This window comes from Bradyrhizobium sp. UFLA05-108, from assembly GCF_059803455.1.
The window spans coordinates 1-112,679 of sequence record NZ_JBANAZ010000015.1 but is presented as its reverse complement, the minus strand read 5'-3'; the positions used below and the strand labels follow the sequence as shown (position 1 = coordinate 112,679).

Sequence of the window (112,679 nt, the reverse complement as noted above, 5' to 3'; positions counted from 1 at the left end):
GCACGTTGCGCTCGAGGGCTTCGCTGATGAACGTCACGTTGACGAGGTTCGGCAGGAAGCGGCGCTTGGTCTTGATGTTGGAGTGGCTGACCTTGTGGCCGGTGAGGGGGCCCTTGGCCGTCAGTTCGCAGCGGCGAGACATGTCAAAAATCCTTATCCGTTCCCCCAGCGATTTGCGGCGGCCATTCGGGGCGCCACGGGGGTGCAAATTCTCTGTCCTTGCAGGGAGCGGGCGGACGTATAGGGGGGAAGGGGCGGGTAGTCAAGGATTTGGCCGAGATTTCAGCCCAACCACCGCTGTCATCGCCCGGCTTGGCCGGGCGATCCAGTATTCCAGAGGCGGTAGTGATTCAACTGAGGGGCCGCGGCGTACTGGATGCCCCGGTCGAGCCGGGGCATGACAGCGGAGCAAGGGGCAGGGAGCGGCGGAACAAGGGGCGCGTGCGGTGATCGAGTACGCGCGTCCCCACTCACGAAAACGGCAATGATTGAAACGCCTTACCATCACATAAAGGGCGTAATCGGGGCGGAAAGAGAGGCTGGTTCCAAGCGGCCGGGCTCTGATTGCTCGCCCCTGACATTGTTTGCCGCCGGTTTTGGCTTAAGTACAAACACTAGCGGTATCATCGGATTGCAACTGAACGTGATCATGCCTCTGTCTTTCTCGCCCCGGCCGCGTGCCCACGGCTGGCTGGCCCTGATGGCCGTTTGCGGCCTCGGCTGGGATATGGCGCCGGCTTCCGCGCAAGGGCGGCTCGAGGCGCAGTATGAGGCGACGCTCTCGGGCATTCCGGTCGGCCGCGGCGCCTGGACCATCGACATCCAGGAGGACGTGTTCTCGGCCGCCGCGTCCGGCGGCACCGTCGGCATCCTGAAATCCTTCACCGGCGGGTCCGGCACCGGCGCCTCGCAGGGCCGCGTCGTCAACGGCGCGCTGGTTGCGACCGGCTACCAGGCCTCCACCACCACCTCGAAGAAGACCGAGGACATCCACATCGTCCTCGACAAGGGCAATGTGAAGGAGTTCGGCATCGCGCCGGAGCCGCCGGTCGACCCTGACCGCATCGTCGTCACCGAGGCGCATCGCCGCGGCGTCTGGGATCCGATGACGGCTTCGCTCTTGCGCGTGCCCGGCACCGGCGAGCCAGTGTCGCCGGAGGCCTGCCACACCGGCGCCCCCGTGTTCGACGGCCGCATGCGCTACGACCTCAAGCTCGATTTCAAGCGCATGGAGAGCGTGAAGGCGGAGAAGGGCTATCGCGGCCCGGTCGTGGTTTGCGCGCTCTATTTCGTGCCCGTCGCCGGCTACATCCCGGATCGCCCGGTCATCAAATACCTCGCGGCCCAGCGCAACATCGAGATCGCGTTTGCGCCGGTTGCGGGCACCCGCATCCTGGTGCCGTTCTGGGTGAAGATCCCGACCCCGCTCGGACCTGCCATGTTAGAGGCCACCAGCTTCATCACCGTCCCCCAGCCGCCGAAGGTTGCGAAGACGCAGTGAGGCGTCGTTTGGCGATGCCGACCCACTACAGATGGCGGGGAGCGCGGCTCTGCTTGTCTATCCCTACTGTGCATGGGCTTGTTTTCGCGAAAATGGGCGAGGCGCACCCGCGTCGACCCTCACCCTGACAGGATGAGGGTTGGGCAACGGAATCCATTTGACTCTCAGTCGATTCTGATTCGACTCCACCCCGTCCCCAACATTAAGGAACTCGCTCCGAAAACGCCGCTTGTGCCGACGACCAAAACTCCATCTAGTGCGCCGGAAAACGACCTGGCGCGAGATGTTGCGTGAACGAATCCGGAAGCAGAGGGGAGTCAGCGATTCGGCCGCGATTCGTTCCGGAGTCGTTCCGAAGTTTAAATGCAGGCGAGAAAGCGTTGCAAAATGAGACAGTTGCGGGGGAGGCCAGCATTGTCGCCACTCTCTCCGTCGTCATCGCCCGGCTTGACCGGGCGATCCAGTACTCCGAGGCGCCTGTAGTTGAACCGAGGAGCCGCGGCGTACTGGATGCCCCGGTCAAGCCGGGGCATGACAACGGAGAATGCCGCCCCCGTTCGGAGACATAACCGACACATGAAAGCCCAATCCTCCCTGCTTGCTCCCCTCACCCTGAGGAGGCCGCGCGGCGGCCGTCTCGAAGGGCGAGGGGCCCGGCCCGCTCCGCAAGGGTAAGCGCAGCACCGGCCGGGCCTTCATCCTTCGAGACGCGCGTGCCGCGCTCCTCAGGATGAGGATCGACACGAAACGCCACTGACAAACGGCCCAATCACGACTAGCTAATCTCCAGAATGGCCTTTTCTCCCTCCTCCTTCGCTTCCGAGCGCGCGCCTGGCGCGGGCGTCACTGCGGTGCTCGGGCCGACCAATACCGGCAAGACGCATCTCGCCATCGAGCGGATGCTCGCGCATTCCTCCGGCATGATCGGGCTGCCGCTGCGGCTGCTCGCGCGCGAGGTCTATAACAAGATCGCCGATCGCGCCGGCATCGAGAGCGTCGCGCTCGTCACCGGCGAAGAGAAGATCAAGCCAAAAAATCCGCGCTACTGGGTCTCGACCGTCGAGGCCATGCCGCGCGATCTCGATGTGTCGTTCCTTGCGGTGGACGAAGTGCAGATCGCCGCCGATCTCGAACGCGGCCATGTCTTCACCGATCGCATCCTCAATCGTCGCGGCCGCGACGAGACGCTGCTGCTGGGCGCTGCCACCATGCGCCCGATCATCGAGCGTCTCCTGCCGGGCGCCTCCATGATCACGCGTCCCAGGCTTTCCAGCCTTGAATTTGCCGGCGACCGCAAGATCACGCGGCAGCCGCGGCGCACCGCGATCGTCGCGTTCTCCGCCGATGAGGTCTACGCGATTGCGGAGCTGATCCGCCGCCAGCATGGCGGTGCCGCAGTGGTGCTCGGCTCGCTTTCGCCACGCACGCGCAATGCGCAGGTGGCGATGTTCCAGAACGGCGACGTCGATTATCTCGTCGCCACCGATGCGATCGGCATGGGCCTCAATCTCGACGTCGACCACGTCGCCTTTGCCTCCGACCGCAAGTTCGATGGCTATCAGTTCCGCCGCCTGACGCCGGCCGAGTTCGCGCAGATCGCGGGCCGCGCGGGACGAGCCACGCGCAACGGCACGTTCGGAACAACGGGCCGCTGCGCGCCGTTCGAGCCTGAGCTCGTCAACGCGCTCCAGAATCATACCTTCGATGCGGTGAAGGTCTTGCAGTGGCGCAACTCGAAGCTCGATTTCTCCTCGCTCGGCGCGCTGCAGGTCTCGCTGAACTTGGCCCCCGGCCACGAGGCGCTGACGCGCGCGCCGATTGCCGAGGACATGCGCGTGCTCGATCACGCCGCCCGCGACGGCGAGGTCCGCGACAAGGCGCACGGCAAGGCGGCGGTGGAACGGCTGTGGGAGGCCTGCCAGGTCCCCGACTACCGAAAACTGTCGCCGGCGGCCCATGCCGAGCTCGTCACCACGCTCTACGGCTTCCTGATCGACAAGGGCTGCATCCCCGATTCCTGGTTCGCCGCCCAGGTCGACCAGTCCGACCGCATCGACGGCGACATCGACACGCTGTCGGGCCGGATCGCGCAGATCCGCACCTGGACCTTCGTCGCCAACCGCCCGGACTGGCTGAAAGACCCCGAACGCTGGCAAGGGGTCACGCGGGAGGTCGAAAATAAATTGTCAGATGCGCTCCATGAACGGCTTACAGAGCGTTTCGTTGATCGTCGTACCAGTGTATTGATGCGCCGCCTGCGGGAGAACACGAGCTTGAATACTGAAATCGGCAAGACCGGCGAAGTCATCGTCGAAGGCCACGTCATCGGCCGCCTCGATGGGTTCACCTTTGCACCGGATGCTGCGGAAGCAGGATCCGATGCGAAAGCCTTGCAGGCTGCGGCGCAGGCGGTACTCGCCGGCGAGATCAATGCGCGCGCTGAGAAGCTGTCCGCCGCACCCGACGAACAGTTCGTGCTGACCTCCGAAGGCACCATCCGCTGGACCGGCGATGCCGTGGCGCGTCTCGTTGCCGCAGAGGAAGCGCTGCATCCGCGCTTGCGCATCATCTCCGACGAGCGCCTCACCGGGTCGCCGCGTGAAAAGGTGCAGGCGCGGCTCGAGCTCTGGCTCAAGACGCATATCGAAAAGCTGCTCGGGCCGTTGTTCGAGCTGTCGAAGGCCGAGGACGTCACCGGCATCGCCCGCGGCATCGCCTATCAGCTCGTCGAGGCGCTCGGCGTCCTGGAGCGGCCGAAGATCGCCAACGAGCTGAAGGATCTCGACCAGCCCTCGCGCGCGACCTTGCGCAAATACGGCGTGCGGTTCGGCGCCTATCACCTCTATTTCCCGCAGCTTTTGAAGCCCGCCGGGCGCGCGCTGGCCGCGCTGCTCTGGGCGCTCAAGCACGACAATGTCGATCTGTCGGCGCTGTCGGGCGCGCAGCACCTGGCGAGCTCGGGCCGCACCTCGTTCCCAACAGACAAGGCGTTGCCGCGCGATGCCTATCGCGTGCTCGGCTACAAGCAGTGCGGCGAGCGCGCCGTGCGCGTCGACATCCTCGAGCGCCTTGCCGATCTGATCCGCCCGGCGCTCGCCTGGCGCGAGACCTCGCCCGGCGAGAAGCCGGCCGGCGCGTTCGACGGCCGCAGCTTTGTGGTGACGCAGGCGATGACCTCGCTCACCGGCTCGGCCGGCGAAGATTTCGCCTCGGTGCTGCGCGCGCTCGGCTATCGCATGGAGAAGCGCCCGCCGCTGCCACCGAAGCCGGTGGTCGCCGAGACGGTCGCAGCCGAGACGCCGCCCGTTGAAGGTGTGGCGGAGACGTCGAATGAGACGGTGGCGGAAGCCGTTGCCGAACTGCCGGCGGATGACGCGGCGCCTGCCGTCGAGGCGCCTATTGAGGCTTCGGCCGAGCCGGTTACCGTCGAGGACGCCCCGGGCATGGAGCAGCATGAGGAAGAGCCTCATGCCGAGCCCGCGCTCGAGGCGACGCCCGATGCGCCGGTGACGCCCGAGGATGCGCCCGGCATCGCGCCGCCGGCGGATGAAGCTGCAACCATCGAGGCGGCCACCGAGGCCGCGCCGGCTGATGCTGCCGCCGCCGTGGAAGCTGCCGCATCGACCGATGCCGCCGCGCCTGCGGAAGCTGCGGCAGACGCCGCCCCCGCCGAGCCGCAGCTCGTCGAGGTCTGGCGTCCCGGCGGCCGCCACGAGGACCGCAAGCCGCGCCACGAGCGGCACCGCCCCCGCCATCACCACCAGCCGCGCCCGCAGGAAGGCGCGCAGGCCGCGAGTGCTGCGCCCGGCGAGGCTGCCGAAGGCGCAAAGCCCGGTCATCGTCACGGCGGCGGTCGCAAGGACTTCCGCAAGGGCCGCGAAGAGGGCCAGGGTGGCGGACAAGGCGGCGAGCGCCGCGAGCAGCGTGACGACAAGGGTCGCCGCTTCGAGGGCCAGGATCGTAACAAGGACCGCGACAAGGATCGTGATCGCAACAAGGGCAAGTTCGGTGATCGCGAGGGCGGCCGTGGCCGCGACCGCGACAAGGGCCGCGATCGGCGCGACCGCGAATCCGGTCCGTCGCATCGCCCCTATGCTTCGAGCGCTTCCCCGCGCGAACGCGACCGGCCCATCGATCCGAACTCGCCGTTCGCAAAGCTCGCCGCGCTGAAAGAGCAGCTCGCCGGCCGCAAGGAGTAGCGTAGCGTTTTCAAGCGAAGTGCGGAGCGGTTCGCGTGAAGAAAACGCGTCAAAAGGAATAACTCCCACGACCGAGCGCCAGCGTCTCGACAAATGGCTGTGGCACGCTCGCGTGGTGAAGGCGCGCACGTCTGCGGCCGAACTCGTCGAAAGCGGCCATGTCCGCGTCAACGGCGTGCGCGAGACCTCGCCTGGGCATGCGATCAAGATCGGCGACGTCCTGACCATCGCACTCGATCGCACCGTGCGGGTCATGAAGGTGGTCGCCTTCAACGAGCGGCGCGGCGACGCAAACTCGGCGCGCCTGCTGTATGAGGAGTTGAACGAGCGCAAAGCGTAATTAATTGCGCTTGGTGTTCACTTCTTGGCCGAAGACTTGCGAAAACCAGTCACGATCGGCCGTTCCCGACCTTGCGGCGTGGGTATTTACGCGCTACGCAAGCCGCGAATTTGAGAGAGCTTTTCGGAGCGTTGTGGATGACTTACGTCGTCACTGAAAACTGCATCAAGTGCAAGTACACCGACTGCGTCGAGGTCTGCCCGGTAGATTGCTTCTACGAGGGCGAGAACATGCTGGTCATCCACCCCGATGAATGCATCGATTGCGGCGTGTGCGAGCCGGAATGCCCGGCCGACGCCATCAAGCCGGACACGGAACCGGGGCTCGAAAAATGGCTGGAAGTGAACGCCGAATACGCCAAGAGCTGGCCGAACATCACCCAGAAGAAAGATTCGCCGGAAGACGCGAAGGAATTCGACGGCAAAGAAGGCAAGTTTGAGAAATATTTTTCTCAAAACCCCGGTTCTGGAGACTAACTCGGGTCAAACTTAACCCTAATACCTTAGTCAGCGCCGCAAACAGGCCAGAAGACCCCTAAATCATTGATTTTTGCGGGAAATGTGCTATATTGGGCACATTAAGCCGAACCCCGTCAGCCCCGTTGGCCCCTCTGGGTTCCCGTGAAACCTCATGTCGAACAGGGGCGTGGCAGTTTTCCGCGCGCAGGCTGTGTCACATAAAACGCGTAAAAAGAGTACTTCTGCCAAGGCGTCACATAAGGATGCCAAAAAAGTCGCCGCGGCCAGCCGTAGCGCATCCAAGGGTCGTGCCGCGACTAAGCACACGGCTGCAAAGTCCTCGAAGAAAAGAAGCGCAATGCCTAACAAGACTGCCAAACCGGCCGCGAAAGCGACCGCTGCCAAGCCTGCAGCTCCCAAGGCTGCGGTCAAGCTTGCCGTGAAAGCGCATGTTGCCGCCGCGCCGAAAGTCCCCGTCGCTGCCGCCAAGCCCGCCGTGAAGCCGGCCGCCGCCGCGCCGAAGGTCGAGGAAAAGAAGGTCGTGACCCAGCGCCAGGGCTTCAAGGCCAATGAATTCGTCGTTTATCCCGCTCACGGCGTTGGCCAGATCCTGGCCATCGAGGAGCAGGAGATCGCCGGGGCCAAGCTCGAGCTGTTCGTCATCAACTTCATCAAGGACAAGATGACGCTGCGCGTTCCGACCGCCAAGGTCGCCAATGTCGGCATGCGCAAGCTGTCCGAGCCCGCGCTGGTCAAGAAGGCGCTGGAGACCCTCAAGGGCCGCGCCCGCGTCAAGCGCACCATGTGGTCGCGCCGCGCCCAGGAATACGAAGCGAAGATCAATTCGGGCGACATCGTCGCGATCGCGGAAGTCGTGCGCGACCTCTACCGCTCCGAATCGCAGCCCGAGCAGTCCTACTCGGAACGCCAGCTCTATGAAGCAGCGCTCGATCGTCTCTCCCGCGAGATTGCGGTGGTGCAGCACTCGACCGAGACCGAAGCGGTCAAGGAGATCGAGGCGCAGCTCGCCAAGAGCCCGCGCCGCACCAACGCCAAGGCGGAAGCCGCCGAGGGCGAGGCCGATGCGGATACCGAGGGCGATATCGACGATACCGATGGCGACGATACGGCAGTCGCCGACGAGGCCGCGTAGGCAGCAGCTTCGGCTCGCGGCAAGCAGATCCAAAGCCCGGCCGAACGGCCGGGCTTGTTCGTTTTGGTGCAAGGGCAATCGCCCTCGAAGGCCTGAGTGAAGCAAGGGAGCGGGCGGCCCGATCGTCGTGGGTGCGCAACGGACATCTAGCGAACGGGTCCGTCAGCCCTTATGCTATTGAATTCGGTCGTGAACGGCTTCGCGTCATGACCGCACGGTAGGATGGTCCAGGCCCGTCTGATAGGCGGGCCGTTGGCTTTATAGGAGCCTGGTTATGAGCCGCTCGAACCGTACCGAACATATCCGCCTCACCTCCCATCCGGAGCCCGGCGGAAAGGCGGCTTTCCCGATCCAGTGGGGCGCCGCGGACGCGCGCGCGCGGGGGCCGATCATTGGCACGGTGTCGCGAGCCCCGGACCGCAACGTCATCGGCAGCCATGGCGGTTCCTATGCCGTCTATCGTGCGCTCGCGGTCTCCGCCGGCGCGCTCGATCCAATCCGGCGTCCCGATCTCACCAACACGTTTCCGGCCGCGACCATCGGGCCATTCCCGCAATGGAGCGATCCCTCGAAGATCGTCGCGCTCGATCCCTGGGGGCATCTCGTCGCCGAAAATTTCCGCAAGGAAATCGCGGAAGGTGCCGACATCCGGCCGAGCATCGCGGTGACGCGCGCGCGGCTGGATCTGCCCGAAATCCGCGGTGCGCTGGTCGCCAAACGGCTGAAGCCGGACGGCGAGGTCGTGCACGCCAATGGCAGCGTGTCGGTGGTGAAGATCGCGATCGATCCGGTCTGGTATCTGCCGGGCCTTGCGGTGCGTTTCGGCACCACGGAGACCGAGCTGCGGCGTACCCTGTTCGAGCAGACCGCGGGCATGTTCCCTGAGCTCGTGACGCGGCCCGACATGAAGGTGTTCCTGCCGCCGATCGGCGGCACCACGGTCTACCTGTTCGGCGACGTGACGAAACTGCCCGATCATCGCACCAGGATCACCTGCCGCGTGCATGACGAATGCAACGGCTCCGACGTGTTCGGCTCCGACATCTGCACCTGCCGCCCCTACCTCATTCACGGCATCGAGGAATGCGCGCGCGGCGCGCAGGAGGGCGGGCTTGGGCTCGTCGTCTACAACCGCAAGGAAGGGCGCGCGCTCGGCGAGGTCACGAAATTCCTGGTCTACAATGCGCGCAAGCGCCAGGAGGACGGCGACGCAGCCGCCGCCTATTTCGAGCGGACCGAATGCGTGGCCGGCGTGCAGGATGCACGCTTCCAGCAACTGATGCCGGACACGATCCACTGGCTCGGCTTGAAACGCATCGATCGCTTCCTGTCGATGAGCGACATGAAATATGACGCGCTCACGGGCCAGGGCATCGATATCGTCGAGCGCGTGCCGATCCCGCTGGAGCTCATTCCGGCCGACGCGCATGTCGAGATCGCTGCCAAGAAGGCGGCCGGCTACTACGCCGAAGAGATTCCGACGGCGAAGGATCTGACCGACACGGTCGGACGCTCGCTGGAGAAATATTGAGTCACGTGATGGCGGCGGCCACAGAACGAGAGGCCCGATCGCTGCTCTCCGCGGAAGCAGTCCGCGCGCGCGCCGCGCGGATGCTCGACATCGGCCTCGACGACGGACTGACGCATTTCACGGTTCATCTCGATCGCATGGACGCTGTCGTGGATGCCGTGCTCGCGGTCACGCGACGGTCCTATCCTGCGCTGGATATTCCCTTTCACGCGCGGTGGCGGCACTTCGTCCTCGGTGGCGCCGACCGTTGGTCACGCCTCGCGGACAGCTTGTCCTGGCCGGATCGTGCCGCGCGGGCGCGCGCCGAATTCGATCTCGCCATCGTCAGCGTGTTGCTGGATGCTGGCGCCGGAGCTGACTGGTGTTACCGCGATGCCATGACGGGGCAGCACATCGGGCGCTCCGAGGGGCTTGCGCTGGCAAGCCTCGACATGTTCGAAAGGGGCGCGTTTTCCGCTGACCCGCGCTCTCCCTTCCGCGTCGATGCGGATGTGATCGCGCAACTCCCGCTCGCGCGGCTCGAGTCTGGCTTTCAGGTCACGGACAGCAATCCGCTGCTGGGGCTTGAGGGACGCACGGATTTGTTGCGGCGCTTGGGGCGGCTGGTGGCGTCTCGTCCGCAGATATTCGGTATGCATGATCGGCCACGTCCAGGCGGGTTGTTCGATCATCTCGCTGCCAAGGCGATCGACGGTGCGATCCCCGCGGCGCTCATTCTGTCCGAAGTGCTGAGCCAGCTCGGACCGATCTGGCCGTCGCGACTCGAGCTCGCCGGCATTCCGCTCGGCGATTGCTGGCGCCACCCCGCGATCAAGACCGATGACGCGACCACAGGTCTCGTGCCCCTGCACAAGCTGTCGCAATGGCTGAGCTATTCGCTGATCGAGCCCTTGCAGCGCGCCGGCTTTGACGTGACCGATATCGACGGCCTCACCGGGCTCGCCGAATACCGCAACGGCGGCTTGTTCGTGGATCACGAGGTGCTTCGTCTGCGCGACGTCGCTGATGCCGAGCGTGCGCACGCGGTGGATTCGCTGCTCGTCGTGGAGTGGCGCGCGCTGACGGTCGCGCTGCTCGACCGGCTCGCAGGTGACGTCCGCGCAAAACTCGGTCGCACGCCGGCGTCATTGCCTCTCGCCAGCATTCTGGAAGGCGGCACCTGGGCCGCGGGCCGCGCCATTGCCTTCGCGCGTCGTCCCGACGGCGCGCCGCCGCTCAAGGTGATCAGCGACGGTACGGTTTTCTAGCGCATGGTTCGAAGCTGCCGCATTGCACATCGATAATTTCAGGAGCATCGCGTCATGGAAGGCGTCACGATCGTCGATCATCCCCTGGTCCAGCACAAGCTGACGCTGGTGCGGGACAAGTCCATCTCGACGAAATCCTTCCGTGAGCTCGTCAAGGAGATCGGGATGCTGCTGTGCTACGAGGTCACGCGCGATCTTCCGCTTGCCGAGGTCGTCGTCGACACGCCGCTTGCGCGCATGCAGTCGGCCAAGATCGCCGGTAAGAAGTTGGTGTTCGTTCCGGTGCTGCGCGCAGGCACGACGTTCGTCGACGGCATGATGGACCTGGTCCCGACCGCGCGTGTCGCGCATATCGGGCTCTATCGCGAACCGCACAGCTTCGCGGCCGTCGAATATTTCTTCAAGTCGCCCTCCGACCTCGGCGAACGGCTCGCGATTGTGGTGACGCCGGTGGTCGCAACCGCCAACACGGCGGTGGCCGCAGTCGACCGGCTGAAGGAGCGCGGCGCAAAAGATATCCGGCTGGCTTGCCTGATCGCCGCGCCGGAAGGCCTCGAGCGGATTCGCGGCCTGCATCCGGACGTCCCGATCTGGACTGCGGCCATCGATGAAGGGCTCGACGAGCATGGCTACATCCTGCCCGGCCTCGGCGACGCGGGCGACCGCGCGTATGGTACGAGGTAGGGAAACGGCCAAGGCAGACAATTTCATTTGAATTCCGGCTCCGATCCGCCAATTGCAAGATGCTGGTGAGATACGGGACTTCGAAGCCGCCTTGGGTCAGATAATCGCTTCGCCAGCGAGGTGATCAAATGAAGCAGCCGCAGCTCCTGACGCGCCTTGCCTTGCCGAAGTCCGGCCGGTCGCGAGATGCGCGTGTGCAGCACGTCAATTGGATGAGCGCACTCGTGGCCCTCGGCTGGATGGCCTACATGCTGCATTCGCCTTGCCATGGACAGGAGCCGGGGCGACAAAGTGTCGATACCGGCTCAGGACAACGCGCGTTCAACAATGCATGTCGGACCTGCCATACGACCAAGGACGGCGACAATCGCTTGGGCCCGCATCTGTACAGGATCGTCGGGAGGAAGGCCGGCTCGCTGCAGGGTTATAACTACTCTAGCGCGATGAAGGGGGCGGATCTCGTGTGGGACGAAGAAAAGCTCGAGCGCTTCATCGCCAATCCGGATGAGTTGATACCGGGCAACAGCATGAAGCCATTTGGTGGACTTGCATCTGCCGACGACAGGGCAAAAATAGTTTCCTTCCTGCGATCGGACGCGTCGAGCCAATAGCTTCCCGTTTCACTCGCACGTTCGCCTTCTCACCACCGGCTTCGCCTCTCCCATATTTCCTCACCAATACCACAGGATACCCTCGGTTCGCTTTCGGCCACCGAGACGATCCGGGGCGCAGGTGTCAGGCCGGCGACCTCCATTGCCAACTTGGTTCGGATTGCCTCCTTGAACTTCTCTCGCTCTCTGATCACCAGCATGAACGAGCCTGGGCCTCCAATCACGCAATCCTCGTAATATAAATCGAGGTTATCGATATCCATCATCGAAACCGTCGTTCGTTTCATCATGATCGGCAGGCCGTTAATCGTGATGCCCTTCTCGATCGCCGCATTGCGCGCCTTGGTCACCGGGGGGCCCTCGTTGTTCGCGCCATCACCCGAAATATCGATCACGCGTCGCAGCCCGTGGTACCGATTCTGGTCGAACAGCGGTATTGCAAAATGGATCGCGCCGGAAATCGAGGTGCGCGAACCTCGGCGAACCGGCGTTTGCATGATCTCCGCAGCCAGTGCATCTGCGGATTCCGGGCCGTCGACGAGCCTCCAGGGCACGATGATCTTCTGATCATCCGATGCAGACCATTCGAAATAGGTCACCGCCAATCTCTTGCTCGGCCCGACCTTGAGCGCCTGGAGAAATTCCTCGGAGGTGACGGCCTGCGCATAACCTTCGCGCTGGACGACAAGCTCCTCCTCATCCATCGAGTAGGAGACGTCAACGGCAATGACGAGTTCGGCATCGACGGGTGGCAGAGCGTCCCTGTCGACCAATTGATGCCCGAGATTCCCGACGGCCGTGCTGGCGAAGTTGCCTCCAGCGATAACGCCTGCGATCAGCACCCTCAGGAGCCAGACATACGTGCGCATGGCGATCCTCGTTGGGGTTGTACTTGCACGCGCTTCCTGCACCGCGCGCGCGAGTCCAGTTGATTGCGGATACGTGGACAACCAGTCACTGTGTGGCGAAATGGCGCACCGGACTGCGTTGCCGCCGCTTCGGATAAAGAATGTCCGAGGCGGCTCCTGAAATCATGCTTGCGTCAAAATGGCATCGGCAAAGCTGAAAGTGGTAGCGGGATGATGGGGTCTCACAGGCCCCGCCTAGTCCCGCGCAGAGAACCCTATTGTGGTCAGTTTCGGCGCCTTCCGCTGCGCGATCATGCTCCGACGCGGAGTCAGGACGGCGATCTGATGGGGTGAAGCAGGCATACCAGCAGACTCCAGCGTCGGAGCGGGAGACTGCTCCTCAACCCCGGATGCCCCCATCACCGCAACCTGATGCGACGTGATCGGAAAGCCCATGAGTTCAAAGCTTGGAAGTTCTGCTGCCCCCGCTGAGAAGCCGACTACCATCGCCGGCGCAATTGCAACCATCAAGAACAACTTCTTCATGGCAATCTCCTTCCATCGGCTATGCGCGAAGAGTGAACCAGCTCACATCCCGCCACGATAAATTGAAATATGCTATTTTCCTGCACTCCGTAACTTGCCACTCTAGCGAACGAACGGCAGATCTTCTTGGTCAATTGCGAACGGCAGCTCCGAACCTGGGTACGTGAATTGTCAACACGCTCGGATTGTGGTTCGGCTGAATAAGTTGCCGACTGTGTGCTGATCGGAAGGAGTGACCCGCGTGGCTCTGCGAATCGAGTCAATCAGCAGATGCCTCGACGCTCTTCCGGAGAGGAGTACCATCCGGTGCGTGCGACGACAGGGTATTTGCTCAGCATCTCACGCTCCGCTTTTGCTTCGCGAGGTTCTGAGACGCGTCTGAGGTCGAAGCCCATGAGTGAAACAGGAAAGCACCAGACGTCGGAATGCTTGCCTGAACTCGCAACATTTCGACTTTCGACTGACAAGTTTCCCCAGCGAAAGCGCCTCTCCATGTGGCGCGAGGAATTCGGCGACAAGATTCTTCGGGTCGATATCGAGCCGTTGTCGGATATTCCATTCCACGCCCGGTCGACGTTGCGTATCCTGCCGGGGCTGAATGCGTTCTCTTCCACGTCTTCGCCGCTTCGATTTCGTCGCACAAGCGATGCGGCGGACGCCGATGGATCCATCGCCATCATCATAAACATGACGAAGCGCTCTGTCGTAACTCAGCGGGGTCGGGAGGCGACGCTCCGGGCTGGAGATGCCATCGCAGTGCACCACAGAAGCACCGGGAGCGTGAGCTTCGCAGGAGGAAGCTATTTCGCGCTGGTGATCCCGCGTGCCGAGCTTGCATCGCGCCTTAGCCATATCGATGAGCCGACGATGCAGCCCATCCCGCGCGAGCACACCACCCTCAGGCTCATCAGAAGCTATATGCGTCCACTATGGGACGAGCTTCGCCTGGCGACGTCCGATCTACGTTCTCTGGTCGCGACGCATGTTCACGATCTCGCGGCAATGATGCTGAGTCGGGACTGTCTGTCGGGTGAGAGCAACGCCAGCGCAGTGGTGGCGATCCGATTGGCCGCCGCCTTGGATTACATCGCTGCCCATTTTGACGACCCGGAACTCAATCTGGAAGCGGTGGCGCATAGCCAAGGCGTTTCTCCTCGCTATCTGCAGCGGCTGCTCGAAACCGCGGGGTCATCCTTTACCGCCCAGGTGAACGAGTTGCGCCTGCAACGAGCGTTCGCGCTTTTGACGGAGCCGGCCGCGAGCCCAAGACTGATTTCCGACATTGCATTGGAGGTCGGCTTTTCCGATATCTCCTATTTCAATCGATCGTTTCACTCGCGCTTTGGCGAGTCGCCGAGTGGCATACGGGCTCAGTCAAGAAGGTCCGATTGAGGCCGCTGGACCGGAACTCCGTGGCCGGAGTTCGCCGGCCGAATGATAGCGGTGGCGGTGGTCCGCGCGCTGAACCGTATCCGCCAACCCCGTCGCGATCGCTGCGATCTACGGCTCTCCCGCGCGGGCCTGCGTCCAGATCGCGACCGGCTGCTCGAGGCCGCGGACCGTCTGCGGGGCCTGGGCCATCAGCGGACGAAACGCCTCCTCGGCATCGCCGAGCTCGACCCTGGCGCGCCTGACGAGATCGTCGCTGGCCACCAGCGCGCAGCCGAGCGTGCGCGTCAAGGATTCGAGCCGGCTTGCCGCGTTCACGGTCGAGCCGATCACCGCAAATTCGAGACAGGTGACCCCGATGTCGCCGAGCACCACGGGTCCATAATGCAGGCCAAAGCTGACGCGGATCGGAGACTCGCCGGCCGCCTTGCGCTGCCCGTTCCAGCGATCCGCGGCCGCCATCATCGCCTGCGCGCAGCGTAGTGCGTTGCTGGCATCAAGCTTGCCGACGAAGGGTGTGCCGAAGGTCGCCATCAGCCCGTCGCCGAGATATTTGTCCAGCGTGCCGCTGTGGCGGAACACCTCCTGCTCCATCAGCGCGTGGAATTCGCGCAAGGTGCGCACGACGTCCTCCGGCGTGCGCGCGTCGGCAAAGGCCGTGAAGCCGACGATGTCGACGAACAGCACCGCGACGTTTTGGGTGCGCACCTGCTTCAGCGGCTCGTCGTGCCGCGACAGCTCGTCGACCACGTTTGGCGAGAAATAGCGCGCGAGATTGCCGCGTTCGCGCTCCACCGCGGCATGACGGATCAGGAGATCATTGCTGCGACGCACCGCCAGAGCGAGCGTCGCCGCGACGATCATGAACACGACGATCTCCTGGATGCGCGTGCCGAGCGCGATCGAACTTGGCGAGATCAACTGAAACAGCCTGTGATCGCTGCCGATCGCCGCGGCGATGCGGGCGGTTAGTTCAGGGTCGCGATCGGGTTGCGACCACACCCAGGCAACGCCGATGATCCAAAGAGCCGCGGTCCACGTTCCGACGGCTATGACGGTGCGCCAGGAGTAGGCCAGCGTCGCACCCGACAGCAGCACGAAGAAATAGATGAAGTTGCCCAAATGGAATTGCATCGCCACGGGCAAGCGCGCGGATCCGAACGGATTCGGCACGATGAGGATCAAGGTCAGCAGTGCGAGGTCGCAGAACAACAGCGCCAGCTCCGGCCTCGACACGCCAACCCGGCCAACCCTGACCTGGGCCCAGCCAATCAGGGCGAACAGGCCAAGCAGCGCCACATAATAGAGCTGGTCCCAAACCGGATTGATGTAGATGAGCAGGCAAGCGATCACCGCGAGCGCGACATAGCGCGCCCGCACCGCCAGCCGCAGGCCCTCCTGCTTGGCCGCTGCGAGCGCGGCCTGGGCAAACTCGACGGTTTCGGTCTCGCGCCGATCGCGCGCACGCGGCAATACGGCAGACAGGTCAAGGCGCTCGACAAGCGTGGTCACGGGGTGGTCTCCTCGCGTGGCCTCTGCGGCCGTTGGGCAGCCGCGTAGGATGGTTAGCGTAGCGTAACGCACCTCGTCCGCTTCCGCGAAGACAAACGGTGGTGGGTTGCGCGGACCCGTTGGCTAACCGACCCTACAATCACGGCGAGGGATTCCCGCTCACTTCACCGGCCGCTTCTCGAGCTTTCTTGCCAGCGTGCGGCGGTGCATGCCGAGCCGCCGCGCGGCTTCCGAGATGTTGAAATCGGTCTCGATCAGGGTCTGGTGGATGCGCTCCCACTCCAGCGTCTTGATCGAGGTTGGCCGGCTGTCCAGTGCCACCTCGGCATTGCCTTCGGCCTTCTGGAACGCGGCTTCGATGTCGTCGGTGTTGGAGGGCTTTGCGAGATAGTGGCAGGCTCCGAGCTTGATCGCCTCCACTGCGGTGGCGATGCTGGCAAAGCCCGTGAGCACCACGATCAGCGTGTCGGGATCATGGCTGTGCAGCAGCTCGACGCAGGCAAGCCCCGAGGCGCCGCCGAGCTTGAGGTCGACGACGGCGCGGCCGAACGACTTGTCCTCGAGCTCCTTCCGGACCTCTTCGATCGAGGCCGCAATCACCACGGAATAGCCGCGACGCTCGAACGAGCGCTTCAGCGTGCGCGCGAAGCCAGCATCGTCCTCGACAATGATCAGCGACTGCTCAGGCACCAAAACCGTCTCCGATGGCGAGCGTGGAGAGCGGCAGCACGAGTCGCACGGTGGCGCCGCGCTTTCTGTGGTTCTCCGCGGTCACCATGCCCCCAAGCTTGCGCACGACATTGACCACCAGGAACAGGCCGAGCCCGCCGCCGGCGCGGCCCTTGCTCGACTGGTAGGGCTTTCCGAGCTGCGCCAGCATCTCCGGCGCGAAGCCCTGGCCGCGGTCGCTGATCGACAGCACGAGCTTGTCGTCCTCGCGCTCGGCCAAGAGCTCGACCCACTCGCGCGAGACCTCGTAGGCGTTGTCGAGCACGTTGAAGATCACCTGCTTCAGCGCGATGTCGGAGACGATCGCGACGTCGTCGCCAAACGTGTTGGTGAAGTAGAGCGTGCGCGCCGAGCGCGCGTTGCGCCATTCCTCGACCAGCGCCGTCAGGAAGGCTGCCACGGTCGTCGGCGCCGATCCCTCGCCGCGGGCTTCGCCGGCGGAGACCAGGATGCCCGTCACGATCGATTTGCAGCGTTGCAGCGAGGTCTCCATCTCGGCGAGATCCTCGGCGAGCTCGTGGTCGCCCGCCAGATCCGGCATGCGGCGCCAATCGTTGAGGATCACCGAGAGCGAGGCGAGCGGGGTGCCGAGCTCATGCGCGGCGCCCGAGGCGAGCAGGCCCATGCGGACGATGTGGTCCTGCTCGGCGGCATGCTGGCGCAGCGCCGCCAGATGGGCATCGCGATCGCGCAGGTTCCTGTTGATGCGGGTCACGAACACCACCAGCAGCACCGCGTTGAGCACGAATCCAAAGAGCATCCCGACGACTGTCAGGCTGTAGGTGTCGCTGAGGGGGTTGTGCGGCAGGTCCAGCGGCCGGTAGGCGAGCGTCAGCCAGACGAAGGCGGCGCAGGTCAGTGCCACCAGCGACCAGGTCGAGCGCGCATCGAGCAGCACCGCGCCCAGCGTCACCTGCAACAGGAACAGCGAGGTGAAGGGATTGGTGGCGCCGCCGCTGAGGTAAAGCTGCGCCGTCAGCGCGGCGACGTCCAGCATCAGCGCGACCAGCAGCTCGTTGTTGGTGATCGCGGCGCGATGGCGCACCCAGACCAGGCTCGAAATGTTGAGCAGCACCAGCGCCGAGATCACAGCGCCCATCCGCGTGAGCGGCAGCTCGATGCCAAGCCCGAAATGCGCCGTCCCGATCGTGACGATCTGGCCGACGACCGCGGTCCAGCGCAGCTGGATCAGCAGCGCCATGTTCTTGCGGTTGGTCTCGTCGTCGGTCGGCGCGGGCAGCGACGTCGCGGTCAATTCGGTGCGGCCCTCCACCTGTACGGGAAGCGCGGCCGCGTCATATCCGAGAGAGAGCTTTTCCTTCTCAGGTCGGCTCGACGATCGTTCCAGCATCTGATCCCGTCCCGCGGGCGGCGGCCTCGCCGGCCCTTTCGTGGACAAAGCGCCCGCGGCGGAACAGCCCGCCGCCGAATGTGACGAAGAGTTTACCGGCCAGCATAATGGCCAGAGCAAACCATGTCAGCGCGTAAATCAGGTGGTTATTGGGAAAGCGGATCACGGTCAATCCGCCGATCGGAAAGACGCCGGCATTAGGGGCCGCGTCGGCATCGATGAAGAAGGGCGCGACCTCGCCAAGGCCACGCGTGGCGGCGATCGCCGCGACGTCGCGCGAATACCAGCGGTCATGCGCGGGATCGTTGTCGCGCAGGAAGCCGCCCTTCGGCTCGCTCATGCGCAGGAGGCCGGTGAGCTCGATCGTGCCGGATACGTTACCATCCGGCCGCGTCGCAGGATCACGCTTCTCCACCGGCACGAAGCCGCGATTGATCAAGACGAGTGTGCCGTCGTCGCGCTGAAACGGCGTCAGCACCCAGAAGCCGGCGCCTTCCTCCGTCACGGCTTTGACCAGCGTCTCCCGGTCGTTCAGCAGGCGGCCGGTGACGCTGACGTGGCGGTATTCGTCGGTCGCGGCGGTGACCGCGGGCCAGGTCGCAGGCGGCGGCAACATGGTCGGCGCGGCCTGAACGCGCGTCTCTACGCGGTCGATCAGCGCCAGCTTCCAGGCGCGCCGTTCGATCTGCCAGACGCCGAGGCCGATCAGGATGGCGATGGCGAGGAGGGAGAGCGTCGTGAGCCACAAAGGCGGGCGCGCAGCCCTGGTACGACTGCGCGCTTTCCGTCCGTCGTGTCTCATGGCTGCGATCACTTCATCCCGCTCATCTGGTGGATCGGCATCATGTTGCTGTTGAGGTGGTTCATCACCCACAGCGAGCCGGACAGCGCGATCACGACCATGACGATGGTGAAGATCATCGCCATCATGCTCCAGCCGCCCTCGGCCCTGGCGTTCATGTGCAGGAAGTAGATCATGTGCACGACGATCTGCACGATTGCGAACGCCATGATCACGAGCGCGGTGATCTGCTTGCTCGGCAGCGTACCGCTCATCACCAGCCAGAACGGGATCGCGGTCAGCACGACCGAGAGCACGAAGCCGAGCATATAGGTCGAGAATGAGCCATGGGCATGGCTGTCGCCGTGGTGATGGTCGTCCGCATGGGCGGCGTGGGTATCGGTGCTCATCGCAGAACTCCCAGGAGATAGACGAAGGTAAAGACGCCGATCCAGACCACATCGAGGAAGTGCCAGAACATCGACAGGCACATCAGCCGGCGGCGGTTGGCCTCGATCAGGCCGAAGCGCCAGACCTGCACCATCAGCGTTACCAGCCAGATCAGGCCGCAGCTGACGTGCAGGCCGTGGGTGCCGACCAGGGTGAAGAAGGCGGACAGGAAGGCGCTGCGCTGCGGGGTGGCGCCTTCGTGGATCATGTGGGCGAACTCGGTGAGCTCGATGCCGATGAAGGCGAGACCGAACAGGCCGGTAATCGCCAGCCACATCTGCGTCTGAGCGATCTTGTTCTGCTGCATCGTCAGCATCGCAAAACCGTAAGTGATCGACGACAGCAGCAGCATCGATGTGTTCACGGCGACCAGCGATAGGTCGAACAGGTCCTTGGGCGCGGGACCGGCGGCGTAGTTGCCGCCGAGCACGCCGAAGGTGGCGAACAGGATCGCAAAGATGAGGCAGTCGCTCATCAGATAGATCCAGAAGCCGAGCGAGGTGCTGTAGCCTTCCGGATGCGGATGCTCGTCGGCGAGGTAGAAGATCGGCTCGCCGGATTGGGTCGGTTTGATAGCGACAGTCATCTACTTGGCTCCGGCGAGCAGTTTGGTACGCGCATCCTCGCTCCGGACGACGTCGTCGGCCGGAATGTCGAAGTCGCGGTGATAGTTGAAGGTGTGGCCGATGCCGACGGCGAGCATCGCGATGAAGCTCACGGCGGCCAGCCACCAGATGTACCAGATCAGGCCGAATCCCATCGCGGTGGCGAAGCCGGCGAGGATGATGCCGGTGCCGGTGCTGCTGGGCATGTGGATTGGCTTGAACCCGGTGAGCGGACGCTGGTAGCCGCGCTTCTTCATGTCCCACCACGCGTCATTGTCGTGAACGACGGGCGTGAAAGCGAAGTTGTAGTCCGGCGGGGGCGAGGAGGTGGCCCATTCCAGCGTGCGCGCGTCCCAGGGATCGCCGGTGACGTCCTTGAGCTGCTCGCGCTTGAGGAAGCTGACCGCGAACTGCATCAGCATGCTGAGGATGCCGAGGAAGACGAGGACGGCGCCGATCGCAGCAATGACGAACCAGATCTGAAGCGAAGGATCGTCGAACACGCGCAGGCGGCGGGTCACGCCCATCAGGCCGAGGACGTAGAGCGGCATGAAGGCGAGGTAGAAGCCGGTGACCCAGAACCAGAACGACAGCTTGCCCCAGAACGGATCGAGCTTGAAGCCGAACGCCTTCGGGAACCAGTAGTTGATGCCGGCGAACGCGCCGAACACCACGCCACCGATGATCACGTTGTGGAAGTGCGCGATCAGGAACAGGCTGTTGTGCAGGACGAAGTCGGCCGGCGGCACTGCGAGCAGCACGCCGGTCATGCCGCCGAGCACAAAGGTCAGCATGAAGGCGATCGTCCAAAGCATCGGCAGCTCGTAGCGAATTCGGCCGCGATACATCGTGAACAGCCAGTTGAACATCTTCGCGCCCGTCGGGATCGAGATGATCATCGTGGTGATGCCGAAGAAGGAGTTGACGCTGGCGCCCGATCCCATCGTGAAGAAGTGGTGCAGCCAGACCAGGTACGACAGGATGGTGATGACGACTGTGGCGTAGACCATCGAGGTGTAGCCGAACAGCCGCTTGCCGGAGAAGGTCGAGGTCACCTCGGAGAAGATGCCGAACGCTGGCAAAACCAGGATGTAGACCTCGGGATGGCCCCAGATCCAGATCAGGTTCACATACATCATCGGGCTGCCGCCGAAATCGTTCGTGAAGAAGTTGGTGCCGACGTAGCGGTCGAGCGAGAGCAGCGCGAGCACGACGGTCAGGACCGGGAAGGAGGCGACGATCAGGATGTTGGTGCAGAGCGAGGTCCAGGTGAACACCGGCATCTTCATCATGGTCATGCCGGGGCAGCGCAGCTTGACGATGGTGCAGATCAGGTTGATGCCGGATAAGGTCGTTCCGACGCCTGCGACCTGCAGCGCCCAGATGTAATAGTCTACGCCGACGTCGGGACTGTAGCCGATGTTCGACAGCGGCGGATAAGCCAGCCAGCCGGTGCGGGCGAATTCGCCGATGAACAGCGACGCCATCACCAGCACCGCACCGCCGACCGTCATCCAGAAGCTGAAATTGTTCAGGAACGGGAACGACACGTCGCGGGCGCCGATCTGGAGCGGCACGACGTAGTTCATCAGGCCCGTGACCAGCGGCATCGCCACGAAGAAGATCATGATCACGCCGTGGGCGGTGAAGACCTGGTCGTAGTGATGGGCGTTGAGGTAGCCTTCGGAGCCGCCAAACGCGAGCGCCTGCTGCCCACGCATCATGAGGGCGTCGGCGAAACCACGCAACAGCATCACGATGCCGAGGATCATGTACATGATGCCGATGCGCTTGTGGTCCACGGTGGTGAACCATTCGCGCCAGAGGTAGCCCCAGAGACGGAAATAGGTGAGGCCGCCGAGCAGCGTGATGCCGCCGAGCGCGACCACCGCGAAGGTGCCAACGACGATCGGCTCGTGCAGTGGCAGCGACTCGATGCCGAGCCGGCCAAAGATGAGCTTGATGAGATCAGGAGACATGCGTGCTCTCTTTAGGAGTCTGACTTCGGACGTTGTCCGAGGAAGAAGGATGAGGACTTGAGCGGCGTGAAGCTCGGCCGCTTCAAGCCGGCGCCAAGCAGCGGCGTGGCGTCGCGGGGCTCCTTGATCGCCGCGGTCGTCTGGCCCTGCGGAGCGTCAGGCGTGCAGGTGCCGGCAACGAAGGTCGGCTCCGGCCCAAGCGGCGTGCCGCGGCGGGCATACTTGTCGTAGGCGAGCGGCAGGATGTTGTTCAGGCCCTCATGACCGAGGCCGCCCTTGGCGTCGATCGCCATCATCTCGCTCTGGCACATCTTGCCGGTCTCGACGCACATGTTGAGGATCAGGCGGTAGAGATCGGCATCGATGGTGCCGTAGCGCCGCACCGGCTCGTTCTGGCTCGGCTTCTCGAGCTGGAGATATTCGGCGCGGCCGAGCGTGCCGCCGGCGGCTTTCGCGCGTCCGATCCACTCGCCAAAGCCCTTGTCGTCCAGGCCGTGGAAGGCGAAGTGCATGCCGGAGAAGCCGGCGCCGCTGTAGTTCGCCGAAAAGCCCTTGTAAGTGCCGGCGTGGTTCACGACGGCGTGGAGCTTGGTCTCCATGCCCGGCATCGCATAGATCTGGCCGGCGAGCGCGGGGATATAGAACGAGTTCATCACCGTCGAGGCGGTGATGTGGAAGTCGATCGGGCGATCGACGGGAGCAGCCAACTCGTTGACGGTGGCGATGCCGTAGTCGCGATAGATGAAGAGCCATTTCCAGTCGAGCGCGACGACATCGATCTCGAGTGGCACCGTCGCCTCATCGACCCGACGATCGGCGGCGATGCGGTCCAGTGAACGGTAGGGATCGAGCAGATGCGTGCCCATCCAGGTCAGCGCACCCAGGCAAACGATGATCAGCAGCGGCGCCGACCAGATCACCAGCTCGAGCTTGGTCGAATGGTCCCATTCGGGCTCGTAGCGCGCGGCCTTGTTGGACTCGCGATAGCGCCAGGCGAACAGCACCGTCAGCGCCATCACGGGCACGACGATGAGGAGCATCAGGACGGTGGAGATGATGACGAGGTCGCGCTGTTGCGCTGCGATATCACCGGCCGGCGCAAGCACGATGAAGTTGCAGCCACTTAGGACGACTGCCAAAGGTAGTAGCGCCAGGATCCGTAGACGGGACACAGGTAGGCCTTTTGGTTGAAAATTTCGTAGTGCAGCCAAGGCGTAGCTGCGGCGCACCAATTGGGACATTGGACAATTTGTCCAATGTTGCAGTGCGGAATGGTGGGCCAGAGAGGGGGGAGAATGCCCGGCGACCGCCGGGTGGTCGGCTTTGGTTCTCAGGACGTTAAGAGCACACGATGGCGATGGCACAGACCCCCGCAATGGCAGGCGTAAACCCGGGCGAGCATGGTCACGACCAGGCCAATCCCGGCGAGATCGCCATCGGCGTCATCATCGGGCGCACCTCGGAGTTCTTCGACTTCTTCGTCTATGCGATCGCCTCGGTGATCGTGTTTCCGCGCCTGGTCTTTCCGTTCGCCACCGAACTGACCGGCACACTTTATTCATTCGCGATCTTCGCGCTCGCCTTCATGGCGCGGCCGCTCGGCACCGTCATCTTCATGACGGTCGACCGCGAATACGGCAGGACAGCAAAACTGGTCGCCGCGCTGTTCCTCCTGGGCACCGCGACGGTGGCGATCGCGTTCCTGCCCGGCTACAGCGACATCGGCGCGGCCGCGATCTGGCTCCTGGCGCTGGCGCGAGCAGCCCAAGGTCTCGCCTGGGGCGGCGCGTGGGACGGGCTTGCCTCTCTGCTCGCGCTCAACGCGCCGCCGAACAAGCGCGGCTGGTACGCGATGGTGCCGCAGCTCGGCGCGCCGCTCGGGCTGATCGTGGCGAGCGCGCTGTTTGCGTATTTCGCCGGCAATCTCTCGGCCGACGATTTCTTCGACTGGGGCTGGCGCTATCCGTTCTTCGTCGCCTTCGCCATCAACGTCGTGGCGCTGTTTGCGCGCCTGCGCATGGTCGCGACGGAGGAATATGCCTCGCTGTTCGAGACCCGTGACTTGCAGCCCTCGCGCATCTCCGACACCGTCGCGCGCGAAGGCCACAACATCATGCTCGGGGCCTTCGCGCCGCTGGCGAGCTTCGCGCTGTTCCACATGGTCACGGTGTTTCCGCTGTCCTGGGTATTTCTGTTCACCCATGAGAGCCCGGTAAGGTTCCTGATGATCGAGATCGTCGGCGCCGCCTTCGGCGTCGCGGCGATCGTGGCCTCCGGCATTATCGCCGACCGCGTCGGCCGCAAGTCGCTGCTGATGGGCTCGGCGATCGCAATCGCGGTCTATAGCGGCTTTGCCCCGCAGCTGCTCGATGCCGGCGCGTTCGGTGAGACCATCTACATGGTGCTCGGTTTCATTCTGCTCGGTCTGTCCTTCGGCCAGTCTTCCGGTGCGATCGCCTCCAACTTCAAGCAGATGTACCGTTACACGGCCTCGGCGCTCACCTCCGACATGGCCTGGCTGTTCGGCGCCGGCTTTGCCCCGCTCGCCGCGCTCCTGCTTGCCACCAATCTCGGCGTCATTGCCTCGGGTGCCTATCTGCTCTCCGGCGCATTGTGGACGCTGATGGCGCTCTGGCTGAGCGGCCAGCGCGAACGCGGCGATATGGATGCGGGTAGTTAGTTAGGTCCGTCGGCGGCCGCACCAACTCGGGTGCGGTAGGGTGGGCAAAGGCGCTCTTGCGCCGTGCCCACCATCCATCCGCGATTGCACCAGAAGTGGTGGGCACGCTTGCGCTTTGCCCACCCTAGAGACCTTAATCCACCACGATCTTCACGCGGTCGCGCACTTTCACCTGCGCGTGGGCGTCGAGGCCGTTGAGCACGCGGAAGCGCTCGGTCGGATGATCGACGCCGGCCATACGATGGGCGAGCGATTCCACGGTGTCGCCGGGCTGCACGGTGATCACCTTGATGCGCAGGGGACGGGCGGCCTGGATCTCCTCGAGCGTCAGGCGGCGGAATGAGTTCACTGTCTCGCGCGCATTGCGCTCGCTCTCGGTGGTCTTCTGCCGGCTCGCGAAGATGAAGCGGTAGACGTCGCTGCCGAAGCGCAGCGCGTAGACCTTGAATTGCCACTGGTCGCCCTTGGCGGTCACCGCGGCTGCCGGAAAGCCGTTGATGGTGATGTCCTCAGTCGAGGATTTGTCGACGCCTTCCATCCAGCCGGAATTGAGATAGTCGCCGAGCGTCTGCTCGGCCGGCACCCGTACGACGTCGAAGCGCATCGCCTGCGAGCCGCCCTCGCGCACGCCGATCACCGCCTGCGCGGTGTTGTCGAGCGTGAAATTGTCGGGCGCCTGGAAGGTGAAGCCGAGCTTGGGGTGCAGGAAGCGGCGGCCGCGGACAAAGCCTTCGCTCGGGTCCTCGCCATAGACGATGTTGTCGATCGCGCCGAGATAGGTCTCGCGGTCGCGCTCGGCGTCCTCCGGCGCTGCATATTGCCGCGCGATCGTCTGTGCGTTCTGCACGCGCTCGGGGGTAGCCGGATGCGAGGAGGTGAAATCCTGCGCGCGCGGATCGAGCGCGTTCTTGCCAGCCTTCAGCTCGGCATTACGCTCCATCGCCGAAAGGAAGCGCGCCGCGCCATAGGGATCGAAATGCGCCCGCGCGGAGATGCCGACGCCGATGCCGTCGGCCTCGAACTCCTGGTTGCGCGAAAAGCTCGCCATGGTGAGCTTGGTCTTGGCAAGCGCGAGCGCGGTGAGCTCGGGATCGTTGCTCATGTCGGTGACGACGCGGGTGACGATCGCGGCCTGGCGCGCCTGGTCCTCGCGCATCGCGGCGTGCTTGGACAGCACATGCGCCATCTCGTGGCTGAGCACGGACGACAATTCGGAGGTGTCGCTGGCGAGCGCGAGCAGGCCGCGCGTGACATAGAGTTGACCGTTCGGCAGCGCGAAGGCATTCACTGCGCCGGAATTCAGGATCGTGACCTTGTAGCCCTGGTCGGGTCGATCGGAGGCCGCGACCAGCCGCTCGACCGTCTTGGTGACGAGCTGCTCGAGCCGGGGATCGTCATAGGCGCCCCCATAGCTGGCAAGGATGCGCTCGTGCTCCTTCTCCGTGGCCGGCGTCTGCGCGACCGCAGGTTTTGGCTTGGGCACGGTGACGACAGGCGGGGCCGCGGTCTGGAAGCGGCCCATGTCGCCGCACCCCGAGAGCAGCGCACCCAGGCCAACAGATAGGCCAACCCAAAGCCCAGCCGGCGCAACCCGAAGGCGGCGGCTCACCTCTGTTCCGCGTCCCAAAACCCCATCCACGTCGCTTAACCCGTGCCTGGCCTTAAGGCCTTACCCCGGCTAGTTCGTGCCCAATAATTCGATCTGCCCCACCCGGAGCGCGTCAATCCGCGGCCCCACACTCCCCTCGACCCAGCCCCGGACTCGAATCTTCCGATTTTCCAGGGACTTGAGAACGATCCCGGCGTTCTCGAAGGCCGGAACCATGCGCCTTGAAATAGTCACAGCAAAGCCGCGTGTCCAGTTCCGGCCGAAGTTGAGGTAAGTCGTTGCCCCAGCTTGCCGGACGGAGAGCACTTTACCCTCGACCACTACGAAGCGCCCGATCCCGGCCAAAATATCGTCCGGACTTTCCGCGTTTTTTATGGCCGACGGGTCAGCCCAGCTGCCCTTTTTTCCGCGTCGCGCCTCTGCTTCCGCCGCCATCAGGGCGGCCGCGCAATCCTTGTCTGCGATCTCAGCCGAGACCATTGCATCACCTTGGGACAACAATAGGGCCTGCACGGAGGTATCGTTCTCGCCGAGGAAAACCAGCGCAGGCTGGCGGCCGTAGCGGTCCGGCGTGTCATCGGTGCCGCGCAGGCGAACGTCGCGGCCGACGAGCATCGCCGCTAGCGCCTGCTTCGTTGTTGCAGTGGGCTCGATGCCGAGGAGGCGCGCTTCGCGCCCGTCGTCGAGACGCAAGCTACGCGCATCGACGATGTCGGCGACGCGGCCTTCACCCTGGGACTCGAACTGGCAGGCAGCTGCAAAGGCTGTGCCGTGCGACATGATGAGAAGTGATGCGGCAGCAAAAAAGAAGAGGAGTGATTGGTTCACGCGACCCGGCAAGGTTGTTCTGCGCTCCACTCTTAACTCAAACGTGGTTGCCATCGAAGAGGCTTGGGGCCGGATTAGCGACGGGGCTGCCACATCCTCAGTCATTGCGAGCGCAGCGAAGCAATCCAGAGTCTTGCCGCGGCGGGATTCTGGATTGCTTCGCTGCGCTCGCAACGACCATGTGGAGGCATCTGCGGCCCAAGCGCCATTCCGCTTTGCGGAAAACAAACGTTTTTCCTCGCGACGCGGCCGCGCTTGCTGCACCCTTACGCATGCTGCATGATCGCGCGAATACTAACAACCAAGCCACCATCAGAGTACGGCGCGACAAGGGAGGTTTTCGATGAAGAGGATTTTGTCGGGCATTTTTGTCGCGGCGTTGGTCGCCAGCACAGTTCAAGCCCAGGACAAAGCCCAAGACAAGCCGCCTCTCAAGCTCGGCGGCATTCTCGACATGTCGAGCCTCTACGCCGACATCACCGGCTCCGGCAGCGAAATGGCGGCCAGGATGGCGGCGGAGGATTTCGGCGGCGAGGTGTTGGGCCGCAAGATCGAGATCCTCGCGGCCGATCATCTCAACAAGGCGGACCTTGCCGCCAACATCGCCCGCGACATGATCGACAACCAGGGCGTCGAGATGATCTACGACGTCGCGGCCTCAGCCACCGCGCTTGCCGCCGGCGAGATCGCGAAGGCGCGCAACAAGATCGTCATCTTCAACGGGCCCGGCTCGATCCGGCTGACCAACGAGGCCTGCGGTCCCTATACCGTGCATTACGTCTTCGACACCTTTGCGCAGGCCAACACGACCGGCCTTGCGGCCGTGAAGTCCGGTCTCGACACCTGGTTCTTCCTCACCGCCGATTACGCGTTCGGCCAGGACCTGGAGAAGGACACCAGCAATGTCGTGGTGAAGGCCGGCGGCAAGGTGCTGGGCAATGTCCGTCACCCCCTCAACACGTCCGACTTCTCGTCCTTCCTGCTTCAGGCGCAGGCCTCCAAGGCCAAGGTGATCGGACTTGCCAACGCCGGCGGCGATACCGTCAACGCCATCAAGCAGTCGTCGGAGTTCGGCATCATGAAGGGCGGCCAGAAGATCTCACCGCTGCTCGCCTTCGTTACCGACATCGATTCGATCGGGCTGGAAACCGCGCAGGGCCTGCTGCTGGCGGAAGCCTTCTACTGGGACATGAACGACGAGACGCGCGCTTTCTCAAAGCGCTTCATGGAGCGCGTGAAGCGGCCGCCGACCTCGGCGCAAGCCGGCGTGTATTCCTCGGTCACGCATTATCTGAAAGCCGTGAAGGCGGCCGGCACCACCGATGCTGCCGCGGTCATGAAGGTGATGAAGGGGACGCCGATCAACGACTTCTTCGCGCATGATGGCAAGATCCGTGACGACGGCCGCATGGTGCACGACATGTACCTGTTCGAGGTCAAGAAGCCGTCGGAGTCCAAAGGACGCTGGGACGACTACAAGCTGCTCGCCACCGTGCCCGGCAACGAGGCGTTCCAGTCGCTCGAGCAGTCACGCTGTCCGCTGGTGAAGAAATAGCACTCATTGCGAGGAGCGAGTCCAACAACAGATCGTCATCCCGGGCTCGCGCCAAGTGGCGCGCCCCGGAACGACGATGTGAGAGAGTGGTGCCATAGAAGAAAGGCAAACATCCATGAGCAACGACATGGTCCTGCAAAAGCTCGAAGGCGGGCTGCTCACCATCACCATGAACCGTCCCGAGCGCAAGAATGCGCTCAACCCCGACATGGTGAGCGGGCTGGTGGAGGCGGCGCGGCGCGCGGCCGATGATCCGGATGTGCGCGCGGTGCTGTTCAAGGGCGCAGGCGGCAGCTTCTGCGTCGGCGGCGACGTCAAGTCGATGGCCGAGGGGCGCGCGCCGCTGCCTTTCGAGACCAAGCTCGCGAACCTGCGCCGCGGCATGGAGGTCTCGCGCATCCTGCACCAGATGCCCAAGCCCGTGGTGGCGCAGCTCGATGGCGCCGCGGCCGGTGCGGGTCTCTCAATGGCGCTGTCCTGCGATCTGCGCATCGCCAGCGAGTCCTGCAAGATCACCACCGCCTTCGCAAAGGTCGGCTTTTCCGGCGATTATGGCGGCACCTATTTCCTTACCCAACTCATCGGCAGCGCACGGGCGCGCGAGCTCTATCTGATGTCGCCGGTCCTGAGTGCGAAGGAGGCGCAGGCGATCGGGATGGTGACGAAAGTGGTGCCTGACGCCGAGATCGACGCCACCGCGCACGAGCTCGCGCTGTCGCTGGCGCAGGGCCCCTCGATCGCGCTCGGCTATATCAAGCGCAACATCAACAATGCCGAGCACCTGCCGCTCGAGGATTGCTTCGACGGCGAAGCCATTCATCACACCCGCTGTGGCGATACAGAGGACCACAAGGAAGCCGCAAAGGCGTTTGTCGAGAAGCGGAAACCCACCTTCAAGGGCGCCTGACCATGGCGCCCTATATGCGCTTGCGGCAGATCTGCCTGGTCGCGCCGCAGCTCGAGCCCGTGATCTCAGATATCGCGGGCATCATGGGCCTTTCCGTCTGCTATCGCGACGCCAATGTCGCGAAGTATGGCCTGGAGAACGCGCTGCTGCCGGTCGACACGATCCTGCTGGAGGTGGTGGCGCCGTCCAGGGACGGCACCGCAGCCGGTCGCTTCATCGCCAAGACCGGCGGTCGCGGCGGCTATATGGCAATCTTCTGCTGTGACGACCCGGACGCGCGCGGCCGCAACGCGAATGCAATGGGCGTACGCACCGCGAACGTCATCGATCATCCGCCCTATCACGGCGTGCAACTGCATCCCCGCGATTGCCGCGCCGCCTTCATCGAGTTCAACCACACCAAGGGCAGCGATGATGTCTTGGGGCCCTATCCGCCCGCCGGGCCGGACTGGCAAAAGTTCATCCGCAAGGACGTGACGCAGGCGCTATCGGCGGTCGAGATGCAGAGCCCGGATCCGCAAGGCCTGGCCGAGCATTGGGGCAAGCTGATCGGCGTCGCGCCGAGCAAGGCAGAGGGCGGCGAGACCGAGCTGAAGCTGCCTAACGCGAGCTTCCGCTTCGTCAAGGGTGGAGCTGAGATCATGAGCGCGCTGGAGTTCAGGGTGGCCGATGTCGCAAGCGTGCTTCATGCGGCAAGGGCGAAGGGGCTCGCAGTGGCGGGGAATGAGTTTCTGTTGGGTGGGGTGACGTTCCGACTCAGCGCTTGAGCAGTTGGCACATTTGCCCGTTGGGTCGTCATGCCCGGGCTCGTCCCGGGCATCCACGTTCCTGACCCGAGAAGCTGGCGCGTGAGGCGAGGCGTGGATGGCCGGGACAAGCCCGGCCATGACGGGGATAGGTTGAACACGAGCAGAGAGATACATACCCCCATGCCGCATCCGCTCGACAGCTTCTTCGCGCCCGCAAGCATCGCGCTGATCGGCGCCTCCCGCGATCACGACAAGATTCCGGGGCGGCTGCTGTCGATGCTGCGCAAGAACGAGTATCCCGGGCAAATCTATCCGGTGAACCCGAACTACGCAGAGATCGACGGGCTCGCCTGCTACAAGGCGATCGCGGACATCGGCGCGCCGATCGATCTCGCCGTCGTCATCATTCCGGCGCGCGCAGTGCTGACCGCGCTCGAGCAATGCGCTGCCGCCGGCGTGAAGAACGCCGTCATCATCTCCTCCGGTTTTGCGGAGGAGGGCGGCGGCAGCGCCGCGATGCAGGAGGCAATCGCTGATCTGGCAAGGCGCACTGGCATGCGCATCTCCGGCCCGAACGCCGAAGGCTTTTTCAGCCAGGTTCAGCACGTGGCGGCGACGTTCAGTCCGGCCGTCGACGTCAAGCCCGGCATGGCGCCGTTGGTTGCGACCACGCGACGGATCGGCATCGTCGCGCAAAGCGGCGGCATCGGCTTTGCCTATTACAATCGCGCCAAGGCGCTCGGCGTTGCAGTAAGCTACGTCGTCTCTACCGGCAACGAATCCGATCTCGGAGCCGGCGAGTTTCTGGACTACCTGGTGCAGGACGCGTCGACCGACGTGATCCTGCTGTTCATCGAGGGCATCCGCGACGTCGAGAAATTCTTGGCAGCAGCGCGGCGTGCCGCCGAGCTGAAGAAGCCCGTCGTCGTGACCAAGGTCGGCCGCAGCGGTGCGGGCGAGCGTGCGGCGGCGTCGCACACCGCGAGCATGGCCGGCTGGTCCGCGGCCTATGATGCGGTGTTCGCGAAGTACGGCTTCATCGTCTCCGGGGACCTCGACGAGGCGCTCACGATCGCCGCGGTGCTGGCGAGCAATCCGCTGCCCAGGGGCGATCGGGTTGCCGTGGTCACCGTGTCCGGCGGCGCCGGCATCTGGGGCACGGATGCGGTGGCGCTCAAGGGTTTGCAGGTCCCGGAGCTCTCCGAGCCGATCCAGGCGGAGATCAGGACCCTGATGCCGTCATACGGCACGGCGCGCAACCCGATCGATGTCACCGCCCAGGGCGTGACCTCGGGCGGCCTGCAACGAAGCGTCGATCTGCTCAGCGTGTCCGACGAGGTCGACGCGATCCTGGTGATGCTGTCGCTGTCGAGCGAGGTGCGGATGCCTTTCAAGGAGGCGGAGCTGAAGCCGGTGCTGGCGGCGCAGAAAAAACCGGTCGTGTTCTTTTCCTACACGCTGCCGTCGGATTTCGCGCGGCGAGAGCTTGCCAAGTCCGGCGTCGTCGTGCTGTCGGGCCTTACCCATGTCGGCGTCGCGCTGCGGCAGCTCGTGGACTTCGCAGCGTTCGATCTGCCCAGGCCTGCGGAAGAGATGCGGCTTCCGCCACGCGATCTCTCGGCATTCTTGAAATCGCCCGCCCTGTCCGAAGCCGACAGCAAGGCTCTGCTTCGTGCGGCTGGCATCGCGCTGCCAAACGAGGTGCTCGTCGTCGAGAAGAGCGGCCTCGACGAGGCGATCGCGCAGGTCGGCTTTCCGCTGGTGATGAAGATCCAGTCGCCGGACATCCCGCACAAGAGTGAGGTCGGCGGCGTGCGGGTGAACATCACGACCAAGGGCGAGGTGTTTCTGGCGTTCGAGCAGCTCCTGAACAATGCGCGCAAGCATCGGCCGGATGCTGCGGTTCAGGGCGTGCTGCTCGCACCCTTGGCGAAGAAGGGCGTCGAGATCATCGTCGGTACGATGACGGATCAGACTTTCGGTCCGATGGTGATGGTGGGCCTCGGTGGTATCACGACCGAGTTGTTTCGCGACGTGATCTACCGCACGGCGCCGGTGAGCGCGGATGAGGCCGACGCGATGCTGGCCGCGCTCAAGGCGGTGCCGCTGCTGAACGGGTTTCGTGGCGCTGCCAAGGCGGATGTCGCGGGGCTTGCGCAGTTGATAGCCGACATCTCCATCCTCGCCGCGCGGCATATTAGGGAGATTGCGGAGATCGAGCTCAATCCGGTGCTGGTGCATCCGGAAGGGCAAGGCCTGACGATTGTGGATGCACTGGTCGTGGGGCGGAAATAGCTGGCTGCAAACAACGCTGTCGTCCCGGCCTTCGCCGCGATGACAGGAGAAGTTGTGGGGACGCCGTCGATACGACGAAACGTCGCCGCAGTCACCGTCCCCTGAAATTCGCCACGCGCCGTTCTTCGGTCGCCTTCACGCCTTCCTTGAAGTCCTCCGTCGCCCGCAACCTCGTCTGCTCGGCGAGCTCGTGGTTCGTGGCGGCCATGACACGGTCGGCCAGTCCTGCGCGCATCGTGGCGCGCGTGGAGACGAGGCCGAGCGGGGAGCACTCGGCGATCTCGCCGGCGAGTCTCAAAGCGGCTGCCTTCACCTGGTCCTGCGGCACCAGCTCGTTGGCGAGGCCCCATTTATAAGCCTCTTCGCCGGTGACACGGCGGCTGGTGTAGAACATCAGCTCGGCATTGTTCTTGCCGATCAGCTCGGCCAGCGTGACTGTCAGGCCGAAGCCCGGGTGGAAGCCGAGCTTTGTGAAGTTCGCGGAGAAGCGCGCCTCCGGGCAGGTGACGCGAAAATCTGCCGACACTGCGAGCCCGAGCCCGCCACCGATGGCTGCGCCATGCACGGCGGCGACGATCGGCTTCCTGGCGCGGAAGATGCGCACGGCCTGGATGTAGAGATGGTTGATCGGCCCGAGGCTATCGGCCGGATCGCCTTTCGCCGCGCGCGCCTCCTGCTCCTGCCGCGCCGGGTCGTTGAAATTGGCGCCGGCGCAGAATGCCTTGCCCTGCGCCGAGAGCACGGAGGCGCGGATCTCGATGTCAGAATCGAACTCGTCGAGCGCGTCCGCGATCTGGTTGATCAGGGAGATGTCGAAGAAGTTGAGCGGCGGGCGGCGGATCTCGATGGTGCCGACATGCCCGACCTTCTCGACGCCGATATCCTTGTAGCTGCTCATTTTACCTCCAGTATCTCAGTAGCGAAGAACCACCTCTCCCATAGGGAGAGGTGACCGGAGCGTGTGGCCGAGGCTTCGAGTTCATCACTGTTAGCGCAGACCAAGTCCACGGGCGATGATGCCTCGGAGCACCTCGGTGGTGCCGCCCTGGATGGTGAGTTTCGGCGCGGTCTTGATGGCGAAATCGAGCTGCCGCTCCAGCGTCTCGCGATTGCTCGCAGTCTCCTCGACGAAGGCGGCGAGATCGCGCACGCGATGCGGCAGCTGCTGCTCCCACACGGTGCCGATGTCCTTGACGATGGAGGCTTCGACCACCGGCTCCTTGCCGGCCTGCAACATGCCGGCAACGGAAACCGACATGCGCCGCATGGTGTGAAGCTGCGCAACGAGGCGGCCGATGCCTTCGGCGCTGCGGTTATCCGGATCGTTGCCGACCGCGCGCACCAGCTCGGTCAGCACGTAATAGGTTTCGAGGAAGCGTTCCGGACCCGAGCGCTCGTAGGCCAGCTCGGATGTCGCCTGCTTCCAGGCGCCGTCGACTTCGCCCAGCACGTGATCATCCGGAATGAAATAGTCGGTGAAGACGACCTCGTTGAACTCGTACTGGCCGGTGATCTGGCCGATCGGGTTCACCTTGATGCCCGGCTGCTTCATCTTGACCAGGAACTGCGTCAGGCCGTGACGGCGGTTTTCCTTGGTCGGCTGCGAGGTGCGGAAGATCGCGATCATGTAGTCCGCGATATGCGCCGACGAAGTCCAGATCTTGGTGCCGTTGATGAGATAGCCGCCGTCCGTCCTGGTCGCCCGCGTCTTTGCTGCGAACAGGTCGGAGCCGGAGTTCGGTTCGCTCATGCCGATGGCGAAGCACAATTCGCCGCGGCAGATGCGCGGCAGGATCTCCATCTTGATGTGCTCTGGCGCGTATTTGAGCAGGATCGGTCCGCTCTGGCGGTCGGCGACGAAGAAGCGACGCGTCGGCGCATTCGCAACGCGCATCTCTTCCGTGACCACGTAACGCTCGAGGAAGGAGCGCTCATGGCCGCCGTATTTCTTCGGCCAGGTGATGCCGATCCAGCCGCGTTCGCCGACGCGGCGGGAAAATTCCGGCACGTCGGTGTCCTCGCGATTCGGCTTGAACGGGTTGAATGTGCCGCGGGCCATTTCTTCGGCAAGGAAAGCGCGCACTTCCTTGCGCAGTTCCTCGCATTTGGGCGGCAGGCGGATCGGATCGAAACGGAGGGCAGCGGTCATATGTCTCGTTCCCTCAACTCAGCGTGACGCCACCAGCGGCCACAATTCATCGGCGCCACGGTTTGCAACGAGCTTGCCGAGCTCGACGGCCCAATAGCTCTCCGAGCCGAAATCGTCGCGCCAGGCCAGCGCCCGCAGCGAGTAGCGATGCAGGATGTGCTCGATGGTGAAGCCGATCGCGCCGTGCACCTGATGCGCGATGGCGCCGCCCTTCTCGGCAGCTTCCGCGCAGCGGATTTTTGCGGAAGCGGCTTCGAGATAGATCTCATCGTTGAAGGCTGTCGCGCTCGCGATGGCATCGGCGGCGGAGGTCGCAGCGGCGAGCGCTGCTGCGGATTCGCCGGCAAGTCTTGCCAGGTTGTGTTGCACCGCCTGGAATTTGGAGATCTTCTTTTCGAAAGCGACGCGCTCATTGGAGTAGCGCACGGAAATGTCGAGCATGGATTCCAGCGCGCCGGCGATCTGGAGGCTGCGCGCCACCCCGCCCATCAGCATCACCGTAGCCTGGTCAAGGTGCTTTGGCGCGAGCTTGACGGTGATCGGCGCCACCTTGTCGAGCGTCACGATATCGCTGTCGTCGTAGCCGACATTGAGCCCGGCTTCGACCTTAGCCTTGCCGGCATCGACCAGCGCGATCGACACGCCGCTTGCGCCGTGTGCCAGCACCGCAAGATGTCTTGCCGTCTTTGCAAACGGCACGCCGCGGACGCGTCCTGAGAGCAAGCCGTCGGGATTGAGGGTGATGCGGTCCTTCGGGCTTGCCGGCAGCACCGTCATCTCGCCCTCGGGGGAAGCGATCTTCGCCTGCGCGAGCAGCCAGCCGGCGAGCATGGTTTCGGCCAGGGGAACCGCGATTGCAAAGCGTCCCGCCGCGTTGAGCAGCGCAAAGCCGTCGGCAAGACTCGCGCCCGAGCCGCCAAGATCCTCCGGCACCCAGGCCAAAGGCAGTCCGGCCTCGCTCAGGGCCTGCCACAGCGGCGCTTTCCACGCGTCCTTCTTGTCGTTGTTGATGGTTTGCGGATCGCCGAGATCGGCGAAGATTTTCTCCGCGGTCTCGACGACGATGTTGTCACTCTCCGCCACAGCGTTCCCCGTGTCTTGCCATTGGCGCGTCCGTCTTTTCGAGCGGTGCGCAGGCCTCTTCTTGCGCCCGATGATCGGAAAAAGCCACGGCCCTGACAAGCGTTGATCGCAGGTCCGCCTGCGGCGCGGGCATGGGCAAAAGGACTAATTCCGCTTTGCGGAGTTTGGTCGATTTGCAGCCATCCGCAAACTCGCTAAACAGGAACGCTGGCATTCAGAACAAGAGAGGATAACCGGATGGCAAAGGACGGCTTGTGCGCAATCGTGACGGGGTCCGCATCCGGTCTTGGAGCTGCAACCGCGGAAATTTTCGCGCGCGGCGGCGCGCGACTCGTCATCAACTATTCGTCGAGTCAGAAGGAAGCCGAGGCGACGGCGGAAGCCTGCCGCAAGGCAGGCGCGGCCGAGGTCGTGATCGCACAGGGGGACGTCTCACGCGACGAGGACTGCCGCGGGATCGTCGCGGCGGCGGAGGCCTGGGGCCGGCTCGATGTGCTCGTCAACAATGCTGGCACGACCAAGCACGTCGCTCATTCCAATCTCGATGGTTTGTCGGCGGAAGATTTTCAACGGCTCTACGGCGTCAATACCATCGGTCCGTTCCAGATGGTGCGCGCGGCGCGTAAGCTGCTCGAGGCTGGCGCGAACGCCTCGGGGCGGGCGTCAACGGTGGTGAACGTCTCCTCGGTTGCCGGCATCAGCGGCGTCGGCTCCTCGATCGCCTATGCCGCGAGCAAGGGCGCGCTCAATACCATCACGCTCTCGCTGGCGCGCGCGCTTGCGCCGCTCATCCGCGTCAACACGGTTTGCCCCGGCTATATCGACACGCCCTGGTTCACCAAGGGCCGTGGCGAGGATGCAGCCAAGCAGGTGCGCGACAACGTGGTCGCGAAGGTCCCGCTCAAGGTCGCCTCAAGCGCGGACGACATCGCGCAGCTCGTCTGCTTCCTCGCGACGCCGGCCTCCAGCAATATGACCGGCGAGATCGTGCGCATGGATGCCGGGGCGCATTTGATTTCGTGAGGGATGTCATTGCGCGTTTATGGCCGGCGCAAATTCCTCGCTGTCATCACCCGCGGGTGATCCAGTGTTCCAGAGACGTCAATCGCATGCGGAGAAGCCGCGCCGTACTCGATGCCCCGGTCAAGCCGGGGCATGACGACCGGAGTAGCGAGGGCCCGTTGTTTCCGCTCGCGACGGCTTACGCCGTTACCCCTTGATCACGCCGCTCGCCACCAGGCGGTGCCAGATGAACAGCACCACCACCGCGCCGATCGTGGCGGTGATGAAGCCGGCACCCTGGTCCAGGCTGTAATGGCCGATGGCCTGGCCGACAAACGTTGCGAGAAACGCGCCGACGATGCCGAGAACGGTGGTGAGGATAAAGCCCTGCGGATTTTTCGGTCCCGGCATCAGCCAGCGCGCGATGAGGCCGGCGATGAAACCGACGATGATGACCCAGATAATCCCGCCCATGTTCGCAACTCCCAGCTTTGATACGACTGAAATCGGAGCTCGATCAGATCCTGTCCGACAGCTCGTTCTCGGTCGGCAGCCGTCCGTCGGGCGTCAGGTGATCGACTACCTTCGGCAGATACTGGCTGAGACCGGACAGGAGCTCGTCGCGCGACAGGCCGCTCTGGGCCGACAGACTCTGGATCTGGTCGGCGCCGAGCGCATTGGCGAGATCGCCCGGTGCGATCGGCTTGTTCTCACCCTTGCCGACCCATGAATTCGCCGTTTCGCCATGGCCGCCTTGCTGGAGCTGGTTGAGGAGGTCGCCGAGCCCGCCGCTGAGCACGCTCCCGGCGGCACCGCCCGCGAGCAGGCCGCCGAGGCCGCCCTTGAGCACATCGCTGAGCCCCCCGCCGCCGGGTGCGCCGCCCGGAAGCGCTCCGCCGCCCGCATTCGCCTGCGTGGGCGGGGGCAACGGTGACGATCGCGGCGCGGCCTCGGGTTGGCCAGCGGTGAAATGCTTGAACGCTTTCCACGCCAACAGACCAAGGATTGCCATGCTCATCGGCGACATGCCGCCGGAGGACGATTCTTGCGAGCTCGGCGTGCTGGGGCCACGCGGGCCGTTCTGCATGCCGTTGAGGACGTCGAGTAGACCCATGGTGCTCTCCCGCTGAACATGCCCCGGGGCGAAAACATATGAGGCTCTCATGACGGTTACAAGGCGGTCGCACCGCAACCGCAGGGGACGATGGGCAAGCGGTGCGGCCTTTGCTATCGAAGGTCCGGTCAAGCGCAAGTACGGTCAACGCCGCTGTCGAAAGCGGCAAGCTGTTTGGGGAGCAGAGAGTAAGTGGTGACGGATCGACCGATCGCCGTTGCAGGCGCGGGGGCCATCGGCTGCTTCGTCGGCGGCATGCTCGCTGCCGCCGGCCGCCGCGTCGCGCTCCTGGTGCGGCCGCGGGTGAAGACCGAAATCGAACGGTTCGGCCTGCGCCTGACCGATTTCGACGGCGCTGAGCGGCGGCTCTCGGCAGGACAGCTCGCGCTGTCGGAAGATGCATCGATTTTTCACAGTGTTGGCGTGGTTCTGGTGACGGTGAAGAGTGCCGACACGGCCGAAGTCGCCGAGCTGATCGCCCGGCACGCATCGGAGGATGCCGTCATCGTTTCCTTGCAGAACGGCGTCGGCAATGTGGGAATCTTGCGCCATAGACTGCCGGGGCGGCGCGTGCTCGCGGGCATGGTGCCGTTCAACGTGATCGCAATGGGCGAGGGACGCTTCCACCGTTCGACCTCTGGCGACATTCATGTCGAGAAGGATGAGGCCGATACGGCTGCGAGGTTGTCGGTGCCGGGCCTTGCGATGCGCGCGAGCCCCGATATCGCCGGCGTGCAGTGGGGCAAGCTGATCATCAATCTGAACAACGCGCTGAGCGCGTTGTCCGACATGCCGCTTGCCGCGCAGCTTGCGAGCCGGGATTGGCGAAGATTGTTTGCGGACCAGATGGCCGAGGGGCTCGCGGCGATGACGGCGGCGGGGATCAACCCGGTGTCGGCGACGCCGATTCCGCCGCGCTGGACGCCGACGCTGCTGCGACTGCCCGACATGATCTTCAACGTGATCCTCGGGCGAACCATGAAGATCGACCCAGAGGCACGCTCCTCGATGTGGCAGGACCTGAAGCAGGGCCGCAAGACCGAGATCGACTATCTGCAAGGGGCGATCATCGCGCTGGCGGACCAGCATCGGGTGGACGTGCCGCTGTGCCGCCGCATTGCTGCGCTGATCAGGGAGGCAGAAAGCGCAGGGCAAGGCCCGCCGCGCCTGACGCCGCAGCAGATCCGGGGCGGTGCGTGAGCATTGGGCCGACCGGAGAGTGCCGATGAAGCCTGTTCCGACGATGGCGATTGCAGCTGCGATGCTCTGCGGTGTATCCACGCTTGCACAAGCCCGTCCACCCACCGTCACACCGTCGCCCGGCTATGACAGGCGGTTGCAGGAAAGCCGGTCGGCGATTGGCGGTACGGCGACGACGGTTGCGCCGGCCGGTCGGCAGACGACCGCGCACAAGCATTCAAGGAAGAAGCATACGAACTGATGGCGTCGTAGGGTGGGCAAAGCAGCCATCCTTGCTCGAAGGGCGAGGATGGAAGCGTGCCCACCGCTTCTGGCGCAATCCTGGAAAGAATGGTGGGCACGGCGCGCGAAGTGCGCGCCTTTCCCCCTACGGCATCGGCGCGGAGACGCGGCAGTCAGCCCTTCTTCGGCTTGCTTGGCGTCGGGCTGAACAGTTTCTTCAGTTCGTTCAAGCTTTCCGACAGCCGCGGCCATTCGCAGGAGAACAAGCCCTTGGTGCATGCTTTCGGCCGCAGCTGCTTCGGCCGCTCGACCGGAACCGGCACGCGCGCGGGTTCGGTGCGCAATGCGACCTGCTGGACTTGCTCCTGCTGTTGCTGTTGCTGCTGCTGTTGCTGTTTGGCGGCGGCTTCGGCAGCCAGATTGGCGCGGCGCTGATTGGCGAGATAGGTGGCGTAGGATTCGTCGATCTTCTTCTGTTCCTCCGGCGTCGGATTGGGACCGGCGATATCAAAGCTGCGATCCTGGAGGAAGTCGTAGTAGGTGTATCCGCCTCCTGCCTTGCGGCGGCCGGCGAATTTGGCGTTGCATTCGGCAAGCGCAGCCGTCTTCTCCTGCTTGGTTGCGTATTTCTCGGCCCGATCGGCGCATTCCTCGAAATCGCCCGGCGCACGCTTCCACCATTGCGCGTGGGCATGCGCGGGCATCAGCAGGGCGAGCCCCGCAATCAAGCCAAGCAACAATCTCGCGCTACGCGAAGCGATCACGAACGACACTCAACGGATGCAATCTTTGTGGAGGTCAATTGAATCAATCGAATTTTCGCCTGTTTCCAGCGACTTGTCACCCGTGGAACCCGACATTTTCATGGCTGCATTGCTGACATTTTTTGCTTGACGTGGCCGGTCGGGCACAGCGGCATGGCACGTGATGCGCTTAGAATTGCAGGAGGCTTCAAGTCAAGCCTTCGCGTGGAGAGGATTTTTGGCGATGGGATGGCGGACATTCATTGCAACCGTCGCGTTGGCGCTGTTGTCGTATCACGCGAATGCCGCCGATGAGGACGCGCCCAACCGCGCGCCGGTGAAGACGGTCGCCGATGCCCGCCTTGCGGTTGGCGATCAGGGCGTCCTGCCACTTTATCTCTCCAGCGATTGGATGCTGCCCCTGCCGTCGATCACCCGCGCCGTCATCGTGCTGCACGGGCGCTTGCGCAATGCCGATGTCTATTACAAGTCGGCGCGGACGGCGCAGGCGGCGGCCGGCGACGAGGGCCGGGCCACCATCATGATCGTTCCACAGTTTCTGGCGCAGATCGATGTCGATGCGTACAAGCTGCCCGACGAGACGCTGCGCTGGTCGCTGGAAGGATGGGAGGGCGGCGAGGCCGCGCTCGCGCCGAACCCGGCCTCCTCGTTCGAGGCGCTCGATGCGATCCTCGCTAGGCTCGGCGATCGGCGCATCTTCCCGAATCTCAGGCAGGTCGTGGTGGCCGGTCATTCCGGCGGCGGCCAGGTCGCGCAGCGTTATGCGATCGCGGGCAGGGCCGAGGCGACGCTGTCGCGCCAGCACATCGAGGTGCGCTACGTCGTCGCCAATCCGTCATCCTATGCATATTTCAGCAGCGAGCGGCCCGATCCGTCGATCGCCGCCTCCTGCGCCGGCTACGACAATTGGAAATACGGCATGGAAGGACGACCGCCTTATCTCGGCGACGCCACGCCCGCCGCGCTCGAGCAGCGCTATGTTGAGCGCGAGGTGATTTATCTGCTCGGCACGCTCGATACCAACCCCGAGCATCCGGCGCTGGACAAGAGCTGCATGGCGCGCGCGCAAGGACCCTATCGCTATGCCCGCGGCCACGCCTATGCGGACGCGATGGCCAGGCGCGACCACGGCACGCCCAATCACAAGCTGTTCGACGTTGCGGGCGTCGGCCATGACGGCGACAAGATGCTGACCTCGAAGTGCGGCCTCGCGGCATTGTTCGATCTGCCGGGCTGCACGGCAGATCGTTGACTGTACGAGGTTCGGGTGTCCGCGCCGGTGATCGCTGCGCCATCGTCATTGGAGGGGACGGCTGAAGTGGTAGCGCTGCGGAGCGTTCCGTAGGAAGCGGTTTTCGTCGAGACCGCCAAGTTCGAATTGTCTGTTCAGCCATTTGTGGAAGGTGAAATCGAACCCATTGCCGTCAAACGCGAATTCGTAGAAGCCTTGCTCCGACGCATATTCGGATGCGCTCGGGCAGCAGAAGAAGATGACCTGATGATTGGCGTCCGGTGCCAACTCGGACGCTCCGAAGTCGTGGGCCCGGAACTCCTTGTGCTCGTGGCCGAACAGCACGATATGGATGCCGGCCTTGATACAGTACTCTTTGAATTCGGCAGCGTTCTCCATCAGCGTGGTACGATGGCGGTCGAAAGGGTGATGATGCAGAAGCGCGACCCTCACGCAATTGGAATAGCGGACGTGCAACTCCTCGCCGCCGAGGCTGCGAACAACGCCGCTGGCCTCGATCGCGCGTGCTTGGTTCATGAACGCATCCAGCGTGCCGTGCTCGACCCGGCCGCGCGCTAGCCGGTTCCACCACCAGAATCGGGCAAAGGCTCCGGGCGTCGAGTCAAAGACGAAGAAAAGAACAGCCGGCTCGTCCGGCTCGTTCGCAGTGCCTGGCCTGCGAAGGCCGACCACATAGGGGTAGTTGGACGGAAGCCCAAAGGCTCTTTCAAAGGCGGCACCCTGTTCTTGAAAACCTGCCCAGCTGCGAGTCCAGCGATCGTGGTTGCCGGGCAGGAGAAGACGCCGCTGCACATCGGCATTCAGTCCGAGCGTGTAGACCTGCCTCGGTGCCCCCGCACCAACCTCGGCGTCCTCGATATAGGACAGGCAAGTGGCAAATGATCCGGCTGATCCGTCGGTCGAGAGGTCTCCGGTGCACAGGAAGATGTCAAGCCGGCCGTCCAGGCGCTGCAGTCGATCCAGCTGCCGCGCCAACGTGACCAGGCGGCTAAAGGAATGGCATTTCGCGCGACCTTTCTCGTAAAATGCTCTTTTTTCCTGCGTCAGACGGCTGACAAAATGGAAATCAGAAAGCTGAACGATTCTGCCGATGGTCATTCCTACGGCCCCAAATCTCTGATCAAATGCTAAGCGGGACGAAGTCTGGCGCTGCTCTCCGGTGGTGGTTCCAACACGACGTCCACTCGAGAAATGACCTTCTTCTTATACGCAAGTCCGTCCGACAGCACGATGCTGTAGGACAACGGAGCACGGAAGCTTGCGACGATCTGCAACGTTTCGAGCTGTCGTTGGGTACGTTCTCGCGCAGCACTCCATCCCGGCAAAGCAAGCCTGAAATGATCGAGCTGCGACGCAGTCACGCTGGACAATTCAGACAGGAGCCGCTGGACAATATCGACCTCTGGAGTCGGAGGCCGCGGTTCAGCGATGTGCACCATACCGATTTCCACGATCGAGTCCCCGTCAGACCCAAGGCGCTTGTCCAGGCTGGTTTCGATCAAGAAAAGAGCGAGTTCGGATAACTCGCGACCGAGCCCACTCGACCTTTCGATCGCTTCAACGATCTCCATTCTCGAGGTCCAATCATCGCTGAAATGGTCTGCCGTGCTTATTTGAGTGATCTCGCCGGAGGCGTTCAGCTCCGATCCAGACCGTACCCGGCGCATGACGGACTCGCCAACGCAATTCACAAGCGCCGTGAGGACGGCGTCGCGCTCGATCGGCAGAAGGGGGCGACGCGTCAGGCGCAGAACGAAGCCGTCAAAGAGCGTCGGAAGCAAGTCGGTCAAGAACATGACAACTCACCATTCGCGCGTTCCGCGTCCTGTATACTCCCGCAGGTTTATTGCGCCAATCATATATTCTGGGGCCGTTGAAAGCTGGTTGGCCTCATCCGTGATATCGGACGATCTCGGCTGGCTACCGGGCGCGGTAGGCTAAAACTCTATCGTCGCTGTGGATTGCAAAAACCGAGCCGGTCGTTATTGGTTTCGAAAGCGATTTCATAATCCCCTGTTTCGGTCAAAGCTTTCTGATGTTCATTCATGCTGAGGTTACTTCAAGTGATTATGAGGAATTGCGCATTCATCCTGCCTGGCGTCTTCCTTCTGCTTGTCTCTGGAAACGACGAGGTTGGGTCGTTGGAGATCCGGCGTCTTGGTCCCGACCGCGCGTCAACTTCCATTTACAATGGCCATGAGGCCATCAACAATCATCTCATGCAGACGCTAGTCACCGTTGCCTCGGCCGATGGAGGCCGGCGAATGACGGAAGAGGCGTACGCAGAAGCCAACGGTTTCTCCTTAGACGAGGTCGGAGACCGTTTTGCGGCAAGTGGAGTCTTACGATGCCCAGGTGGAGCTAGCAGCGCCCAAGTGACCGGAGCGCGCGACGTGATCACGACGGCGGCTCACGCGTTTCGGGACGATTGCAAGCTTCGAACGCCGCCCGACAAGTGTATATTCGAGTACTATTTGGGAGCGGAAAGGCGGACTGTTCCGTTGTCGGAAGCCCTATGGATGGGCACATGCCTCGATAGTGCACCAAGAGCGGTCAGCGGCGATTGGGCGGTCGCAAAACTCGAATTTCCCGCGGAAGTGAGGCCTTACGAAATCTATGAGCAGCCTGAAATTCTCATGGAGCTGGAGCGTGTCCTGGCGGTTGTCGGTTATGACATCGAAGCCACAGGAAAGACGGACAAGTACGGGCCGTTCAACAAGACGATACAGGAGTGCCAAATACGCGACGTAAGGGATTGGTGGACGTTTGAAACGAACTGCGAGTTCACAGTTGGGGCATCAGGCAGCGCCCTGTTTCGTCTGTTGGGTCATCGAATGACCCTGTTTGGCGTCGTTAGCGGAGACTATCGAGATAAGGAATATTGCCCACGAGGCGGCTGCGAGTTCAAGAGTCGAAAATGGTCCAGCGTGCACGTTACCTTGAAGGGTGAGTTCAAAGACCGCCTCTTGGCCGCCGTGCGTCTGTCTGCAGTAAAATAGAACGTTGAACTGCACCGCGGATCGGTAAGCCGCGGGCACATGCCGCCTGCGGACAATGAGGTCGCCTCTCCGGGCTCGTCGTCCCCGGTCAGGTGTCGCCCACGACGGACCTGATGTCAGGCGATCTTGCCGACGATCTTGGTCATTTCCGCGCCCGAAAACGCGCGTAGAGTCTCCGTGCGGACATTGCCGAGTGCGCCAACACTGACGCTGAGCGACATCGCCGCCGCCTCATCTGGAGCCTCGAGAAGGGTCACAAAGTCATATCGCCCTTGCGTCCAGACCAGCTCCTTCACGGTCACGCCGAATGTCTTCGCCATTTCCTTGAATGCGTCGGCCCGCTTCGGCGAATCCTTGACGTTCCGGATTCCCTGATCAGTAAAGTTTCCCAGCACGACATAGGCCACCATGGTCGTCCTCCCTGGTTAGAACCCAATACAAGTCTCGCATGAGGAAACCGCGGCCGAGCTTGCCACAGCGGCTGACATGCCGCCACCTGCCCATTGGGGAACGTCAGCGGGCGTGACTTATCGGGTCAGGACGAGGGCCGCGCAAAGCTGAGTTCGTGGCCATCGGGGTCGGTGAGATGGAAGTAGCGCTCGCCCCATTCGGCGTCTCGTGGCGCGGTTGACGGCTGCCATCCGGCGGCGAGCGCGCGCTGGTGGATGGCATCGACGTCGGCGACGTAGAAGATGACGCGGCCCCACCAGGACCAGCGCTTGTCCTCGGGCTGGGCGATCAGGTTGAGATAGCCGGGGCCGGCGCGGAAGCTCGTGAACGCCTGGGCTTCGCCGCCGTGCAGGACGTCGAAGCCCAACGAACGGTAAAAGCCGACGGCACGTGCCATGTCATGGGTGGCGAGGGTAATGGCACTGATGCTCTCGATCATGGTGGCGCTCCCGATGGACTAAATCTGTTAGAGCGGGGATGAAACGATTGACGATGGTCAATGTTTCGCCTTGCGGGAGAAACGGAACATCCAACAGGCGGGAGGTCTTGATGCGAATGCCTACAATGCCGGATGGCGCGTTACCGAAACCCGGAACGGCCGACGCGATCGCGCTCGGCTGCACCTGCGCCGTGATCGCCCATGACTCCAAGACGGATGAGCTGGAGCCGTCCGGGATGCTGGTCGCCCCTGACGCGAATTGCCCGGTTCACGGGACGGCGGCCCAGCTCGAGGAGCATGATTGAGACCGCCGCCTTGCCGCCCTTTCGGCGCATCGCAACGCTGGCGATTTGCGACCTCGTGTCCGATGAATTGCAAGAATTAAACTGGGCACTGCAACATCAACGGCGCTGACGGAAATTACGAATTGGACGCGCCGAGCAAATCACGAACTATTTGTAATTAAGAACGCAACAATTTAACCAACGAGGTATCGAAATCTGGAAGACGGCCAGACTAACAGGCTTTAAAGTCAGCGACTTCCGGATGCACTCTGGCTTTTCACTGCCGAGAGAAGCAACGCGACTTCGCGGAATGCTCTTTTACGGTCCGCGTACAAAATACATTGGAACGTGGTCAGATGACCCGCCCCAATGATTCTTTCAGGGCTCTCCTGTGTGCTCATCGTTGAAGATGAGTACTTTCTCGGAGATGATCTCACGCCGGCCGTACGGATTCAAGCATTGCGGATTTCGGATGGCACATCATTAGGGCTCACTTCATGGCAATTGCCGTACGTGCAGTCCGATCGAAGGAAGCATTCTAGCCACGACCCATCAGCCTGCTTTAGCCATTTGATCGGCGGTTTATTGCAACCCGCAACTCGGTCAATTACAGCATTCATTCCTGGCCCCGACAGAGAGGTCCTCGCACTTGCCTTTTTTGCCTTCTTTGCACCGCGCTTTTTCACCTTCTTGGCCATCATTGTCCTCCGTTCAAAATTTTCCTTCTGGAAGAGGGGATTGATCCTATTGTCCTAGTGCGCTTTTGAAGCCAGTCGTAATGCCGCTGGTTAGCTGCGAAGCAATATGCGTGCTTTCACCGATCGGGATTAAGAAATTTCCGCTCTGTGTTGTGTCGAGCGGCGCGAAGGTGACGACGAGGTCATGCTTGCGATTCCGCAAAGCCGACAGCAAATTGCCGCTTTGATTGAACGTCGCTCTCACAAGTTTCCATGCGGGAGTAATGCTCCCGCTAGTGTCGATTTCGAAAGTTACTTGATGCGAAAGAACGTTCTGCTTGCCGACGCTTGTGATTTGCCCGGTCGCAACACCGTTGACCATCGCATCGAGCCATTCTGCCAATTTCAGGTCGCTCTGGATCAGCAATGAATCGATTGGTGCCGTGGTGTCACGCTCGCATTTTCCGTTTGGGCCCAAATAGAGTTCGCTCACTTTGTAATAGAAATTCACTTTATCGACGCGAGTTGCATCTGCTGATCCGTTAAATGCGCCGCTCAAAGTGAATATTGAAGAAGGTGGCGACGGGGGCAACCAGAGAGCGGTTGGATTGGCCGTCGACTTCTCTTCGAGTTGGATAGTGAGAGCGACTTGGGCGCCCCACTTGCGCAAGAAGAGAGCATCAAACGAACTTGCTCTCGCATTGAGAACCTTGGTGACTGCATCCTCAAGTTCGCAATGAACGCTCCGAACGATTGCCTGCACCAAGGCATTGTTGGAGGCATACGACCCGCCGTTCGGAAAGTCTCGGATCTCCGGGACCCGCAACCCACAACCCGCGAGCACGCAACTGGCGGCTAGTGCAATCAAATTGATTCCGGGCCTCAACATGCTGCTTCCCCCGGGATAAAAATCTACGTGTGTAGGCCTCCGCGAGGCGCTAAAGGCCCCTTGCTTCCAACCAACTTCAAAATCAACCCAAAATGGGCGGTTGTTATCGAGCGCCTTTCGACCTAAGCGCGCAACACGTAAAAGTTGGCTTGGATAGTTTTTTGAATGTCCTGTTGTAAGCCCGCAACAGCATGCGCGATCGTAGCTAAATTCTTGGCGCCTGAGGAATTTGCTACAAATATCATCAGATGTGCATATTTTCCGGTGCCTTGGATCCCAGATCGAGCTCCACGCCGAGATCACGCATCTTCGCATTTATCGCTTGAATGGCGGCGCGGCGGCTTTTCTGCGCGGCGGTCACATCAAGACCCGGTGCCGGATTTTGGGGAAGGTCATCCATAATGCGATCGTGATTTATGAGCGGTTTGAAACGCAAGTTGTCGAGCTCAGGACCCGTTATTCCCAACACTTCACTGGAGATAGAGATCAGCTCCTGAAGGCGCATTCTTATCTTTTGAAGGGCCTCTAGGTCACGCGCGAGCCCTGCGTTTGTGAACTTATTCAGGAGGTCTTCCCAAACGTGATACGTTACTAGGAAAGTATAGAGGCCGTGCGCCCAGCTGGACTCCGTGCTGCCATAAAAGGCCCGACGAACAAGCAGCTTCCGTGCGAAGTTTATCGCCTCAGCCCTCTTCATCTCCGCCTTGGCAGACATTTCGACCGCGACTTGGAACGCCGGGTCACGGTAAATATCGCGCCCGACTGGCAACCTGATCGTGCCGTTTGGCAGACCGATGTCTACTACGTTAAACGTGCCGGCATTTTTGGCGCGATTAAACCTGAGGATCTCCAGATTATACCGAACTCGGCGATTGCTGAATGTTGAATCGAAGTGAACTATGTTGAAGCCGGCGTCATCGCCACCGTGCCCGGTCGAGGAAGGACACGAGAGGACGTAAAGGTCTTGCCAGAAGTCTTCGTCTTCTTCGGCTCTCGCATAGAGATGACGCGGGATTGAATAGCGGGTGAGACCTTGAACGTGCCGATGCCCGTGAAGAATGAGGGTGGATTGAACTGAAATTGCTGCCGATAAAAAAGTGGCGGGACTCATGAGGTACATGAGTGGCTCGTCGGGTATTCCGAGGACCGTCTTCCCTTCTCCAGCCGCCTGCGGCAAGGGATGGTGGTGAAGAGCTAAGACGCGCATCACCGCAAGCTCTTGGCTCACCCTTTGTGGGGTAGCCACTTTCAGGCCAAGTGCAAGATTGAGCGAATTTGCGACTATTGCGTTATATGTAGCTTGCTCAATCCCACCCATCGCAGCCAAGCTCGCCGCATTCGAGTCAAGAAGGACTAGATCAAGCCCCGAGTTTGGATAGTAGTGATTCTCCGAATGACGAGGTAGAGACAGCTCTTGATATATTTCGTCGTTCTTGAACACGATGCCGTTCATCTTCACATCATGGTTGCCAGCGATTGCTCGAATGTCGGTGAATGCCCCGGTTGCTTTGAATTTTTCGATCGCGCTCTTCGCCTCTTTGAAGGCATTCGACGAAGGGCTATCCACCAAGTCGCCTGTGATTAGCAGGATGCGGTCAGGCGCATCTGCAAATGCCCGCATCTTGTCTTGTATGCTGGAGGCTAGAACGTCGATGGCGCCTGAGTATTTGCCCTTCCCATCGAGGTGAAGGTCGGAAATTTGCACGATAACAAACGATCGACCCGTCATAACCAGCCTCCCAATAAGGTCTCCGCAGCAAACAACCTTCCGCACTCAATCTAAATCTCGCTGCAACGAGCAGCCTGTGTCTGGCGGTCAAGAAGCCGATAGCTACATGCCCCGACCTTCAACTATCGGTTTCGCCATCGCGCGCAGTAAACCGCCGAAATGCGTGGCAGGATAGCTCACGTTCGCTTGAACTGTAGCTCCCCTTTCGGCTATTAGTGGCTTGCGCAGCGGAGCAAATTCGGAGCAAAATCAAATCGCTCCCAAAATTCCGTGAGCAATATCAATGCGGTCCCGTAGCTCAGCCGGATAGAGCGGCGGTTTCCTAAACCGTAGGTCGGATGTTCGAGTCATCCCGGGATCGCCACTCTCACTTTGTCCAGCCCGCAGTCGTTCAGAGGTAAGGCGCGTCTTTTCGGCTTCATCGCTCGATCGACACGTTTGATCGCCTGGAATTCGCACTGCGATGCGGTTTGCGTCACCGGCGCAAAAATTGCTACAGCGAGCGGAGCAGCCCTTGCGCCCTGGCCCGCGCCCGCGGGTCGCCATGCCTCATTGACCCACCCGGAGATGACGATGCCTTTTGACTTGATCCTGCGCGGCGGACGGGTCGTTGACCCCTCGCAGAAGCTCGACGCGGTGACGGATGTCGCGTTTTCGGGCGGCAAGGTCGCGGCGATCGGCAGCGGGCTCAAGGCGGATCCGGGCACCGATGTGCGCGACGTTTCTCGCTACATCGTAACTCCCGGCCTGATCGATTTGCACACCCATGTCTATTGGGGCGGCACCTCACTCGGCATCGATGCCGAGGAGTTTTGCCGTCTCTCCGGCGTCACCACCGCGATCGACACCGGCAGCGCCGGCCCCGGCAATTTTGCCGGCTTTCGCAAGCATGTGATCGAGCCGAGCCAGGTCCGCATCCTCGCCTATTTGCACGTCTCGCATGCCGGCATCTTCGGCTTCTCGCACAAGGTGATGGTCGGCGAGAGCGAGGAGCTGCGGCTGATGAACCCGATCGATGCCGCCAAGGTGGCGGATGCCAATCGCGACCTCATCGTCGGGATCAAGGTGCGCGTCGGCCTGCACGCCTCGGGTACTTCGGGGATCGTGCCGCTCGACATCGCGCTCGAAGTGGCCGAAGAGGTCGGCATGCCCCTGATGGCGCATATCGACCATCCGCCGCCGAGCTATGAAGAGGTGCTCGCGCGGCTGCGCCCGGGCGACGTGCTCACCCATGCCTTCCGGCCGTTCCCGAATACGCCGGCGACCGCGCAAGGCACGGTCAAGAAGGTGGTGCTGGAGGCGCGCGAGCGCGGTGTGATCTTTGACATCGGCCACGGCAAGGGTTCGTTCGCCTTCAAGACCGCCCGCGCGATGCTGGCGAACGGTTTCTATCCGGACACCATCTCCTCCGACATTCATTTGCTCTGCATCGACGGTCCGGCCTTCGATCAGGTGACGACCATGTCGAAATTCTTGTGCATGGGGATGTCGCTGTCCGACGTGGTCGCTGCCTCGACCGTCAACGCCGCGATGGCGCTGCGCCGCCCCGAGCTCGGCAGCCTCAAGGTAGGCAGCGTCGGCGACGCCACGCTGATCACGGTTCGCGAAGGGCAGTTCGATTATGTCGACGTTGTCGACGAGCACCTGACGGGTAGCCAGAAAATCGTGTCCGAGGGCGTCGTCATCGGCGGCCGTTGGTGGCATCCGAAGTAGGGTGAGATTTTCGCCTCTCCCCGCAAGAGCGTGGCGAGGAGCGAAGCTCATTCATTCTTGTCCACATTCCAGAACATCGGCGTAGCCGGGCCGTCGATCACGCCGGTGAGCGATTTGCGCCATGCGCTCGGCGCCTGGAATTGGCCGAGCGGGACGTAGATCACCTGATCGTAGGCCTCCTTCTGCACCTCGAGCGCGATCTTCTTCTGCTCTTCCGGCGAGGTGGCGCGGGCAAAGGCGTCGCGCAGTTGCTCGAGCTTGGGATCCTCGGACCAGCCGAACCAGCCACCCTCCTTGCCCTTGCCGACCATCGCGCCATTGACGAGCGGGTTCATCGAGTCGGCGGCGCCCTGGTAGGTGAAGAACATGTTCCAGCCGCCTTCCTTCGGCGGCTTCTGGTTGGCCCTGCGGGTGACCACGGTCTGCCAGTCCATCGCCTGAAGATCGACCTTGAAGCCGGCCTCGCGCAGGAGCTGTGCGACCACGATCGGCTGGGCTTTCAGCAGGATCTGATCGCCCGGCGCCAGGATCACGACGGGCGTGCCGTCGTAGCCGGACTCGGCCAAGGCCTTCTTGGCTTCCGCCATGCCGTTGCCCTTGATCAGGCTCTCGCCGCCCTCGTCGCTGGCGAACGGGGTGTCACAAATGAAGAATGCGCCGCAGAGCTTGTAGTATTTGGGGTTGCCGATCTGCGCATCGAGCACGTCCTTCTGGTTGATGGCGAGCATCGCGGCGCGGCGGATCTTCACATTGTCGAACGGCGGATGCAGGAAGTTCATCCGGCCGAATGATTGGAAGCCGAATTTGTTCAGGATTGCGATGTTGATGTCCGGGTTGGACTCGAGCACAGGCAGCAGGTCGAACGGCGGCGTTTCAACGAAATCGACATCGCCGGATTGCAGCGCGTTGAGCGCGGTCTGGGCGTCCGGCATCGTCAGCCACTCGACACGGTCGACCTTCACCACCTTGCCGCCCGATGTCCATTCGGCCGGCTCCTTGCGCGGCACGTAGTCGGTGTTCTTTTCGTAAACGGCTTTCACGCCGGGCTGGAATTCGGCAGCCACGAACCTGAACGGGCCGGAGCCGATCTGCTCCGGAATCTGTTTGCTGATCGGGGTCTCCGCAAGTCGCTTGGGCATCATGAAGGCGCAGATCGACGATGGCTTGGCGATCGTCTCCAGCACGAGGCCATAGGGCTCCTTCAGCTTGAGGACGATCGTTTTGGCGTCGGGAGCCTCGATGCCTGCCGTGAAGTCCATCAGCTTGCGCGCCATGCCGTCGACGCTCACGCCCCAGCGTTTCAGCGAGGCGACGCAGTCCTCTGCCGTCACCGGCGCTCCGTCGTGCCATTTCAGGCCGTCGCGCAACGTGAATGTGTAGGTCAGCTTGTCCGCGGAGATCGTCCAGTCGGCCATCTGCGGCCGCACCTTGAAGCTGGAGTCGATGCCGAGTAGCGTATCGTAGACCATGTAGCCATGGTCGCGGGTGATGATGGCCGTCGTAAAGCCGGGATCGGTGACGCGAAGGTCCGATTGCATTACCGCAGTCAGGACCTTCTTTCCGCCCGCGGCAGATGCAAGCGACGTCCATGCAACGGGAAGTGCCGATGGCGCAACAGCCGCAAGCTGAAGCAGTTTCCGGCGCGAGACGTGAACCATTCGCTGTTCTCCTGACCTGACGCAAACGAAACCAGATGGCGGCTGCCGATAGGGCAGCGTATGGCGGGGAGCCACACGTGACAAGCAGGGTTGCTTCCACCGATCTGAATTCGTTTGCGACCAAGCAAGGGCCGTGCCGCCGGAGCCGGCGGCGCGAGCAGTTGCCGAAGGTCGTCTCGCTTTTGACGGACGCGCGTCAGTCCCGTCCTGCTTCCATGATCGCTCGCGCCAGCCGGGCCGGATCGGAGAAGCACAATTCATGGCTGCCCGGCACCTGAAGCAGGCGGAACAGCCCGAGCTTCTCCGACAACCGCGGATGCCAGGGATAGCCGTGCGGCAGCGCAGTATCCTCGGTGCAGTTGATGTAGGACTTCGCCAGTTGCATCTCGGCCGGGTTGGTCTTCAGCGCGACCTTGTCGCTGAACGTCTTGAGCGGATGCGGATTGAGGATATCGTAGGCCTTCCGGGCCAGTTCGAGATCGGCATCGTTGATGAATGCCTCGCGCCAGATCGGGAATGGCAGCACCACGGAGCCGTCACCGCGCTCGGCGGCAATCGCCTCGAACAGGCCGAGATAGTGCGGCGGCACCATGTCGTTGAGCGACTCGCCGTTGTTGGGGACGAAGGCATTCCAGTAGATCAGCCGGCGGATGCGCTCCGGCACGAGGTCGGCGACCCCCGTGATCACCATGCCGCCATAGGAGTGGCCGAGCAGGATCACGTCCTTCAGATTGTTCTCGGCAAGATAATCGGCGATGGACTGGATCGCCTCCTGGAGCCCTGTGGTCTTGGCGTCGCCCGGCCGGTTGCCCCTGATCGTGGGGGTATGGACGGTGTGGCCGGCGGCACGAATGGGGGCGGCGACGGGCTCAAGCTCGGCTCCGGTGTGCCAGGCGCCGTGGACGAGGACGTAGGTCGACATATTGTAGCTCCTCCGCAAGGATGGTTAGATCGGCGCGGCAATCACCGGCCAAAACCTTGCCGACTGAACGTCGGTCGTTGCCTTTGTTGCAGCCATATTGAGCCGGCCGGGGATCGGTCCGCTTGGCTGGCGCTGAACCGGATTGGTCTCGGAGCGAACTGATGGAGCAGGTCAATCCAGCAAGCCGGCCGCGGCACTTCGTCTGGAATACGGCCGAGGCGCGCCCGGCCGAGCAGTTTTCCTTCTACCGTGAGGCGATCTGCCAGGCGTTCATGAACCTGACGCCGGAATCGGCGACGACGTCGTATTTTCCGGCAAAGGTGGAGACGATCAGGTTCGGCGCCGGCGCGGTCAACCGCGTGGTGTTTCCCGAGCATACCGTGCATCGCTCGCGCAGCGATATCGCGGCCTCGAACGAGAGCTGCTTCTATCTCAACTTCAAGCTCGCCGGCCGCTGCCGCATCGTGCAGGGGGATCGCGACGTCAGCCTGTCGCGCGGCCAGGTCGGCATCTGCGACAGCGACCGCGAGGTGAGGTTGCTGCATGACCGCGGCCCGACGTTGGAGGTCGCTTCGTTCTGGGTGCCCTCGCGCGCGCTGCGCGACCGCCTGCCGCCGGGCTTCGATTTCGAAGCCGAGCGCGTCTCCGATGATCCTCATGTCGGCCATCTCATCGTCGGGACGGCGCGCGCGCTCAACGCCGGCGCCTTGCGAATGACTGAGGAGGACAGCGTGCGCCTGTTTGGCGTGCTGCTCGATCTCGTGGCGCTCAGCTTGTCGCGCCGCTCGCGCGCGCAAGTCGCGGAAGCGGCGAGCTTTGCGGATGCCACGGTGCTGGCGCTGCGCCGCGCCATCCACGAGCGACTGCGCGAGCCAGGGCTGACCGTTGCGGCGGTCGCGGGTGCCGTCGGCATCAGCGAACGCTATGTGCACAAGCTGTTCGAGCGTTCCGGTACGACGTTCTCCGATTACATCATGGAGCGCCGGCTCGACGGCGCCGCGGCAGATCTGCGAGATCAGGCCGTGGCAGGTCGCGAGATCGGCACGATCGCGTTCGACTGGGGCTTTTCGGACCTCTCCCACTTCACGCGGCGCTTCAAGCAGCGCTTTGGTTGTCGGCCGCGCGACTGGCGCAACTCGTGAGCGGATGCGATAGGGCTACAGCGACCGCGCGATCAACAGCTTCATGATCTCGTTGGTGCCGCCATAGATCTTCTGAATGCGGGAATCGATGAAGATGCGCGAGATCGGATATTCCTGCATGTAGCCATAGCCGCCGAACAGCTGGAGACATTCGTCGGCGGTCTCGACCTGCTTTTCCGAGCACCAGTATTTCGCCATCGAGGCGGTGACGGTGTCGAGATCCCCGGCGACCAGGCGCTCGACGCACCAGTCGACGAAGACGCGGGCGATCATCGCTTCGGTCTTGCGCTCGGCGAGCTTGAACGCGGTGTTCTGGAATTCGAGCAGCGGCTTGCCGAAGGCGGTGCGCTCCTTGGTGTAATCGGCGGTGAGTTTGACGGCGCGCTCCATCGAGGCAACGGCGCCGACCGCGAGCGCGAGGCGCTCCTGCGGCAGTTGCTGCATCAGTTGCACGAAGCCTTGCCCCTCTTCGTTGCCGAGCAGGTTTTCCGGCGGCACCGTAACGTTGTCGAAGAAGAGCTCCGAAGTATCGGAGGCATGCAGGCCGATCTTGTCGAGGTTGCGCCCGCGGCGATAGCCGTCCGCGCCTGCGGTCTCAACCACGATCAGCGAGATGCCCTTGGCACCAACCTCGCCGGTGCGCGCGACGACGATGACGAGGTCGGCGGCCTGGCCGTTGGTGATGAATGTCTTCTGGCCGTTGATGACGTAGGAGTTGCCCTGTTTCTTCGCCGTGGTCTTGACGCTCTGCAGGTCCGAGCCAGTGCCCGGCTCGGTCATGGCGATGGCGCCGACCATCTCGCCCGAAGCCATCTTCGGCAGCCAGCGCTGCTTCTGCTCCTCCGACCCGTAATTGAGGATGTAGTGCGCGACGATGGCGCTGTGCACGGAGACGCCGGTCGTTACCTCCGGCACCGTGCTCTCGATATCCTCCAGCACCGCGGCATCGTAGGCGAAGGTCGCGCCCAGGCCGCCATAGGCTTCGGGCACGCTCGGCAACAGCGCGCCCATCTCGCCGAGCCCGCGCCAGGCCGAGCGGTCGACCATCTTCTGCGCACGCCACTTCTCGGCGTGCGGCGCGAGGTCCTTGGCGAGGAACTTCCGGAACTGGTCGCGGAAGATTTCGAGCTCTTCGGTCATCCAGGAGGAGCGGTAGGACATGAAAACTCCGGTCGGCGGTGCGACTGTTTTTGGTACTCCGGTGAAGGCGGGCAATTATTGTGTTTTCAGGCTGCGCCGGTGGCGCTACCAAGGCAACCGGATTCGAGCCTTTGGGGGTGTGTGATTTTGACCGCCGAAACGACTGAGCTCAAGACCACCGAGCTCAAGATTGATATCGACCGCGCGGGCGCCGTCTCCGCACTGTTGACGATGCCGGACAAGCCGCGCGCCTGCTACGTCTTCGCGCATGGCGCGGGCGCGGACATGCGGCATTCGTTCATGGAGAAAGTCGCGGCCGGTCTCGCCGATCGCGGCATTGCGACGCTGCGCTACAATTTTCCCTACATGGAGAAGAAGCTGGGACGGCCCGACACGCCGATGATCGCGCACGCTGCCGTTCGAACGGCGGTCGAGGAAGCGGCGCGGCTCTGCGCCGGTCTTCCGCTATTTGCCGGCGGAAAATCGTTCGGCGGGCGCATGACCTCGCAGGCGCAGTCCAAGGCGCCGCTGCCCGGTGTGCGCGGGCTCGCCTTCCTCGGCTTTCCGCTGCATGCCGACAACAAGCCTTCAATTGAGCGCGCGGCTCATCTGTCTGGAATAGAGATCCCGATGCTGTTCCTGCAAGGCACGCGCGACCGGCTCGCCGATCTCCGCTACCTCGAACCCGTGATCGAGGGGCTCGGCCCGAAGGCCAGGCTGCACGAGGTCGCCGGCGGCGATCACTCCTTCGCGGTGTTGCGGAAGTCCGGCCGCAGCAATGAGGAGGCGATGGAAGAGGTGCTCGATACGCTCGCGGCGTGGATCAACGAGTTCGTCTGAGCCTTCGCGCGGTCATCCGGCATAAAGCCCTTTGTCGCGCGCCTTCTGGATCGCGAGCGCTGCGATCAGGTCGAGCGACGGCGTCGAGAGGCCTGCGGCGTGGGCAAAGGCGGCCGGGGCCTTCACTAGCACGTCGATCTCCATGGCGCGGCCGAGCTCGTAGTCCTGGAGCAGCGACGGCTTGTGATTGGGCGCCGGGCCGCTCCGCGTCATGCGCTTGACCTCGGGGATGTAATGCTGCGCGATCTCGTTGGCCTCGTTGAGCAGGCGCGGAATGACATCCGTGAAGGCGGGGTCGTTGCGCACGCCGCGCGCAGTCAGGCCCGTGAGCAGGCACAGCACCGTCAGCGACATGTTGGTCAATAGCTTTGACCAGATCGCCTCGCGGATGTCGGAGACAGGCGGTGATTCGAGTTTTGCGTCGTTCAGGGCCGTGCGGAGCTGCGCGATGCGCTCGCTGTTGCGGTCGTCGCACTCACCGACCAAGAGCCGGTTGCGGTCGGCCGAGAGGTTTTCGACGATGCCGGGTTCGACCACCTCGTTGGAGGAGAACACGACGCCGCCGATGATCCGCTCTTTCGCGATCGCCTTGCGAAGCCGCGCACCGGGATCGAGGAAGGCGAGGTCAGGTGGGGCGGGGTGCCGCGGCGGTAATCCGATATTGTACCACCAGGGAATGCCGTTCTGTGCGAACACGATCGCGGTCTCTTCGCCAAGCAACGGGGCGATGCCGGTGACGAGGCCCGGCAGGCCGGTTGCCTTCAGGGTAGAGATCACGACGTCCTGCGGCCCGAGCAGAGCCGGATCGCCGGAGGCGCGGACCTTGGCACAAACTTCCGCCTCGCCGACGCGCAGCTTCAGCCCGTTGGCGCGCGCTGCCTCCAGATGCGGCCCGCGCATGACGCAGGAGACCTCATGGCCGGCGCGTGCAAGCCGCACCGCAAGGTGGCTGCCGACGGCACCCGCGCCGAAAATGCAAATACGCATGATATGACCGCCCCGTCCCGAGGATTGATCTTTGGCTCGCGCCGACGGACAGCATGGCACAAGCCGCCATGCGATGGGCGCGACCGCCTCCCCGCGGAAAGTGATGGATCAAGGGACGCGGCCACGGTCATAGTGCGTGGCCTGACAAAGAATAATGCCGAGAGGACCGCCCATGCCGGCCAGCCCTGTCTTGTGGACCTTTGACGAGCGCGGGGTCGCGACCGTCACGCTCAATCGACCCGAGGTCAACAATGCCTATGACGGAGCGTTGATATCAGGCGTGCTCGCCGCGATGGACGAACTGAGCGGCAAACCCGATTTGCGCGTCGTGGTGCTCAGGGGCAACGGCAAGCACTTTCAGGCCGGCGCCGACCTCAAATGGATCAATTCAGTGCGGCCGCAATCGCCTGAAGCGAACGAGGCGGCCTCGCGGGCGACGTTCGAGGCGGTGCAGCGGCTGAACACGCTGCCGATCCCGACCGTGGCGCTCGTGCAGGGCGGCTGCTTCGGCGGCGGCACCGGCGTGATCGCGGCGTGCGACGTGGTGATCGCGGCCGACAATGCGCTGTTCTCGATCACCGAGGTGCGTTGGGGCCTGACCGCTGCAATCATCATCCCGCAGCTCTGCGACGCCATCGGCGTGCGTCAAGTTCGCCGTTACGCGCTGACCGGCGAGCGTTTTGGCGCCGATGAGGCGCGCCGCATCGGCCTCGTTCATGACGTCGTGCCGCTCGCCGAGCTGGAGGCCGCCGGCGCGAAAGTGGTCGAGCAGTTGCTCGCCAATGGGCCGGAGGCGATGGCAGAGACCAAGCGGCTCGCGCTGGAAAGCTCGTTCGGCGGGATGAGCGTCAATGACGCCGCCTATGCGCGCCTCGTTCATCTGCATTCGCTCAAGCGCCAGAGTGCAGAAGCGGCGGAAGGGCTGGCGTCCTTTGCCGAGAAGCGCGCGGCGAAATGGAGCGGCAAGGCCTGAGGGATCGTTGCCAGCGTCCGGATATTTACAACGCCTATGACGGACAGGCGGTGATCTAAGCTGGTGCTTTCAATTTCGCGCGTCTGTATCGCAGCCACACGACTGCAAAATAGCCGAGCGATGTCGCGGCCAGGATCACAGGCAATGTGGCAACGGCTGACCATGCGGCCAGTTCGGCGAGGCTCAGTTGATGATGAGGATGAAGCGGTCGACTGGCATTCAAGGCATACAGAAACCAGAAGGCGGTAGCGGCACTCACAATCAGGCAGATGAACCAGCGACGCAAGGTGTAGCCGATCCCCGCTCCGACGATGATCCCCGGAATGGCAAGCAGGTACAACTCGGTCTGCCAAATCCCCGCGAGGTCACGTGCAAACAGAAAGATCTTCATGACGGATCCCAGAGCGCCAGACGTCATAGCTGTCCTGCTACTAGAAAACGTTAACGGGATCGGCGCAATTCGCGCCGTGCAACCGTGCCGATCGGTCGCCCCTCAGCATCCCCGGCAGATGCCGCTCATGCTGCGATAGACCGCGTCGTCGTCCTGCCGCATCTGCTTGAGCGATTCGAGTGTGGTGCTCTCGCGTGGTGGCTCGGGCTTGCGCTTGGTCGCAAGCTCTTCCTCCTGCCGCTTGTAGCAGGCCTCGCGGTCGGCCTTGGCCTGGATGAAGCGGCAGTTCTGCTCCACTGCGGAAGCCGGCGCGGCCGAGATCGCAAGGCAGATCAGCGAAATCAGGGTGCGTTTCAAAGACATCGATCCTAGGGGCGCCTGTTCTGTCAGTTCCGCCGAGCGGGATCAATCGTCTTTTGGCGCCATAGGACTTTACATCGTCGATCCCTTTGTCGAGATAGCAAAAAGGGCCCACCTTGGGTCTCAAACGACCGGATTATCGTCTTGCAGAGAAAATCCATTCGGGAACCTGCGCGCCAGGTCCCGCTCTATGGCGAATATGAAGTGGTGGTGCTCGGCGGTGGGCCGGCCGGCATCGTCGCGGCTGCCTCGGCGGCGCAGGCGGGTCGGCGAACGCTTCTGATCGAGCGTTACGGCTTTCTGGGGGGCATGGGCACGGCCGCCGGTGTCACCAATTTCTGTGGCTTGCACGGCAATGTCCATGGCAGGCACCACCGTCTCGTGCAGGGCATGGCCTCCGAGCTGCTCGCGCGAATCGATCGGCTCGACGGCCTCAACAAGCCGCATCTGATCCTCGGCAAGGTCTTTGCGCAAGCCTACGACACCGCGGCCTACAAGATCGCGGCTGATGATCTCCTTGCAAGCCACAACGTCGACATCCTCTTCCATGCGCTCGGCGCCGGCGTCGTGATGGGCGATGCGCGCCGTATCGACGTGCTGATGGTCGAGACCAAGGCCGGACGGCAAGCGGTGCGAGCTGAGATCTTCATCGATTGCTCCGGCGACGGCGATCTCGCAGTCTGGTCCGGTGCGCCCTACGAGATCGGCGACGAACACGGCCATCCGCTTTACCCGTCGATGATGTTCCGCCTCAACGGTATCGATCCCGAGAAGGCTGGCGAGGCCTGGCGTACCATTCCGCAATTGATGGAAAAGGCGCTCGCCACCGGCACGCACAGCTTTCCGCGCAAAAGCGCGATCGTGCGGCCGCAGCGCCATGGCATCGAATGGCGGGTGAATTTCACGCAAGTCGCGCGCGAGGACGGCCATGCCATCAACGGCATCGAGCCTGGTGATCTCACTCGCGGCGAAATCGAGGGCCGTCGCCAAGCGCTCGCCGCCTTCGAATTCCTGCGCACCGTGCCAGGCTTTGAAAAATCCTATATCGTCGATCTGCCGCCGCAGCTCGGCATCCGCGAGACCCGCCGCATCAAGGGCGGCTACCAGCTCAGCGGCGAGGACGTGCTCACCTGCGCCTCGTTCGAGGACTCGATCGGCGTCAACGGCTGGCCGATCGAGGCCCATGTGCCGGGCGACGTCGTCTTCACCTTCCCGCCGATCCCCGAATCGCGCGGCTACAACGAATTGCCGTATCGCATGCTGGTGCCGGAGAGCGTAGACAATCTCCTGGTCGCAGGCCGCTGCGCCTCCATGACCCATGAGGGCCAGTCGGCGGCACGCGTCTCCGGGGCCTGCTTCGCGATGGGGGAGGCGGCCGGTTCCGCTGCTGCGCTGGCGCTGGCAGGCAACCAGATCCCGCGTGACATCCCGGTTGAAAAACTGCAGGAAACATTGAAACAACAGGGCGCCTTCATCGGGCGGGACCAGACCGTGCCAGAGGGCCTGTGAAGAAACGACGGAGGAAGACGGATGGGTTGGGTTGCGCGGTTCGCGGGTGTAGGCTTGTTGGCGCTGACGACGATTGCAGCAGCGCAGGCCGAGGAGGCGCTGAAGGCGAAAGTTGGCGTGCTCAGGCTGTCGTCCTCCGCGCCGGTCTTCATCGCGCAGGACAAGGGCTATTTCCGCGACGCCGGCCTCGATATCGAGCTGAAGTTCTTCGATGCGGCGCAGCCGATCGCGGTCGCCACCACCTCGGGCGACGTTGATTTCGGCATCACCGCCTTCACCGCAGGTCTCTACAATCTCGCCGGCAAAGGCACGCTGAAGGTCATCGGCGGCATGAGCCGCGAAAAGGCCGGCTATCCCCTGATCGGCTATTTCGCCAGCAACAACGCTTACGCGGCCGGGCTAAAGACGCCGAAGGATCTCGCCGGCAAGCGAGTGGCTATGACGCAGGTCGGATCATCCTTTCACTATTCGCTCGGCCTGCTCGCGGACAAATATCACTTCAAGCTATCCGACGTGAAGATCGTGCCGCTGCAATCGCTGTCGAATGCGGCGGCGGCGCTGAAGGGCGAAACGGTCGACGCCGCGCTGCTTCCCATCTCCACCGCGCGAAAGCTGATGGATGACGGCGGCGCGAAATTCCTTGGCTGGGTCGGCGACGAGACGCCCTGGCAGCTCGGCGCCGTGTTCGCCTCGCCCAAGACACTCGCCAACAAAGTGTTGGTGACGAAGCTGCTCGGCGCGCTGGCAAGAGCCGATCGCGAATATCACGACGTCATCCTGGCTGCGATGAAGAATGGCACCGTGCCGATCAACGAGCAGACAAAGCCGCTGCTTGAGATCATCGCCAAGTATACCAACCTGCCGGTCGAGCAGGTGGTCGGCAATTGCGCCTATATCGATCCCGACGGCAAGCTGGACGTCAAGGACGTCGACAACCAGATCAAATGGCTGCAAGAGCAGGGTTTTGCCGACAAGGGTTTTGACGCGGACGCGATCATCGCGAAGGACTATGTGAAGGCGGATTGATGCCCCAGGCGACCCACTATCCCCGTCGCCCTTCGAGACCTCCGCTGCGCTCCGGCACTTCCGGGTGACGGTGTGAGAAGAGACAACGATTGATGGACCTGATCGCCAACCACATCACCCATCGCTTCGGCGAGCTCGCCGTGCTCGACGACGTGTCCTTCACCATCAGCGCGGGCGAGGTGGTGGCGATTGTCGGGCCGTCGGGTTGCGGCAAGAGCACGCTGCTGTCGATTCTGGGTGGGCTGCTGCTGCCGTCATCCGGCGTAGCGGAGCTGCGCGGCGCGCCGCCGTCCGACAGCCTCAATCCGCTGACCTTCGTGTTCCAGGATTTTGCGCTGCTGCCCTGGGCCACGGTGGAGGAGAACGTCGAATTCCCGCTGCTGCACACCCAGCTTTCGTCCGCACAGCGCCGCGCACAGGTCGACGATGCCCTGCGCCGTACGGGACTTACTGATTTTCGCACGACCTATCCAAAGCAGCTTTCCGGCGGCATGCGCCAGCGCGTCGGCATTTCGCGCGCGCTTGCGGTGAGACCCGCCATCCTCTTGATGGACGAGCCGCTCTCGGCGCTGGATTCGCAGACCCGCGAGCTGTTGATGGAGGATTTCGTCGGCCTGCTCGCCGATGGCGGCATGGGCGCGGTCTATGTCACTCATAATCTCGAAGAGGCCGCGCGGCTTGCCGACCGCATCGTCGTGCTGTCGCGGCGACCCGGCCGCATTCGCGAGGTCGTCACGGTGCCGATGACGCGCGCCGAACGCGGCGAGGCTGCTGCGCGCGAAAAACTGCTCGCGCTCCAGAACCAGATCTGGTCGCTGATCCGCAACGAAGCGATCGATGCCGAGCGCGAGGTTCAGCATGCTTGATCGCGCAACCCGGGCAGAAGCGCAGACGAAGGAGGCGGTGACGCGGCCGGTGCGCTTCCGCGGCGCGGGCTTCGTGCCGGCGAGCAGCCGGTTTGGCGGCTGGGTCGCGCTCGCGCTCGTCATCGCGCTCTGGCAGGCCGCGGGCAGTGCGCGCCTCGTCAATCCACTGTTCCTGCCGGCGCCCTCGGCGATCGCACGCGCTATCTACGAGCTCGCGGCTTCCGGTGCGCTCTGGCAGCATCTCTCGGCCTCGCTGCTGCGCATCGGTGTCGGCTGGCTGCTCGGCACCGCGGCCGGCGTTGTCGTCGGGTTTGCCATTGGTCTCTCACGGCTCGCGCGCAGCGTCGGCATCACCTTCATCTCGGCACTGTTCCCGATTCCGAAGATCGCGCTGCTGCCACTGCTCATCCTCTGGCTCGGCATCGGCGAAGAGCCGAAGATCGCGACCATTGCGCTCGGAGTGTTCTTCTCGACCGCGATCTCGGTCTATAGCGGTGTCGATGCGGTGCCGCGCAACCTCATCCGGATGGCGCAGAGCTTCAACGTGCCGTTCGCGACCATCGTGCGCAAGGTAATCTGGCCGGGTGCGCTGCCCTCGATTCTCGCCGGCTTCCGCATCACGGCGTCGGTCGCGCTCCTGCTCGTCGTCAGCGCCGAGATGATCGGTGCCCAGTTCGGCATCGGCGCCTTCGTGCTCCAGGCCGGCAATCTCATGCAGACGGATCAGCTGCTTGCGGGCGTGGTGATCCTGTCGGTATTCGGGCTGGCGGTGGGGAAGGTCATCAACTGGCTGGAAACGCGGCTGCTGCACTGGCGATGAGGGTTGGCACAAAAGCCGTAGGGTGGGCAAAGCGGAGCGTGCCCACCACTTGGTAACGCGGATCGATGGTGGGCACGGCGCGAGTGCGCCTTTGCCCACCCTACGGCATCGTCTTGTCACGCATTCCCGCGATCCTCGCGGAAGAGGTCGAGCTTCTGCTGCACCGGACGGTCGGAGAAGCTGAACAGCACGGCATCCGCCTCGGCCTCGTGCGTGACCCAGTGCCAGCTCGGCGCCACGAACAGGTCGCGCGGGCCCCATTCGAAGGTCGCATCGCCGATGCGGGTGCGGCCCTTGCCTTCGACGGCGCAGAACACGGTCGCGTCGGTGGAGCGATAGCGCGCGGTCTTGAAATCCCTCGGCAGGAGCTGGATGAACGTGCCGATGGTCGGCATCGCGTAGTCGCCGGTCTCGGGGTTGCTGAACTTCAGCTTCAAGCCGTGGCAGGCGTCCCATTCCTCGCGCGCTCTGGCTTTTTCCAGCGCTTCGCGGGTGTAGGCATAGGGATAGCTGAAGATCGGCGAGGTCTTCGACGACCGCTTCATGTCGACCGGCAGCAGATTGTGGCCGTAGCGCGCAAAGCTGTCGCCAGCGGGTTTCGTGATCTTCTGCTGATCCTCCTTGGCGCCTTCAGCGAACGAGCAGTCGAAGAATTGCACGAGGGGGATATCGAGGCCGTCGAGCCAGAACATCGGCTCATCCGTCTCGTTGGAATGATCGTGCCAGGTCATCGACGGTGTGATGATGAAGTCGCCGGGCTCCATCGCGGTGCGCTCGCCGTCGACGGCAGTGTGGGCGCCCTTGCCCTCGAGCACGAAGCGCAGGGCCGACTGGCTGTGGCGATGCGCAGGCGCGACGTCGCCGGGCACCACCATCTGCACACCGGCATAGAGCGAGGTCGTGATCTTCGACTGCCCGCGCAGGCCGGGATTTTCCAGGATCAACACCCGCCGCTCGGCTTCCTTGGCGGTGATCAGCTTGCCCGCTTCGGTCATGTAGTCGCGGATGACGTCGAACTCCCACAAATGCGGCCGGCAGGCGCTCCTTGGCTCCGGCGTGATCAAGTCGCTCATCACGGTCCAGAGCGCGGTGAGGTTTTCGCCGTCGATCTTCCTGTAGAACGCCTCGCGTTCCGGCGTCTTCGCTACGGCTTCCATGGCGAGCCTCCCGTTCGTTTTGTAGATTGACAGTATACTGCCAATCTAGGTAGCGTCAACTTGATGGCCGCCATGAAGATGGCGTCATTCCGGGGCGCCCGCAGGGCGAACTGCGGTGCGCAATTGCGCACCTGAGAATCTCGAGATTCCGGGTTCTCGCTTCGCGAGCCCCCGAATGACGTGCAAGAAAATCCATGGGAGGGTTCCGATGAAGCTGCACGGCTATTTCCGCTCCAGCGCGGCCTATCGGGTGCGGATTGCGCTGAACCTGAAGGGGCTGACCGCCGCTCACCTGCCGCATCATTTGCGCAAGGGCGAGCAATGCGCGCCCGCCTACCTCGCCATCAACCCGCAAGGCCTGGTGCCGACGCTGGAGGATGATGCGGGCACAATCCTCACGCAGTCGCTCGCCATCATCGAATGGCTGGACGAGACCCACCCCAATCCGCCGCTGCTGCCGAAGGATAGCCTGCGCCGCGCCAAGGTGCGGGCGTTTGCGTTGGCCATCGCCTGCGACACCCATCCGGTGCAAAACCTGAAAGTGCTGGCGCGCCTGCGCGAACTGGGGCTGGCCGAGGAGAAGGTCCAGGAATGGGCCGCCTGGGTCAATCGCGAGGGGCTGTCGGCCTGCGAGATGCTGGTGAAAGACGAGGTGGGGCCGTTCTGCTTCGGCGACGCGCCGACGCTCGCCGATCTCTGCCTGGTGCCGCAGCTCGGCAATGCCCGCCGCTTCGGGGTCGACGTCTCGGCTTATCCGTGCCTGCTCAAGGCGGAAGCCGCAGCGAAGGCGCTGCCGGCTTTCGCCAATGCGGTGCCGGAGAAGCAGCCCGATGCCGAGTAAGCCTGCCCCTCCGATCACGATGGACGCGGTCTATGCCGCGCCGGGTTATCTGTTCCGGCGCATGCAGCAGATCGCGGTCTCGATCTTCATGGAGGAGTGCAAGGCCTTCGACCTGACGCCGGTGCAATATGCGGCGCTGGTTGCGATCCACACCCATCCCGGCATCGACGCGACGCGGCTGTCCGCGGTGATCGCCTTCGACCGCTCGACCCTCGGCAGCGTCATCGAGCGGCTCCAGGCCAAGGATTATATCGAGCGCAAGCCGGCGCCCGAGGACAAGCGGATCAAGCTGCTCTATCTGACGAGGCAGGGTGCAGGGATCCTCAAGGACATCATCCCAGCGGTCGAGCGCGCGCAGGCGCGCATGCTGGAGCCGCTCAAGCCCGGCGACCGCAAGACCCTGATGACGCTGCTCGTGCAACTCGTCGATCTCAACAACGAAGCCTCCCGCGTCCCCCTTCGCGCCGAGGACGCGCTGGAACATCTGGGGAAGGCGGGGTGAGGGGGCGATGCGAGTGAGGTTGCACTTGCGCCTCACCACCGACGTCGTCCCGGGGGCGACGCTGAGATTGGGGCCGCGCCGTCGTGGCAATTTCAGGTGTCGTTCCCCGCGAAAGCGGGGAATCCAGTACGCCGCGGCTTCTCCGTATTCGTCGCCGCCTCTGGAATACTGGATCGCCCGCCCCAGTGCGCAATTGCGCACAAGGCGGGCGATGACACTGAGGATGTGGCTGCCAAGTACACGTCACGCACCTCGCCCCTCATCCCGGACTCCCGCCGTTCTTCTCCGCCTCGTAGCGCGCCATGAAGGCCGGCGACATATGGCGCAGGCGCGCATCGTCGATCCGCCCGGAGCGGGTGATGTAGCTATAGGCAAATTCCATCAGGTCGAGCTTCATGTGTTCGGCAAAGTGCTCGTACCAGCCGGCCGAGGTGCGCGCGGCGCTGACGAGCTTTTGCACGATTGGTTTGCGCTCGGCCTGGTAGCGGTGCAGCGCGGTTGCAAGATGCGCGTCGGATTCCAGCGCCTTCACCAGCGAGATTGCGTCCTCGATCGCGAGCCGCGTGCCTGAGCCGATCGAGAAATGCGCCGAGTGCAGCGCGTCGCCGATCAGCACCATGTTCTTGAACGACCAGTGCTCGTTCCAGACCCAGGGGAAATTGCGCCAGACCGATTTGTTGGAGACCAGACAGTGACCGCCGAGCGTATCGGCAAAGACCTCCTCGCAGACGCCTTTTGACTGCTCGAGGTCCTTGTAGGCGAAACCGTAGGCCTGCCAGGTGGCATGGTCGCACTCGACCAGGAAGGTGCTCATGGTCGGCGAGTAGCGGTAGTGATGGGCGTTGAAGGCGCCGCGATCGGTCTTCACGAAGGTCTGTGACAGCGTGTCGAAGCGTTTCGAGGTGCCGTACCAGACGAACTTGTTGGAGGAGTAGGACAGCGAGGTGCCGAAATCGCCCTCGTACGAGCGACGCACCAGCGAGTTGAGCCCGTCGGCGGCGACGATCAGATCATGGCCGTTGAGCTGATCGATGGAATGGATCTGCGTGTCGAAGCGCGGTGTGACGCCGGCATCGAGCGCGCGCTGCTGGAGGAATTTCAGAAGATCGAGCCGTCCGATCGAGGAAAAGCCGACGCCGTCGATGGCGACGCTGTCCGCGCCCAGATTCAGCGTGATGTTCTCCCAACTCTCCATGTGCGGCGCGATGGCGTCGACCGTCTCGGGGTCGTCCGCGCGCAGGAACTCCAGCGCCTCGTCCGAGAACACCACGCCAAAGCCCCAGGTCGCGTCGGCCGGGTTCTGCTCGAACAGGTCGACCTGGTCGTCGGGGTGACGCTTCTTCCAGAGATAGGCGAAGTAGAGCCCGCCAGGCCCCCCGCCGATCACGGCGATCCGCAACGTCGTCCTCCCTGATTGAAAGTATTCTTGCTATTCGAGCTAGGGGCTAGATCTGCTCTGGTCCGCAGCGCCAGAGCAATGATCGACAAGGGCCATGCGTTCGTTCCTCCTCCCGGTCTTGTCGTGATCAAAATCGAAGAGTCAGCAACCTCTCTGTGGTGTCAGCGACTGCGCACGCCGCCAGACATCGCCGCGCGGAACTGGCCATGCGCGGCGTTGTGCGATCCTAGCGCGATCCTAGCGCGCAGCGAAGGGGGCAAGGACCTCCTTGCAGGCGGGTGACAGCGAGCCGGCATTGGTCGCGAGGCATTGCGCGATGCGGCCGCCGCCCGGCGCCACACCTGCGCACAGCGTGCGGACGTCGCCGCCGCATGCCGAACGCACGATGAGCAGCTCTTCGCGCGGCCGCAACGGCCGCAGGACGATGGCCGCTGGCGCTGCCGCGGGAGCCGCGCCCGTGGGCGCTGCGGCGGCTGACGCGCCGCCACCGCCGGTCGCGGCGCTCACCGCTTTTGCGCAGGCGGGCGAGACCCTCGCCTTGTTCTTCTCCAGGCATTCGAGCGCGGGCGCGCCGCCAGGCGGCACGCCGGCGCAGACTTTTGGATAGTCGGAGCGGCAGGCACTCTTGATCGCGGAGACCTGTGCGCTGCTCGGCTGCCTGGCCGCGGCAGCTTTGGGCGCCTCGGCTTTGGGTGCTTCGGTCGTGGCGGGCGTTTTGGCGGGTTCGGCGGCAGGCGCCGATTCAGCCTTCGGTGCGGCCGGTGCGGCTTCGGTCTTCGGCGCAGCCGCCGGTTCGATCGCGCGCACCGCGCTCTGGCAGGCCGACGACAGGCTCGGCATGTTCTTGTTCAGGCACTGCAGTGCCTCGGCACCGCCCGGCGTCACGCTCGCGCAATGCGCCTGATAGTCGGCCCGGCATGCGGACCGGATCGCACTCTTCTGTGCGTCGGTCGGGGCCCGCGCGAAGATCGGTGCTGCAGTTGCGAAGAGAGCCGCCGCCAGCAACGCGCTGCGCGTTGCGACAATTCCAGAGCTATTGAACATTTGCGCCAATTCCTGCCCTTGGTGAAGCCCATGCCTTGAAAATCGGAGCTTCGAAAAAAGTCATATGATCGCAATCGGCGCGAGGGCTATCTCGCGCACGGCATCATTGGCCGCTTTGGCATCTACCGCAAGTAGATTGTGCCCGCCGAATGTGGCGGGACAACATCGTCAGAGCTTGACCATACGCTTGCCGCGGTTCTCGCCCGCAAGCAATCCGATCAACGCCCGCGGCGTGTTCTCCAGGCCGTCTATGATGTCCTCCTGCACCTTCAACTGTCCCGACTTGACCCAGGCTTGCAGGTCGGCGAGCGCGTGCTGGCTCCGGCTCATATAGTCCGTCACGATGAAGCCCTGCATCACGAGCCGCTTCACCACGATCAAGCCGGGCACGCCGCGCGGGCCATGCGCGGACGGCGCGCGGTCATATTGCGAGATTGCACCGCAGCAGGCGATGCGGCCGTAATTGTTCATCTGTGGCAGGCAGGCTTCCAGAATGTCGCCGCCGACATTGTCGAAATAGACGTCAACGCCATCAGGTGCAGCCGCGCGCAGCGCCTTGAACACCGCGCCGTCCTTGTAGTCGACCGCGGCATCGAAGCCGAGTTCCGCTGTGAGCCAGTTGCATTTGTCTGCGCCGCCGGCAATTCCGATCACGCGACATCCCCTGATCTTGGCGATCTGTCCGACGATCGATCCGACCGAGCCCGCGGCGGCCGAGACAACGACCGTCTCGCCTTCCTTGGGCTTGCCGATCTCCAGCAGGCCGAAATAGGCGGTGAGGCCGGCGATGCCGAACACGCTGAGCAGATGCGTCAGCGGCTCGAGCTTCGGCATTTTCGTGAGATGCTTTGCGGGCACCGCGGCGTAGTCCTGCCAGCCGGTATCGCCGAACACGATGTCGCCGGCTGCGATCCCCGCTGCCTTTGAGCTGACGACCTCGGCGATGGCGCCGCCGGCCATCACGCTGTTGGCCTCGACCGCCGAACGATAGGTCGCGCCATGCATCCAGGCACGGTTGGCGGCATCGAGCGAGATGTAGCGCACGCGCAACAGCGCCTCGCCGTCCTTCGGCTCCGGCACGGCGCCCTCGACCATCTTGAAATGCTCCGGTCCGAGCTTGCCGCTCGGCTTCTCGACCAGGAGGATCTGGCGATTGACGGTCCCGCTCATGGTAGTCCCCTCTTCAATTGTTTGACTTTTATTGATGCAGGTGCCGCGCAGAAATCATGCAAGCCGCATCCGTTGTGCGCTGCGTGAAAGCTAGATCGCTCCACCCTTTTTCACAACGGGAACATCCGGCCAACGCGAGCGCTCGCCAAGCGTGTTGCGTCGCTGTCAAAATCTGCGACACTGTGAAGCGCCGGTGTACGTGGGGGTAAGCGATGTCGAACAGGTTTACGCAATACATTCTGGTCGCGATGGTGCTGGGCATCATCGTGGGGTCGGCGATCTACAATTTCATGCCCGACACCCGTGCCGAGTGGGCCTCCTCGATCAACCTGATCGCCATGATGTTCCTGCGCCTGATCAAGATGATCATCGCGCCGCTGGTGTTCGCGACCCTGGTCGGCGGCATCGCACATATGGGTTCGGGTGCAAGGCTCGGGCGCATCTTCGCCAAGACCATGGGCTGGTTCGTCAGCGCCTCCTTCGTGTCGCTGCTGCTCGGCCTCGTGATGGTCAACCTGCTCCAGCCCGGCGCGAACTTCCCCGGAACGCTGCCGGAGAAGGGGCAGTCGACGGGATTGCCCGTCTCGGCCTTCTCGATCGAGAAATTCCTGACCCATCTGATCCCGACCTCGATCGCGGACGCGATGGCGCAGAACGAGATCCTGCAGATCGTGATCTTCGCCGTGTTCTTCTCGGTGGCGATGGGCGCCATGCCTGAGCGCTCGAAGCCGATCCTCAGCCTGATCGACGACATTTCCCACATCATGCTGAAGGTGACGAGCTATGTGATGCTGTTCGCGCCGCTCGCGGTCTGGGCCGCGATCACCGCCACCGTCGCCAAGAACGGTCTCCTCGTGCTGTGGAAGCTCGTCGTGTTCATGGGCGGCTTCTACCTGTCGCTGCTGATCCTGTGGGCCATCCTGGTCGTCGTCGGCTTCGTCGCGATCGGACCGCGCTACGCCCATCTGCTGCGGCTGATCCGCGAGCCATTGATGATCGCGTTCTCGACCGCGAGCTCGGAGGCCGCCTATCCGAAGACGCTGGAGGGCCTGACCAAGTTCGGCGCCTCCTCGCGCATATCGAGCTTCGTACTGCCGCTCGGCTACTCCTTCAACCTCGACGGCACGATGATGTACTGCACCTTCGCCAGCATCTTCATCGCGCAGACCTATCACATCGAGATGTCGCTCGCGACCCAGCTCGCGATGCTCGCAACCCTGATGATCACCTCCAAGGGCGTCGCCGGCGTGCCACGTGCCTCGCTCGTGGTGATCGCATCGACGCTTTCCCAGTTCGGCATCCCCGAGGCGGGCCTGTTGATGATCATGGGCATCGACACCTTCCTCGACATGGGGCGCAGCGCCACCAACGTGATCGGTAATTCGCTCGCCACCGCCGTGGTCGCGAAGTGGGAAGGCGAGCTCGGGCCCGAGCATGCGCTCGGACCGGGCGAGGCGCCCACGCCGGACATGGTACCCGGCGAAGTGCCCGCGATGGCCGGCCACTGACAGGAGCGCGTCATGCGCCTGACATCGGCGATATCGGCGGGCCTGTTGCTGGCATGCGCGCTGGCAACCGGCGCCTCGGGGCAGATCGGTGGCAGCGAAGGGCTCAGCCCCACGCTCTCAGCCATCAAGAACAGTCACGTCGTGCGGCTCGGCTATCGCGAAAGCTCGCCGCCGTTCTCCTTCCTCGACCAGGCGGGCCGGCCGATCGGCTACAGCCTCGAGCTCTGCGAGGCGATCGTTGAGGAGATCGGCGTCGAGGTCGACGATCCCGATCTCAAGATCGAGTACGTCAAGGTCACCTCGGACGACCGCATCGATGCCGTGCTTCAGAACAAGATCGACCTCGAATGCGGCTCGACCACGGCCAATGCCGAACGCGGCAAACGCGTCGCGTTCTCACCGCTGATGTTCGTTGCCGGCACCAAGCTGATGGTGCCGAAGGCATCCAACGTGTCTGCCGTCGCCGACCTCAAGGGCAAGACGGTGGTGGTCACCAAGGGCACCACCAATGAGCAGGCGATGCATGCGGTCGACAAGAAGTTCTCGCTCGGCCTGAACATCATCGCCTCGCCCGATCACGAGCAGTCGTTCCAGATATTGGCGGACGGCAAGGCCGACGCGTTCGCGACCGACGACATCCTGCTCTACGGCCTGATCGTGCGCCACAAGGCGCAGGACAAGTTCCGCGTCACCGGCGATTATTTGTCCTACGACCCCTACGGCATCATGTTCCGCAAGGGCGAGCCGCAGCTCTCAGCCGTGGTCGAGCGCACCTTCCGCAAGCTCGGCTCCAACCACGACCTCGTCCCGCTCTACAACAAATGGTTCGTGGCACGGCTTCCGACCGGCGAAAGGCTCAACGTGCCGATCTCGTTGCAACTCGAGGAAGCCTTCAAGGCCATGGACGATTCGCCGGGGGCAAACAATTAGCGCGCTTGCGCTGCGGAATGATCGGGCCGCAATCCGGCTGCACCCTCTCCCCTTTTGGAAGAGGGTAACTTCGCGAAGCGAAGTCGGTTGTTGCCAAAATTGCCTGCGAAAAACCGGTAGGCCGCAGAAGACCGGTTCACAAACCTTCTCAATTTTTAGGAACGATTCGCCCCGCACCGATTATCGGCGTATGGACGAACTACTAAAACGCGCGGACAGGGCCATTCGGGATAGCGAGCTGATCCAGCGCCAGGTCTACGAATGCATCGTGCAGGCGCGCTTATGGAACGCGCGGTTCTGGCGACTGCGAGTCGCTCGCGCGAAGAAGTTGCGCGAAGTGGGCAGTCTCGCGCGCAGAGGGCCCACGCGCCGGAGTGCCAGATTGCGCGGCTCAATCGCCCAGGGCCGAAGACGCCCGATAAGGTTGTCGCCGATCAGGAAAATCCAGCGGCGAAAGGAGCTTAATGGTCTTGGGGTGGAAGCTGGCGCGGAAATACAAGCGTCTCAGCCGAACCTCGGCCCGTTGATGCAACTCGCGGCTTTCCTCGATTAGTCGCCTGGCTTCCGAGATTGCCGCCGCGGCACGGGTAATCAGCCTGTCGGCGTCCTCTAGCGCATCGGCCATCGGCGGCGCTCCCTATCCTATGCAGGCGGGAGCGCTACTGGTCTCTCAGCCACCGACGCCCACGGGCAAAGCCGAGCCGGTGATGCGAAACAACGCACCGATCAGAGAATGGTTGCCGGTCGAGGAACCCGTTGACGGGAAAAGTGCACTGAGGCCGCTGCTTCGTACAATGCCAAGCGGATTAGCTTATGCAATGGCAACTAGCTCGCGACGCGATCATTGTCCGAAACATGACCGATCCACTGTTCGAACGCGCCCGGCTTGCTATCGAGGAAAGCCGTGACCTCCAACGCCGTTGCCGCTTGCTTCATGCGGATAACGATTTCGAGCGACGGGAACTTCGTCGGGCCGTCTTCGAGAGTGCATCCATCCGAACCGAGGTCAGAGCGTTTCGTGAAAACAAGGAATGAGGCCCGCCGCAGGTGTCGCGGCGCCGAGTTCTGTCAGCGCCAGGCTTTTTCGTTCTTCTGTTCGTAGTCCTTGAAAGCCTTCTCGAGCCCGCTCAAGACCTCGGCGGATGTCTCGAACATCGCCTTCAACTGCGGTTCGTCGAACTTCTGAATGTCTTCGCGCAGATGGTTCCGGATATCCCGAAGGGCCTTCTGCATCTTCTGCGTATGGTGTCGGGGATCGCGGTCTGCGGCACCTGCCATATCCAGCCTCCTCGCCCCAGAGGATCCCCATGATCCTTCAACGCATCTGATCATAGGCATCCGCGAGAAAATGATCGAAGCTCTCAATCCGAATGAGACCTAGCCGTGGATATTCCATGTCCGTGACGATGTAGAGAGCGACCGTCAGAACACCGGCGAACAGGATCATATGCACCCAGCTTCGAGCCGCGCTCGCCGCCATGCCGAACCCGGCCAACAACGAACAGCCCAAGCCAAGCCCAAAGAGCATTAGGTATATGATTTGCGGTGGGTGCTTTTCCGCAGCACCCGCTCGGAGGCGGGCGATTTCAAACGCGGTGTTCAATGCAGGTAAGGTCAATGAGCAGGCGGGTTGGTAATCGCTCTTCGGGCAAGCCGCCAACGCCGCATTCCAAAGGCCTTCTTTCAACTGCACCAGTTGGCTCTGCTGCTCGCGGGAGAAATCCTCCATCCTCTTCCAGAGCAAGAAATCGTGTTGCATGCGGTAGAGGTCCACGCGAGCACGGACGTAATCTTTGAGCTTGCTTCTGAGTTCGTGGGCCGTATCTCTCTCGAAGAGACCTGTCCGGTCATATGCGGCAGCCACCGCCGTCGTTTCTTGAAGTACCAACTGCCGCCGGTCGTCAAATCGTTGCAGAGCGCCCGAAATGGTGAAAGCAAGCAGCAGACCCATCAAACCGAAGATGGCTCCTTCGACCGTTGACAGGCCAGCGGTGCTTTCGCCGTTTGTATGCTTGCGATAGCGCAAACCCAGGCGGCGGCCGAAGTTCAGAGAAATCATCGAGCCAACGAAGAACACGGCCGCGATCGCTACGGCAAAAAACATGAAGATCATTGCGCGCGATTTCCATTCTGGAACTCCGGCGCTATTGGTGACCAAAGCTCTTGGCAAAAGCATGGAATTCGATGACGACCGGCTTGATACCAAGAGCCCGGCGCGAAGCTCGCAAGTGCGTTTTGTTCACTTTTGGACAGAGCTTTCCATGTCGCGAAAAGCGTGCGGGAGTGTCTATCGCAGCTTCCTTCTCTCCGTTGCCACCTCGGCTTCGAGCATTTCACCGACCAGCGTCCAACTTAAAGATGGGTAAGTTGCAGACGGGAAAGATGAGCAAAGGGCGGGGAGCAGGTTCCGAAACGTAGAACCCCGGGAGGAAGCGAGGGCGAGACCATCCGTGGTCGCTGGGGCCTCGCGGAGTAAATGTAGCAGAATACTCAACCGGAGCAGCGTGGAACTACGGTGCCAGGAAAGAATGGCAACCAAGCACTGTTGCTATATCCGAAATCGCCTATTCTCGTCTAAAGAGACGGGAGGTGTACAGACTGCGTGATGTAGAACGCCAATCCCAACGACGCGGCCCCGATAGCCTCAATGACCCCTGACCCTCCTGCCGAGACCGCCATGCAATACTTGATGTGGGCGATCGAGCACATCGAGAAAGCAGGCAATCACGAGGCTGCGCGCCACGCCCGCATCGCTTTGGAAGCGCTGCGCCGGGGTATCCGATCAACGCACACCGGCAAACACGAGCCCTAACTGAAGGGTTCAGCGGCCTTTTCACAGCTCCGTCGGATCGGGATACAACGGTAGACACAGACGGTCGACGTTGTTGTTTTAATTGATTTAAGGGGAGAAGGGATGGCAGCGAGTGCGTAGCGCTCAGCCTTCTCTCCCAAACACCCGATCCAGCGCCGCGTCGTACGTCGCCTGCACCAGGTCCGGATACAGTTTCCCCAGCACCTCCATCATCACGCCGGAGTTGATCTCGAGCACCTGCCACGCGCCGTCGACACGGACGAGGTCGATGGATGCGAAGGTGATGCCGATGGCGCCAGCGGCGTCGATGGCGAGCTTTGCGCACACCCGACGCGTCTCGCCACCCTCGATGAGGACAGGCTTTGCGCCGGCATCGAGATTGTGACGCCAGGTGAGGACGCGCCGCTCGCCGTTCGGCACGACGGTGTCGAGCGCATGCGCGTCGAGATCATCCAGCTTCACCTTGGGCATCGTGCCCGCCAGTTCGCGCAGCGTCTGCACGCCGTCGCCGACCACCGACGGCCGCTCCTTGCGGTAGACCACGAGCGGTGTCTTATCGAGGAGAACGACCCGGACCTCGTCCTCGATCTCGACATAGGGCGCGATCACGAGGCCGAGGCTCATCGCGAAGATCTCGCTCACGGCGCGTTCGAGTTCGGCGCTGCTCGTTACCTTGAGAACTGACCGGCCTGCCGTGCCCTCGTTGGGCTTCACCACCAGCCCTTGCGGGTTCTGCATCACGAGCCGAAGCATCGCTTCCCACCAGCGCGGTCCAACGACGTGCTCCCCCAGCGTCGGGTTGAGAAAGAGGTGATGGGCGATAGCGCGCACGCCCGTCAGGGCGAGCACCTCCGATGTCGCCGACTTGTCGTTGGCGAGGCGATGCGCAATCGCGCTGTTGAGACCGATATCGTAGCCGAAGGCGAAGCGGCGGGTCTCGCCCCAGCCCATCGCGATCAGCCAGCCTTCCGCGCGCACGTCGATGGCGATCCCATGCCGCGCGCAATAGCTTCGTATTGCCTGGACGAATATCCGTTCATTGCTTGGCATCGTGCTTGTCCCGCCAAAAAAGTCGCTTCATGCCGGAATCGGCGGTCTGCCATGGCCAAAAGCAGAGCTATTCTTAATGAATTTCTCGCGAGCGAAACGGAAATTAAGTGCTGCCTTGCGGGCCATTTGGGCAAAGAAATTGCTGCGATGCGGCCTGAAAAGAGAAAATCGTTAATTATCCTGACAAATCAACGGGAAATGCCAGTTTGATCGGCATCAATTGCTGCGCGAACGAGGTTGATTATTGACCTCAATGCCGTAAATCAGAGACGCGAAATCATCCGCCATGACAGTGGTGTTCGCCCCACGTTGAAGGGGCCGGGCAACGCTTTTGTTCAAAACCGTATAGATTCGGAATATCGAAACACATGAGCGCGTTTTATCGAGAGAAGGTCCTCTCCGTCCAGCACTGGACCGATACCCTGTTCAGCTTCCGTGCCACTCGCGACACCGGTTTCCGGTTCCAGAACGGCCAGTTCGCGATGATCGGCCTCGAAGTGGACGGCCGTCCGTTGCTGCGCGCCTACAGCATGGCGAGCGCCAATCACGAGGAGGAGCTCGAGTTCTTCTCGATCAAGGTTCAGGACGGCCCGCTCACCTCGCGCCTCCAGAAGATCAAGGAAGGCGACACCATCCTGGTCGGCCGCAAGGCGACCGGAACGCTCGTTGCCGACAACCTGATTCCCGGCAAGCGGCTTCTCCTGCTGTCGACCGGCACCGGCCTTGCGCCGTTCGCGAGCCTGATCAAGGACCCCGACGTCTATGACCGGTTCGAGACCATCGTGCTGGTTCACGGTTGTCGCCAGGTCTCGGAACTCGCCTATGGCGAGCAGCTCGTCGCGACTTTGCGCGATGACGAATTGTTCGGGCCGATGCTCTCCGAGAAGCTCGTCTACTATCCGACCGTGACCCGCGAGCCGTTCCGGAACCGTGGCCGCATCACCGACCTCATCAACTCCGAGCAGCTTTTCAACGACATCGGCCAGGTCCCGCTCGACATCGCGACCGACCGCATCATGATGTGCGGCAGCCCGGCGATGCTCGAAGAGCTCCGCGGCATGTTCGAAGGTCGCGGCTTCACCGAAGGCTCCGGTAGCGAGCCCGGCCATTTCGTGATCGAAAAGGCCTTCGTGGAGCGCTGATCTCCGCGCGGCGCGATCCTACCCATCGTCATCCCGGGACGCGCCACCGGGTCCGCGCGACGCGCGGCCCGATGACAGGCTCCGCGCGAGCCCGGGGCCCAAAGCCCAGGCGGGAGTTGTGGCGCGAGATGGTGGTTGCGGGTCTTCGCCAAACCACTCCCTGTGATTATGGATCCCGTCTATTGCACTGCAGCAGCCCGCCCACCCTGCGGATTGATTTGCGCTGGTCGAATTCGGTAGCCTGAAACAGAAGCCGCGTCATATCCGTAAACGGGACGCGGGCGTATCATGCCCCGTCGTTTCGATGAGAGGATGTGATCGTGGCCGACGAAAATAGCAAAGCGCCGAAATCGGTCCGTGGGGCCCTGGAGCAGGGGACCATGGAGACCCTGCTGCTTCCATTCTCGCCGCGCTTCATCGTGCTGACGATCTGCGCGGTCGTCACCGCTCTCCTGATCGGCTTCGGCATCGCCGATCGCAAGATTTTCGACATCCTGATCATTCCCATCGTGATCTTCGGCGGCCTCACGCTGCTCGGCGTCCGCGATCTCCTGCAACAGGGCCACGCGGTCCTGCGCAACTACCCGATCTCGGCACATATGCGCTTCCTGCTCGAAGAAATCCGCCCGGAGATGCGGCAGTATTTCTTCGAGAGCGAGAAGGACGGCATGCCGTTCTCGCGCGATACCCGCGCGGTGGTTTACCAGCGCGCCAAGATGCAGCTCGACAAGCGGCCCTTCGGCACACAGGAGGATGTCTATCGCGAGGGTTATGAATGGATGCATCACTCGGTCTCGCCGAAGACGCGGTCCGATGAGAAATTCCGTATCACGATCGGCGGCCCGGACTGCGCGAAGCCTTACTCCGCATCGGTATTCAACATCTCGGCCATGAGCTTTGGTGCGCTCAGCCCCAACGCCGTTCGCGCGCTCAATGCCGGCGCCAAGAGAGGCGGCTTCGCGCACGACACCGGTGAGGGCGGGGTCAGCCCCTATCACCGCGAGATGGGCGGCGACATCATCTGGGAGATCGGCTCGGGCTATTTCGGCTGCCGTCATCTCGATGGCACCTTCGATCCGGACGCGTTCGCGCGCGTCGCGACCGAAGACCAGATCAAGATGGTCGAGCTCAAGATCAGCCAGGGCGCCAAGCCCGGTCACGGCGGTGTTCTGCCGGCTGCCAAGGTCTCCGAAGAGATTTCAAAGATCCGCGGCGTGGGCATGGGCGAGGACTGCATTTCGCCGGCCTCGCATCGCGCCTTCTCCACCCCGATCGGGATGATGCAATTCGTCGCCGAGATGCGAAAGCTCTCCGGCGGCAAGCCTGCCGGCTTCAAGCTGTGCATCGGCCACACCTGGGAGTTCCTGGCGATCTGCAAGGCGATGCTGGAGACCGGCATCTATCCGGACTTCATCGTCGTCGACGGCAATGAAGGCGGCACCGGCGCCGCGCCGCTCGAGTTCATGGATCATCTGGGCATGCCGATGCGCGAGGGCGTCAACTTCGTGCACAATGCGCTGGTCGGCATCAACGCGCGCAACCGCATCAAGATCGGCGCGTCGGGCAAGGTTGCGACTGCCTTCGACATGGCGCGAGCCATGGCGATCGGCGCCGACTGGTGCAATTCGGCGCGTGGCTTCATGTTCTCGCTCGGCTGCATCCAGTCCCTGAGCTGCCACACCGACCGCTGCCCGACCGGCGTTGCCACGCAGGACCCGACGCGTGCGCGTGCGCTCTACGTGCCGCTCAAGATCGACCGCGTCCATAACTATCACCATGCGACGCTGCACTCGCTGTCCGAGCTGATCGCCGCAGCGGGCCTCGAGCATCCGCAGGAGTTGCGCCCGATCCACTTCACCCAGCGCACCTCGACCACCGAGGTGAAGTCGTTCGCGCAGCTCTATCCGGCGCTGCGGCCGGGGGAGCTGCTCGAAGGCACCGAGGACCCCCGCTTCCGCGATGCCTGGCGGATGGCACGGGCGGATTCGTTCCAGCCGGTTCCGTGAGGGCCCGCTTCGCGGGTCGGCGCGTTGCAACTCCCACGCACGATCTGCATTGCCCTCGATCGAGCGGAGGCGATCATGAGAACGGCGAGCGTGGCCGCGTTACTCTGGCTTGCGCTATCGTCCCTGGCGATGGCGCAAGGCGGAGGATATCCCGCAAGCCCGTCGCACGCCGTCGTCGGCGCGAGCCCGGACGGCACCCCGCGTTACGGCCGCGAGCCGCGCAAGGAGGAGGGTGCATCATCGGATACCGTGGGCCGTGGCGGCGATAGCAACAGTGAGCGGGATCGAGCGCTCGACGCGAGCAACAGCGACGACGGCAACGAGAGACGCAACGGCCATTCTCAGAAGCGCGAGAAGTGAATCTGTAGTTATGGGTTTCGGGCTCGCGCGGCCCGGGATGACGACTGGAAATTAGCGCGCGCAGCTCAAGTCGCCTGCTCGCTTTTCCGGCTCGCAAGGATCTTGTCGATCCGCCGGCCGTCGAGATCGACGACTTCGAGATGCCAGCCGCCGAGGTCGAAGGCGTCGCCCACATTCGGCAGCACGTTGAAATGTTGCAGCACGAGGCCGGCCACGGTGTTGTAGCGATGATGCGGCGGCAGCTCGAAGCCGAGCAGCTCACCGAATTCGTCGACCGGCATCCAGCCCGAGATCAGCAGCGAACCGTCCGCGCGCGTGACGTAGGCCGGCTCCGGCGGGCCTTCCTCGGAATGGAACGCGCCGACGATGGATTCCAGAATATCGGCCGCGGTGACCACGCCTTCGAAGGCGCCGTATTCGTCGTAGACGAGGCCAACATGCACCGGCGCTGCCTTCAGGATCGCCAGCACGTCGCGCGCATCGGCGGAGGCGGGAATCACGGGCGCGTCGCGCACCAGCGCGCGCAGATCGGGCGTGCGCTCGTTCAAATAGGCGACGAGCAGGTCCTTGGCCTGGAGCACGCCGATCGGCTTGTCACGGTCGCCGTCGGAGACGGGAAAGCGCGAATGCGGGCTTTTCGACATGATCTCGCGGATCGTCTCCGGCGCATCGGTGAGATCGATCTCGTCGACCTCCGTGCGCGGCGTCATGACGGCGCCGACCGGGCGGTCGCCGAGCCGCATCACACCCGCGATCATCTCCCTCTCGCCGGGCTCGAGCACGCCGGCGCTTTCGGCCTCGCTGACGAGGTGATGGATCTCGTCCTCAGAAACCTTTTCCTCCGCCTTGCCGCCGCGGCCGAGCAGCGTCAGGATCAGCTTGCCGGAGAGATCGAGCAGGATCACCAGCGGAAGCGAGATCTTCGCGAGCCAGTCCATCACCGGCGCGACCTTGACCGCAATGCTTTCGGGATCGCGCAACGCCACCTGCTTGGGTACCAGCTCGCCCACGATCAGCGTCGCGTAGGTGATGAGGGTCACGACGATGCCGACGCCGACGATGTCGGCAATCCCCGCCGACAGGCCGAGTTCGACCAGCCATTGCGACAGCCGCTGTCCGAGCGTCGCGCCCGAGAACGCGCCTGACAGCACGCCAACCAGCGTGATCCCGATCTGCACCGTCGAGAGAAACTTTCCGGGATCGGACGCCAGCGCCAGCGCGCGCTCGGCACCGCGCACGCCCTTGGCGGCAAGCATCGACAGGCGGGCCGGGCGCGACGAGACGACCGCCAGCTCGGACATCGACAGAAGGCCGTTGACGACGATGAGGCAAACGACGATGGCGAGTTCAAGCGAAAGCATCGATGTTCCAGGTTAGGCATGCGGCCACTACCTCGTCATATAGGCATTCGGCGGGCGAATGCCCGGGAATTCTATCGCATCCTCGCGTTGCAGCGGCATTGAACAGCTACGACCTGGCACACTCCGCGGAACTACGGTTGTTGCGGGGGTGTTTACTTAACGGCGCCTTAGTGTCTCCCGGCTAGTTTTCCCGCCATTAACGGTAATGCTTGTGGGGATCGGGATGCGGATCGGAAGGCTCTTCGCACTGTCGATGCTGTCGGTGACAGTCTTCGCGGTCATCCTCGGCGCCGAGGTGCTGGTGCCCCAGACACGCGTCTATGCCGACCGTTCCCAGGCCATCAAGGCCGTCGATGCCTTTGGCGCCATCCTCGTGGTCAGCCAGTACGTCGTCGGCTATCGCGCCCCCTACATCACGCCGATCTTCCAGGAAGCTCCTGCGACTCCGGCCCAACTCGAGGCCACCGCGAAAGCCGCGAAGGCTGCGGATACGGCGTTCGAGAATGCAAGGCGGGCGATCATTGCTCTGGATGATGGCGCCGCGCTGGTCGAGACTCTCGACCGGGCCGCGAGCCGCTTGAAAGAAATCCGCGCGGCGGCGGACCGCGCCATGAGTGTCCCCCTCAGCGCGCGCGACGGCGCCGCCATCAAGGGCTTCCTGCCCGGCGTCGCCGATGTGATCAACGCCATCGAACCGATCATGAACCGGCTCGAGGCGAAGGTGGTGAGCGCCGACTCCTCGCTCGCGGCGCTGCTGAACGTGGCCCGCACGGCGCAGGATTTGCGCGTCTCGGCCGGTAGCCGTGCCGCCACGCTGTCGCCCGCGATCAGCGCCCACCGCCCGCTGACGGTGGCCGAATTCTCCCTGATGGACCGCGTGCAGGGACGCGTGGAGGCGGACCGCGAGCGCATTGAGGCCGGCATCGATCAACTCGGAAATCCGCCCCGCATCGCCAAGGCGTTCAGGGACGCAACCGAATCCTATTTCGGGCGCGCGGCTCTCGCGGTCGAGAAGGCGATGCCCGCGGCGCGGAGCGACGGCAAGTACGGCCTCAGCACCGATGAGCTGGCGGATGCCATCGTGCCGGCCATCCAGATGTTTTTCGGCGTGCGAGATGCCGCGCTGGCGGAGGCGGCCGACCGCGCCTCGGCGGTCCGTGACGGTGCGCTGGCGATGCTGGCGCTCGCCGGCATCGCGGTGCTGGTGCTGCTCGGCATGCTCGCCGGCGTGACCGTGATGCTGCGCAGCCGCGTGGTGAGGCCACTTGCGGAGCTTGCGGAAGTGATCGGCGCTCTCGCCGCCGGCAAGCACGCGGTCGAGATTCCCGCGAGCGGGCGCCAGGACGAGATCGGCCAGGTGGCCGGCTCGCTCCAGCACTTCAAGGATTCGCTGATGGCCAAGGCCGCCGCCGACGAGGCGGCCGGCGTCGAATCGGAGGCGAAGCTCAAGCGCGGCCAGCGCGTGGATCAGATCGCCCGCGAGTTCGAAGCCCTGATCGGTGACGTCGTCAACACCGTCTCGTCGGCTTCAACCGAGCTGGAAGCATCGGCCGGAACGCTGACGCGGACAGCCGAGCAGTCGGAGCAGGTGACGGCGACCGTCGCGGCCGCATCCGAGCAGGCTTCCACCAACGTGCAGACCGTCGCTGCTGCGGCCGAGGAGATGGCCTCCTCGGTCGACGAGATCAGCCGTCAGGTCCAGGATTCCGCCCGCATCGCCAGCGAGGCGGTACGGCAGGCCGAGCAGACCAACGGTCATGTCGGCGAGCTCGCCAAGGCTGCCGGCCGCATCGGCGACGTCGTCGAGCTGATCAGCCAGATCGCAGGCCAGACCAATCTTCTGGCGCTCAATGCCACGATCGAAGCGGCGCGCGCCGGCGAGGCCGGGCGCGGCTTCGCGGTCGTCGCATCCGAGGTCAAGGCGCTGGCCGAGCAGACCGCAAAAGCGACCGGCGAGATCAGCCAGCAGATCGCCGGCATCCAGTCCGCGACGCAGGATTCCGTCGGCGCCATCAAGGCGATCGGCGACACCATCACCCGCATGTCCGAGATCGCCTCCGCCATCGCCTCGGCGATCGAGGAGCAGGGCGCCGCAACGCGCGAAATATCCCGCAACGTGCAGCAGGCGGCGCGCGGCACCCAGCAAGTCTCCGTCAACATCGTCGACGTGCAGCACGGCGCAAGCCAGACCGGATCGGCCTCCGCCAACGTGCTCGCGGCAGCGAAGTCGCTCTCGGGCGAGAGCGGCCGCCTCAAGGTCGAGGTCGGCAAATTCCTCGATGCGATCCGGGCGGCGTAACGGCACGTTTGCGATTGTTGCGAAATCGCGGTGCCGGGCGGCGCGCCCGCATCGCGGAGGTCGCCGAGATCGATCTCAACGACGCGCCCGAGGTGCGTCCAGGTTGCTCAGGCGAGCGCGCTTTCCTGCGCCGGCGTGGATTTTCGGGGCCAAGTTTCTGGGAACTCGTTTAGCCGGCGTTAATGATGCCTTCTCAATGTGGCACATCCGGTGCGGTTTCAGACCATGTCTATGTGTTGCGCGTAAACCTTGATTAACAGGGGCGTATCCATATTCGCCCGTGTCGAGCGCGCGATCGGCGGAGGAGATCTGACCGTCTCCTCCGATCGACAACATTTCAGGAAAGTGCTTTCGCCGCAGCGACGGCAATAGGATGAAGATCATGCTCCGCCGCTCAGTTCTTCGTTTCGCGAGAGATCGGAAGGCCAATATCGCCGTGATCACCGCGCTCGCGATGGTTCCCATCGTCTTTCTGCTCGGCATGACGCTCGATTTCACGCAGGCGCTACGCAAGAAGGCGCAGTTGGACGCCGCTGCCGACGCAGCCGCAATCGCAGCCGTCAGGCCGGCCATGCTGATGCAAACTAGTACGGTGGCTAGTGCCACCGCCTCGGCCATCTTTATGTCGACGGCGAACAGTCTTGCGCCGGGGTTGACCACGACACCGACGCCGACGATTACCGTCACTGACGTAGGACTTAAGCGCACCGTCAGTGTTTCGTATAGCACCGCATCCATCAACAATTTTCCCGCGGTGCTCATGAACACTGCGTCGTGGCCGATCAACGGCTCGGCGACAGCGCAGGCGGCGAGCGCGCCCAACATGAATTTCTATCTGCTGATGGACGACTCGCCATCCATGGGGATCGGCGCGACCACGGCCGACATCAGCAATCTCATCACCTACACCGCTTCCAAGTACCAGTCAGCAAAAGCCTCGCAGAATTGCGGCTTTGCCTGTCATCAAACCAATATCGCTCACGACGGCGGGACCCAGGATAACCTCGCGATCGCACGATTCAGGAATATCACCCTGCGGATCGATCTCGTGACAAGTGCCGTCAATCAGTTGCTCAATACATGGTCGAACTGCCCGCAGTCTGGTGTTTCGGGGGGCGTCATGCAGTGCATGTCGGCCCTGAACAACACCACGTATAACGCGGCGCTCTATACGTTCGACTTGGGTTTGAACGCACTGGCGACGCTGACCACCCCGACATTGGCTGGAGCCCAGGTTTCCAACATTGCGCTGATGCCGGTCGCCTACCAGAACTGCGTCGTTACGACAACGAACTGCAAGACCGACAATGGCACGGATATCGCCGGCGCGCTCACCAACCTCAACAAAATCATGCCTACGCCCGGCCTCGGCAGCAACGCGTCAGGAGATACGCCGCAGGAGGTGGTCTTCCTTGTCACCGACGGCGTCGAGGACAAGATCGTCTCGGGCGCTTCAGCTTGCCCCAACGCGAGCCTCGCCTCCAACAATCGATGCCAGCAGCCGCTCGACACGACGATATGCACGACCATCAAGAACAAGGGCATTAAGATCGCTATCCTCTACACGGAGTACCTGCAACTCATCGCCAGTGCCTCCACCGGTATCCAGACAACAGATTCCTGGTACATGAGCTGGATAGACAAGTACGACCAGCCTGATCCCTCAACCGGCACGATCGCACTAAACCTCCAAGCGTGCGCCTCGCCTGGCTTCTACTCCCACGTCAAAACCGGCGGCGATATCAAGCAGGCGCTGACGGACCTGTTCATCAAGGTCGCCTCAAGTACCGCCAGCCTCACGCAGTAAGAAAGCGCCATGGTCCAGTTGGAAACCACACCAGGGAAAAGGCGCCGCAATCGTTTCGGCGCCTTTGTCAGGGACAACGAAGGCGCCACGGCGGTCGAGTTCGCGCTGATTGCCACGCCGTTTCTCGCCATCCTCGCTGCCCTCATCCAGACGTTCCTGCTTTTCTTTGCGCAGTCGATCCTCGAAAATGCCGTCCGGCAATCGGCCCGCCAAATTCTGACAGGGCAGGTGCAGACGCAGGATGCGAGCATGACATCGGCCGCAGCCGCGGCCGCATTTAAAAATACCGTCTGCAACAACGCCAAAGTCCTTTTCACCTGTAGTAGCACTGGCGGCCTGATGGTCGACGTCCAGGTCGCCAACAACTGGTCCTCGGCCAATGTCGGCATGCCGACGCTGACCTACAACAGCGATGGGACTGTCGCCAACACCTGGCAATTCAATCCGGGAACTGCGGGCGATATCGTTGTTGTCCGCGTGATGTATCTCTGGCCGATTTTCTTCGGGCCGATCGCTTTCAACATGGCAAACCAGACCAACGGCTCCCGGCTGATCATGGCAACCGCCGCTTTTCAGAACGAGCCTGCCACTCCCTAGAGGTATCAGCCTATGACCAGCCTGTCATTTCGCTTAAGGAAGTTCTCCACCAACGCCGATGCCGTGGCAGCGACAGAGTTCGCGATCGTGGTGCCGTTCATGCTGGTGCTGTTGGTCGGCGGCGTCGAACTCGCGAACGGAATGGCGATCAACGTCAAGGTCAGCGCGACGGCTCACTCCGTGGCCGACATGGTTACGCAGAACACGTCGCTCAGCACGACCTCGATGCAGAACATACTCACCGGAGCGACCTCCATCATTGCACCGTATTCCGTCAATGGCAGCAGCGGCAGCGCGATCCTGTCCGTCACCGTGTCCGAAGTCTCCAGCGATGCCAATGGCAACCTGACCCTTCGATGGAGTCAGTCGTACAACGGAACAACCTTCACACAGGGAAGGACCAATTTGACGGGCTTGACAGTGCCCACGTCGCTCAACGGAACGGTCGGCAACGCAAACAATCCGAACAACCAAAACGACCAGGTTTCGTTCATTGTGAGCGAGGTCTCGTACGCCTATACACCCAATCTCGGGTTTACGATCAGCGGGACCGTAAATCTTCAGGACACATTTTGGAAGTTTCCGCGCTGTTCAACGAACAGTCCCTCGAACTCGACTGGTCCTGCCTACTATGACGTCAAGTACACCAGCTCGACGACCACGTGTACCTGCCTCCAGCACTTGCAGTATAAGACCTGCTAGTTTGGCTCTGCGAGAAGCAGCGGCGGCGTACGCCACCTCCCGGTGAAGGGCGGCGGCCTCACGACCATCTCAGAACTCGCCGTGCAGCCGTCCTGAAAACACCGACACCGGCCCGCGATCGGCATTGTAGGCGGGGTTGACGATGAGCTGGTAGTCGGCGGTGAAGGTCAGGTTCTTGTTCAGCGCGTAGGCGTAGTAGGTTTCGAGGATGCGCTCGTTGCGATAGTTGAGCGCGCCGTCGCCGACGAGCACGCCGAGACCGCCAGCGGCGAGGAAGTCGCGATAGTCCTGCGACAGGCCATTGATGGCGCCGCCGATGCCGATCACGTCGTCGGGCCGGCCCCATTTCGTGCCCTTGATCGAGAGCCCGCCCGACAGGCTGCGATTGATGTCGGTGAAGGCGAGGGTCTCGGTCTTGCCGTCGTTCCAGCTCCAGCGGCCGAACAGCCCGACATCATCCGTGATCGCCTGCTCGAGGTTGACGACATAGCCGACCTTGAGGCGACCGCGCCGGGTCTGCGTGATGTCGAGGTTGAGCGCAGGATTGTCCAGCGTCTCGCGGAAGCTGCCCATATTGGCGCTGTCGACCCAGCCCATGGTCCTGAGCTTGCCGGGCTGGCCGAACAGCGAGTAGCGCGTCTCGAGCTCGATGACGTACTGGCCACGCTCGGGGATATTGGTATCGAAATGGTTCGCGTTCGATTCCGCGACCATCAGGAAATAGCCGCCGCGCAGCGCCCATTGCTTTTGATTGAGCTCGGCGGTGACGCCGTAGGTGAGGCCGACCTTGTCGGCGGCATAGTCGAAGGCACCCGGTGCCCAGATCGACCAGTTCATGAAATCCTTGCGCGTGTCCTTGGCGTAGGCATTGCCGTCGAACACGTCGACCACTGCGAATTTGCCGGCCTGCAGCGTGAGGCGGGAGACGTCGACCTTCTGTCCGAGCTGCAACTGGCCGCTCGCAAGCTCCTCCTGCTCGCCGCCGAAGCCAAACGTCTGGCGCAGAAACAGGCGCGAGGTGTTGTAGTGCGGGTAGGGAAAGTTCGACTTCTGCGCCTCGCCATTCGGGAAGCCCGCGGCGCCGACCGTGTCGTTCAGTCCAAATCCCTGGAGCAGCTCCGGGTTGTAATAGACCTCGCCGCCGTCCCACAGTCGCGCGTTCAGGAACAGGCTGTTGCTCCAGGTCGCCTTGGCCTGTGCCGAGGGAGACAGAGAGTTCGGCCCGCTGTAGAGCGCGGGGAATGACGGATAGCCTTGCGGAAGATACGTGCTCTGGCCGTGAATCTCCCAGCGATCGGATTCGGTATCCGTGAGCGATGTCTTGGGATCGTAGCCCGGCATGCCCGGCCAATCGACCTTGCGGTTGAGGCCAAGCCTGATCGACTGGAAGTCGAGCGATGAGGATGTGTACTGGGCTCCGGATGAGAAGCCGATATTGGCGCCGTCAAAGCGACTGTAGAGATATTCGAGCCGCGCGCTCCAATGTGGCGCGAAGCCATATTCGACGCCGGCACCCGCGATCCAGCCCGGCCTCGTGTTCAGGACCTTCTGGGTATCACCCGCGGCCGGCGTGTCGAAATAGCGTTCGCCCATCCAGGCAAAGCCGCCGGTGGCATAGACGAGCCACGGACCGCTCGCATAGCCGACCCGGCCGCGCAGGCTTGCCGTGTAGTCCCATTGCTGCGTCACTGCGTTGACGGGTGTTGCGAGCGAGGAGACAATCGAGTTGGAGGTGATGTAGTTGGGAAACGAAAAATCGCCTTCGACGCCGAGCAGAAGACCGGAGTTGAGCCGATAGTTGTAGCCGGCCTGCACGCCACCGACCATGCCGCTGAAGACACCATTGCCGCCGATCGCGGTGCCGTCGTTCAGGGCGAAGGCGGACGAGCCGCGGCCGTAGCCGGCATGCGCGCCGATATAGAACCCGGTCCAGTCATAGACGGCCTTGAGCGCAGGCGCCTTGAGCGGCAGATCGGCCGCCTGGCCGGCAGCGGGGAGCGCCAGCACGCCGCAGGCGATCGCGGCGGCCGTGCGCAACAACCGGTGTCGGTGACCTCTCAACGTCAAAGCACACGCCCCTAATTTGCCCCACGCCCCGATATCCCTGCCGATTCGTGGCGATCCTGTCATCAGGTCCTTCTCGTCCACTCGATCGGACGAGATGATCGCGGTGCGTCGCGATTTCTTCCCAAGTCCCTGTACCTGTTGCGAACCTTATTGCGAATAATTCTCAATAGCAACAAGTGCGGAATGTCGCAGACGATGGTTCGCATCCTTGTGTGACGGGACTGCAACAAAAACTCCGCCGCCAAAAAAGGATGACCCCGCCCGGGGGGACAACCGGACGGGGTCGGGGGCACGACACGGGGTGGATGAGGCGCCCGTGTCGGACGCAGGACCCACTCAGGGATCGGGCCTCAGATAGGTGAGATCAGTAGCAAGTGCGGACGCGGCCGACGTAGTGGCCGAAGGCGTCATACTGGGCGACCCAGCCGCAGCGGTGATAGCCGTAGTAATAGGGGTCGTTGCTGGCGGCGATTGCAGTGCCGACGATGGCGGCGGTGGCGATGCCGGCGCCGACGCCCCAGCCCCAGCCGAGCGGCTTGGCCTCGGCCGACGAGGTGGTGGTGGCGACGCTCGCAGTGATGGTCAGTGCAGCGAGGGCAGCAGCGGCAATCTTGGTCTTGATCGACATTTCAAACTCCATCCGGGGTGAGGCGGTCCGTTGTGGCCCGCGTGCCCAGTTGGACGGAGGCTTGCGCGTTCGGGTTCGAAACGCGCCAAGTCGACCTCGGAAGTCGCTAGGTAACTAAGCAATTTCAAAGGGATGTGGAGTAGGTGAGGGGGCCTGACGCGAGCCTCTTCACGTCGAAGTTATCGATCTCGGCGAGCAACTCGCAGAAGGCCCGCGCGCCCCGGTCGACGAGCTGTTCGCCTTTCTCCGCAGAGGCCAGTGTCGCGTTGCCGACGGCGCCGCTCAGGTGCAGGTCCTGCGCCTGCCAGGCGAACGGTGCGGGCCGCTGTGTCGACAGCCAGCGATATTGCTGCTCCATCGCGATGCTGCTGGAAGCAAAATCCGCGATCGCGTCCTTGCGCACCTCGGACGGATAGCGCGCCAGCATGATTGAGGTCTCGACCGCGCCGCCATGGATGCCGTGGCGCACTTCTTCGGCGGGAAACAATTGCTCCGCGCCGGAAAGCCGCGACCAAGACGTCGTCACCACGAACAATTTCTGATGCGCGCGCAGATCCTGCGCCACCAGCATCATCGCCGCGCTGTTGCCGCCATGGCTGGTGACGATGACGAGTTTTCGCAGGCCCGCGCGCGCGACATCCTCGCCGATTCCCGTCCACCTCTTCAGCGCCACTTCGGTCGGCAGCGTCTGCGTGCCCGGATAGTCGATGTGCTCGGTGGAGATTCCGATCCGCTCGACCCCGAGAAACGTGACAGGAAGGTTTTCGGGCGCAAGCGCGCGCACTCGCGCAAGATATGCCTCGGCGATCAGCACATCCGTCTCGAGCGGCAGATGCGGCCCATGCTGCTCGGTCGCCGCCAGCGGCAAGACCGCGATCCAGCGCGCCGGTTCCGCGGGCTCAATCTCGCTCCAGCGGATGTCGGTCCAGTCGCGGGAAGGTCTCATCGTGGTTTCTTTGCGTGAATTTGTAACGTAGTTTGCGGGCCTGAAGGGGACGTGGCCCGACCGGCTGCGTCCCCGAAATTCTTGTGTTTTATCATGGTCCAGAACGATCGACGGAGTCCAATCATGCGCCCCATCCATCTGCAGCGAGCGTTAACGGCAGGCTTGATGGCCGCATGCATGTCGATCCTGCCGGCGCGGGCCGAGACCCTGGATAAGGTCTCCTTCGGCACCAACTGGGTCGCCGAGGCCGAGCATGGCGGCTTCTTCCAGGCGGTCGCCGACGGCACCTACAAGCGCTATGGGCTCGACGTCACCATCGTGCCGGGCGGGCCCAACGAGAACAACCGGATGCTCCTGATCGCGGGCAAGATCGATTTCTTCATGGCCGCCAACACGCTGATGTCGTTCGACGCCGTCACCAACAACGTGCCCGTCGTGACGATCGCCGCGATCTTCCAGAAGGATCCGCAGGTGATGCTGACGCAGCCGGACGCCAAGGTAGGCAAGATCGAGGATCTGAAGCCGCTGACGCTGTTCGTCTCCAAGGAGGGCATGACCAGCTATTTCCAGTGGCTGAAGTCCGAATACGGCTTCAGCGAGAAGAACGTCCGGCCCTACAATTTCAATCCGCAGCCCTTCATCGCCAATCCCAAGAGCGCGATGCAGGGTTATGTGACGTCGGAGCCCTTTGCGGTGGAGAAGGCTGCGGGCTTCAAGCCCAACGTGCTGCTGCTCGCCGATTCCGGCTTCAACACCTATTCGACCCTGATCGAGACCCGCCGCGAGATCGTCGAGAAGAAGCCGGACCTCGTGCAGCGCTTCGTCGATGCCTCGATCGTCGGCTGGTACAACTACATCTATGGCGACAATTCCGCCGGCAACGCCATGATCAAGAAGCTCAACCCGGAAATGACCGACGAGCTGCTCGCCTATTCCGTCGCCAAGATGAAGGAGTACGGTATCGTCGATTCCGGCGAATCCCTGAAGAACGGCATCGGCGCCATGAGCGACGAGCGCTACACCTCTTTCTTCGACAAGATGGTCAAGGCCGGCGTGGTGCGCTCCGACATCGACTATCGCAAGTCCTACACGCTGCGCTTCGTCAACAAGGGCGTCGGCGTCGAGCTGCGTCCGAGCAAGCCGTAGCCGATGCGGCGATATGATCAAGATGCGCCCGCATCGTTCACCTCTCCCATAGGGAGAGGTCGGATCGCATCGCTAGATTCGATCCGGGTGAGGGGTTACGCTCTCTCGTGGGACCCCCTCGCCCGCGCCTGCGGCGCGACCTCTCCCCGTTGGGGAGAGGTGGAAATCGCGGCGCAGCCAGACCAAACAACAGCCGCCTGCCAATGATAGAGCGCACAGCTTCGTCCGGGGGCGATGTCGGGCTGACGGCGCTGGCCGTCAGTCTGCGCGGCGTGACGAAGGCCTATGACACCGGCGTGATGGCGCTCGGGCCGTTCGACCTTGCCGTGCGCAAGGGCGAGTTCATCTCCCTGCTCGGGCCGTCCGGCTGCGGCAAGTCGACGGCGCTGCGCCTGATTGCGGGCTTGAGCGCGCCGAGCGCGGGAACGGTGCGGGTCTCGCGCCATGAGGATGTGGCGCGGCCGGGCCATGCCATCGGTTTCGTGTTCCAGGAGCCGACGCTGATGCCGTGGACGAGCGTGCGGGAGAATGTGCGGCTGCCGCTGAAGCTTGCGGGCGTCGCCAGGGCCGAGGCGAACGCGCGCGTGGACGAGGCTCTTGCCAGTGTGGGCCTTGCCGATTTCGCCGATGCATTCCCACGCGAGCTTTCCGGCGGCATGAAGATGCGGGTCTCGCTGGCGCGCGCGCTCGTCACGGATCCCGATATCCTCTTGATGGACGAGCCGTTCGCGGCGCTCGACGAGATCACGCGCTTTCGCCTCAACAACGATCTGCTCGCGCTGTGGCGGCGCCTGCGCAAGACGGTCATCTTCGTCACCCATTCGGTGTTCGAATCCGTCTATCTCTCCCAGCGGGTCGTGGTGATGACGGCGCGGCCGGGCCGTATCCAGGCCGATATCCGGATCGAGACCATCGAGCCGCGCGGAGAAGAGTTTCGCACCTCTGCCGGCTATGCCGATTATTGCCGCAAGGTGTCGAGCGCGCTCGCGCCGTCCTATTCCGGGCAGTCGGTGCTATGAGCGCAGAGCCCGTCGTCCCGGCAAAGCCTGAGAATGGTGCCTTGCGCGCCGCGCGCTTTGCGCTTCCCCTCGTCGTCTTCGCGGCAGGCCTCATCGCCTGGGAGCTCGTGGTCCGCATCAAGCAGATACCGCCTTATGTGCTGCCGGCGCCCTCGGCCGTGTTCCTGACCCTCATCAAGGACTGGGCGGTGCTGTCGCAATCGCTTCTCACCACCTTGCTCACCACGCTCGAGGGTTTCATCGCGGCCAGCCTCGGCGGCATCGCGCTGGCGCTGCTGTTCAACCAGTCGAAATGGGTGGAATATTCGCTGTTCCCCTATGCGGTCGTCCTCCAGGTGACGCCGGTGATCGCGATCGCGCCGCTGCTGCTGATCTATCTCGACCAGGAAACCGCCGTCGTGGTCTGCGCCTTCATCGTCGCGTTCTTCCCGGTCCTCGCCAACACCACGCTCGGGCTGAATTCGGTCGACCGCAATCTCGCCGGCCTGTTCCAGCTCTATGGCGCCTCGAAGCCGCAAACCCTGCGTTTTCTCAAATTGCCCTCGGCCTTGCCCTATATCCTCGGCGGCCTGCGCATTGCCGGTGGCCTGTCGCTGATCGGCGCCGTTGTCGCCGAGATCGCGGCGGGAACGGCCGGGGCCGGATCGGGCCTTGCCTACCGGATCGCCGAATCCGGCTATCGTCTCAACATACCTCGCATGTTCGCGGCGCTGCTTTTGCTGTCGCTTGCCGGGATTGTCATCTATGGGGTGCTGGCGCTAATTTCCCACCTCATTTTACGGCGCTGGCATGAAAGCGCCCTTGGAAAGGAAAGCTGATGGCGGCCGCTTCGATTTCGTCCGAGAAGATCGATCTTCTGATCTATGGGCCGGTGCGGCCGATTCTCGAAAACGGCTTCTCAGACCATTTCGTCGTGCACAAGGCGGAGACGCGGGCCGACCTCGAGCGCCTGACGCCTGCCGTCCGCGAAAAAATCCGCGGCATCGCCGTGACCTATCACACCGTGCGGGCCGACAAGGAGTCGCTGTCGCATTTCCCGAAGCTGGAGATCGTGGCGAATTTTGGCGTCGGCTACGATCACGTCGACACGGCTTATGCGCGCGAGCACAATATTGTCGTCACCAATACGCCGGACGTTCTGACGGAAGAGGTTGCCGACGTCGCGATGGGCCTTCTGCTTGCCACCTTGCGCGAATTCATCCCGGCCGACCGCTATGTACGCTCCGGCCTCTGGACGACCCAGAACTATCCGTTGAGCGTCGGCTCGCTGCGCGACCGCAAGGTCGGCATCGTCGGCATGGGCCGGATCGGTCAGGCGATGGCGCGCCGGATCGAAGCCTCGCTGGTGCCGGTCGTTTACCACTCGCGCAATCCATCCAAGGATGTTTCCTACCAGCACTATCCCGATCTGATCGAGATGGCGAAGGCGGTGGACACGCTCATCGTCATCGTGCCCGGCGGGGCCGGCACCAACAAGATGATCAACGCCGAGGTCCTCAAGGCGCTCGGTCCGCGCGGCGTGCTGGTCAACGTCGCGCGCGGCTCCGTCGTCGACGAGCCTGCGCTGGTCCAGGCGTTGAAATCCAGGACTATCCTCGCCGCCGGTCTCGACGTGTTCGCTGCCGAGCCGAACGTGCCGGATGAGCTCAAGACCATGCAGAATGTCATTCTGCTGCCACATATCGGATCGGCATCCGTGGTAACGCGGAACGCGATGGACCAGCTCGTGGTCGACAATCTCAAGACCTGGTTTGCCGGCAAGCCGCCGATCACGCCGGTCCCGGAAACTCCGGTGAAGAGTCGCGGATGACACATCTTCGGGTCGGTGCGTGGGCAATCGTCGCGGCGCTCGTCGCCGTGACCGGTGTTGCGCAGGCGCAGGATACGACGACCCTGAAGAAGGACATGGTCGGGCAGTGGGAGCTGTCCACCACCGAGCGCAGCAAGACCTGCGTGGTGACGCTGAAGGGTGACGGGGCTGGCCAGGCCTCCAAGCTCGAGTTGGAGCCGGCCTGCAAGACCGCGCTGCCTTTCACCAAGGACATCACGGCCTGGAGCATCAAGGGCCTCGACATCGTACGGCTCCAGGATGCCACCGGCGAATCTGTGATCGACTTCACCGAGGTCGAGGCCGGCATCTTCGAGGGCTTGCGGCAGGGCGAGGGTGTCTACATCCTGCAAAATCTCGCCGCCGCCCGCTCGATGGCCAAGTCGATGGATCAGATGATCGGCGACTGGTCCATGGTGCGCGGCAATGGCCAGCCGGTCTGCACGCTCGTGCTGACCAACACCGAAGCCGGCCCCGACAATTTCCAGGTCTTCCTCAAGTCGAAATGCGACGCCGAGATCGCGCAGTTCAACCCGACGCAGTGGCGGCTCGAGCGCGGCCAGATCATCCTGATGTCGAAGGCCGGCGAAGCCTGGCAGTTCGAGGCCGACGACAACGCGCAATGGCGCCGCGTGCCCGATACCGCTGATCCCCTGATCCTGCTGCGGCAATAGCGGAACTGACCGGCCTGCGTGGCCGTTGGCAATCCAACAGAATTGTCGAGGGAGCCCCCGCGATGGCCAAACGCGTGCTCGCGATCGGCATCGAGCCCGGCAGCGCGGATTACAGCGCGTTCCCGCAGCTCACGCCCGAGCTCGTGCGCAACTATGTCGACGCACAGCTGCTGCGGCTCACTGACCTCGGCTATGAGGTCACGAGCTGCCTGATCGATCTCGACGAGACGGCGGAGGCGGTGGTCACGTCGGCCCTGCGCGAAGCGAGCTTCGACTGCGTGGTGATCGGCGCCGGACTGCGCGAGCCGAAGGAGCGCCTGCTATTATTCGAAAAGGTGCTCAACCTCGTGCACCATCTCGCGCCGAACGCTGCGATCTGCTTCAACACCAACCCGAGCGACACGGCCGAGGCCGTGCAGCGCTGGATCGCGCCGTGACGGCGGGCGGCCTTACTTCGGCACGGGCGAACCGTGATGCTGGGCCACCAGCCATTTGCCGTCGACCTTGACGAAAGCGAGCGTCAGACGGAAGGGCAGCACGGTGCCGTTGGGAAGCGTGAAGTCGGCAAAGCCTGAGCTGAGCACGACGTCGGGGCCGGCCGCGATCGCCTGCTGATCGCCCATCTTGACCTTGATGCCTGCGGGTAGCTTGCTGAAATAGGTGCGCACGCCATCGGTGCCGGTAAAGAGCTGCGCGGTCGAGCCGAACAGCATCGCGTCCTTGGTGTAGAGCGCGACAAACTTGTCGACATCTCCGGCATTGTAGACCTGCTCCCAGCTCGCGCGCGCCGCCACCGCGTCCTCGTTCGGTCCGGCCTCTGCCGCGGAGATCGTCAGCAGCACCAGGCCGATCAGCACCAGAAATCGACGCGCCATGTCGCTATTCCTCATGAATGAAACATCTGGAAATTCCCGGCCACCCGTTCGAGCCGCACTAGCCTACGTTCTGTAGCACGCGCGATCCCTTGCTGGTATGGAATCTGAGACCATGGCGACATCGCGTGGCGCCTCACGCCGGAAGGGGCGTGATAGTTCTGGCCCGAATCCCCAGCCGACGATATGACTCGCCGCGTCACACTGGAGGATTGCGATGCTTCGAGGACTTAGGATGGCAGGACTTAGGATGGCAGGACTTGGAATGGCGGCCTGCCTGGCGGTTGCGATGCTGGTGCCGGTGCATGAGGCTGCGGCGCAGGACGCCATTGGCGGCGCGATCGTCGGCGGCGTCGGCGGTGCCATTCTCGGCGGCGCGATCGGCGGCAGCCGCGGCGCGGCAGTCGGTGCGATCGTCGGCGCCGGCACGGGTGCGGCCATCGCCTCCGAAGGCGAGCACCGCCGTTCGGGCTATTACGCCTATCAGCGCGGCTGCTACATGCAGCGCCCCGACGGCGCCTATGTCCGGGTCGATCCGCGTTATTGCTACTAGTTTTGCTCTGACTTGATACCGGCGTCACGTGGGTGGCGCCGGTGCGAGCAGTGATCGCGCCGAACTAGTCGCGACGCGCTTCGACTCGCGTTTCCTGGTACGACAGTATGTCGACCTGAGCAGGCATCATCATTGGGCTTATTTTCTCGATCTGGTCGAGAAGCCAGTCGACCAGATGACCGGGGCTCAGCAACGACAGGCCCGTGCTCCAGATGTGCTCTATTGTCTGATTCATCATCGATTCCTCTCCGTTTCGATGATGAACGATTGTGACACACATTCCCGCAGCACAAAGCGGAGAGTTAATAGATGGTAAATGGGCGGCGAATGATCTGCATGAGCCCGTATCCCCGCAGGCTCGCTTGCCCAGCTCGGTCTGGCGCGGCATGTGTCTCATGATTGGGGAGGCGACTCAATCGCGCGAGCCTCGCCCCGAGGCTCTTTCGAGCATGCGCATCAAACTTCGAATGTGCCGCTGGTTGACCTGCGCAATCGCGAGCCTCCACGTTCTTGTCGTCGCGCCAGTATTGGCGCAACAGATACCAACTGACGAGCGCACCTTCACAGCGTTTGTGGCCGAGCGGGTGCGGACCGCCGTTCGCGACGTCGCCGTCGTCATCAAGGGGCCGCTGACGCTTTCGATTGGGCCCCTACAGGCCAATCTCGATCGGGTCTATGCGTTCTGCAAGGCGAACGCGGCTGGCTGCGCCAAGGAGATTGAGACCTATGTGGGCGGTGTCGCGGCAGCAACGCGCAATCAAAGTGATCCGCCGACCAAGGAAGCTCTGCGCGTCGTAGTCCGGTCGACCGAGTATATGCGGCAAGCCTTGGGGCCTGCGCCGGGTGCGATGGTGACGCCAAGGCCTCTCGTTGAGGGGCTGGTGATCGTGCCGGTGCTCGATTCGCCACGCACGCTCCGGATGCTCAACGACAAGGACCGGGCGACGCTTGGTCTTACCACCAATCAGGCATTCGACATTGGAATTGCCAATCTCCGCAACGCTACCAGGCCTCTTATGGAAGTCGCGAAGGCGGCACCGCCAGGGCAGATCGGCACGATCGGCGGCGACTATTATCAAACCAGCCGGCTTGCGCTGCCGGATAGCTGGGCCCCGCTGGCGCAGGCTCAGCGTGGCGTATTGATCGTTGCGGCGCCGTCGGCTGACGTCCTGCTGTACGTCGGCGAGGACTCCGGTGCCGCGATCGATGCTTTGCGAACGCTTGCCAAAGGCGTCATGGCCCGCTCGCCAAAGCCGCTCTCCGGCGCACTGCTCCGCTGGACACCGAAGGGATGGCAACTGATTCGATGAGATCGCCTGTCACGGCGCGACCGGATCATCAGCCGATGCGCACGAGGTGATCCCGACTCGCGAGGGCGCTAAGCCCCCACCTTCGCCAGAACGTCCGCGCGCAGGAAGCGCTCGATGAACAGCATGAACAGCACGGATGGCACCAGGAGGATCAGTGCCGTGATCGAGGCGACCTGGTAGTTTCCGCCCATCGCCGCATTGTAGAGCAAGAGCGGCAGCGTCGTGACTTGGGGAACGCCGACGAAGAACGTGCCGGTGAACTCGTCCAGTGATTCCAGGAAGACGAAGATGCCGCTCGCGATGACACCCGGCGCTGCCAGGGGGAGCGTCACCGTGAAGAAGGTGCGCAGCGGCGAGGCGCCGATGTTGCGGGCCGCGAGTTCGAGATCCCTGTCGACTGCCGCGAAAGCCGCGGCCGCGATCCACACGGAATAGACCAGGCCGTGCGCGGCGTGAACCAGCACGACGCCGAGCACGGTGCCGTTGATGCCGAGGCCATAGAAGATCCGTGCCACGTTGATGTAAATCGCCACCGAGGGAAAGGCCTGGGGCAGCAGGAACACGATCATGAACAGTGAGCGGACCGGCAGCTTCAGGCGCGCCAGCGCGTAGCCGGCCGGCACGGAGAGCGCGAGTGCGACGACGACCGTCAGCACCGCAATCGAGACCGAGGTCCCGAGCGAGGCCATGGCGTCGCCGGTCGGGCGGAAGACCTGCTCCCAGTAGCGGGTGCCATAGGTGACCGGCAGCTTGTAGGGCGTGTACCACCGCTCGGCCACCGACCACAGCGCCAGATTGGTGAGCGGGCCGATCAGCGCAAAGGCGAAGGCCGCAAGAAGAGCGCCCGCCAGCGCAGCGCGCAGCAAGGATGCGACGCGGCTCATGGCGCGCCCTCCTTCGCCATGCCGTGCCGGAGATAGAGGATCGCAGCACCGGCGCTGATCAGGTAGGTGATGACGCCGAGCGCATTCGCCGTGGCATAGTCGCCATAGGAGTTGATGCGGAAGGCCATGTCGACGGTCAGCATGGTCGGTTGCGAACCGGCCACCATCATCGGCACGGAGAGCACCGAGAGCATCGTCACGAAGGACAGGACGAGGGCAACGAGCAGCGTCGGCATCACCTGCGGCAGCGCCAGCTCGATCAGAACCCTGAGCCGCGAGGCGCCGAGATTGCGCCCGGCCTCGAGGGTCGCGCGGTCGAGCGAGGCCAGCGCGCCGGCCAGCAGCAGGGCGACGAATGGGGTCTGCTTCCACACGAAGGTGATGATGATGCCGCGCCAGTCGAGATAGCTTACCGCCTGCAACGGCTCCAGCAGGCCGAGCGAGACGAAGGTGTTGTTCATCAGCCCGTTCTTGGCGAGGAAGGTGCGCATGCATTGCGCGGCCACGATGAAAGGGATGAACAGGGGCCAGCGGTAAAGGGCGCGCAACGTTCCGACGACCCATGGGTTCTCGCCGAGCGTCAGCGTGCCGGCGATGGCGACCGCCGCCAGCGCCGTCAACGCGCAGGAGGTCACCACGATGACGATCGTGAAGAGGATGTCGCCGGAATAGAGCTCGAAGGCCTTGCCGAAGGCCTGCAAGGAGAATCCGCCATCAGGATCGGTGAAGGCCGAGACGAGCGAGAAGCAGAGCGGATAGAGGAACAGCGCCGCGACGAGCGCGAGGCCCGGCGCGATCAGCAGCAAGGCGAGCTGGCGCTGGGACAGGCTCATGATATTTCGCGGCGTTCCGAACCCGTCCCGCAAAACGCGCCCCTCAGTTCGCGACCTTCTTCTCGTAGCCCTCGAGAATGTCGTTGAAATAGGGCGCGATCGGGAAGGGTTTTGCGTTCTTGGACAGGTCGGCCGGGGTGATGTCGGTGAAGAGCTTGTCCCATGCCGCCTTGTCGAGCTTGCCTTCGAGGTTCTTGGCGTCGATGCCCGGATACCAGTTGAACTTCTTGACGATGCCGTCCGCCTGGACCTGCGGGCTGGTGGCGAGCGCGATGAACTCCTCTGCGAGCTTCGGCTGCGCCGCCTTCTCCGGCACGGCGTAGTACATCGGCTGGCCGGGCATGCCGGGCGAGGCGAGCTTGAGCTTCATGTTGGGCGGCAGCTTGCCGTCTGCCTGCCAGGAATAGAACATGTCGACCCAGACCGGGCCCATCGCGATCTCGCCGCGGTTGAGCATGTCGAGCGTGCCGGCATTGCCGGGCGTGATGACGATGTTCTTGTTGAAGTCCTTCAGCTCGCTGAAGGCTGTGTCCCACTTTGCCTTCTCGGCCGGGTCATACGGCCCCTGAATCAGTTTGCCGGCGTCGCCGCCGAAGGCATAGATCCAGCCGGCGACGAATGCCACGCCGGACATGCCGCCCTTGATGCCATTGTAGCCGAACTGCTTCGGGTTCTTTTTCACCCACTCCTTCAACTCGGCGAAGTTGTCGGGCGGGGTCTTGAGCATGTCGGCATTGTAGGCGAGCGCCGTCTGCGACTGGAACATCGGGATGACGTAGCCCGAGACGTCGGCGCCGAGCGAGTTCTTGGCGGTCTCGCTGGAGACCAGCTTCGCGGTGTCGACCTTGTCGGTGTATTTCGCGAGCAGCCCTTGCTTCACCATCGTCCCGGCCGCCTTCTGGTGGATCACCACCACATCGAAATCGGTGGTCGCGGCGCCTTTCTGGGCGTCAAGCTTCTCAAAGATCTTCTGGGAGCCGGCATCGCCGGGACCGGTGCCGACGGAGATGACCTTCACGCCGGGGTGACTCTTCTCGAACATCGGGCCGAGATAGTCCTTGACGTAGTCGACCATATTCTGGTCGCCGGCCGAAGCGACGTTGAGGGTCTGTGCGGCGAGAGGCGATGCTGAGAGCAGCGCCGCGAGCGAGCAGGCTAAGTTGAGAATGCGCATGAGTCTGGCTCCTGGTCAGGCGGCGGTGGCGGCTTCGGCCGCCGGGAAGATGTGAATGCGTCGCAACGGAATGCGCAGGCCGACGGTCGCGCCTGGCTCATGGCGTGCTGCGTCGTCGACCGTGATCTGCCGGCCGACCGCCTCGACGCGATAGCGATAGAGACCGCCGGGATAGCTGCGCGCGGCGATACGCCCGGGCACGAGGAGATCGCCCTGCGGCATCGCGTCGGGCGCCTCCAGGCTTGCGACGTCGTCGCGGAAATAGGCCACGGCCTCGCCCGTGGGCAGCGCTGTGGCATCGTCGTGCGCGACCCGGACGACCGCGGAGCCGGCACTGACGGCCGTCCCGTCCTCGTTGCGCGCGACACGCACGGGCAGGACGTTCTCCGCGCCCATGAAGTTGGCGACAAAGGCGCTCGCCGGCCGATCGTAGACCTCCTCGGGTGTACCGACCTGGGCGATCCGGCCCACCTGCATGATGACGAGCCGATCCGCCATGGTCATGGCTTCCTCGCGATCATGCGTGACATGGATGGCCGTGACGCCGAGCCGCTGCTGGATCGCGCGGATCTCGTGGCGCATCGTCATCCGGATCTTGGCGTCGAGATTGGACAGCGGCTCGTCGAGCAGCAGGATGCTAGGGTCGACCGCCAGCGCCCGGCCGAGCGCGACGCGCTGCCGCTGCCCGCCCGACAGCGCCGTGACCTTGCGCTGCTCGTAGCCGGCAAGGCCCAGCATCGTGAGCAGCGAAGCCGCCTTAGCGGCGATCTCGGCTTTGGCGGCGCCCCGCAGCTTCAGCCCGTAGCCGATGTTCTGCAGCACGGTCATATGCGGCCACAGCGCGTAGGACTGGAAAACCATCGCCATGCCACGCTTCTCCGGTGGCAGCAGGGCGACGTCACGGTCGCCGACCACGATCGAGCCGGAGTGCACCGGCACGAAGCCGCACAATGAGCGCAGAAGGGTGGTCTTGCCGCAGCCGGAAGAGCCCAGGAGGGCGGTGAAGGTGCCGGGGGCAAAATCGAGGCTGACACCGTGCAGGACTGGCGTGCCGCCATAGGCGACATGCAGGTCGCGCACCTGGATCGCCGCGCCGGCGCTCGTCACGCCATGCGTTTCCGCCTGCACGATTCGTTCCCTCCACGCCGATGTCATTTTGCCAGAATGGAATTGTCCTTCCATTCCGCGACCGGCTTGGAATAAACGTAGCGATCCGTAGCGTGCTGATGCAACAGATTTGTGAATCCGAGATTGGTGAAGCCGAAACGATGCCTGCCGACGAGCAATCGACCTGGCTCATGCCAGACAGCGACGACGAAGCCTTGCTCCCGTGGTTGATCCCTGATCTTGCGGAGCGCGTTGGCGCGTCGGTCCCCACCGAGGTTGTTGGGCGATGACGCCGGCAGAGCTCGCAATGCGGCGTCATGCCGTCCAGGGCCTTGTCGCCGAGGCCGGGCGCCTGGCGCTGGACTATTTCGGCAAGCAGGACAGCCTCGGCGTCACCATGAAGGGCGCTCAGGACTGGCTGACGGTTGCCGACGGTGCCGTCGAGGATTTCCTCAGGCAGCGGCTGGCCGTGCTCTTCCCGACCGACACGGTGATCGGCGAGGAGGGCGGCGGCGCAGCGAGCGATGCGGTCTGGATCATCGATCCGATCGACGGCACCATGAACTTCGCCCATGGCGACCGCAACTGGTGCATCTCGATCGGCTTCCTGCACGATCGCGTCCCGACCATCGGAATCGTGGCCGCACCGGCGCTGGACGAGCTCTATGTGGCCCAACGCGGACAGGGCGCAACGCTGAACGGGCGGCCGATCCACGTCTCGGCCACCAACGACCTCAAGCGCGCCTATGTCGAGCTCGGCTGGTCGCCCCGCGTCCCCTTCGAGCGCTATCTCGCCGTCCTCGAGCGCGGCTATGCCGCGGGCTGCGCGGTGAAGCGCTCCGGCTCGGGCGCGCTGGGGCTCTGCCATGTCGCCAATGCGCGCACCGACGCCTATCTCGAGCTGCACATCAATGCATGGGACGTCGCTGCCGGCATCGTCATCGCCGGCGAGGCGGGCGCAACAATCAATGATTTCTTCGCTGGCGACGGCATCAGCAAAGGAAACCCGATTCTCTGCTCCACTCCCGCACTCGCGCCCCAGCTGCGCGAAATCGTGGGAATGTCCTAGCAGCTCCTCTCAGGGCAGCTTGTCCGGCTTCTCCGGCATGATCTGGAGCAGCGGCTCGGGTCCGATCGAGATCTGGCCGGCAAATGGCCGGTCATGCGCGGCGATCAGGAGAACGGAAGCCGAAACGCCGGTCGCGAACAGGCCCATCGCGATGGCCGCCGCGAGGCGATTGTCGCAATGGACGAGGCCGATGACCACAAGCGCGCACGCCGCCTGCAAATACAGGCACCACCACTTGACCGCATTCACCGCGGCGAGACTGATGATGATGCGCTGCCGGCGCGCATCGAGCGCCTGCTCCAGCGCGTTGATGAGCTCGCGCTGCACGGTCGCCTGACCCGAGCCCTGCGGCGTCATCGCGACCACGAGCTGCAACGCCTCGGCCAGCGCCGGCGGCGTCGCTTTCAGGGAAACCTCCCGCTGCGCCATCATCGGCCACTCCACCGTGGCGGCTTGCCCGACATAGTCGCGCACCAGGGCGCGCAGGCGCGCCGCCTGCTCCGTCGGCAGGCCGGCGGCGAGCAGCTCGACGCTCCTCAGGGCGCTGGCCTCCCGGCTCACCGCGGCGCTGGCGCGATCGCTGTCGCCCCACACCTGCGCCGCCGTGAAGGCGACGAACAGGCCGAAGATGATGCCGAGCACCGGCAGCATGCCCGGCGAGATCGTCTTGAGCGACTTGGTCCGCGCATCCGTCGCGAACACCATGACCGCCGCGAACACGGTCGCAGCCAGAAAATAGGTGAAGCCGAAAATCACCAGCGCCATCCACGGCACCGGCAGGTTGTGCAGCCAGTCGCTCATTTCATCTCATTGCTTGCTTGGAAACTCTTCAGATCAACCGAATCGAACAATGCGATTCGGGTAGTCAATGCACGTGTCGTGTATGGCCTGTCCACCGGGATTGCGACTGCGGATCGATGTTTCCGTCAGTTGCGGAGTAGAGCAAACCGACGTCTGTCGATCTGCTCGCGCGCAAGCTGTCCCGCCGCTGCACAAAGATCGGGCGCGTAGAGTTGGCAAATTCCTCGCTTCTCGATTCCCTTATCAATCATATCCAAAAGTCGTGCCGGCGAAATGTCGGGCGGCGCGGCGATACGACCGGTGACGACGTGTTTTTCCATTTTCGCGTGATCGGCGTGATCGATATCGGGGTCGCGCCAGCAATTCGCGCACATGATCTTGAAGCTCTCGGAGTGCGAATAGACGACGGCATCCCCGTCCAACTCTTCGCTCAGGTCGGCCAATTGCCGTGCTGTCTGCTGCGTGCCCGCGAAATCGAAGAATTGATAGTTCCGACGCAGAAGTGTTGCCAGATGGGGAAAGACCGGGACCTGCTGCTCACCATAGGTGTGATGCGTAATCGGGGCGCCGTCCGTGAGGATGACATCGCCGTAGTCGACGCCGAGATTGCCGTACAGCACGCTGCGGATAATGCCATGGCACGGACTTAACCGTTCGATCCATACCGTTTCCTCTTTGCCTGGATCATCAGAGTCTGCCGTCCGCTCAGCAAGGGGACGTTCGGCGAGCCTCGCCTTGCAGGCCGGATATCTGCCTTCCGGCAAGCCGAAACGTCCAAGCTCTATTTTCTGACCCATGCGCTTCCACACGTCCAAGGCAGTTTCGGCGTTCTTGGCGGCGGTGGCACAGATTCCAAGGTTCCACTCGTAACTGTCGATAACTTTTTGCGTCAGGCTTGCGGCCGCCCGGTTCGCCGCCATGCCTTCCGCGAATCTGCCGCGTGTCTTGTAGAAAAGGCCCAGATTGTATTGGTGCGCGCTGTTTTGCGGATCGATTTCGGTCAGCCTCCGAAGGCTGCTCTCGGCGATCGCATCCTTCTGGCGCGCCATCATTCGGGCCGACGTGGCGAGCCCGCAAAGTATACGCTCCTGTTCAGGCTGCCCCTCATGGACCTCGGCCAGGCGGCTCAGCTTCTCGACCATGGTCCGAAATACTGGGTGTCCCGGCGGTGGCGCATTCAGATCATCAATGTCGCGGGCGGCTTCGAGGCATTGGCCAAGCGTTGAGAGGATATTCGTGTCGCCATCGTGGGCGTCTGCTATCTCCGAAAGAACGTCTGCCGCCTCCTCCCTTGTGAGGCTTCGCTCGTCGACAATCCACAACAACGCCATCGCGGCCTCAGGCTGGTGGCGCAGCGCCTTTCGCAATGGCTGGATATTCTGCCACGCCGCCTGCTTGCGGCCCGCCTGTCCTTCTTCGGCGGCGTCACGTGCGATCGCTTTGATCTCATCGGAAGAGAGAACCGCGCTGGGACCATTCGACATGATCGTCTCCGTGGAGGCGCTTTGGCGCAGGCAGGGATGGGCTTTGGGTGTGTGGACGGGTCTCAACGCAGCGGGGTTAAATCAATTTCATCCCCCTCAAGCTCGCGTGCCCGCCTTTGCCGACGATGATGTGGTCGTGCACGGATATGCCGAGCGGTTTTGCGATCTCGATGATGGCCTTGGTCATCTGGATGTCGGCCTGCGAGGGCGAGGGATCGCCGGAAGGGTGATTGTGCACGAGGATCAGCGCTGTCGCCGATAATTCGAGCGCGCGCTTGATCACCTCGCGCGGATAGACCGGGGTGTGGTCGACGGTGCCGGTCTGCTGCACCTCATCGGCAATGAGCTGGTTGCGCTTGTCGAGAAACAGCAAGCGAAACTGCTCCTTGTCGGCAAACGCCATGCTGGAGCGGCAATAGTCGATCACCTCGTTCCAGGACGACAGCGCGTTGCGGCTCTTGACCTCGCCCTTGGTCACGCGGCTTGCGGCCGCCGCGATCAGCTTGAGCTGATTGATCGCGGCTTCGCCGACGCCCTCGACCTCGCGCAGCCGCGCCACTGGCGCGTGGATGACCTCGGCGAACGAGCCGAAGGTCTTGATCAGCGTCTTCGCAAGCGGCTTGGTGTCGCGCCGCGGCAGCGCCGGAAACAGCGCCATCTCCAGCAGTTCATAGTCGCTCAGCCCGTCCGCCCCGGCGCTGTAGAAGCGCTCGCGCAGCCGCTCGCGATGGCCGTGATAATGCGGCGGCTCTGTCGGTTCGTGCTTCTCGGATGGGTCGCGGGATTTGGCGGGCATCGCGCGCCAGCATTGCCGCGTGCCATCGTTTTTGCAACCGCCAATTGCGGCGGAGTTCAGCGCACCGGCTTCAGCCCCGGCACCAGCGCAGCAAGCCGGTCCTTGATCCGACGGCCGAACATCGGCCCGCCCGCGGGCGGAGGCCCCGGCGGAGGTCCGCCGCGTGAACCGGGTGGCGGCGGTGGCGGGCCGGCGCGCCCGACCGTCGCGTCCACGCGGCGGTCGATGCCGAGCGTCAAGCTTGCCACGTAACGGTCGCGCTCCTCCTTCACCGCGCAGAAGGCGCGATGCTCGGGGTCGGAGCGCTCGATCACCATGTCGTTGGCGTTGATGATCGTGCGTTGCCGCGCGCGGTCCTTGTAGGCGGGAACGTTGGTGTAGATGAACTCGTTCAGCGCGTCCGGCAGGAAGGTTTGCCCCGTCAGCACGTTTTTGTCGTCGAGGAAAACCTTGAAATGGATATGCGTGGTGCGGCCGTCATACCAGCCGGGATAGATCGTGTTGAACGTGACCCACCCGGCGTAGTCGGTCGCTTGAGTGCCGCGCAAAAACGTCTTGCCGGTCGCGTCCACGTTATGGCTATCGCTCTGGCCCGGAAACGCCGAGTAGAGGCCCTTTGCGTCGCAATGCCAGATGTCGACGCGGGCGCCCTTGATGGCGGTGCAGGGACCGGCCTCGATCACACGCAGCCGCAGCGTGAGGGGAATGCCTTGCTTGCCCTCGGTGATATCCATGCGCAGGAGCTTTGGATCGGCGTAGAACGGCCCTTCCTCCGCCTGCGGCGTCAGGATGCAGGCCGGCTCGCTGGAAGTCGCTGCGGGCTCGGACGCCGCCTGCGCGCGGGTTGGCAACACGCCTACGGCAGTGGCCGATACAAATCCGAGAAAGCCACGGCGCGTCGACGTGCTCACTTGATCTCTCCTGTTCCTCTGACGACAGATCGTCATCGGCGAACGGAATGGCAAGATCAGGCTTTGAAAATGGCGACAATCAGCCCGGAGGTTTCCGGCTGTTTCGCGCCGGCAGGGGCACCGTGACGGCAACGACGCCGGCGAGAATGAGCGCCATTCCTGCAACAATCGACCAGGAGAAGCGCTCGTCGAGCCATGCAGAGCCAAGCGCCACCGCGAAGCCCGCGCGCAGATAGCTTCCGCTGGTCGTGCCGAGCGGGCCGATCGTGTGGATCAGGCGGAAATAGATCACCATCGCGAAGGCCGTGCAGACAACGGCGAGCACGATGACTGCCGCGATCGCCCGTGCCGGAGGCAGCGCCAGCATCCAGGGACGTTCGAGGGCGGCGGCGATGGGGAGCATCAGGATCGCGGCGCAGCTCATGGCGCCGGCCGCGGTGACGATGGCGGGGAGGCCGGAGAACCGCTGGCCCCATATCGGCGCAAGCGCGTAGCAGAGGCTCGCGCCGAGCACGGCCATCTGGGCCAGCGGCGCCGCCGTGCCGATTCCGGACAGCGCGTCGATGCCGATCGTCAGGGCGACGCCGGCGAAGCCGAGACCGACGCCGATGATCTTCTGGCCGCTGATCGCCTGTCGTCCGCGCCCGGTCAACAGCGCGATCATCAGCACGAACATCGGCGGCGTGGCATTGAGTACGCCGGCGAGGCCGCTCGCGATATGCATCTCGCCCCAACTGATGAGGGTGAACGGAGCTGCGCTTTGCACCAGCCCCTGCACGAAGAAAGCCGCCCACACCGATCCCTGGCGCGGAAGGGCGTGTCTCTGCGCGCGAGCGATCAGGATCAGCAGGATGGCCGCAATCGTCACGCGCGCGGCAACCATCGTAAATGGCGGAATCGTGGGGATCGCGACCTTGATCAGCGTGAACGAGCTGCCCCAGATCAGTGAGAGAATCAGCAAAAGCCCGATCTCGAACGCGAGAGAGGTTTGCCCTGACATTGTCTGTTGCGCCTGCGTGCTCATGCGATTTGCTCCGGGATCTGTCGGCACCATGATCCCAAAAGCGGCGGCGCAGGCTGGCTGGATTCGGACCTCATCGCCCGATCCAGTCCGATTTCGGCTACTCGGCGGGCTGTGCTGAAACTATTATCCCGCCATGGCGAAGACGTTGGCGCACCGGCAAACGCTGCCACCGCATCTCGACTGGGAGAGCTGCGACCGGGCACGGCTGGCGCGTGCCCACGCGTTCGACGGGCTGTTCTTCTCGGGCGTTCGTTCGACGCGCATCTACTGCCGGCCGGTCTGCCCGGTTCGCCCGGCGCGCTCCGAGAACGTCACCTTCTATGCGACTGCTGCCGCCGCCGAGCGGGCCGGCTTTCGCCCGTGCCTGCGCTGCCGGCCTGAAACGGCGCCGGGCTCGCCGGCATGGATGGGAACCGCCACCACCGTGGCGCGCGGGATGCGCCTGATCAATGACGGCTTTCTGGATAAGGCGTCGATGACGGAGCTTGCGGAAGCCCTCGGCGTCGGGCCGCGCCATCTCCTGCGCCTGTTCATGCGCCACGCCGGCGCGAGCCCGAGCGAGATCGCGGCGACGCGCCGCGTGCAGGAAGCCAAGCGCCTGATCGACCAGACCGACATGAATTTGGCGGAGATCGCGTTCGCGGCCGGCTTCGGCAGCGTGCGGCGGTTCAATGATGCTTTTGCCGCGACCTACAAACGGCCACCGTCGTCATTCCGACGTTTGCGATAGGTGGATAGGTGGATAGTTGGAGCGAGCGAAGCGGTCGCCACACGTCAGCCGATCTGCTTCTCGCCGTGCCGCTGCGACAGCGTGAAAATCTCAACGCCGGTCGCCGTCACGCCGACGGAGTGCTCGAACTGCGCCGACAGCGAGCGGTCGCGGGTCACCGCTGTCCAGCCGTCGGAGAGAATCTTCACATGCGGCTTGCCGAGATTGATCATCGGCTCGATGGTGAAGAACATGCCGGGCTTGAGCTGCACGCCTTCGCCGGGCCGGCCGACATGGATGATGTTGGGCTCGTCGTGGAACATGCGCCCGAGACCATGGCCGCAGAAATCGCGCACCACGCTCATGCCCTGCGGCTCGACGAAGCTCTGAATGGCGTAGCCGATGTCGCCGGTGGTGGCGCCGGGCCTTACGGCGGCGATGCCGCGCATCATCGCCTCATAGGTTACTTCGATCAGCCGCTCGGCTTTCCGTGCGATCGGGCCGATCGCATACATTCGGCTGGAGTCGCCATACCAGCCGTCGACGATGAAGGTGACGTCGATGTTGACGATGTCGCCTTCCTTCAGCGGCCGGTCGCCGGGCATGCCGTGGCAGACCACGTGGTTGAGTGAGGTGCAGGTCGAGTAGCGATAGCCGCGATACATCAGCGTCGCCGGATAGGCGCCATGGCTGAAGGCGAACTCGCGGACGAACTCGTCGATGCGCGAGGTCGGCACGCCCGGGCCGACGATGTCGGTCAGCTCATCAAGACACCTGGCCACCAGCGCGCCTGCCTTGCGCATGCCGACGAATGCGTTCGGGCCATGGAGCTTGATCTGTCCGGTCTTGCGCAAGGAAGTATCGGTGGCTTCGATGTAGCTCATGAAAGGTAATCTTTTCGGCGGAAGCGTTTGATTTCTGGTCCTAATTTAATGATCGCGGGCCTTCATGCAAGCCAAGCTTGGCGGGCTTGCGGCCAAAAGCTGCCTCAACTCGGGACTTCTACGGTGGTTTCGACCGGCAGCGCGCCGCCGCGGACCCGGATTTCCCGCACCGGGTAGGGAACCCGGATGCCCTCGCGCTTGAAGGCGTCCCACAGCGCCAGCATCACGTCGCTCTTGACGTTATCCATCCCGTCGGGATCCGCGATCCAGAAGGTTAGCGAGAACTTCATGCCGGCCTCGGCGAACTCTGTCAGAATGCAGTTCGGCGGCTTGCCTTTCTGCGCACGCGGATGGGCGGTGGCGGTTTCGGCGGCGAGCTTGCAGACCAGCCGCGGATCGGCGTCGTAATTGGTGCCGAAGGCGATCTTCACCAGCGTGTTCTTGTCGGTGTAGGTCCAGTTGACGACCTTCTGCGTCACGAGATCCTCGTTCGGCACCAGGAACTCGCGGCCATCGCCGGCGGCGACGGAAATGTAGCGCGTCTTCATTGCGCTGATGCGCCCGGTATTGTCGCCGATGGTGACGAGGTCGCCTGGCTTCACCGACTTGTCCGCGAGCAGGATGATACCGGAGATGAAGTTCGCGACGATCTTCTGGAGGCCGATACCGATACCGACGCCGACCGCGCCGGAGAACACCGCGAGCGCCGACAGGTTGATACCGACGGCGTCGAGCGCGATGATGATCGCCACTGTCAAGAGCCCGATGCGGATGATCTTGATCAGCAGCACCTGCACCGACGGCGTCAGGTCGGTCGTCGAGTTGATCCGGCTCTCGGCGAAATTGCTGGCGATGTTGGTGAGCCAGAGTGCGATGATCAGGAGCGCGCCGGCCTTGATCAGCAGCAGCGGCGTCAGCCGCAATCCGCCGAGCACGATCGCGAATGAGTCAAGCAGATCGACCGTTGCGTCCAACTGACCGATGATGGAAAGGGCAGCGACGAACCACGCCGCGACCGACACCAGCTTGACGATGAAGGCGTTGCGCAGCACCGAGGTTACAAGCCGTATCACGAGCCAGGCGAGGCCGAGCTTTGCGGCGACCATCAGGAGATAGCTGCGGCTCGGCCAGGTCGCGTGGTACATCACCACGCGCTCGACGATGACCAGGACGGTGAAGACCGCCGTGGAGGCGCTGCCGACCAGCACGCGGATGAAGTGGCGAAGCGGTAGCGGCCAGCGCATCGCCAGCGACGTCATGTCGATGCGGTTGCGGATGGCGGCCTCCGAGGCCCAGGCGATCCCGGCCGCTCCCAGCATCAGACCGAATTGCAGGTAGAACCAGGGCGAGGTGATCTCGGCGCCGACGCTGCGCGCCGTCGTCTGCAAGAACTCCATGAGGTCTTTGAGGTCCATGTCTCTTTGGGGGCTATGTCTCTTTGGGGTCTATGTCCATCGCGGGGGCGTTGGAGGCAGATCGGCAGGATTTGATTCGATGCAGCGGCAGAATCCCACAAAGGGCGCGGCCGGACCATCGATACAACGGCACGTGATGCGAGTTAAGGCCGCAAAATGCGGGCAGATTGCCGCGAGTGGCAGAAATGGGTTGGCGGGCAAGTGTGGCGACGATAAGGATGGTTTTACAATGATTTCCTCTCCCACGTGACGACGGATGGCGTCCCTCGACTCGGTCAGCATCGCGATCCTGCTCGGCGCCGTCCTGGTGATGGCGGGCATCCTGTCGAGCTTGCTCGCGTTGCGTTTCGGCGCGCCCCTGCTGCTGGTCTTCCTTGGAATCGGCATGCTGGCCGGTGATTCCGGCCCGGGGCAGCTCCAGTTCAACGACGTGCGGACGACCTATCTGGTCGGCTCGGTGGCGCTGGCCCTGATCCTGTTCGACGGCGGCCTGCGCACACGCTTCCAGAGCATCCGCACGGTGCTGGCTCCGTCCGTGGTGCTCGCGACCGTCGGCGTGCTGCTGACCGCGCTGATCACCGCGCCGTTTGCAAAATACGCGCTCGACCTCAACTGGGCCGAGTCGCTGCTGGTCGGCGCCGTCGTCGCCTCGACCGACGCTGCTGCGGTGTTCCTGCTGGTGCACACCCAGGGCCTGCGCCTGCGCCCGCGCGTCGGCGCGACGCTGGAGGCGGAATCCGGCACCAACGATCCCTTCGCGATCTTCCTCACCCTGATGCTGGTCGAATATATCTCGCTGGGGTCGAGCTCGCCGGGCCACGTCTTCATGGAGTTCATCCAGGAGGCCGTGCTGGGCGCGATCGTCGGCGTGATCGGCGGCCGGCTGGTGGTGATCGCGCTCAATCAGGTGGCGCTGCCGCAGGGGCTGCACGCGCCGTTCGTGACCACGGCGGCGCTCGTCATCTTCGGCGGCTCGCAGATCATGCATGCCTCGGGTTTCCTCGCGGTCTATCTCGCCGGCATCATTATCGGCAACCGCCCGACCCGCGCGCATAATTCGGTGGTGACGTTCCTGGATGCCGCGACCTGGCTCGCGCAGATCGTGATGTTCGTGCTGCTCGGCCTGCTCGTCTCGCCGCAGCGGCTCGGTTCCAGCGCGGTGCCGGCGATCGGTGTCGCCCTGGTCCTGATGCTGATCGCAAGGCCGCTCGCAGTGTTCCTGTGCCTTGCACCGTTCCGCTTCAACTGGCGGGAAAAGGTCTTCATCGCCTGGACCGGCTTGCGCGGTGCGGTCGCGATCTTCCTGGCCTCGATCCCGATGCTGGTCGGGCTGTCAAAAGCCTATCTCTATTTCGACGTTGCCTTCGTGGTCGTCATCATCTCGCTCCTCTTGCAAGGCTGGACGCTGGCGCCCGCCGCGAGGCGGCTGCATGTCGCGCTGCCGCGCAGCGAGCGCGGTCCTCGCCGCGTGGAATTGGACCTGCCCGGGCAGCTCGAGCAGCAGCTCGTCGGCTATGCCGTGCGGCCCAAGAGCCTGTATTTCCGCCGCGGTCTTATCCCGTCCTGGTCGAAGCCGACGCTGGTCATCCGCAACGAGAACATCTTGACGCCCACGGAAGCCGACCCGATCACGCCCGGTGACTACATCTATTTGCTGGCTCCGCCTGAAAAGGCCGAGTCGCTCGATCGTTTCTTCGTCGACATGCAGCCGAGCACCGCGCCCGACCCGCATCTGCTCGGAGACTTCATGGTCTCCGGTGAGCACACGCTGGCGGAGCTCGCCGAGATCTACGGCGTCAAGGTGAGCGAGGACGAGGGCAAGCTGACGCTCGCCGATTATTTCGACGTTCACCTGGACCGCGCGCCGAAGGAAGGCGCCGAGCTCGCGCTCGACGAGATCGTGCTCGTTGCCCGCTCGATCTCCGGCGGCCGCGTCAACGTGGTCGGCTTGCGGCTGCCCGAGGACGAGGAGAAGCCAGCGCCTGTCACGCGGATGAAGGCGCTGCGGCGCAAGCTCGCGGATTTGTGGATTTCGGTGGCGGGGGTTTAGTGCCTACCTGCGCGCGACGGCGTGTGACGTCGACGTTCCTCTCCGGTGTCGTCCTGGCGAAAGCCAGGACCCATAACCACCGTCGGCAGTTTTGCGAAGACTCGGAGTTGCCATCTCCCGCTGCGACTTCTCCCCGGGGTAATGGGTCCTGGCTTTCGCCAGGACGACGATGACGATGGAAAGCGTGACAGCGGAACCGCTATGCCGCGACCTGCCGAACATTCGCGCAACGCATCGTGATCGGAACCCGGAACGCTCGTCTGTGTCCATGGTTAGCCGCGTGGCAACGTAACAGGAGTGGTTCCATGCGAAAGTTCATCATCCCGATCGTCACGGTGCTTGCGCTCGGCGCGTCGGCGCCTGCGCTGGCGTTTGATTCCGGCGACCAGGTCTCGATGGAGACCGCGCTCGGCATCGCTACCGATATCGGCATCAGGACCGTCTCGCACACCCAGTTCCTCGGCGACGAATGGCAGATCGAAGGCCGTGACCGCGCCGGCCGCTGGATGGAAGTCTATGTCGACGCCAACACCGGCGACGTGCGGAATGTTGAGAGAGGGTGGTAGGCGTTACGCAATCTCGCTGTCATTCCCTGCGAAAGCGGGGAATCCAGATGCTATGGGGTAAGCGGCGACTGGGGTAAGCGGCGGTGAGGGTGTGGACACCCCTCG

At 63.3% G+C, this 112,679-nt stretch carries 112 protein-coding genes and 1 tRNA gene (1 of these 113 running past the window's edge); 57 read left to right on the top strand and 56 right to left on the bottom strand.

Annotated features, from left to right (window positions below; translation table 11 throughout):
- Positions 1–142 carry the beginning of a 50S ribosomal protein L28 gene (gene rpmB, locus SO140_RS14050; RefSeq protein WP_449383517.1) on the bottom strand. 167 nt of this gene lie to the left of the window's left edge, so 142 of the gene's 309 nt are visible here — the first part of the coding sequence; it begins with the start codon at positions 140–142; the stop codon falls past the left edge of the window.
- Positions 143–700: 558 nt separating this feature from the next.
- On the opposite strand from rpmB, the gene SO140_RS14045 reads away from it, so the two are divergent.
- From SO140_RS14045 to SO140_RS14005, 9 genes are all read left to right on the top strand, one after another.
- Complete coding sequence (locus SO140_RS14045) at positions 701–1,501, top strand: DUF3108 domain-containing protein (protein ID WP_474799626.1); 801 nt, start codon at positions 701–703, stop codon at positions 1,499–1,501.
- A 791-nt stretch (positions 1,502–2,292) separates the two neighbouring features.
- Positions 2,293–5,700 (top strand): helicase-related protein, encoded by a 3,408-nt coding sequence (locus tag SO140_RS14040; RefSeq protein ID WP_449381112.1) that lies wholly within the window; start codon positions 2,293–2,295, stop codon positions 5,698–5,700.
- A gap of 58 nt (positions 5,701–5,758) precedes the next feature.
- Positions 5,759–6,040, top strand: a complete 282-nt coding sequence (locus SO140_RS14035) for an RNA-binding S4 domain-containing protein (RefSeq protein WP_449381180.1) — start codon at positions 5,759–5,761, stop codon at positions 6,038–6,040.
- 137 nt (positions 6,041–6,177) lie between these two features.
- Positions 6,178–6,516 (top strand): ferredoxin FdxA, encoded by a 339-nt coding sequence (fdxA, locus tag SO140_RS14030; protein ID WP_027526516.1) that lies wholly within the window; start codon positions 6,178–6,180, stop codon positions 6,514–6,516.
- A gap of 340 nt (positions 6,517–6,856) precedes the next feature.
- Positions 6,857–7,651, top strand: a complete 795-nt coding sequence (locus tag SO140_RS14025) for a CarD family transcriptional regulator (RefSeq protein WP_449381113.1) — start codon at positions 6,857–6,859, stop codon at positions 7,649–7,651.
- 274 nt (positions 7,652–7,925) lie between these two features.
- The gene (locus SO140_RS14020; protein ID WP_449381114.1) at positions 7,926–9,182 is read left to right on the top strand and encodes a GTP cyclohydrolase II; all 1,257 of its coding nucleotides are present in this window, start codon (positions 7,926–7,928) and stop codon (positions 9,180–9,182) included.
- 8 nt (positions 9,183–9,190) lie between these two features.
- The gene (locus SO140_RS14015) at positions 9,191–10,429 is read left to right on the top strand and encodes a URC4/urg3 family protein (RefSeq protein WP_449381115.1); all 1,239 of its coding nucleotides are present in this window, start codon (positions 9,191–9,193) and stop codon (positions 10,427–10,429) included.
- 54 nt (positions 10,430–10,483) lie between these two features.
- The gene (gene upp / locus SO140_RS14010; RefSeq protein WP_449381116.1) at positions 10,484–11,113 is read left to right on the top strand and encodes a uracil phosphoribosyltransferase; all 630 of its coding nucleotides are present in this window, start codon (positions 10,484–10,486) and stop codon (positions 11,111–11,113) included.
- Between the two features lie 128 nt (positions 11,114–11,241).
- A complete protein-coding gene (locus tag SO140_RS14005; protein ID WP_449381117.1) occupies positions 11,242–11,724 on the top strand; it encodes a c-type cytochrome in 483 nt (160 codons plus the stop codon).
- Between the two features lie 29 nt (positions 11,725–11,753).
- Here the strand turns inward: SO140_RS14005 and SO140_RS14000 are convergent, their stop codons facing one another.
- Both SO140_RS14000 and SO140_RS13995 read right to left on the bottom strand, forming a co-directional pair.
- The gene (locus SO140_RS14000) at positions 11,754–12,593 is read right to left on the bottom strand and encodes a DUF1194 domain-containing protein (protein ID WP_449381181.1); all 840 of its coding nucleotides are present in this window, start codon (positions 12,591–12,593) and stop codon (positions 11,754–11,756) included.
- 234 nt (positions 12,594–12,827) lie between these two features.
- Positions 12,828–13,118, bottom strand: a complete 291-nt coding sequence (locus SO140_RS13995) for a hypothetical protein (RefSeq protein WP_449381118.1) — start codon at positions 13,116–13,118, stop codon at positions 12,828–12,830.
- 492 nt (positions 13,119–13,610) lie between these two features.
- On the opposite strand from SO140_RS13995, the gene SO140_RS13990 reads away from it, so the two are divergent.
- The gene (locus SO140_RS13990) at positions 13,611–14,510 is read left to right on the top strand and encodes a helix-turn-helix transcriptional regulator (protein ID WP_449381119.1); all 900 of its coding nucleotides are present in this window, start codon (positions 13,611–13,613) and stop codon (positions 14,508–14,510) included.
- A 108-nt stretch (positions 14,511–14,618) separates the two neighbouring features.
- Here the strand turns inward: SO140_RS13990 and SO140_RS13985 are convergent, their stop codons facing one another.
- The 8 genes from SO140_RS13985 to cyoA all read right to left on the bottom strand — a co-directional run bounded on the left by SO140_RS13985 (position 14,619) and on the right by cyoA (position 23,086).
- A complete protein-coding gene (locus SO140_RS13985) occupies positions 14,619–16,019 on the bottom strand; it encodes an adenylate/guanylate cyclase domain-containing protein (protein ID WP_449381120.1) in 1,401 nt (466 codons plus the stop codon).
- Between the two features lie 159 nt (positions 16,020–16,178).
- Entirely contained in the window at positions 16,179–16,712 is a 534-nt protein-coding gene (locus SO140_RS13980) for a response regulator transcription factor (RefSeq protein WP_449381121.1), read from the bottom strand.
- Positions 16,702–18,099, bottom strand: coding sequence for an ATP-binding protein (locus SO140_RS13975; RefSeq protein ID WP_449381122.1), 1,398 nt, complete (start codon positions 18,097–18,099; stop codon positions 16,702–16,704). The genes SO140_RS13980 and SO140_RS13975 overlap by 11 nt, the downstream gene beginning before the upstream one ends.
- On the bottom strand, positions 18,071–18,901 hold the full coding sequence (locus SO140_RS13970; protein ID WP_449381123.1) for an SURF1 family protein: 831 nt from the start codon (positions 18,899–18,901) through the stop codon (positions 18,071–18,073). The genes SO140_RS13975 and SO140_RS13970 overlap by 29 nt, the downstream gene beginning before the upstream one ends.
- Positions 18,902–18,909: 8 nt before the next feature.
- Positions 18,910–19,290 (bottom strand): cytochrome o ubiquinol oxidase subunit IV, encoded by a 381-nt coding sequence (gene cyoD / locus SO140_RS13965; RefSeq protein ID WP_449381124.1) that lies wholly within the window; start codon positions 19,288–19,290, stop codon positions 18,910–18,912.
- Positions 19,287–19,916, bottom strand: coding sequence for a cytochrome o ubiquinol oxidase subunit III (cyoC, locus tag SO140_RS13960; RefSeq protein ID WP_449381125.1), 630 nt, complete (start codon positions 19,914–19,916; stop codon positions 19,287–19,289). The genes cyoD and cyoC overlap by 4 nt, the downstream gene beginning before the upstream one ends.
- Positions 19,917–21,914, bottom strand: coding sequence for a cytochrome o ubiquinol oxidase subunit I (cyoB, locus tag SO140_RS13955; RefSeq protein ID WP_449381126.1), 1,998 nt, complete (start codon positions 21,912–21,914; stop codon positions 19,917–19,919).
- A gap of 11 nt (positions 21,915–21,925) precedes the next feature.
- Positions 21,926–23,086, bottom strand: coding sequence for a ubiquinol oxidase subunit II (cyoA, locus tag SO140_RS13950; protein ID WP_449381127.1), 1,161 nt, complete (start codon positions 23,084–23,086; stop codon positions 21,926–21,928).
- Between the two features lie 179 nt (positions 23,087–23,265).
- On the opposite strand from cyoA, the gene SO140_RS13945 reads away from it, so the two are divergent.
- A complete protein-coding gene (locus tag SO140_RS13945; RefSeq protein WP_449381128.1) occupies positions 23,266–24,594 on the top strand; it encodes an MFS transporter in 1,329 nt (442 codons plus the stop codon).
- A gap of 133 nt (positions 24,595–24,727) precedes the next feature.
- Here SO140_RS13945 and SO140_RS13940 read toward each other — a convergent pair whose 3' ends face one another.
- Positions 24,728–26,203 carry a M48 family metalloprotease gene (locus SO140_RS13940; RefSeq protein WP_449381129.1) on the bottom strand — a complete coding sequence of 492 codons (1,476 nt, stop codon included), beginning with the start codon at positions 26,201–26,203 and terminating at the stop codon, positions 24,728–24,730.
- 69 nt (positions 26,204–26,272) lie between these two features.
- On the bottom strand, positions 26,273–27,085 hold the full coding sequence (locus tag SO140_RS13935; protein WP_449381130.1) for a thermonuclease family protein: 813 nt from the start codon (positions 27,083–27,085) through the stop codon (positions 26,273–26,275).
- Between the two features lie 289 nt (positions 27,086–27,374).
- On the opposite strand from SO140_RS13935, the gene SO140_RS13930 reads away from it, so the two are divergent.
- From SO140_RS13930 to SO140_RS13915, 4 genes are all read left to right on the top strand, one after another.
- On the top strand, positions 27,375–28,586 hold the full coding sequence (locus tag SO140_RS13930) for an ABC transporter substrate-binding protein (protein WP_449381131.1): 1,212 nt from the start codon (positions 27,375–27,377) through the stop codon (positions 28,584–28,586).
- Between the two features lie 115 nt (positions 28,587–28,701).
- On the top strand, positions 28,702–29,493 hold the full coding sequence (locus SO140_RS13925) for an enoyl-CoA hydratase (RefSeq protein WP_449381132.1): 792 nt from the start codon (positions 28,702–28,704) through the stop codon (positions 29,491–29,493).
- Between the two features lie 2 nt (positions 29,494–29,495).
- Positions 29,496–30,260 (top strand): VOC family protein, encoded by a 765-nt coding sequence (locus SO140_RS13920; protein WP_449381133.1) that lies wholly within the window; start codon positions 29,496–29,498, stop codon positions 30,258–30,260.
- Positions 30,261–30,422: 162 nt separating this feature from the next.
- Positions 30,423–32,537: an acetate--CoA ligase family protein gene (locus SO140_RS13915; protein WP_449381134.1), complete on the top strand. Its 2,115-nt coding sequence runs from the start codon at positions 30,423–30,425 to the stop codon at positions 32,535–32,537.
- A 91-nt stretch (positions 32,538–32,628) separates the two neighbouring features.
- Here SO140_RS13915 and SO140_RS13910 read toward each other — a convergent pair whose 3' ends face one another.
- From SO140_RS13910 to SO140_RS13900, 3 genes are all read right to left on the bottom strand, one after another.
- The gene (locus tag SO140_RS13910) at positions 32,629–33,435 is read right to left on the bottom strand and encodes an enoyl-CoA hydratase/isomerase family protein (RefSeq protein ID WP_449381135.1); all 807 of its coding nucleotides are present in this window, start codon (positions 33,433–33,435) and stop codon (positions 32,629–32,631) included.
- A 90-nt stretch (positions 33,436–33,525) separates the two neighbouring features.
- Positions 33,526–34,686: an acyl-CoA dehydrogenase family protein gene (locus SO140_RS13905; RefSeq protein WP_449381136.1), complete on the bottom strand. Its 1,161-nt coding sequence runs from the start codon at positions 34,684–34,686 to the stop codon at positions 33,526–33,528.
- Between the two features lie 18 nt (positions 34,687–34,704).
- The gene (locus SO140_RS13900; protein ID WP_449381137.1) at positions 34,705–35,769 is read right to left on the bottom strand and encodes an acyl-CoA dehydrogenase family protein; all 1,065 of its coding nucleotides are present in this window, start codon (positions 35,767–35,769) and stop codon (positions 34,705–34,707) included.
- 237 nt (positions 35,770–36,006) lie between these two features.
- Here SO140_RS13900 and SO140_RS13895 point away from each other — a divergent pair, with 237 nt between their 5' ends.
- On the top strand, positions 36,007–36,792 hold the full coding sequence (locus SO140_RS13895; protein WP_449381138.1) for an SDR family NAD(P)-dependent oxidoreductase: 786 nt from the start codon (positions 36,007–36,009) through the stop codon (positions 36,790–36,792).
- 186 nt (positions 36,793–36,978) lie between these two features.
- On the opposite strand, the gene SO140_RS13890 is transcribed toward SO140_RS13895, so the two are convergent.
- On the bottom strand, positions 36,979–37,245 hold the full coding sequence (locus SO140_RS13890) for a GlsB/YeaQ/YmgE family stress response membrane protein (RefSeq protein ID WP_449381139.1): 267 nt from the start codon (positions 37,243–37,245) through the stop codon (positions 36,979–36,981).
- 43 nt (positions 37,246–37,288) lie between these two features.
- Positions 37,289–37,885: a YidB family protein gene (locus tag SO140_RS13885; protein ID WP_449381140.1), complete on the bottom strand. Its 597-nt coding sequence runs from the start codon at positions 37,883–37,885 to the stop codon at positions 37,289–37,291.
- Between the two features lie 192 nt (positions 37,886–38,077).
- On the opposite strand from SO140_RS13885, the gene SO140_RS13880 reads away from it, so the two are divergent.
- Positions 38,078–39,085 (top strand): 2-dehydropantoate 2-reductase, encoded by a 1,008-nt coding sequence (locus SO140_RS13880; protein ID WP_449381141.1) that lies wholly within the window; start codon positions 38,078–38,080, stop codon positions 39,083–39,085.
- Positions 39,086–39,110: 25 nt separating this feature from the next.
- A complete protein-coding gene (locus tag SO140_RS13875; RefSeq protein ID WP_449381142.1) occupies positions 39,111–39,326 on the top strand; it encodes a hypothetical protein in 216 nt (71 codons plus the stop codon).
- 154 nt (positions 39,327–39,480) lie between these two features.
- Here the strand turns inward: SO140_RS13875 and SO140_RS13870 are convergent, their stop codons facing one another.
- Positions 39,481–40,080 (bottom strand): hypothetical protein, encoded by a 600-nt coding sequence (locus SO140_RS13870; protein ID WP_449381143.1) that lies wholly within the window; start codon positions 40,078–40,080, stop codon positions 39,481–39,483.
- A 214-nt stretch (positions 40,081–40,294) separates the two neighbouring features.
- On the opposite strand from SO140_RS13870, the gene SO140_RS13865 reads away from it, so the two are divergent.
- The gene (locus tag SO140_RS13865; RefSeq protein ID WP_449381144.1) at positions 40,295–41,323 is read left to right on the top strand and encodes an alpha/beta hydrolase; all 1,029 of its coding nucleotides are present in this window, start codon (positions 40,295–40,297) and stop codon (positions 41,321–41,323) included.
- 45 nt (positions 41,324–41,368) lie between these two features.
- Here the strand turns inward: SO140_RS13865 and SO140_RS13860 are convergent, their stop codons facing one another.
- Both SO140_RS13860 and SO140_RS13855 read right to left on the bottom strand, forming a co-directional pair.
- On the bottom strand, positions 41,369–42,421 hold the full coding sequence (locus SO140_RS13860) for a metallophosphoesterase family protein (protein ID WP_474799607.1): 1,053 nt from the start codon (positions 42,419–42,421) through the stop codon (positions 41,369–41,371).
- Between the two features lie 29 nt (positions 42,422–42,450).
- Entirely contained in the window at positions 42,451–43,119 is a 669-nt protein-coding gene (locus SO140_RS13855) for a hypothetical protein (RefSeq protein ID WP_449381146.1), read from the bottom strand.
- A 468-nt stretch (positions 43,120–43,587) separates the two neighbouring features.
- On the opposite strand from SO140_RS13855, the gene SO140_RS13850 reads away from it, so the two are divergent.
- The gene (locus tag SO140_RS13850) at positions 43,588–44,322 is read left to right on the top strand and encodes a hypothetical protein (RefSeq protein ID WP_449381147.1); all 735 of its coding nucleotides are present in this window, start codon (positions 43,588–43,590) and stop codon (positions 44,320–44,322) included.
- A 116-nt stretch (positions 44,323–44,438) separates the two neighbouring features.
- On the opposite strand, the gene SO140_RS13845 is transcribed toward SO140_RS13850, so the two are convergent.
- Together SO140_RS13845 and SO140_RS13840 are read right to left on the bottom strand one after the other, a co-directional pair.
- Positions 44,439–44,732 (bottom strand): GYD domain-containing protein, encoded by a 294-nt coding sequence (locus SO140_RS13845; protein ID WP_449381148.1) that lies wholly within the window; start codon positions 44,730–44,732, stop codon positions 44,439–44,441.
- Positions 44,733–44,857: 125 nt separating this feature from the next.
- Positions 44,858–45,211, bottom strand: coding sequence for a VOC family protein (locus SO140_RS13840; protein ID WP_449381149.1), 354 nt, complete (start codon positions 45,209–45,211; stop codon positions 44,858–44,860).
- 110 nt (positions 45,212–45,321) lie between these two features.
- Between SO140_RS13840 and SO140_RS13835 the strand changes: the two genes are divergently transcribed.
- Positions 45,322–45,516 (top strand): hypothetical protein, encoded by a 195-nt coding sequence (locus tag SO140_RS13835; protein ID WP_449381150.1) that lies wholly within the window; start codon positions 45,322–45,324, stop codon positions 45,514–45,516.
- Positions 45,517–46,239: 723 nt separating this feature from the next.
- Here the strand turns inward: SO140_RS13835 and SO140_RS13830 are convergent.
- On the bottom strand, positions 46,240–47,061 hold the full coding sequence (locus SO140_RS13830; RefSeq protein ID WP_498542724.1) for a hypothetical protein: 822 nt from the start codon (positions 47,059–47,061) through the stop codon (positions 46,240–46,242).
- Positions 47,062–47,305: 244 nt separating this feature from the next.
- Complete coding sequence (locus SO140_RS13825) at positions 47,306–48,790, bottom strand: metallophosphoesterase family protein (RefSeq protein ID WP_449381152.1); 1,485 nt, start codon at positions 48,788–48,790, stop codon at positions 47,306–47,308.
- Between the two features lie 287 nt (positions 48,791–49,077).
- Between SO140_RS13825 and SO140_RS13820 the strand changes: the two genes are divergently transcribed.
- Positions 49,078–49,154 (top strand) — tRNA-Arg (locus SO140_RS13820).
- Positions 49,155–49,363: 209 nt separating this feature from the next.
- On the top strand, positions 49,364–50,503 hold the full coding sequence (locus SO140_RS13815; RefSeq protein ID WP_449381153.1) for an amidohydrolase/deacetylase family metallohydrolase: 1,140 nt from the start codon (positions 49,364–49,366) through the stop codon (positions 50,501–50,503).
- A gap of 47 nt (positions 50,504–50,550) precedes the next feature.
- On the opposite strand, the gene SO140_RS13810 is transcribed toward SO140_RS13815, so the two are convergent.
- Together SO140_RS13810 and SO140_RS13805 are read right to left on the bottom strand one after the other, a co-directional pair.
- Positions 50,551–52,161: an ABC transporter substrate-binding protein gene (locus SO140_RS13810; RefSeq protein ID WP_449381154.1), complete on the bottom strand. Its 1,611-nt coding sequence runs from the start codon at positions 52,159–52,161 to the stop codon at positions 50,551–50,553.
- A gap of 196 nt (positions 52,162–52,357) precedes the next feature.
- Positions 52,358–53,083: an alpha/beta hydrolase gene (locus tag SO140_RS13805; protein WP_449381155.1), complete on the bottom strand. Its 726-nt coding sequence runs from the start codon at positions 53,081–53,083 to the stop codon at positions 52,358–52,360.
- 161 nt (positions 53,084–53,244) lie between these two features.
- Between SO140_RS13805 and SO140_RS13800 the strand changes: the two genes are divergently transcribed.
- Positions 53,245–54,225 (top strand): helix-turn-helix domain-containing protein, encoded by a 981-nt coding sequence (locus SO140_RS13800; protein WP_449381156.1) that lies wholly within the window; start codon positions 53,245–53,247, stop codon positions 54,223–54,225.
- 15 nt (positions 54,226–54,240) lie between these two features.
- Here the strand turns inward: SO140_RS13800 and SO140_RS13795 are convergent, their stop codons facing one another.
- Positions 54,241–55,386 (bottom strand): acyl-CoA dehydrogenase family protein, encoded by a 1,146-nt coding sequence (locus tag SO140_RS13795; RefSeq protein ID WP_449381157.1) that lies wholly within the window; start codon positions 55,384–55,386, stop codon positions 54,241–54,243.
- Between the two features lie 126 nt (positions 55,387–55,512).
- On the opposite strand from SO140_RS13795, the gene SO140_RS13790 reads away from it, so the two are divergent.
- Positions 55,513–56,205 (top strand): alpha/beta hydrolase family protein, encoded by a 693-nt coding sequence (locus SO140_RS13790; RefSeq protein ID WP_449381158.1) that lies wholly within the window; start codon positions 55,513–55,515, stop codon positions 56,203–56,205.
- Positions 56,206–56,217: 12 nt separating this feature from the next.
- Here the strand turns inward: SO140_RS13790 and SO140_RS13785 are convergent, their stop codons facing one another.
- Entirely contained in the window at positions 56,218–57,192 is a 975-nt protein-coding gene (locus tag SO140_RS13785; protein ID WP_449381159.1) for a ketopantoate reductase family protein, read from the bottom strand.
- A gap of 172 nt (positions 57,193–57,364) precedes the next feature.
- Here SO140_RS13785 and SO140_RS13780 point away from each other — a divergent pair, with 172 nt between their 5' ends.
- A complete protein-coding gene (locus SO140_RS13780) occupies positions 57,365–58,165 on the top strand; it encodes an enoyl-CoA hydratase-related protein (RefSeq protein ID WP_449381160.1) in 801 nt (266 codons plus the stop codon).
- A 55-nt stretch (positions 58,166–58,220) separates the two neighbouring features.
- Here the strand turns inward: SO140_RS13780 and SO140_RS13775 are convergent, their stop codons facing one another.
- Complete coding sequence (locus SO140_RS13775) at positions 58,221–58,556, bottom strand: hypothetical protein (protein WP_449381161.1); 336 nt, start codon at positions 58,554–58,556, stop codon at positions 58,221–58,223.
- Between the two features lie 102 nt (positions 58,557–58,658).
- Positions 58,659–58,919, bottom strand: coding sequence for a hypothetical protein (locus SO140_RS13770; RefSeq protein ID WP_449381162.1), 261 nt, complete (start codon positions 58,917–58,919; stop codon positions 58,659–58,661).
- 141 nt (positions 58,920–59,060) lie between these two features.
- Between SO140_RS13770 and SO140_RS13765 the strand changes: the two genes are divergently transcribed.
- The 4 genes from SO140_RS13765 (at position 59,061) to SO140_RS13750 (ending at position 63,137) form a co-directional block, all read left to right on the top strand.
- Positions 59,061–60,425, top strand: a complete 1,365-nt coding sequence (locus SO140_RS13765; RefSeq protein ID WP_449381163.1) for an FAD-dependent oxidoreductase — start codon at positions 59,061–59,063, stop codon at positions 60,423–60,425.
- Positions 60,426–60,446: 21 nt separating this feature from the next.
- Positions 60,447–61,451: an ABC transporter substrate-binding protein gene (locus tag SO140_RS13760; RefSeq protein WP_449381164.1), complete on the top strand. Its 1,005-nt coding sequence runs from the start codon at positions 60,447–60,449 to the stop codon at positions 61,449–61,451.
- 92 nt (positions 61,452–61,543) lie between these two features.
- The gene (locus SO140_RS13755; RefSeq protein WP_449381182.1) at positions 61,544–62,317 is read left to right on the top strand and encodes an ABC transporter ATP-binding protein; all 774 of its coding nucleotides are present in this window, start codon (positions 61,544–61,546) and stop codon (positions 62,315–62,317) included.
- On the top strand, positions 62,310–63,137 hold the full coding sequence (locus SO140_RS13750) for an ABC transporter permease (RefSeq protein WP_449381165.1): 828 nt from the start codon (positions 62,310–62,312) through the stop codon (positions 63,135–63,137). The genes SO140_RS13755 and SO140_RS13750 overlap by 8 nt, the downstream gene beginning before the upstream one ends.
- A gap of 116 nt (positions 63,138–63,253) precedes the next feature.
- On the opposite strand, the gene gtdA is transcribed toward SO140_RS13750, so the two are convergent.
- A complete protein-coding gene (gene gtdA, locus SO140_RS13745; protein WP_498542723.1) occupies positions 63,254–64,294 on the bottom strand; it encodes a gentisate 1,2-dioxygenase in 1,041 nt (346 codons plus the stop codon).
- 208 nt (positions 64,295–64,502) lie between these two features.
- On the opposite strand from gtdA, the gene maiA reads away from it, so the two are divergent.
- Both maiA and SO140_RS13735 read left to right on the top strand, forming a co-directional pair.
- Entirely contained in the window at positions 64,503–65,135 is a 633-nt protein-coding gene (maiA, locus tag SO140_RS13740; RefSeq protein WP_449381167.1) for a maleylacetoacetate isomerase, read from the top strand.
- Positions 65,125–65,637 carry a MarR family winged helix-turn-helix transcriptional regulator gene (locus SO140_RS13735; protein WP_449381168.1) on the top strand — a complete coding sequence of 171 codons (513 nt, stop codon included), beginning with the start codon at positions 65,125–65,127 and terminating at the stop codon, positions 65,635–65,637. Before maiA ends, SO140_RS13735 begins: the two co-directional genes overlap by 11 nt.
- Before the next feature lie 259 nt (positions 65,638–65,896).
- Here SO140_RS13735 and SO140_RS13730 read toward each other — a convergent pair whose 3' ends face one another.
- From SO140_RS13730 to SO140_RS13720, 3 genes are all read right to left on the bottom strand, one after another.
- Positions 65,897–67,036, bottom strand: a complete 1,140-nt coding sequence (locus SO140_RS13730) for an FAD-dependent monooxygenase (protein ID WP_449381169.1) — start codon at positions 67,034–67,036, stop codon at positions 65,897–65,899.
- 237 nt (positions 67,037–67,273) lie between these two features.
- The gene (locus SO140_RS13725; RefSeq protein WP_449381170.1) at positions 67,274–68,080 is read right to left on the bottom strand and encodes a cysteine rich repeat-containing protein; all 807 of its coding nucleotides are present in this window, start codon (positions 68,078–68,080) and stop codon (positions 67,274–67,276) included.
- 168 nt (positions 68,081–68,248) lie between these two features.
- Complete coding sequence (locus SO140_RS13720; RefSeq protein ID WP_449381171.1) at positions 68,249–69,250, bottom strand: NADP-dependent oxidoreductase; 1,002 nt, start codon at positions 69,248–69,250, stop codon at positions 68,249–68,251.
- Between the two features lie 212 nt (positions 69,251–69,462).
- On the opposite strand from SO140_RS13720, the gene SO140_RS13715 reads away from it, so the two are divergent.
- Positions 69,463–70,758, top strand: a complete 1,296-nt coding sequence (locus SO140_RS13715) for a dicarboxylate/amino acid:cation symporter (protein WP_449381172.1) — start codon at positions 69,463–69,465, stop codon at positions 70,756–70,758.
- Positions 70,759–70,770: 12 nt separating this feature from the next.
- The gene (locus SO140_RS13710) at positions 70,771–71,688 is read left to right on the top strand and encodes an amino acid ABC transporter substrate-binding protein (RefSeq protein WP_449381173.1); all 918 of its coding nucleotides are present in this window, start codon (positions 70,771–70,773) and stop codon (positions 71,686–71,688) included.
- Between the two features lie 391 nt (positions 71,689–72,079).
- Here the strand turns inward: SO140_RS13710 and SO140_RS13705 are convergent, their stop codons facing one another.
- Positions 72,080–72,313: a hypothetical protein gene (locus SO140_RS13705; protein WP_474799596.1), complete on the bottom strand. Its 234-nt coding sequence runs from the start codon at positions 72,311–72,313 to the stop codon at positions 72,080–72,082.
- 188 nt (positions 72,314–72,501) lie between these two features.
- Between SO140_RS13705 and SO140_RS13700 the strand changes: the two genes are divergently transcribed.
- Positions 72,502–72,723 (top strand): hypothetical protein, encoded by a 222-nt coding sequence (locus SO140_RS13700; protein ID WP_449381174.1) that lies wholly within the window; start codon positions 72,502–72,504, stop codon positions 72,721–72,723.
- A 33-nt stretch (positions 72,724–72,756) separates the two neighbouring features.
- On the opposite strand, the gene SO140_RS13695 is transcribed toward SO140_RS13700, so the two are convergent.
- Together SO140_RS13695 and SO140_RS13690 are read right to left on the bottom strand one after the other, a co-directional pair.
- The gene (locus SO140_RS13695; RefSeq protein WP_449381175.1) at positions 72,757–72,966 is read right to left on the bottom strand and encodes a hypothetical protein; all 210 of its coding nucleotides are present in this window, start codon (positions 72,964–72,966) and stop codon (positions 72,757–72,759) included.
- A 37-nt stretch (positions 72,967–73,003) separates the two neighbouring features.
- A complete protein-coding gene (locus SO140_RS13690) occupies positions 73,004–73,801 on the bottom strand; it encodes a bestrophin-like domain (protein ID WP_449381176.1) in 798 nt (265 codons plus the stop codon).
- Between SO140_RS13690 and SO140_RS13685 the strand changes: the two genes are divergently transcribed.
- Both SO140_RS13685 and SO140_RS13680 read left to right on the top strand, forming a co-directional pair.
- Positions 73,791–74,054: a hypothetical protein gene (locus SO140_RS13685; RefSeq protein ID WP_449381177.1), complete on the top strand. Its 264-nt coding sequence runs from the start codon at positions 73,791–73,793 to the stop codon at positions 74,052–74,054. The genes SO140_RS13690 and SO140_RS13685 overlap by 11 nt on opposite strands.
- 281 nt (positions 74,055–74,335) lie before the next feature.
- A complete protein-coding gene (locus tag SO140_RS13680; protein WP_474799593.1) occupies positions 74,336–74,500 on the top strand; it encodes a hypothetical protein in 165 nt (54 codons plus the stop codon).
- A gap of 123 nt (positions 74,501–74,623) precedes the next feature.
- On the opposite strand, the gene SO140_RS13675 is transcribed toward SO140_RS13680, so the two are convergent.
- The gene (locus SO140_RS13675; protein WP_498542722.1) at positions 74,624–75,550 is read right to left on the bottom strand and encodes an ATP-grasp domain-containing protein; all 927 of its coding nucleotides are present in this window, start codon (positions 75,548–75,550) and stop codon (positions 74,624–74,626) included.
- A 368-nt stretch (positions 75,551–75,918) separates the two neighbouring features.
- Between SO140_RS13675 and SO140_RS13670 the strand changes: the two genes are divergently transcribed.
- From SO140_RS13670 to SO140_RS13660, 3 genes are all read left to right on the top strand, one after another.
- A complete protein-coding gene (locus SO140_RS13670; protein WP_449381179.1) occupies positions 75,919–76,692 on the top strand; it encodes a ferredoxin--NADP reductase in 774 nt (257 codons plus the stop codon).
- 380 nt (positions 76,693–77,072) lie between these two features.
- Positions 77,073–78,698: an FMN-binding glutamate synthase family protein gene (locus tag SO140_RS13665; protein WP_498542727.1), complete on the top strand. Its 1,626-nt coding sequence runs from the start codon at positions 77,073–77,075 to the stop codon at positions 78,696–78,698.
- 75 nt (positions 78,699–78,773) lie between these two features.
- Positions 78,774–79,058 carry a hypothetical protein gene (locus tag SO140_RS13660; RefSeq protein ID WP_449383309.1) on the top strand — a complete coding sequence of 95 codons (285 nt, stop codon included), beginning with the start codon at positions 78,774–78,776 and terminating at the stop codon, positions 79,056–79,058.
- 65 nt (positions 79,059–79,123) lie between these two features.
- On the opposite strand, the gene SO140_RS13655 is transcribed toward SO140_RS13660, so the two are convergent.
- Positions 79,124–80,419: a hemolysin family protein gene (locus SO140_RS13655; RefSeq protein WP_449383310.1), complete on the bottom strand. Its 1,296-nt coding sequence runs from the start codon at positions 80,417–80,419 to the stop codon at positions 79,124–79,126.
- Positions 80,420–80,642: 223 nt separating this feature from the next.
- Here SO140_RS13655 and SO140_RS13650 point away from each other — a divergent pair, with 223 nt between their 5' ends.
- From SO140_RS13650 to SO140_RS13635, 4 genes are all read left to right on the top strand, one after another.
- A complete protein-coding gene (locus tag SO140_RS13650) occupies positions 80,643–82,718 on the top strand; it encodes a methyl-accepting chemotaxis protein (RefSeq protein WP_449383311.1) in 2,076 nt (691 codons plus the stop codon).
- Between the two features lie 382 nt (positions 82,719–83,100).
- Positions 83,101–84,525: a TadE/TadG family type IV pilus assembly protein gene (locus SO140_RS13645; protein WP_449383342.1), complete on the top strand. Its 1,425-nt coding sequence runs from the start codon at positions 83,101–83,103 to the stop codon at positions 84,523–84,525.
- A gap of 9 nt (positions 84,526–84,534) precedes the next feature.
- Positions 84,535–85,122, top strand: a complete 588-nt coding sequence (locus SO140_RS13640; RefSeq protein ID WP_449383312.1) for a TadE/TadG family type IV pilus assembly protein — start codon at positions 84,535–84,537, stop codon at positions 85,120–85,122.
- A 12-nt stretch (positions 85,123–85,134) separates the two neighbouring features.
- A complete protein-coding gene (locus SO140_RS13635; protein WP_449383313.1) occupies positions 85,135–85,824 on the top strand; it encodes a TadE/TadG family type IV pilus assembly protein in 690 nt (229 codons plus the stop codon).
- A 69-nt stretch (positions 85,825–85,893) separates the two neighbouring features.
- Here the strand turns inward: SO140_RS13635 and SO140_RS13630 are convergent, their stop codons facing one another.
- The 3 genes from SO140_RS13630 to SO140_RS13620 form a co-directional block, all read right to left on the bottom strand.
- Positions 85,894–87,861, bottom strand: coding sequence for a carbohydrate porin (locus SO140_RS13630; protein WP_449383314.1), 1,968 nt, complete (start codon positions 87,859–87,861; stop codon positions 85,894–85,896).
- A gap of 394 nt (positions 87,862–88,255) precedes the next feature.
- A complete protein-coding gene (locus SO140_RS13625) occupies positions 88,256–88,519 on the bottom strand; it encodes a hypothetical protein (protein ID WP_449383315.1) in 264 nt (87 codons plus the stop codon).
- Between the two features lie 124 nt (positions 88,520–88,643).
- Positions 88,644–89,465: a creatininase family protein gene (locus SO140_RS13620; RefSeq protein ID WP_449383316.1), complete on the bottom strand. Its 822-nt coding sequence runs from the start codon at positions 89,463–89,465 to the stop codon at positions 88,644–88,646.
- A 123-nt stretch (positions 89,466–89,588) separates the two neighbouring features.
- Between SO140_RS13620 and SO140_RS13615 the strand changes: the two genes are divergently transcribed.
- The 6 genes from SO140_RS13615 to SO140_RS13590 all read left to right on the top strand — a co-directional run bounded on the left by SO140_RS13615 (position 89,589) and on the right by SO140_RS13590 (position 94,569).
- Complete coding sequence (locus SO140_RS13615; RefSeq protein WP_449383317.1) at positions 89,589–90,611, top strand: ABC transporter substrate-binding protein; 1,023 nt, start codon at positions 89,589–89,591, stop codon at positions 90,609–90,611.
- A 203-nt stretch (positions 90,612–90,814) separates the two neighbouring features.
- A complete protein-coding gene (locus SO140_RS13610) occupies positions 90,815–91,630 on the top strand; it encodes an ABC transporter ATP-binding protein (RefSeq protein ID WP_449383318.1) in 816 nt (271 codons plus the stop codon).
- A complete protein-coding gene (locus SO140_RS13605) occupies positions 91,627–92,448 on the top strand; it encodes an ABC transporter permease (RefSeq protein ID WP_449383319.1) in 822 nt (273 codons plus the stop codon). The genes SO140_RS13610 and SO140_RS13605 overlap by 4 nt, the downstream gene beginning before the upstream one ends.
- Positions 92,448–93,440 carry a 2-hydroxyacid dehydrogenase gene (locus SO140_RS13600; protein WP_498542721.1) on the top strand — a complete coding sequence of 331 codons (993 nt, stop codon included), beginning with the start codon at positions 92,448–92,450 and terminating at the stop codon, positions 93,438–93,440. The genes SO140_RS13605 and SO140_RS13600 overlap by 1 nt, the downstream gene beginning before the upstream one ends.
- Entirely contained in the window at positions 93,437–94,132 is a 696-nt protein-coding gene (locus tag SO140_RS13595; protein ID WP_449383321.1) for an AprI/Inh family metalloprotease inhibitor, read from the top strand. Before SO140_RS13600 ends, SO140_RS13595 begins: the two co-directional genes overlap by 4 nt.
- Positions 94,133–94,194: 62 nt before the next feature.
- A complete protein-coding gene (locus SO140_RS13590) occupies positions 94,195–94,569 on the top strand; it encodes a hypothetical protein (RefSeq protein WP_449383322.1) in 375 nt (124 codons plus the stop codon).
- A gap of 12 nt (positions 94,570–94,581) precedes the next feature.
- Here SO140_RS13590 and SO140_RS13585 read toward each other — a convergent pair whose 3' ends face one another.
- On the bottom strand, positions 94,582–95,007 hold the full coding sequence (locus SO140_RS13585) for an SgcJ/EcaC family oxidoreductase (protein ID WP_449383323.1): 426 nt from the start codon (positions 95,005–95,007) through the stop codon (positions 94,582–94,584).
- Positions 95,008–95,254: 247 nt separating this feature from the next.
- On the opposite strand from SO140_RS13585, the gene SO140_RS13580 reads away from it, so the two are divergent.
- The gene (locus SO140_RS13580) at positions 95,255–95,557 is read left to right on the top strand and encodes a YMGG-like glycine zipper-containing protein (protein ID WP_449383324.1); all 303 of its coding nucleotides are present in this window, start codon (positions 95,255–95,257) and stop codon (positions 95,555–95,557) included.
- Between the two features lie 64 nt (positions 95,558–95,621).
- Here SO140_RS13580 and SO140_RS13575 read toward each other — a convergent pair whose 3' ends face one another.
- Positions 95,622–95,792: a hypothetical protein gene (locus SO140_RS13575; RefSeq protein WP_449383325.1), complete on the bottom strand. Its 171-nt coding sequence runs from the start codon at positions 95,790–95,792 to the stop codon at positions 95,622–95,624.
- Between the two features lie 214 nt (positions 95,793–96,006).
- Here SO140_RS13575 and SO140_RS13570 point away from each other — a divergent pair, with 214 nt between their 5' ends.
- Positions 96,007–96,867: a DUF1444 domain-containing protein gene (locus SO140_RS13570; protein WP_449383326.1), complete on the top strand. Its 861-nt coding sequence runs from the start codon at positions 96,007–96,009 to the stop codon at positions 96,865–96,867.
- Between the two features lie 68 nt (positions 96,868–96,935).
- On the opposite strand, the gene SO140_RS13565 is transcribed toward SO140_RS13570, so the two are convergent.
- The 4 genes from SO140_RS13565 to SO140_RS13550 are packed head-to-tail and all read right to left on the bottom strand — an operon-like array spanning position 96,936 to position 100,886.
- The gene (locus SO140_RS13565) at positions 96,936–97,751 is read right to left on the bottom strand and encodes an ABC transporter permease (protein ID WP_449383327.1); all 816 of its coding nucleotides are present in this window, start codon (positions 97,749–97,751) and stop codon (positions 96,936–96,938) included.
- On the bottom strand, positions 97,748–98,578 hold the full coding sequence (locus SO140_RS13560; protein ID WP_449383343.1) for an ABC transporter permease: 831 nt from the start codon (positions 98,576–98,578) through the stop codon (positions 97,748–97,750). The genes SO140_RS13565 and SO140_RS13560 overlap by 4 nt, the downstream gene beginning before the upstream one ends.
- A gap of 49 nt (positions 98,579–98,627) precedes the next feature.
- Positions 98,628–99,758 carry an ABC transporter substrate-binding protein gene (locus tag SO140_RS13555; protein WP_449383328.1) on the bottom strand — a complete coding sequence of 377 codons (1,131 nt, stop codon included), beginning with the start codon at positions 99,756–99,758 and terminating at the stop codon, positions 98,628–98,630.
- A gap of 15 nt (positions 99,759–99,773) precedes the next feature.
- Complete coding sequence (locus SO140_RS13550) at positions 99,774–100,886, bottom strand: ABC transporter ATP-binding protein (RefSeq protein WP_449383329.1); 1,113 nt, start codon at positions 100,884–100,886, stop codon at positions 99,774–99,776.
- 92 nt (positions 100,887–100,978) lie between these two features.
- On the opposite strand from SO140_RS13550, the gene SO140_RS13545 reads away from it, so the two are divergent.
- Together SO140_RS13545 and SO140_RS13540 are read left to right on the top strand one after the other, a co-directional pair.
- A complete protein-coding gene (locus tag SO140_RS13545) occupies positions 100,979–101,155 on the top strand; it encodes a hypothetical protein (protein ID WP_449383330.1) in 177 nt (58 codons plus the stop codon).
- A gap of 17 nt (positions 101,156–101,172) precedes the next feature.
- Positions 101,173–101,934, top strand: a complete 762-nt coding sequence (locus SO140_RS13540; RefSeq protein WP_449383331.1) for an inositol monophosphatase family protein — start codon at positions 101,173–101,175, stop codon at positions 101,932–101,934.
- 9 nt (positions 101,935–101,943) lie between these two features.
- Here the strand turns inward: SO140_RS13540 and SO140_RS13535 are convergent, their stop codons facing one another.
- The 5 genes from SO140_RS13535 to SO140_RS13515 all read right to left on the bottom strand — a co-directional run bounded on the left by SO140_RS13535 (position 101,944) and on the right by SO140_RS13515 (position 106,950).
- Positions 101,944–102,735, bottom strand: a complete 792-nt coding sequence (locus SO140_RS13535; protein ID WP_449383332.1) for a bestrophin-like domain — start codon at positions 102,733–102,735, stop codon at positions 101,944–101,946.
- Between the two features lie 125 nt (positions 102,736–102,860).
- Positions 102,861–104,219: a tetratricopeptide repeat protein gene (locus SO140_RS13530; RefSeq protein WP_449383333.1), complete on the bottom strand. Its 1,359-nt coding sequence runs from the start codon at positions 104,217–104,219 to the stop codon at positions 102,861–102,863.
- A 76-nt stretch (positions 104,220–104,295) separates the two neighbouring features.
- The gene (gene radC, locus SO140_RS13525; protein ID WP_449383334.1) at positions 104,296–105,015 is read right to left on the bottom strand and encodes a RadC family protein; all 720 of its coding nucleotides are present in this window, start codon (positions 105,013–105,015) and stop codon (positions 104,296–104,298) included.
- 56 nt (positions 105,016–105,071) lie between these two features.
- A complete protein-coding gene (locus tag SO140_RS13520) occupies positions 105,072–105,926 on the bottom strand; it encodes an intradiol ring-cleavage dioxygenase (protein WP_449383335.1) in 855 nt (284 codons plus the stop codon).
- Between the two features lie 79 nt (positions 105,927–106,005).
- Positions 106,006–106,950 (bottom strand): DMT family transporter, encoded by a 945-nt coding sequence (locus SO140_RS13515; protein ID WP_449383336.1) that lies wholly within the window; start codon positions 106,948–106,950, stop codon positions 106,006–106,008.
- Positions 106,951–107,083: 133 nt separating this feature from the next.
- Here SO140_RS13515 and SO140_RS13510 point away from each other — a divergent pair, with 133 nt between their 5' ends.
- Positions 107,084–107,680, top strand: coding sequence for a bifunctional transcriptional activator/DNA repair enzyme AdaA (locus tag SO140_RS13510; RefSeq protein WP_449383337.1), 597 nt, complete (start codon positions 107,084–107,086; stop codon positions 107,678–107,680).
- Between the two features lie 44 nt (positions 107,681–107,724).
- Here the strand turns inward: SO140_RS13510 and map are convergent, their stop codons facing one another.
- Together map and SO140_RS13500 are read right to left on the bottom strand one after the other, a co-directional pair.
- Positions 107,725–108,543, bottom strand: coding sequence for a type I methionyl aminopeptidase (map, locus tag SO140_RS13505; RefSeq protein ID WP_498542720.1), 819 nt, complete (start codon positions 108,541–108,543; stop codon positions 107,725–107,727).
- A 104-nt stretch (positions 108,544–108,647) separates the two neighbouring features.
- A complete protein-coding gene (locus SO140_RS13500) occupies positions 108,648–109,958 on the bottom strand; it encodes a mechanosensitive ion channel family protein (RefSeq protein ID WP_449383339.1) in 1,311 nt (436 codons plus the stop codon).
- A gap of 256 nt (positions 109,959–110,214) precedes the next feature.
- Here SO140_RS13500 and SO140_RS13495 point away from each other — a divergent pair, with 256 nt between their 5' ends.
- Positions 110,215–112,008 carry a potassium/proton antiporter gene (locus SO140_RS13495; RefSeq protein WP_449383340.1) on the top strand — a complete coding sequence of 598 codons (1,794 nt, stop codon included), beginning with the start codon at positions 110,215–110,217 and terminating at the stop codon, positions 112,006–112,008.
- A gap of 305 nt (positions 112,009–112,313) precedes the next feature.
- Positions 112,314–112,574: a PepSY domain-containing protein gene (locus SO140_RS13490; protein ID WP_449383341.1), complete on the top strand. Its 261-nt coding sequence runs from the start codon at positions 112,314–112,316 to the stop codon at positions 112,572–112,574.
- Positions 112,575–112,679 lie beyond the last annotated feature (105 nt).

Coding starts and splice junctions, on each gene's coding strand:
- SO140_RS14045 (WP_474799626.1), top strand. CDS start 701: ATGGCCGTTTGCGGCCTCGGCTGGGATATGGCGCCGGCTTCCGCGCAA.
- SO140_RS14040 (WP_449381112.1), top strand. CDS start 2,293: ATGGCCTTTTCTCCCTCCTCCTTCGCTTCCGAGCGCGCGCCTGGCGCG.
- fdxA (WP_027526516.1), top strand. CDS start 6,178: ATGACTTACGTCGTCACTGAAAACTGCATCAAGTGCAAGTACACCGAC.
- SO140_RS14025 (WP_449381113.1), top strand. CDS start 6,857: ATGCCTAACAAGACTGCCAAACCGGCCGCGAAAGCGACCGCTGCCAAG.
- SO140_RS14020 (WP_449381114.1), top strand. CDS start 7,926: ATGAGCCGCTCGAACCGTACCGAACATATCCGCCTCACCTCCCATCCG.
- SO140_RS14015 (WP_449381115.1), top strand. CDS start 9,191: ATGGCGGCGGCCACAGAACGAGAGGCCCGATCGCTGCTCTCCGCGGAA.
- upp (WP_449381116.1), top strand. CDS start 10,484: ATGGAAGGCGTCACGATCGTCGATCATCCCCTGGTCCAGCACAAGCTG.
- SO140_RS14005 (WP_449381117.1), top strand. CDS start 11,242: ATGAAGCAGCCGCAGCTCCTGACGCGCCTTGCCTTGCCGAAGTCCGGC.
- SO140_RS14000 (WP_449381181.1), bottom strand. CDS start 12,593: ATGCGCACGTATGTCTGGCTCCTGAGGGTGCTGATCGCAGGCGTTATC.
- SO140_RS13995 (WP_449381118.1), bottom strand. CDS start 13,118: ATGAAGAAGTTGTTCTTGATGGTTGCAATTGCGCCGGCGATGGTAGTC.
- SO140_RS13990 (WP_449381119.1), top strand. CDS start 13,611: ATGTGGCGCGAGGAATTCGGCGACAAGATTCTTCGGGTCGATATCGAG.
- SO140_RS13975 (WP_449381122.1), bottom strand. CDS start 18,099: ATGCTGGAACGATCGTCGAGCCGACCTGAGAAGGAAAAGCTCTCTCTC.
- SO140_RS13970 (WP_449381123.1), bottom strand. CDS start 18,901: ATGAGACACGACGGACGGAAAGCGCGCAGTCGTACCAGGGCTGCGCGC.
- cyoD (WP_449381124.1), bottom strand. CDS start 19,290: ATGAGCACCGATACCCACGCCGCCCATGCGGACGACCATCACCACGGC.
- cyoC (WP_449381125.1), bottom strand. CDS start 19,916: ATGACTGTCGCTATCAAACCGACCCAATCCGGCGAGCCGATCTTCTAC.
- cyoB (WP_449381126.1), bottom strand. CDS start 21,914: ATGTCTCCTGATCTCATCAAGCTCATCTTTGGCCGGCTCGGCATCGAG.
- SO140_RS13945 (WP_449381128.1), top strand. CDS start 23,266: ATGGCGATGGCACAGACCCCCGCAATGGCAGGCGTAAACCCGGGCGAG.
- SO140_RS13935 (WP_449381130.1), bottom strand. CDS start 27,085: ATGGCAACCACGTTTGAGTTAAGAGTGGAGCGCAGAACAACCTTGCCG.
- SO140_RS13930 (WP_449381131.1), top strand. CDS start 27,375: ATGAAGAGGATTTTGTCGGGCATTTTTGTCGCGGCGTTGGTCGCCAGC.
- SO140_RS13925 (WP_449381132.1), top strand. CDS start 28,702: ATGAGCAACGACATGGTCCTGCAAAAGCTCGAAGGCGGGCTGCTCACC.
- SO140_RS13920 (WP_449381133.1), top strand. CDS start 29,496: ATGGCGCCCTATATGCGCTTGCGGCAGATCTGCCTGGTCGCGCCGCAG.
- SO140_RS13915 (WP_449381134.1), top strand. CDS start 30,423: ATGCCGCATCCGCTCGACAGCTTCTTCGCGCCCGCAAGCATCGCGCTG.
- SO140_RS13910 (WP_449381135.1), bottom strand. CDS start 33,435: ATGAGCAGCTACAAGGATATCGGCGTCGAGAAGGTCGGGCATGTCGGC.
- SO140_RS13905 (WP_449381136.1), bottom strand. CDS start 34,686: ATGACCGCTGCCCTCCGTTTCGATCCGATCCGCCTGCCGCCCAAATGC.
- SO140_RS13895 (WP_449381138.1), top strand. CDS start 36,007: ATGGCAAAGGACGGCTTGTGCGCAATCGTGACGGGGTCCGCATCCGGT.
- SO140_RS13890 (WP_449381139.1), bottom strand. CDS start 37,245: ATGGGCGGGATTATCTGGGTCATCATCGTCGGTTTCATCGCCGGCCTC.
- SO140_RS13885 (WP_449381140.1), bottom strand. CDS start 37,885: ATGGGTCTACTCGACGTCCTCAACGGCATGCAGAACGGCCCGCGTGGC.
- SO140_RS13875 (WP_449381142.1), top strand. CDS start 39,111: ATGAAGCCTGTTCCGACGATGGCGATTGCAGCTGCGATGCTCTGCGGT.
- SO140_RS13865 (WP_449381144.1), top strand. CDS start 40,295: ATGGGATGGCGGACATTCATTGCAACCGTCGCGTTGGCGCTGTTGTCG.
- SO140_RS13860 (WP_474799607.1), bottom strand. CDS start 42,421: ATGACCATCGGCAGAATCGTTCAGCTTTCTGATTTCCATTTTGTCAGC.
- SO140_RS13855 (WP_449381146.1), bottom strand. CDS start 43,119: ATGTTCTTGACCGACTTGCTTCCGACGCTCTTTGACGGCTTCGTTCTG.
- SO140_RS13850 (WP_449381147.1), top strand. CDS start 43,588: ATGACGGAAGAGGCGTACGCAGAAGCCAACGGTTTCTCCTTAGACGAG.
- SO140_RS13845 (WP_449381148.1), bottom strand. CDS start 44,732: ATGGTGGCCTATGTCGTGCTGGGAAACTTTACTGATCAGGGAATCCGG.
- SO140_RS13840 (WP_449381149.1), bottom strand. CDS start 45,211: ATGATCGAGAGCATCAGTGCCATTACCCTCGCCACCCATGACATGGCA.
- SO140_RS13835 (WP_449381150.1), top strand. CDS start 45,322: ATGCGAATGCCTACAATGCCGGATGGCGCGTTACCGAAACCCGGAACG.
- SO140_RS13830 (WP_498542724.1), bottom strand. CDS start 47,061: ATGTTGAGGCCCGGAATCAATTTGATTGCACTAGCCGCCAGTTGCGTG.
- SO140_RS13825 (WP_449381152.1), bottom strand. CDS start 48,790: ATGACGGGTCGATCGTTTGTTATCGTGCAAATTTCCGACCTTCACCTC.
- SO140_RS13815 (WP_449381153.1), top strand. CDS start 49,364: ATGCCTTTTGACTTGATCCTGCGCGGCGGACGGGTCGTTGACCCCTCG.
- SO140_RS13810 (WP_449381154.1), bottom strand. CDS start 52,161: ATGGTTCACGTCTCGCGCCGGAAACTGCTTCAGCTTGCGGCTGTTGCG.
- SO140_RS13805 (WP_449381155.1), bottom strand. CDS start 53,083: ATGTCGACCTACGTCCTCGTCCACGGCGCCTGGCACACCGGAGCCGAG.
- SO140_RS13800 (WP_449381156.1), top strand. CDS start 53,245: ATGGAGCAGGTCAATCCAGCAAGCCGGCCGCGGCACTTCGTCTGGAAT.
- SO140_RS13795 (WP_449381157.1), bottom strand. CDS start 55,386: ATGTCCTACCGCTCCTCCTGGATGACCGAAGAGCTCGAAATCTTCCGC.
- SO140_RS13785 (WP_449381159.1), bottom strand. CDS start 57,192: ATGCGTATTTGCATTTTCGGCGCGGGTGCCGTCGGCAGCCACCTTGCG.
- SO140_RS13780 (WP_449381160.1), top strand. CDS start 57,365: ATGCCGGCCAGCCCTGTCTTGTGGACCTTTGACGAGCGCGGGGTCGCG.
- SO140_RS13775 (WP_449381161.1), bottom strand. CDS start 58,556: ATGAAGATCTTTCTGTTTGCACGTGACCTCGCGGGGATTTGGCAGACC.
- SO140_RS13770 (WP_449381162.1), bottom strand. CDS start 58,919: ATGTCTTTGAAACGCACCCTGATTTCGCTGATCTGCCTTGCGATCTCG.
- SO140_RS13760 (WP_449381164.1), top strand. CDS start 60,447: ATGGGTTGGGTTGCGCGGTTCGCGGGTGTAGGCTTGTTGGCGCTGACG.
- SO140_RS13755 (WP_449381182.1), top strand. CDS start 61,544: ATGGACCTGATCGCCAACCACATCACCCATCGCTTCGGCGAGCTCGCC.
- SO140_RS13750 (WP_449381165.1), top strand. CDS start 62,310: ATGCTTGATCGCGCAACCCGGGCAGAAGCGCAGACGAAGGAGGCGGTG.
- gtdA (WP_498542723.1), bottom strand. CDS start 64,294: ATGGAAGCCGTAGCGAAGACGCCGGAACGCGAGGCGTTCTACAGGAAG.
- maiA (WP_449381167.1), top strand. CDS start 64,503: ATGAAGCTGCACGGCTATTTCCGCTCCAGCGCGGCCTATCGGGTGCGG.
- SO140_RS13735 (WP_449381168.1), top strand. CDS start 65,125: ATGCCGAGTAAGCCTGCCCCTCCGATCACGATGGACGCGGTCTATGCC.
- SO140_RS13725 (WP_449381170.1), bottom strand. CDS start 68,080: ATGTTCAATAGCTCTGGAATTGTCGCAACGCGCAGCGCGTTGCTGGCG.
- SO140_RS13720 (WP_449381171.1), bottom strand. CDS start 69,250: ATGAGCGGGACCGTCAATCGCCAGATCCTCCTGGTCGAGAAGCCGAGC.
- SO140_RS13715 (WP_449381172.1), top strand. CDS start 69,463: ATGTCGAACAGGTTTACGCAATACATTCTGGTCGCGATGGTGCTGGGC.
- SO140_RS13710 (WP_449381173.1), top strand. CDS start 70,771: ATGCGCCTGACATCGGCGATATCGGCGGGCCTGTTGCTGGCATGCGCG.
- SO140_RS13705 (WP_474799596.1), bottom strand. CDS start 72,313: ATGGCCGATGCGCTAGAGGACGCCGACAGGCTGATTACCCGTGCCGCG.
- SO140_RS13700 (WP_449381174.1), top strand. CDS start 72,502: ATGCAATGGCAACTAGCTCGCGACGCGATCATTGTCCGAAACATGACC.
- SO140_RS13695 (WP_449381175.1), bottom strand. CDS start 72,966: ATGGCAGGTGCCGCAGACCGCGATCCCCGACACCATACGCAGAAGATG.
- SO140_RS13685 (WP_449381177.1), top strand. CDS start 73,791: ATGAAGATCATTGCGCGCGATTTCCATTCTGGAACTCCGGCGCTATTG.
- SO140_RS13690 (WP_449381176.1), bottom strand. CDS start 73,801: ATGATCTTCATGTTTTTTGCCGTAGCGATCGCGGCCGTGTTCTTCGTT.
- SO140_RS13680 (WP_474799593.1), top strand. CDS start 74,336: ATGACCCCTGACCCTCCTGCCGAGACCGCCATGCAATACTTGATGTGG.
- SO140_RS13675 (WP_498542722.1), bottom strand. CDS start 75,550: ATGCCAAGCAATGAACGGATATTCGTCCAGGCAATACGAAGCTATTGC.
- SO140_RS13670 (WP_449381179.1), top strand. CDS start 75,919: ATGAGCGCGTTTTATCGAGAGAAGGTCCTCTCCGTCCAGCACTGGACC.
- SO140_RS13665 (WP_498542727.1), top strand. CDS start 77,073: ATGGAGACCCTGCTGCTTCCATTCTCGCCGCGCTTCATCGTGCTGACG.
- SO140_RS13660 (WP_449383309.1), top strand. CDS start 78,774: ATGAGAACGGCGAGCGTGGCCGCGTTACTCTGGCTTGCGCTATCGTCC.
- SO140_RS13655 (WP_449383310.1), bottom strand. CDS start 80,419: ATGCTTTCGCTTGAACTCGCCATCGTCGTTTGCCTCATCGTCGTCAAC.
- SO140_RS13650 (WP_449383311.1), top strand. CDS start 80,643: ATGCGGATCGGAAGGCTCTTCGCACTGTCGATGCTGTCGGTGACAGTC.
- SO140_RS13645 (WP_449383342.1), top strand. CDS start 83,101: ATGCTCCGCCGCTCAGTTCTTCGTTTCGCGAGAGATCGGAAGGCCAAT.
- SO140_RS13640 (WP_449383312.1), top strand. CDS start 84,535: ATGGTCCAGTTGGAAACCACACCAGGGAAAAGGCGCCGCAATCGTTTC.
- SO140_RS13635 (WP_449383313.1), top strand. CDS start 85,135: ATGACCAGCCTGTCATTTCGCTTAAGGAAGTTCTCCACCAACGCCGAT.
- SO140_RS13625 (WP_449383315.1), bottom strand. CDS start 88,519: ATGTCGATCAAGACCAAGATTGCCGCTGCTGCCCTCGCTGCACTGACC.
- SO140_RS13620 (WP_449383316.1), bottom strand. CDS start 89,465: ATGAGACCTTCCCGCGACTGGACCGACATCCGCTGGAGCGAGATTGAG.
- SO140_RS13615 (WP_449383317.1), top strand. CDS start 89,589: ATGCGCCCCATCCATCTGCAGCGAGCGTTAACGGCAGGCTTGATGGCC.
- SO140_RS13610 (WP_449383318.1), top strand. CDS start 90,815: ATGATAGAGCGCACAGCTTCGTCCGGGGGCGATGTCGGGCTGACGGCG.
- SO140_RS13605 (WP_449383319.1), top strand. CDS start 91,627: ATGAGCGCAGAGCCCGTCGTCCCGGCAAAGCCTGAGAATGGTGCCTTG.
- SO140_RS13600 (WP_498542721.1), top strand. CDS start 92,448: ATGGCGGCCGCTTCGATTTCGTCCGAGAAGATCGATCTTCTGATCTAT.
- SO140_RS13595 (WP_449383321.1), top strand. CDS start 93,437: ATGACACATCTTCGGGTCGGTGCGTGGGCAATCGTCGCGGCGCTCGTC.
- SO140_RS13590 (WP_449383322.1), top strand. CDS start 94,195: ATGGCCAAACGCGTGCTCGCGATCGGCATCGAGCCCGGCAGCGCGGAT.
- SO140_RS13585 (WP_449383323.1), bottom strand. CDS start 95,007: ATGGCGCGTCGATTTCTGGTGCTGATCGGCCTGGTGCTGCTGACGATC.
- SO140_RS13580 (WP_449383324.1), top strand. CDS start 95,255: ATGGCAGGACTTGGAATGGCGGCCTGCCTGGCGGTTGCGATGCTGGTG.
- SO140_RS13575 (WP_449383325.1), bottom strand. CDS start 95,792: ATGAATCAGACAATAGAGCACATCTGGAGCACGGGCCTGTCGTTGCTG.
- SO140_RS13570 (WP_449383326.1), top strand. CDS start 96,007: ATGCGCATCAAACTTCGAATGTGCCGCTGGTTGACCTGCGCAATCGCG.
- SO140_RS13565 (WP_449383327.1), bottom strand. CDS start 97,751: ATGAGCCGCGTCGCATCCTTGCTGCGCGCTGCGCTGGCGGGCGCTCTT.
- SO140_RS13555 (WP_449383328.1), bottom strand. CDS start 99,758: ATGCGCATTCTCAACTTAGCCTGCTCGCTCGCGGCGCTGCTCTCAGCA.
- SO140_RS13540 (WP_449383331.1), top strand. CDS start 101,173: ATGCGGCGTCATGCCGTCCAGGGCCTTGTCGCCGAGGCCGGGCGCCTG.
- SO140_RS13535 (WP_449383332.1), bottom strand. CDS start 102,735: ATGAGCGACTGGCTGCACAACCTGCCGGTGCCGTGGATGGCGCTGGTG.
- SO140_RS13530 (WP_449383333.1), bottom strand. CDS start 104,219: ATGTCGAATGGTCCCAGCGCGGTTCTCTCTTCCGATGAGATCAAAGCG.
- radC (WP_449383334.1), bottom strand. CDS start 105,015: ATGCCCGCCAAATCCCGCGACCCATCCGAGAAGCACGAACCGACAGAG.
- SO140_RS13515 (WP_449383336.1), bottom strand. CDS start 106,950: ATGAGCACGCAGGCGCAACAGACAATGTCAGGGCAAACCTCTCTCGCG.
- SO140_RS13510 (WP_449383337.1), top strand. CDS start 107,084: ATGGCGAAGACGTTGGCGCACCGGCAAACGCTGCCACCGCATCTCGAC.
- map (WP_498542720.1), bottom strand. CDS start 108,543: ATGAGCTACATCGAAGCCACCGATACTTCCTTGCGCAAGACCGGACAG.
- SO140_RS13500 (WP_449383339.1), bottom strand. CDS start 109,958: ATGGACCTCAAAGACCTCATGGAGTTCTTGCAGACGACGGCGCGCAGC.
- SO140_RS13495 (WP_449383340.1), top strand. CDS start 110,215: ATGGCGTCCCTCGACTCGGTCAGCATCGCGATCCTGCTCGGCGCCGTC.
- SO140_RS13490 (WP_449383341.1), top strand. CDS start 112,314: ATGCGAAAGTTCATCATCCCGATCGTCACGGTGCTTGCGCTCGGCGCG.